Origin of the sequence: Acidithiobacillus marinus (assembly GCF_002847505.1) — a bacterium.
GTDB lineage: Bacteria > Pseudomonadota > Gammaproteobacteria > Acidithiobacillales > Acidithiobacillaceae > Acidithiobacillus > Acidithiobacillus marinus.
Window position 1 is genome coordinate 1 of record NZ_MXAV01000036.1, and the last position, 114,869, is coordinate 114,869.

At 54.1% G+C, this 114,869-nt stretch carries 112 protein-coding genes and 2 tRNA genes (1 of these 114 running past the window's edge); 57 read left to right on the forward strand and 57 right to left on the reverse strand.

Translation table 11 applies throughout. The annotated features are described in order from the left end of the window. Window positions 1–745, forward strand: a 745-nt coding sequence (locus B1757_RS09535; protein WP_101538094.1) for a hypothetical protein, incomplete at its 5' end; no start/stop codon positions are given. 4 nt (window positions 746–749) lie between these two features. On the opposite strand, the gene B1757_RS09540 is transcribed toward B1757_RS09535, so the two are convergent. The 8 genes from B1757_RS09540 to B1757_RS09575 all read right to left on the reverse strand — a co-directional run bounded on the left by B1757_RS09540 (window position 750) and on the right by B1757_RS09575 (window position 7,916). Next, the gene (locus B1757_RS09540; RefSeq protein ID WP_101538095.1) at window positions 750–1,517 is read right to left on the reverse strand and encodes a hypothetical protein; all 768 of its coding nucleotides are present in this window, start codon (window positions 1,515–1,517) and stop codon (window positions 750–752) included. A 37-nt stretch (window positions 1,518–1,554) separates the two neighbouring features. Next, window positions 1,555–2,265, reverse strand: coding sequence for a C39 family peptidase (locus B1757_RS09545; RefSeq protein WP_101538096.1), 711 nt, complete (start codon window positions 2,263–2,265; stop codon window positions 1,555–1,557). Window positions 2,266–2,331: 66 nt separating this feature from the next. After that, a complete protein-coding gene (locus B1757_RS09550; RefSeq protein ID WP_101538097.1) occupies window positions 2,332–3,663 on the reverse strand; it encodes a FapB/FapC family functional amyloid domain-containing protein in 1,332 nt (443 codons plus the stop codon). Window positions 3,664–3,709: 46 nt separating this feature from the next. After that, entirely contained in the window at window positions 3,710–4,150 is a 441-nt protein-coding gene (locus tag B1757_RS09555; protein WP_101538098.1) for a FapB/FapC family functional amyloid domain-containing protein, read from the reverse strand. A gap of 29 nt (window positions 4,151–4,179) precedes the next feature. Further along, complete coding sequence (locus B1757_RS09560; RefSeq protein WP_143484241.1) at window positions 4,180–4,584, reverse strand: hypothetical protein; 405 nt, start codon at window positions 4,582–4,584, stop codon at window positions 4,180–4,182. 434 nt (window positions 4,585–5,018) lie between these two features. Then, the gene (gene groL, locus B1757_RS09565) at window positions 5,019–6,692 is read right to left on the reverse strand and encodes a chaperonin GroEL (protein ID WP_101538100.1); all 1,674 of its coding nucleotides are present in this window, start codon (window positions 6,690–6,692) and stop codon (window positions 5,019–5,021) included. Window positions 6,693–6,738: 46 nt separating this feature from the next. After that, on the reverse strand, window positions 6,739–7,029 hold the full coding sequence (gene groES, locus B1757_RS09570; protein WP_101538101.1) for a co-chaperone GroES: 291 nt from the start codon (window positions 7,027–7,029) through the stop codon (window positions 6,739–6,741). Window positions 7,030–7,157: 128 nt separating this feature from the next. After that, window positions 7,158–7,916 carry an alpha/beta fold hydrolase gene (locus B1757_RS09575; protein ID WP_253253798.1) on the reverse strand — a complete coding sequence of 253 codons (759 nt, stop codon included), beginning with the start codon at window positions 7,914–7,916 and terminating at the stop codon, window positions 7,158–7,160. 427 nt (window positions 7,917–8,343) lie between these two features. On the opposite strand from B1757_RS09575, the gene dsbD reads away from it, so the two are divergent. Continuing rightward, window positions 8,344–10,161, forward strand: coding sequence for a protein-disulfide reductase DsbD (dsbD, locus tag B1757_RS09580; protein WP_101538103.1), 1,818 nt, complete (start codon window positions 8,344–8,346; stop codon window positions 10,159–10,161). Window positions 10,162–10,255: 94 nt separating this feature from the next. On the opposite strand, the gene B1757_RS09585 is transcribed toward dsbD, so the two are convergent. Genes B1757_RS09585 through glnE form a run of 3 tightly spaced genes read right to left on the reverse strand, consistent with a single transcriptional unit; the run spans window position 10,256 to window position 14,269 of the window. Beyond that, window positions 10,256–10,468, reverse strand: a complete 213-nt coding sequence (locus B1757_RS09585; protein ID WP_101538104.1) for a zinc-finger domain-containing protein — start codon at window positions 10,466–10,468, stop codon at window positions 10,256–10,258. A 3-nt stretch (window positions 10,469–10,471) separates the two neighbouring features. Next, on the reverse strand, window positions 10,472–11,395 hold the full coding sequence (locus B1757_RS09590) for a branched-chain amino acid transaminase (RefSeq protein ID WP_101538105.1): 924 nt from the start codon (window positions 11,393–11,395) through the stop codon (window positions 10,472–10,474). 12 nt (window positions 11,396–11,407) lie between these two features. Continuing rightward, the gene (gene glnE / locus B1757_RS09595; RefSeq protein WP_101538106.1) at window positions 11,408–14,269 is read right to left on the reverse strand and encodes a bifunctional [glutamate--ammonia ligase]-adenylyl-L-tyrosine phosphorylase/[glutamate--ammonia-ligase] adenylyltransferase; all 2,862 of its coding nucleotides are present in this window, start codon (window positions 14,267–14,269) and stop codon (window positions 11,408–11,410) included. A gap of 142 nt (window positions 14,270–14,411) precedes the next feature. On the opposite strand from glnE, the gene B1757_RS09600 reads away from it, so the two are divergent. Beyond that, the gene (locus B1757_RS09600; protein WP_101538107.1) at window positions 14,412–15,227 is read left to right on the forward strand and encodes a carbon-nitrogen hydrolase family protein; all 816 of its coding nucleotides are present in this window, start codon (window positions 14,412–14,414) and stop codon (window positions 15,225–15,227) included. On the opposite strand, the gene B1757_RS09605 is transcribed toward B1757_RS09600, so the two are convergent. Further along, window positions 15,212–15,694 (reverse strand): DsrE family protein, encoded by a 483-nt coding sequence (locus B1757_RS09605; RefSeq protein WP_101538108.1) that lies wholly within the window; start codon window positions 15,692–15,694, stop codon window positions 15,212–15,214. The genes B1757_RS09600 and B1757_RS09605 overlap by 16 nt on opposite strands. Window positions 15,695–15,816: 122 nt before the next feature. On the opposite strand from B1757_RS09605, the gene B1757_RS09610 reads away from it, so the two are divergent. The 4 genes from B1757_RS09610 (at window position 15,817) to B1757_RS09625 (ending at window position 19,635) form a co-directional block, all read left to right on the forward strand. Further along, window positions 15,817–17,583 carry an ABC transporter ATP-binding protein/permease gene (locus B1757_RS09610; protein WP_101538109.1) on the forward strand — a complete coding sequence of 589 codons (1,767 nt, stop codon included), beginning with the start codon at window positions 15,817–15,819 and terminating at the stop codon, window positions 17,581–17,583. Window positions 17,584–17,669: 86 nt separating this feature from the next. After that, window positions 17,670–18,245 (forward strand): thioredoxin family protein, encoded by a 576-nt coding sequence (locus B1757_RS09615; protein ID WP_101538110.1) that lies wholly within the window; start codon window positions 17,670–17,672, stop codon window positions 18,243–18,245. Beyond that, entirely contained in the window at window positions 18,242–18,988 is a 747-nt protein-coding gene (locus tag B1757_RS09620; RefSeq protein ID WP_101538111.1) for an SDR family NAD(P)-dependent oxidoreductase, read from the forward strand. Before B1757_RS09615 ends, B1757_RS09620 begins: the two co-directional genes overlap by 4 nt. A gap of 38 nt (window positions 18,989–19,026) precedes the next feature. Then, the gene (locus B1757_RS09625; protein WP_101538112.1) at window positions 19,027–19,635 is read left to right on the forward strand and encodes a cyclic di-GMP-binding domain-containing protein, MshE-related; all 609 of its coding nucleotides are present in this window, start codon (window positions 19,027–19,029) and stop codon (window positions 19,633–19,635) included. 3 nt (window positions 19,636–19,638) lie between these two features. Here the strand turns inward: B1757_RS09625 and B1757_RS09630 are convergent, their stop codons facing one another. The 7 genes from B1757_RS09630 to B1757_RS09660 all read right to left on the reverse strand — a co-directional run bounded on the left by B1757_RS09630 (window position 19,639) and on the right by B1757_RS09660 (window position 27,382). Beyond that, window positions 19,639–19,854 carry a hypothetical protein gene (locus B1757_RS09630; RefSeq protein ID WP_101538113.1) on the reverse strand — a complete coding sequence of 72 codons (216 nt, stop codon included), beginning with the start codon at window positions 19,852–19,854 and terminating at the stop codon, window positions 19,639–19,641. Window positions 19,855–20,112: 258 nt separating this feature from the next. Then, complete coding sequence (gene lspA / locus B1757_RS09635; protein WP_101538114.1) at window positions 20,113–20,571, reverse strand: signal peptidase II; 459 nt, start codon at window positions 20,569–20,571, stop codon at window positions 20,113–20,115. Continuing rightward, window positions 20,571–23,384, reverse strand: coding sequence for an isoleucine--tRNA ligase (gene ileS, locus B1757_RS09640; RefSeq protein WP_101538115.1), 2,814 nt, complete (start codon window positions 23,382–23,384; stop codon window positions 20,571–20,573). Before ileS ends, lspA begins: the two co-directional genes overlap by 1 nt. Beyond that, window positions 23,363–24,325 (reverse strand): bifunctional riboflavin kinase/FAD synthetase, encoded by a 963-nt coding sequence (locus B1757_RS09645; protein WP_101538218.1) that lies wholly within the window; start codon window positions 24,323–24,325, stop codon window positions 23,363–23,365. The genes ileS and B1757_RS09645 overlap by 22 nt, the downstream gene beginning before the upstream one ends. Before the next feature lie 66 nt (window positions 24,326–24,391). Then, entirely contained in the window at window positions 24,392–24,841 is a 450-nt protein-coding gene (locus B1757_RS09650) for a DUF2203 family protein (protein WP_101538116.1), read from the reverse strand. Further along, window positions 24,834–26,384 (reverse strand): murein biosynthesis integral membrane protein MurJ, encoded by a 1,551-nt coding sequence (gene murJ / locus B1757_RS09655; protein WP_101538117.1) that lies wholly within the window; start codon window positions 26,382–26,384, stop codon window positions 24,834–24,836. Before murJ ends, B1757_RS09650 begins: the two co-directional genes overlap by 8 nt. 101 nt (window positions 26,385–26,485) lie before the next feature. Then, on the reverse strand, window positions 26,486–27,382 hold the full coding sequence (locus B1757_RS09660; protein ID WP_101538118.1) for a LysR family transcriptional regulator: 897 nt from the start codon (window positions 27,380–27,382) through the stop codon (window positions 26,486–26,488). A gap of 125 nt (window positions 27,383–27,507) precedes the next feature. On the opposite strand from B1757_RS09660, the gene B1757_RS09665 reads away from it, so the two are divergent. The 19 genes from B1757_RS09665 (at window position 27,508) to B1757_RS09755 (ending at window position 45,957) form a co-directional block, all read left to right on the forward strand. Continuing rightward, complete coding sequence (locus B1757_RS09665; RefSeq protein WP_101538119.1) at window positions 27,508–28,926, forward strand: form I ribulose bisphosphate carboxylase large subunit; 1,419 nt, start codon at window positions 27,508–27,510, stop codon at window positions 28,924–28,926. Between the two features lie 40 nt (window positions 28,927–28,966). Continuing rightward, on the forward strand, window positions 28,967–29,299 hold the full coding sequence (locus tag B1757_RS09670; protein ID WP_101538120.1) for a ribulose bisphosphate carboxylase small subunit: 333 nt from the start codon (window positions 28,967–28,969) through the stop codon (window positions 29,297–29,299). 65 nt (window positions 29,300–29,364) lie between these two features. Next, a complete protein-coding gene (locus B1757_RS09675) occupies window positions 29,365–31,917 on the forward strand; it encodes an alpha-carboxysome scaffolding protein CsoS2 (RefSeq protein WP_101538121.1) in 2,553 nt (850 codons plus the stop codon). A gap of 53 nt (window positions 31,918–31,970) precedes the next feature. Next, window positions 31,971–33,524 (forward strand): carboxysome shell carbonic anhydrase, encoded by a 1,554-nt coding sequence (locus tag B1757_RS09680; protein ID WP_101538122.1) that lies wholly within the window; start codon window positions 31,971–31,973, stop codon window positions 33,522–33,524. Then, on the forward strand, window positions 33,521–33,772 hold the full coding sequence (csoS4, locus tag B1757_RS09685; RefSeq protein WP_101538123.1) for an alpha-carboxysome shell vertex protein CsoS4: 252 nt from the start codon (window positions 33,521–33,523) through the stop codon (window positions 33,770–33,772). The genes B1757_RS09680 and csoS4 overlap by 4 nt, the downstream gene beginning before the upstream one ends. An 11-nt stretch (window positions 33,773–33,783) precedes the next feature. Continuing rightward, window positions 33,784–34,020, forward strand: coding sequence for a carboxysome peptide B (locus B1757_RS09690; RefSeq protein WP_253253807.1), 237 nt, complete (start codon window positions 33,784–33,786; stop codon window positions 34,018–34,020). A 43-nt stretch (window positions 34,021–34,063) separates the two neighbouring features. Next, a complete protein-coding gene (csoS1, locus tag B1757_RS09695) occupies window positions 34,064–34,360 on the forward strand; it encodes an alpha-carboxysome major shell protein CsoS1 (RefSeq protein ID WP_101538125.1) in 297 nt (98 codons plus the stop codon). Window positions 34,361–34,416: 56 nt separating this feature from the next. Next, a complete protein-coding gene (csoS1, locus tag B1757_RS09700; protein WP_101538126.1) occupies window positions 34,417–34,713 on the forward strand; it encodes an alpha-carboxysome major shell protein CsoS1 in 297 nt (98 codons plus the stop codon). An 87-nt stretch (window positions 34,714–34,800) separates the two neighbouring features. Continuing rightward, window positions 34,801–35,139, forward strand: a complete 339-nt coding sequence (csoS1, locus tag B1757_RS09705; RefSeq protein ID WP_010637882.1) for an alpha-carboxysome major shell protein CsoS1 — start codon at window positions 34,801–34,803, stop codon at window positions 35,137–35,139. Window positions 35,140–35,144: 5 nt separating this feature from the next. Next, on the forward strand, window positions 35,145–35,585 hold the full coding sequence (locus B1757_RS09710) for a ferritin-like domain-containing protein (protein ID WP_172437663.1): 441 nt from the start codon (window positions 35,145–35,147) through the stop codon (window positions 35,583–35,585). Window positions 35,586–35,598: 13 nt separating this feature from the next. Then, the gene (locus tag B1757_RS09715; RefSeq protein WP_101538127.1) at window positions 35,599–35,883 is read left to right on the forward strand and encodes a hypothetical protein; all 285 of its coding nucleotides are present in this window, start codon (window positions 35,599–35,601) and stop codon (window positions 35,881–35,883) included. Window positions 35,884–35,888: 5 nt separating this feature from the next. Next, complete coding sequence (locus tag B1757_RS09720; protein ID WP_101538128.1) at window positions 35,889–36,518, forward strand: AAA family ATPase; 630 nt, start codon at window positions 35,889–35,891, stop codon at window positions 36,516–36,518. Beyond that, window positions 36,515–36,730 (forward strand): hypothetical protein, encoded by a 216-nt coding sequence (locus B1757_RS09725; RefSeq protein WP_101538129.1) that lies wholly within the window; start codon window positions 36,515–36,517, stop codon window positions 36,728–36,730. The genes B1757_RS09720 and B1757_RS09725 overlap by 4 nt, the downstream gene beginning before the upstream one ends. Window positions 36,731–36,821: 91 nt before the next feature. Beyond that, on the forward strand, window positions 36,822–39,176 hold the full coding sequence (locus tag B1757_RS09730) for a nitric oxide reductase activation protein NorD (protein WP_101538130.1): 2,355 nt from the start codon (window positions 36,822–36,824) through the stop codon (window positions 39,174–39,176). A 36-nt stretch (window positions 39,177–39,212) separates the two neighbouring features. Then, window positions 39,213–40,901 (forward strand): NADH-quinone oxidoreductase subunit 5 family protein, encoded by a 1,689-nt coding sequence (locus B1757_RS09735; protein WP_101538131.1) that lies wholly within the window; start codon window positions 39,213–39,215, stop codon window positions 40,899–40,901. A 1-nt stretch (window position 40,902) separates the two neighbouring features. Then, on the forward strand, window positions 40,903–41,676 hold the full coding sequence (locus B1757_RS09740; RefSeq protein WP_101538132.1) for a hypothetical protein: 774 nt from the start codon (window positions 40,903–40,905) through the stop codon (window positions 41,674–41,676). Then, window positions 41,661–44,810 carry a DUF2309 domain-containing protein gene (locus B1757_RS09745; RefSeq protein WP_101538133.1) on the forward strand — a complete coding sequence of 1,050 codons (3,150 nt, stop codon included), beginning with the start codon at window positions 41,661–41,663 and terminating at the stop codon, window positions 44,808–44,810. The genes B1757_RS09740 and B1757_RS09745 overlap by 16 nt, the downstream gene beginning before the upstream one ends. Further along, window positions 44,807–45,133, forward strand: a complete 327-nt coding sequence (locus B1757_RS09750) for a P-II family nitrogen regulator (RefSeq protein WP_101538134.1) — start codon at window positions 44,807–44,809, stop codon at window positions 45,131–45,133. Before B1757_RS09745 ends, B1757_RS09750 begins: the two co-directional genes overlap by 4 nt. A 17-nt stretch (window positions 45,134–45,150) precedes the next feature. Then, the gene (locus B1757_RS09755) at window positions 45,151–45,957 is read left to right on the forward strand and encodes a CbbQ/NirQ/NorQ/GpvN family protein (protein WP_101538135.1); all 807 of its coding nucleotides are present in this window, start codon (window positions 45,151–45,153) and stop codon (window positions 45,955–45,957) included. Between the two features lie 84 nt (window positions 45,958–46,041). Here the strand turns inward: B1757_RS09755 and B1757_RS09760 are convergent, their stop codons facing one another. Beyond that, window positions 46,042–46,617, reverse strand: coding sequence for an NUDIX hydrolase (locus B1757_RS09760; RefSeq protein WP_101538136.1), 576 nt, complete (start codon window positions 46,615–46,617; stop codon window positions 46,042–46,044). A 5-nt stretch (window positions 46,618–46,622) separates the two neighbouring features. Then, window positions 46,623–47,237, reverse strand: coding sequence for a BMC domain-containing protein (locus B1757_RS09765; protein WP_101538137.1), 615 nt, complete (start codon window positions 47,235–47,237; stop codon window positions 46,623–46,625). Window positions 47,238–47,329: 92 nt separating this feature from the next. On the opposite strand from B1757_RS09765, the gene B1757_RS09770 reads away from it, so the two are divergent. Continuing rightward, complete coding sequence (locus B1757_RS09770) at window positions 47,330–47,857, forward strand: TlpA disulfide reductase family protein (RefSeq protein WP_101538138.1); 528 nt, start codon at window positions 47,330–47,332, stop codon at window positions 47,855–47,857. Here the strand turns inward: B1757_RS09770 and B1757_RS09775 are convergent. After that, window positions 47,837–48,214, reverse strand: a complete 378-nt coding sequence (locus B1757_RS09775; RefSeq protein ID WP_101538139.1) for a hypothetical protein — start codon at window positions 48,212–48,214, stop codon at window positions 47,837–47,839. The genes B1757_RS09770 and B1757_RS09775 overlap by 21 nt on opposite strands. A gap of 233 nt (window positions 48,215–48,447) precedes the next feature. Between B1757_RS09775 and B1757_RS09780 the strand changes: the two genes are divergently transcribed. The 8 genes from B1757_RS09780 to B1757_RS09815 all read left to right on the forward strand — a co-directional run bounded on the left by B1757_RS09780 (window position 48,448) and on the right by B1757_RS09815 (window position 56,146). Further along, window positions 48,448–49,311 carry a YicC/YloC family endoribonuclease gene (locus B1757_RS09780; protein WP_101538140.1) on the forward strand — a complete coding sequence of 288 codons (864 nt, stop codon included), beginning with the start codon at window positions 48,448–48,450 and terminating at the stop codon, window positions 49,309–49,311. A 6-nt stretch (window positions 49,312–49,317) separates the two neighbouring features. Beyond that, entirely contained in the window at window positions 49,318–49,956 is a 639-nt protein-coding gene (gmk, locus tag B1757_RS09785; protein ID WP_101538141.1) for a guanylate kinase, read from the forward strand. 27 nt (window positions 49,957–49,983) lie between these two features. Then, a complete protein-coding gene (gene rpoZ / locus B1757_RS09790; RefSeq protein ID WP_101538142.1) occupies window positions 49,984–50,259 on the forward strand; it encodes a DNA-directed RNA polymerase subunit omega in 276 nt (91 codons plus the stop codon). After that, window positions 50,243–52,522: a RelA/SpoT family protein gene (locus tag B1757_RS09795; RefSeq protein WP_172437664.1), complete on the forward strand. Its 2,280-nt coding sequence runs from the start codon at window positions 50,243–50,245 to the stop codon at window positions 52,520–52,522. The genes rpoZ and B1757_RS09795 overlap by 17 nt, the downstream gene beginning before the upstream one ends. A gap of 14 nt (window positions 52,523–52,536) precedes the next feature. Continuing rightward, window positions 52,537–52,926, forward strand: a complete 390-nt coding sequence (locus B1757_RS09800) for a Rid family detoxifying hydrolase (RefSeq protein ID WP_101538143.1) — start codon at window positions 52,537–52,539, stop codon at window positions 52,924–52,926. 1 nt (window position 52,927) lies between these two features. Next, window positions 52,928–53,143 (forward strand): DUF1858 domain-containing protein, encoded by a 216-nt coding sequence (locus B1757_RS09805; RefSeq protein ID WP_101538144.1) that lies wholly within the window; start codon window positions 52,928–52,930, stop codon window positions 53,141–53,143. A gap of 4 nt (window positions 53,144–53,147) precedes the next feature. Continuing rightward, window positions 53,148–55,199, forward strand: coding sequence for an ATP-dependent DNA helicase RecG (gene recG / locus B1757_RS09810; protein ID WP_253253800.1), 2,052 nt, complete (start codon window positions 53,148–53,150; stop codon window positions 55,197–55,199). An 86-nt stretch (window positions 55,200–55,285) separates the two neighbouring features. Then, window positions 55,286–56,146 (forward strand): L,D-transpeptidase family protein, encoded by an 861-nt coding sequence (locus tag B1757_RS09815; RefSeq protein WP_101538145.1) that lies wholly within the window; start codon window positions 55,286–55,288, stop codon window positions 56,144–56,146. A 131-nt stretch (window positions 56,147–56,277) separates the two neighbouring features. Here B1757_RS09815 and B1757_RS09820 read toward each other — a convergent pair whose 3' ends face one another. The 6 genes from B1757_RS09820 to B1757_RS09845 all read right to left on the reverse strand — a co-directional run bounded on the left by B1757_RS09820 (window position 56,278) and on the right by B1757_RS09845 (window position 63,983). Beyond that, the gene (locus B1757_RS09820; protein ID WP_101538146.1) at window positions 56,278–57,366 is read right to left on the reverse strand and encodes a TQO small subunit DoxD; all 1,089 of its coding nucleotides are present in this window, start codon (window positions 57,364–57,366) and stop codon (window positions 56,278–56,280) included. Between the two features lie 388 nt (window positions 57,367–57,754). Next, window positions 57,755–58,210 (reverse strand): ISAs1 family transposase, encoded by a 456-nt coding sequence (locus B1757_RS16085; RefSeq protein WP_140391020.1) that lies wholly within the window; start codon window positions 58,208–58,210, stop codon window positions 57,755–57,757. Then, a complete protein-coding gene (locus B1757_RS09830; protein ID WP_101537397.1) occupies window positions 58,191–59,510 on the reverse strand; it encodes an ISAs1 family transposase in 1,320 nt (439 codons plus the stop codon). Before B1757_RS09830 ends, B1757_RS16085 begins: the two co-directional genes overlap by 20 nt. Before the next feature lie 252 nt (window positions 59,511–59,762). Further along, the gene (locus B1757_RS09835) at window positions 59,763–61,097 is read right to left on the reverse strand and encodes a putative porin (protein ID WP_101538147.1); all 1,335 of its coding nucleotides are present in this window, start codon (window positions 61,095–61,097) and stop codon (window positions 59,763–59,765) included. A gap of 505 nt (window positions 61,098–61,602) precedes the next feature. Next, entirely contained in the window at window positions 61,603–62,937 is a 1,335-nt protein-coding gene (gene hemG, locus B1757_RS09840; RefSeq protein WP_101538148.1) for a protoporphyrinogen oxidase, read from the reverse strand. 5 nt (window positions 62,938–62,942) lie between these two features. Continuing rightward, window positions 62,943–63,983 carry an AI-2E family transporter gene (locus B1757_RS09845; RefSeq protein ID WP_101538149.1) on the reverse strand — a complete coding sequence of 347 codons (1,041 nt, stop codon included), beginning with the start codon at window positions 63,981–63,983 and terminating at the stop codon, window positions 62,943–62,945. A 155-nt stretch (window positions 63,984–64,138) separates the two neighbouring features. On the opposite strand from B1757_RS09845, the gene B1757_RS09850 reads away from it, so the two are divergent. From B1757_RS09850 to B1757_RS09860, 3 genes are read left to right on the forward strand one after another with little or no spacing between them, the layout of a single operon-like run. Further along, window positions 64,139–65,989 carry a chloride channel protein gene (locus tag B1757_RS09850; protein WP_101538150.1) on the forward strand — a complete coding sequence of 617 codons (1,851 nt, stop codon included), beginning with the start codon at window positions 64,139–64,141 and terminating at the stop codon, window positions 65,987–65,989. Window positions 65,990–66,014: 25 nt separating this feature from the next. Further along, the gene (locus B1757_RS09855) at window positions 66,015–67,433 is read left to right on the forward strand and encodes a chloride channel protein (RefSeq protein ID WP_101538151.1); all 1,419 of its coding nucleotides are present in this window, start codon (window positions 66,015–66,017) and stop codon (window positions 67,431–67,433) included. Window positions 67,434–67,446: 13 nt separating this feature from the next. Beyond that, window positions 67,447–68,835, forward strand: a complete 1,389-nt coding sequence (locus B1757_RS09860) for an MFS transporter (protein ID WP_101538152.1) — start codon at window positions 67,447–67,449, stop codon at window positions 68,833–68,835. 84 nt (window positions 68,836–68,919) lie between these two features. On the opposite strand, the gene B1757_RS09865 is transcribed toward B1757_RS09860, so the two are convergent. Beyond that, entirely contained in the window at window positions 68,920–70,245 is a 1,326-nt protein-coding gene (locus tag B1757_RS09865) for a TolC family outer membrane protein (protein WP_101538153.1), read from the reverse strand. Window positions 70,246–70,412: 167 nt separating this feature from the next. Between B1757_RS09865 and pabB the strand changes: the two genes are divergently transcribed. The 3 genes from pabB to B1757_RS09880 all read left to right on the forward strand — a co-directional run bounded on the left by pabB (window position 70,413) and on the right by B1757_RS09880 (window position 72,986). Beyond that, window positions 70,413–71,804: an aminodeoxychorismate synthase component I gene (pabB, locus tag B1757_RS09870; RefSeq protein ID WP_101538154.1), complete on the forward strand. Its 1,392-nt coding sequence runs from the start codon at window positions 70,413–70,415 to the stop codon at window positions 71,802–71,804. Between the two features lie 34 nt (window positions 71,805–71,838). Next, entirely contained in the window at window positions 71,839–72,822 is a 984-nt protein-coding gene (locus B1757_RS09875; protein WP_172437665.1) for a lysylphosphatidylglycerol synthase transmembrane domain-containing protein, read from the forward strand. Window positions 72,823–72,910: 88 nt separating this feature from the next. Beyond that, window positions 72,911–72,986: transfer RNA gene (locus tag B1757_RS09880), tRNA-Thr, on the forward strand. Between the two features lie 62 nt (window positions 72,987–73,048). Here the strand turns inward: B1757_RS09880 and B1757_RS09885 are convergent. Then, window positions 73,049–73,336, reverse strand: coding sequence for a HigA family addiction module antitoxin (locus B1757_RS09885; RefSeq protein ID WP_101538155.1), 288 nt, complete (start codon window positions 73,334–73,336; stop codon window positions 73,049–73,051). A gap of 476 nt (window positions 73,337–73,812) precedes the next feature. Between B1757_RS09885 and B1757_RS09890 the strand changes: the two genes are divergently transcribed. The 4 genes from B1757_RS09890 to B1757_RS09910 all read left to right on the forward strand — a co-directional run bounded on the left by B1757_RS09890 (window position 73,813) and on the right by B1757_RS09910 (window position 75,947). Continuing rightward, window positions 73,813–74,235 (forward strand): hypothetical protein, encoded by a 423-nt coding sequence (locus B1757_RS09890; RefSeq protein WP_101538156.1) that lies wholly within the window; start codon window positions 73,813–73,815, stop codon window positions 74,233–74,235. Beyond that, entirely contained in the window at window positions 74,219–74,791 is a 573-nt protein-coding gene (locus B1757_RS09895; protein ID WP_101538157.1) for a hypothetical protein, read from the forward strand. Before B1757_RS09890 ends, B1757_RS09895 begins: the two co-directional genes overlap by 17 nt. Window positions 74,792–75,254: 463 nt before the next feature. Then, entirely contained in the window at window positions 75,255–75,575 is a 321-nt protein-coding gene (locus tag B1757_RS09905) for a PIN domain-containing protein (protein WP_368233372.1), read from the forward strand. An 81-nt stretch (window positions 75,576–75,656) separates the two neighbouring features. Then, window positions 75,657–75,947 (forward strand): nucleotidyltransferase family protein, encoded by a 291-nt coding sequence (locus B1757_RS09910; protein WP_101538159.1) that lies wholly within the window; start codon window positions 75,657–75,659, stop codon window positions 75,945–75,947. A 617-nt stretch (window positions 75,948–76,564) separates the two neighbouring features. On the opposite strand, the gene B1757_RS09915 is transcribed toward B1757_RS09910, so the two are convergent. Then, window positions 76,565–76,843 (reverse strand): HigA family addiction module antitoxin, encoded by a 279-nt coding sequence (locus B1757_RS09915; protein ID WP_253253801.1) that lies wholly within the window; start codon window positions 76,841–76,843, stop codon window positions 76,565–76,567. A 119-nt stretch (window positions 76,844–76,962) separates the two neighbouring features. Here B1757_RS09915 and B1757_RS09920 point away from each other — a divergent pair, with 119 nt between their 5' ends. After that, a complete protein-coding gene (locus tag B1757_RS09920; protein WP_101537397.1) occupies window positions 76,963–78,282 on the forward strand; it encodes an ISAs1 family transposase in 1,320 nt (439 codons plus the stop codon). Between the two features lie 43 nt (window positions 78,283–78,325). Beyond that, window positions 78,326–78,718, forward strand: coding sequence for a hypothetical protein (locus B1757_RS16090; protein WP_368233151.1), 393 nt, complete (start codon window positions 78,326–78,328; stop codon window positions 78,716–78,718). 219 nt (window positions 78,719–78,937) lie between these two features. Here the strand turns inward: B1757_RS16090 and B1757_RS15440 are convergent, their stop codons facing one another. From B1757_RS15440 to B1757_RS09955, 7 genes are all read right to left on the reverse strand, one after another. Continuing rightward, a complete protein-coding gene (locus B1757_RS15440) occupies window positions 78,938–79,081 on the reverse strand; it encodes a hypothetical protein (RefSeq protein ID WP_172437666.1) in 144 nt (47 codons plus the stop codon). A 77-nt stretch (window positions 79,082–79,158) separates the two neighbouring features. Further along, on the reverse strand, window positions 79,159–79,569 hold the full coding sequence (locus B1757_RS09930) for a helix-turn-helix domain-containing protein (protein ID WP_101538160.1): 411 nt from the start codon (window positions 79,567–79,569) through the stop codon (window positions 79,159–79,161). After that, window positions 79,566–79,850 (reverse strand): type II toxin-antitoxin system HigB family toxin, encoded by a 285-nt coding sequence (locus tag B1757_RS09935; protein ID WP_101538161.1) that lies wholly within the window; start codon window positions 79,848–79,850, stop codon window positions 79,566–79,568. The genes B1757_RS09930 and B1757_RS09935 overlap by 4 nt, the downstream gene beginning before the upstream one ends. Window positions 79,851–79,947: 97 nt before the next feature. Continuing rightward, window positions 79,948–80,997 (reverse strand): dihydroorotase, encoded by a 1,050-nt coding sequence (gene pyrC, locus B1757_RS09940; RefSeq protein WP_101538162.1) that lies wholly within the window; start codon window positions 80,995–80,997, stop codon window positions 79,948–79,950. Between the two features lie 59 nt (window positions 80,998–81,056). Then, window positions 81,057–81,653: a tetratricopeptide repeat protein gene (locus tag B1757_RS09945; RefSeq protein WP_172437667.1), complete on the reverse strand. Its 597-nt coding sequence runs from the start codon at window positions 81,651–81,653 to the stop codon at window positions 81,057–81,059. 108 nt (window positions 81,654–81,761) lie between these two features. Then, complete coding sequence (locus B1757_RS09950) at window positions 81,762–82,382, reverse strand: nucleotide-binding protein (RefSeq protein ID WP_101538225.1); 621 nt, start codon at window positions 82,380–82,382, stop codon at window positions 81,762–81,764. A 63-nt stretch (window positions 82,383–82,445) separates the two neighbouring features. Then, window positions 82,446–82,982, reverse strand: coding sequence for a hypothetical protein (locus B1757_RS09955; protein WP_101538164.1), 537 nt, complete (start codon window positions 82,980–82,982; stop codon window positions 82,446–82,448). A 508-nt stretch (window positions 82,983–83,490) separates the two neighbouring features. Here B1757_RS09955 and B1757_RS09960 point away from each other — a divergent pair. Further along, window positions 83,491–83,886 (forward strand): SCP-2 sterol transfer family protein, encoded by a 396-nt coding sequence (locus tag B1757_RS09960; RefSeq protein ID WP_101538165.1) that lies wholly within the window; start codon window positions 83,491–83,493, stop codon window positions 83,884–83,886. A 56-nt stretch (window positions 83,887–83,942) separates the two neighbouring features. Here the strand turns inward: B1757_RS09960 and B1757_RS09965 are convergent, their stop codons facing one another. The 9 genes from B1757_RS09965 to B1757_RS10005 form a co-directional block, all read right to left on the reverse strand. Further along, the gene (locus B1757_RS09965) at window positions 83,943–85,367 is read right to left on the reverse strand and encodes a sigma-54 interaction domain-containing protein (RefSeq protein ID WP_172437668.1); all 1,425 of its coding nucleotides are present in this window, start codon (window positions 85,365–85,367) and stop codon (window positions 83,943–83,945) included. Further along, the gene (locus tag B1757_RS09970) at window positions 85,354–85,854 is read right to left on the reverse strand and encodes a hypothetical protein (protein WP_101538167.1); all 501 of its coding nucleotides are present in this window, start codon (window positions 85,852–85,854) and stop codon (window positions 85,354–85,356) included. Before B1757_RS09970 ends, B1757_RS09965 begins: the two co-directional genes overlap by 14 nt. A 103-nt stretch (window positions 85,855–85,957) precedes the next feature. After that, on the reverse strand, window positions 85,958–86,800 hold the full coding sequence (locus B1757_RS09975; RefSeq protein WP_101538168.1) for a tetratricopeptide repeat protein: 843 nt from the start codon (window positions 86,798–86,800) through the stop codon (window positions 85,958–85,960). A 20-nt stretch (window positions 86,801–86,820) separates the two neighbouring features. Next, entirely contained in the window at window positions 86,821–87,435 is a 615-nt protein-coding gene (locus tag B1757_RS09980; RefSeq protein WP_101538169.1) for a tetratricopeptide repeat protein, read from the reverse strand. A 100-nt stretch (window positions 87,436–87,535) separates the two neighbouring features. Then, window positions 87,536–88,057, reverse strand: coding sequence for a hypothetical protein (locus tag B1757_RS09985; RefSeq protein WP_101538170.1), 522 nt, complete (start codon window positions 88,055–88,057; stop codon window positions 87,536–87,538). Between the two features lie 76 nt (window positions 88,058–88,133). Then, complete coding sequence (locus B1757_RS15445; protein WP_172437669.1) at window positions 88,134–88,661, reverse strand: hypothetical protein; 528 nt, start codon at window positions 88,659–88,661, stop codon at window positions 88,134–88,136. A gap of 48 nt (window positions 88,662–88,709) precedes the next feature. Next, window positions 88,710–89,843 carry a hypothetical protein gene (locus B1757_RS09995; RefSeq protein ID WP_101538172.1) on the reverse strand — a complete coding sequence of 378 codons (1,134 nt, stop codon included), beginning with the start codon at window positions 89,841–89,843 and terminating at the stop codon, window positions 88,710–88,712. 4 nt (window positions 89,844–89,847) lie between these two features. Beyond that, window positions 89,848–93,624 carry an efflux RND transporter permease subunit gene (locus B1757_RS10000; protein WP_101538173.1) on the reverse strand — a complete coding sequence of 1,259 codons (3,777 nt, stop codon included), beginning with the start codon at window positions 93,622–93,624 and terminating at the stop codon, window positions 89,848–89,850. Window positions 93,625–93,629: 5 nt separating this feature from the next. Beyond that, window positions 93,630–94,766 (reverse strand): efflux RND transporter periplasmic adaptor subunit, encoded by a 1,137-nt coding sequence (locus B1757_RS10005; RefSeq protein WP_172437670.1) that lies wholly within the window; start codon window positions 94,764–94,766, stop codon window positions 93,630–93,632. Window positions 94,767–95,048: 282 nt separating this feature from the next. Between B1757_RS10005 and B1757_RS10010 the strand changes: the two genes are divergently transcribed. Further along, window positions 95,049–95,618, forward strand: a complete 570-nt coding sequence (locus tag B1757_RS10010) for a DUF1643 domain-containing protein (protein WP_253253802.1) — start codon at window positions 95,049–95,051, stop codon at window positions 95,616–95,618. A gap of 4 nt (window positions 95,619–95,622) precedes the next feature. Here the strand turns inward: B1757_RS10010 and B1757_RS10015 are convergent, their stop codons facing one another. Further along, window positions 95,623–96,228 carry a YidH family protein gene (locus B1757_RS10015; RefSeq protein WP_253253803.1) on the reverse strand — a complete coding sequence of 202 codons (606 nt, stop codon included), beginning with the start codon at window positions 96,226–96,228 and terminating at the stop codon, window positions 95,623–95,625. 270 nt (window positions 96,229–96,498) lie between these two features. Here B1757_RS10015 and B1757_RS10020 point away from each other — a divergent pair. Beyond that, window positions 96,499–96,574 (forward strand) — tRNA-Asn (locus tag B1757_RS10020). A 320-nt stretch (window positions 96,575–96,894) separates the two neighbouring features. On the opposite strand, the gene B1757_RS10025 is transcribed toward B1757_RS10020, so the two are convergent. Then, on the reverse strand, window positions 96,895–98,331 hold the full coding sequence (locus tag B1757_RS10025) for an APC family permease (RefSeq protein ID WP_143484242.1): 1,437 nt from the start codon (window positions 98,329–98,331) through the stop codon (window positions 96,895–96,897). 271 nt (window positions 98,332–98,602) lie between these two features. On the opposite strand from B1757_RS10025, the gene B1757_RS10030 reads away from it, so the two are divergent. Both B1757_RS10030 and B1757_RS10035 read left to right on the forward strand, forming a co-directional pair. Beyond that, window positions 98,603–99,685, forward strand: coding sequence for an AI-2E family transporter (locus B1757_RS10030; protein ID WP_172437671.1), 1,083 nt, complete (start codon window positions 98,603–98,605; stop codon window positions 99,683–99,685). Window position 99,686: 1 nt separating this feature from the next. Next, window positions 99,687–101,150 carry an MDR family MFS transporter gene (locus tag B1757_RS10035; protein WP_253253804.1) on the forward strand — a complete coding sequence of 488 codons (1,464 nt, stop codon included), beginning with the start codon at window positions 99,687–99,689 and terminating at the stop codon, window positions 101,148–101,150. Between the two features lie 153 nt (window positions 101,151–101,303). Here the strand turns inward: B1757_RS10035 and B1757_RS10040 are convergent, their stop codons facing one another. The 5 genes from B1757_RS10040 to htpG all read right to left on the reverse strand — a co-directional run bounded on the left by B1757_RS10040 (window position 101,304) and on the right by htpG (window position 107,155). Continuing rightward, window positions 101,304–101,564, reverse strand: a complete 261-nt coding sequence (locus tag B1757_RS10040) for a hypothetical protein (protein WP_101538178.1) — start codon at window positions 101,562–101,564, stop codon at window positions 101,304–101,306. Between the two features lie 375 nt (window positions 101,565–101,939). Then, window positions 101,940–102,494 (reverse strand): DNA-3-methyladenine glycosylase I, encoded by a 555-nt coding sequence (locus B1757_RS10050; protein ID WP_101538180.1) that lies wholly within the window; start codon window positions 102,492–102,494, stop codon window positions 101,940–101,942. A 64-nt stretch (window positions 102,495–102,558) separates the two neighbouring features. Next, a complete protein-coding gene (locus tag B1757_RS10055; RefSeq protein WP_101538181.1) occupies window positions 102,559–103,395 on the reverse strand; it encodes a TQO small subunit DoxA domain-containing protein in 837 nt (278 codons plus the stop codon). 11 nt (window positions 103,396–103,406) lie between these two features. Next, a complete protein-coding gene (locus B1757_RS10060; RefSeq protein ID WP_101538182.1) occupies window positions 103,407–104,918 on the reverse strand; it encodes an outer membrane protein assembly factor BamB family protein in 1,512 nt (503 codons plus the stop codon). A 341-nt stretch (window positions 104,919–105,259) separates the two neighbouring features. Further along, window positions 105,260–107,155 carry a molecular chaperone HtpG gene (htpG, locus tag B1757_RS10065; protein ID WP_101538183.1) on the reverse strand — a complete coding sequence of 632 codons (1,896 nt, stop codon included), beginning with the start codon at window positions 107,153–107,155 and terminating at the stop codon, window positions 105,260–105,262. Between the two features lie 159 nt (window positions 107,156–107,314). Between htpG and B1757_RS10070 the strand changes: the two genes are divergently transcribed. The 3 genes from B1757_RS10070 (at window position 107,315) to B1757_RS10080 (ending at window position 109,508) form a co-directional block, all read left to right on the forward strand. Further along, window positions 107,315–107,848, forward strand: coding sequence for a universal stress protein (locus B1757_RS10070; protein WP_101538184.1), 534 nt, complete (start codon window positions 107,315–107,317; stop codon window positions 107,846–107,848). Window positions 107,849–107,970: 122 nt separating this feature from the next. After that, the gene (locus B1757_RS10075) at window positions 107,971–108,762 is read left to right on the forward strand and encodes a sulfite exporter TauE/SafE family protein (RefSeq protein ID WP_253253805.1); all 792 of its coding nucleotides are present in this window, start codon (window positions 107,971–107,973) and stop codon (window positions 108,760–108,762) included. Continuing rightward, window positions 108,762–109,508 carry a TIGR02186 family protein gene (locus tag B1757_RS10080; RefSeq protein ID WP_172437672.1) on the forward strand — a complete coding sequence of 249 codons (747 nt, stop codon included), beginning with the start codon at window positions 108,762–108,764 and terminating at the stop codon, window positions 109,506–109,508. Before B1757_RS10075 ends, B1757_RS10080 begins: the two co-directional genes overlap by 1 nt. 8 nt (window positions 109,509–109,516) lie before the next feature. Here the strand turns inward: B1757_RS10080 and B1757_RS10085 are convergent, their stop codons facing one another. Genes B1757_RS10085 through B1757_RS10095 form a run of 3 tightly spaced genes read right to left on the reverse strand, consistent with a single transcriptional unit; the run spans window position 109,517 to window position 111,810 of the window. Next, a complete protein-coding gene (locus tag B1757_RS10085; protein WP_101538185.1) occupies window positions 109,517–110,257 on the reverse strand; it encodes an HAD family hydrolase in 741 nt (246 codons plus the stop codon). 7 nt (window positions 110,258–110,264) lie between these two features. Continuing rightward, a complete protein-coding gene (locus tag B1757_RS10090; protein ID WP_101538186.1) occupies window positions 110,265–111,263 on the reverse strand; it encodes an aminoglycoside phosphotransferase family protein in 999 nt (332 codons plus the stop codon). Between the two features lie 31 nt (window positions 111,264–111,294). Then, a complete protein-coding gene (locus B1757_RS10095; protein WP_101538187.1) occupies window positions 111,295–111,810 on the reverse strand; it encodes a hypothetical protein in 516 nt (171 codons plus the stop codon). A 219-nt stretch (window positions 111,811–112,029) separates the two neighbouring features. Here B1757_RS10095 and B1757_RS10100 point away from each other — a divergent pair, with 219 nt between their 5' ends. Together B1757_RS10100 and B1757_RS10105 are read left to right on the forward strand one after the other, a co-directional pair. Then, complete coding sequence (locus B1757_RS10100) at window positions 112,030–113,643, forward strand: cation:proton antiporter (protein ID WP_101538188.1); 1,614 nt, start codon at window positions 112,030–112,032, stop codon at window positions 113,641–113,643. After that, window positions 113,636–114,869, forward strand: the 5' portion of a protein-coding gene (locus B1757_RS10105; protein ID WP_172437673.1) for a TrkH family potassium uptake protein. The gene runs 224 nt beyond the window's last position; the window shows 1,234 of its 1,458 coding nt (coding positions 1–1,234); it begins with the start codon at window positions 113,636–113,638; its stop codon lies off the right edge, out of view. Before B1757_RS10100 ends, B1757_RS10105 begins: the two co-directional genes overlap by 8 nt.

The window sequence follows — 114,869 nt, forward strand, 5'->3', positions numbered from 1 at the left end:
AACAAAAAGACTCCAATTGGTATTAAATGTTCCTCTTGTTTATCGACAGACTACTTATGAGATTGGTGGGGAGGGCGATGCCAGTAATGCATTGGGACAGGCGACAGTGACCACACATGGTCCAAGGCTAGGTGACATCAGTTTCGGTGCATATTACCAATTGCTCACTGAAAGTAAAAACTGGCCAAGCCTGACAGGAAGTTTGTTGCTCACCGCTCCTACCGGAATAAATCCTTATGGAATAAAAACTTATCAGCCTGATGGGAATAACAGTAATTTGACAGTGCCCACAAGCCTACCCACTGGTAACGGGGTTTGGACATTGAATCCTAGCTTGTCTTTTGTGTCCACCTCTGATCCGGCTATTTTTTTCGGAAGCGTGGGTTATTATTACAATTTGAACAGGAACTTCCCCGATGTGAGCACTACACCAGATGTTATACAGCCCGGTCAGATCGCTTTAGGAAATGCTTTCCAATATAGTTTAGGTGTGGCCTTTGCGCTCAATGATCGTTTGAGTTTGAGTACATCTTTCGCTGATAGACTTCAAAGCGATACTAAAATCCGGACTCCAAGTGGAAACTGGTCGGCTATTGTCGGCAGTGGAGCTAATGTAGCAGAAGTTAATGTGGGAATGACTTACGCGTTTACTCCCAAAACATCATTGATTTTGAATCTGGCGGCAGGCATGACCAGCAGTGCCCCCAGTTTTCAGCTTACCGCAACTATTCCTTATAACTTCTAACGTATTATTGAATGCCTCTCATAGTATTGAGAATAGCCGGTAATTCTGCGAGCTGCGGGGCGGTCGCTTTCGCAGGATTGATACCCAGCGTTAAGGACATTCGATTCTGTATATTATTCATATTACTTTTCACTTGGGAAATTTGATAAAGACCGTTTGAGCCAATCCCTTGTCGGATGCTGGCCCCTTCGCCACTGAGGGCCATGGATAACTGTCCTGGCTGCACGGTCAGTGTAACTCCATTTATACTTTGTTGTCCTGCTGTTATTGCTGTGCCAGTGTTGACATTATTGGTTGGTGCACCATTGATGACGTTCAACGATAATTTGTTCTGTACGCTGTTACTGGTCCCGCCTATCTGGATAGCCTGTGTTACTCCGTGGGTATTATTGAGTCCCTCACCATTGATTGAGTTGTTGCCTGATGATATTTGTGACGCAGGTATTTTGCCGAGTGTATTATAGGTTATCGTAGGTTTGAAAATATTTCCCTGGCTATTCAGGGCGATATTCATAGTGCTTTGCATAGTTGATTGGTCATGGGGAGATGTCCAGTTAGTCTGCATTTGTACCCCAAAATAGACAATGGTGCCGCCAATAACGCCACGTCCTATGATCTGAGATAAAGTTTGATCAGTTACTGTCTGTACATTTATGCTGGTCATAGGACAACTAAGTGTCACGGCAGATGCTACTGGGCTGGCCATCAACCAGGACAAGCTGACACAGCAACCTAAAAGTCTGGCGGATTGATGTACTTTGTATGTCATCATTTTGTGAGTCCTCTCAAGAAGTGACCTGCTTGTTGATTTAGAAATAACTGGCTTGATCAAAACCAAAATGTGCGGGTTTGAGTATTGATTTTGGCCATATGCCATGAAGGAGTTTAAGCGCGCTGGGGGGCTCTGGTGGTGTCAGGAGCACTGAGTGTGGCTCAAATCCTTTACCAAATACGGCAAATACAATTTTGTTCCAGTCCTTCAAAAACATACTTTTAGGCATGATGCGATTACCTAGTGCCGGGTCGGCAATATAAACATTTCTTGGGCCCGTTTTTTCGAGAACTACGAAGTGTTTGTAGCCGCCTAAATCCAGGAGAACAATAACCGGGATGTGAATTTTTTCCAGCTCGGCGGAGTCGACAAAGTAACCTTCTCCTTTCAAGCCGATCTTGTCTACATAGCGTTTCAAGTCAAGCATGGAGAAGCCGACTTTTTTAACCTCAGTTGGATTGCTCACGGTGAAAAGACCTTTAATGACCTCTTCTTCGTCAACATTCTGACCAAATGCGTATTTCAATATGGTTGCCAAGGAAGCCGCACCACAGGAAAAATCAGTGTGTTGCCGCACAACATGGATAAAATGCATCTCAATCATATTCTTGACTGGCAAGTGGATGATGCCTGCGCCTGGAATTGCATTTCCGAAGGCTGCTGCCTTCACAATGTTACTTTGAACCATAAAAAAAACCGCAATGAGCATTATGGCGAGAAGCATGAAAGGACGGGTAGTAGAAAACATATTTAAATCTCCAGCCAAGTCGTGTAAAACCGCCACCCCGAAGGGTGGCGAAATCTTAGACGAAACTCAGCGGGTAACGCTGGCGATGGCTAAGGAGTTTACCTGCTGGTTGTTATTACCGGAGGCAACATTCAGTCCGATGTTTCCAGAAGCGCCCCGCAATGCATTACCATCTACGGTGCTGGTGTAGGTGGAGTTCAGGCTACCACTGGTGTTGAGAAGTGCTACCTGTTCGATGGGGGCAGTTGCGGATCCCATTGCCTTCGCTGATGCGATAGATGCTATAGCCAGACCATTTTGTTGCTGATTCTGGGAGCCAGAAGCCACGTTGATGTTGATGTTACCACGAGCATTCTGGGCCGCATTTCCACTCAGACCTGCGCCATCGGTTACATTGGTATCGGATGTGGCATTTCCCATTTGCAGCTGGTTGGCACTTGCAGTCGCTTCAGCGTAATCCGTATGATAGACGTTATGACTGTCCTTGGTGGCGCTGATCGCGGTGGCGTTGGTTTGCTGGTTGCTGTTGCCAGACGCAAGATTTGCCCCAATGTTTCCAGCAGCTCCTGTCAGGGCATTTTCTCCAAGGCCGGCAATGTTTCTGCTGTTTGTCTGATCCCAGTAGAGCGGAGCCTGCATGGTACCGTTGCTACCCATGGACTGCGTGTTATCCACAGAAGCTATTGCCCCAACGGAGAAGTTTTCACGGTTTTTGTTGGTTGTGTAAGCAACGGAGAGATTGTTACTTTGCTGATTGCTGATGCCTGCGGCTTCATTGACACCGATATTGCCATCTGCATTACTGAGTACGTTGCCGTAAAGACCAGTATTATTACTGGCATCCGCTGATTGACCGAAATTCGCGGCACTGAGGTTCATGTTTGAACCAGCAACCTGCATGGCCGACGTAGTTGCAAGAGCACGGTTAGAGTAAGTGCTGTAAGCAGTTGAAAGGTTATTTTGTTGCTGATTGAAAGTGCCTGAGGCCATGTTGACGCCAACATTGCCTGCGGCACCTGACAATGCATTACCGGACAAACTCACCAAGTTGGCGCCATTCATGACTGAGTAGGCATAATCCAAATATTCCTGTTGATTGGCGCTAACTTTTGCAATGGTATTGGCAGAAGAGGTGATATTACTGTCTGAAGACAGTGATCCAGCATTGCCCTGCTGATTTTGAGAGCCGGTGGCGATATTGATGCCGACATTGCCTGACGAACCTGCAGCAGCGTTGCCGCTGAGAATGGAATCCGTATTGCTATTCCAGACAGATTGCTGTGCATTCATAGTGCTGAGCTGTCCATTATCGACATTGGCTCCAGCAAAAGCCAGAGGGGAAAGGCACAATGCCGCTACGGCCAAGGCAATGGGGCTGAATTTACGAGATGTTTTCATGATGATCTCCTTAAGTGGAAAAAAACAACAGTGAAATAAATACTACCTAGTGAAGCACACCCGGGGCTATCCCAAGTGCAAAGCTATTTGCTGAAGTGTTGCCAGATCCTGAAACCTGATTGATCTGCACAATACCTGCAGCACCCTTGAATGCTGTGGCAGTAATTGCCACAGTATTAAAATCGCTGGATGAATCCGTTGTGGAAGCCTGTTTAGGGAGGGCCGTGACACTTTGTGCCAAAATGCTATTGGGTACTGGCTTTGTGGCTCCCATAACCATGTTAATACTATTGATTTGTGTATTTCCGCTACCAGCAACTTGATTGATAGTAATGACACCCTGGCTGTGAGCAAAAGCGTTATCTCCGATGATGCTGTTAGATTGAATATGAGATGGCTGCTGAGGGGCTGCTGAGGCGGCATCCATGTAAATGCCACTTAGTGACAGAACTAATCCCATAAAAATGCCTGCTGATAATTTTCTCATCCTGTACACCCTCTCCAGCTGATTACAGATCACCGGTTAGCCATCATGCTGATGCTTTGTAGATTATTTCCACCGCCCAATTCAATAGAGCTTTTACCGCCGCCAGAGCGATTCTGCAGTTCATCCCAGAGGACAACGCTGTTGCTGTTACGGGTCACAGTGGGTAAATTGACTGGAACACCCTTACCAGCAACTTCCCCAAGCATTTTGTCAGACAGGGTGTTGTTATGCCCGATGAATGGATCTGCTTGTGCGGCTTCAGAAGAACTTTTATTAAAAACTTTTTGTTGAATGATTGTGCTCGTTATTTTTAAATGATTTGTTTTCTGCACGGCAGTTCCTGCATGGGCAAAACCTATGCACAGCGTCCCGCACAAAAGACCCACCAAGAATGATGAACGTTTATGTTTGAACAGAACTTTTTTAGTATCCATTGCGCATGCACCAATAAGTAGTGGTTTACGGGATACTTAATGCAGCTATCGTGCCAATCAATTAAACACATATGTATCAATAGGTTGTATATTTTTGCGGTTCAGGCTCTCCGATACTTGTGTAATAAAGGAGAGACATGATCGCATATCCATCTGGGCGACACTTTCTCGCTTATACAAATATTTCTTTTTAATCAGTGTGTTGTTATTGTTTTTGAGGGTTTGTGCAGGTTTGATGAAGGTGTAAGGTCTTTGTTACAGCTAATTTGCTTTGCCAGTCTGAGATTATTTTTGACTGCGGTAGGTGATCAGTTGCTGTGAAATTATCATCGTGGGAATGCAGATATGGGCAGAGATTTTTCTTGGCGTGACAAAAAAACCGGCCCCCAAAGGAGGCCGGTTCTCTGACAGTAGTGACGTCTGGATGAAAAGGCTTAGAAGCCGCCCATACCACCCATACCACCCATACCACCCATACCACCCATACCACCCATGTCACCACCCATATCTCCGCCTGCCTTGTCGTCTTTCTTGGGCAGTTCGGTGACCATGGCTTCCGTGGTGATCATCAGGCCGGCAATGCTGGAGGCCTTCTGCAACGCGGTGCGGGTGACCTTGGTCGGGTCGATGACGCCCATTTCGAACATGTCACCATATTCGTCGGTAGCGGCGTTGTAACCATAGCCTGCCTTGCCATCCACTACCTTGTTGAGGATCACGCTGCCTTCGCCACCGGCGTTGGCGACGATCTGCCGCAAAGGTTCTTCAATGGCGCGACGGATGATGGCCACGCCCATATCCTGGTCATGGTTGTCAGTCTTGAACTTCTCCAGGGCGTGACGGGCGCGCACCAGAGCCACACCGCCGCCGGGGACGATGCCTTCTTCGACGGCAGCACGGGTAGCGTGCAGGGCGTCTTCGACACGGGCCTTTTTCTCCTTCATTTCCATTTCGGAGCCGGCACCGACCTTGATGACCGCAACGCCGCCCGCCAGTTTGGCGACACGTTCCTGCAGTTTTTCACGATCGTAGTCGGAGCTGGCGTCTTCCATCTGACGACGGATCTGCTCGACACGGGCCTTGATTTCGCTCTGCTGGCCGGCACCATCAATAATGGTGGTGTTTTCCTTGTCGATGACGACTTTCTTGGCCTGGCCGAGGTCGGCGAGGGTGGTGCTTTCCAGTTTCATGCCGATTTCTTCGGAAACCACGCGACCGCCGGTGAGGATGGCCATATCTTCGAGCATCGCCTTGCGACGATCACCAAAGCCCGGAGCCTTGACGGCGGCGACCTTGATGATGCCGCGCATGGTGTTGACCACCAGGGTAGCCAGAGCTTCGCCTTCCACGTCTTCGGCAATGATCAGCAGAGGACGGCTGGACTTGGCCACCTGTTCCAGGACGGGCAGCATGTCACGGATGGAAGAAATCTTCTTGTCGTGGAGAAGAATATAAGGATTCTCCAGGTCGGCCACCATCTTGTCCTGATTGTTGACGAAGTAGGGGGACAGATAACCGCGATCAAACTGCATACCTTCGACGACATCCAGTTCGTTGTCGAGACCGGAACCTTCTTCCACGGTGATGACGCCTTCGTTGCCGACCTTTTCCATGGCTTCAGCAATGATCTTGCCGATAGAGTCATCGGAGTTGGCAGAAATGGTGCCGACCTGAGCGACTTCTTTCTGGGTCTTGCAGGGCTTGGACTGTTTTTTCAGTTCTTCGACGATGACCGTGACGGACTTATCGATACCGCGCTTGAGGTCCATGGGGTTCATGCCGGCGATGACGGCCTTAAGGCCCTCGCGGATGATGGCCTGGGCCAGAACCGTGGCGGTGGTGGTGCCGTCACCGGCTTCATCGGAAGCCTGGGAGGCCACTTCTTTCACCATCTGGGCGCCCATGTTTTCAAACTTGTCGGCCAGTTCGATTTCCTTGGCGACAGAAACACCGTCCTTGGTGATGGTGGGGGCACCGAATGACTTGTCGAGGACCACGTTACGGCCTTTGGGGCCCAGGGTAACCTTGACGGCATCGGCAAGTACGTTGACGCCGCGCAGCATTTTTTCGCGGGCGTGTTCAGCAAAGGCAACTTGTTTGGCTGGCATAAATACTCCTCAAAATAGATGAATGTGGGTGACTATTCAGCAATGATTACTTTTCGATAACCGCCATGATGTCGTCTTCACGCATCACCAGCAGCTCTTCACCTTCCACCTTGATTTCGGTGCCGGCATATTTGGCAAACAGTACCTGGTCGCCTTTTTTGACATCCAGGGCGCGGACTTTGCCATCTTCCAGAATCTTGCCATGGCCAGCAGCGACGATTTCGCCACGGACCGGCTTTTCCTTGGCAGTGTCGGGGATGATGATCCCGCCAGCCGTTTTCTGCTCTTCTTCCAAACGACGAATTACGACGCGATCATGTAAAGGACGCAGTTTCATTGATCATTTCCTCGTGTTTACAGTGAATGGATGACTTCATCCTGGGTGTTGTTAGCAGTCACACCCATCGAGTGCTAATCATAGGCGCTGAGATTTTGCTGTCAAGGGGGGCGGACTGTTGACCGGCCTTATGGCGTAGGCCAGAGGTGCTGCAGGCTATGAAGTAAAACCTGGTCGGCACCCTGCAGACGATGATTGATGCCGGGCAAAGGGCGCAAGGCCAGTTGCTCACCATGGGTGCAAGCTGCGAACTGATAGCTGAGTGACAAGGGTACCGCCTCGTCCTCAGTACCATGGAGGATTTCAACGGGGCAGTGCAGGTATGCCGGAAAGCGCAACAGATCATATTGCCAACTGTCAGCCACCAGATCGAAACGCATGCGTAACTCTCCGAGCCCGTAATGATCCTGCCAGCAGCGGAGATTGCTTTCCTGCCAATGCTGACGGTCTTCCTGGGAAAGCGTACGAAAGAGAGTTTGAATGAAGTTGAAGGCGGGGGCGATGAGGAGGAGGGCGCGCACCCGTTCGGGCCAGCGCGTGGCGGCAATGGCGGCCAGCCATCCGCCCATGCTGGAGCCGACCAGAATGACGGGTCGGTTTTCCAGCATCTGCAGAATCAGGTGCAGATCTTCCAGGTAGCGACTCAGGGTCAGTTTTTCAAAAACACCGTCAGAACGACCCACTCCACGGGGATCAAAGCGCACCCAGGACCAGCCTTGATGCTGAGCCTGTGCTGCGAGGAGCCGGGACTTTGAACCCTGCATGTTGGAGGCAAAACCGGGCAGAAAAATACCCACGGGATCCTGATGATTTTCATGCATAAGACCGGAGAGTCTTTCACCATTGGCATGTACGAGAGTAAAGGGACGTTCGGCAAAAGTCGTCATGGCTGTGGGCTCCACACAAAAAAAGGGCGAACTGAATAGTCGCCCTAAAACCACAAAGGAGGAAAGAAACATGCGCTCGCAATCCAAAACTACAGAAGCAGATTGCCAGATCATATTAGCAAATGATGTATCTGTGCGCAAATAACATTCCGACCGGTCGGAAAAAAAGAAGGGCGAAACCCGAAGGCTCGCCCTAAAACCACCAAAGGAGGAAGAAACATGCGCTCGCAACCTGTCACAGCCGCTTGCAAAAGATTGGAACACGAGTTTTTCAAAAAGTTCCTGGGCAGTTTTCGCTGACCACAAATCCCTTATGCTGATGGTCCGGAGATCATGATGGCCTGCTTGTTGCTTGATTCAGAGACGGGTAGGCTGCCTTATTTCCCCCTCCCGGGTTGATTCTACAAGCTGCAGGAGTGAAATCAGGATGGTTGTTCGGCAAACACATAGGACCCTTTGGGACAGATTCATCGTTTTCTGCAGTGCCCTTCTGTTATTGGGCTTGATGGCTCCCTTGGCAACTGCCGCACATTTCCTCAGTCCGGAGCAGGCGTTTCGTTTTTCCGCAACACTCGCCAGTCCCCATCACCTGTTGTTGCGCTGGGATGTCGCTCCTGGATATCACCTGTATCGGGACCGTATTAAAATTGCCTTGCTTCCTGACAATATTGTGCCTGGAAAATATACCCTTCCCAAAGGGGTGATGCTGAACGACCCCGCTTTTGGCAAAATGCGGGTGCTGGAAGGTGAAAATACCGTAACAGTCCCATTTTCGGTGAAAGGAACCGCGCCCCGGACCCTGGAAGTCAAGGCAACTTATCAGGGCTGTGCCAATGCAGGAGTGTGCTATCCCGAACAGAGCAAAATGGTTCAAGTTTCTTTGCTGGCCGCCCCTTCTCCTGCGCAATCTCCAGCACCAGCGCCAGCTCCTCAGCTGCATGCTCAGCCTGCCAAGCCGCACTCGTCCAGCAATGCCGGGGCCTTGGCGGGTGCGCTGCAGGATAGTTTCTGGCTGACTTTGGGGCTTTTTTTCCTTTCTGGTCTGGGCTTAGCCTTTACGCCCTGCATATTTCCGATGATTCCCATTCTTTCAGGGTTGATTGTCGGCCAAGAGGCAAAACGCGGAGGACAAAAATCCCGCGCCTTTGCTCTGTCTTTAGCTTATGTGCTGGGCATGGCCTTGACTTATACCATTGCCGGAGTACTTGCTGCCATTACCGGTGCTTACTTGCAGGCGGTGTTCCAAAATCCCTGGGTTCTGGGTGCCTTTGCCTTGATTTTTGTATTGTTATCCCTGTCCATGTTTGGATTTTACGACTTGCAGATGCCCAGCAGCCTGCAAACCCGGCTTTCCCGAATGGGTAAGGGCGGGCATTTGTTCAGCAGCTTTGTCATGGGTGCCTTGTCGGCATTGATTGTGGGACCCTGTGTGGCAGCTCCTCTGGCAGGTGCTTTATTATTCATTTCCCGGACCGGAAATGTGTTTCTGGGGGGGGTGTCTTTGTTCGCCCTGAGTCTGGGAATGGGGGTGCCGCTGCTGATTATCGGTACTTCGGCGGGTCGTTTGCTCCCTCGAGCTGGAGCCTGGATGGACGCTGTCAAAGCCGTTTTTGGGGTGTTGATGCTGGGGGTCGCCATCTGGTTATTAACCCGGATTCTGCCGGGACCCGTCAGTCTTGCCCTTTGGTCAGCACTCGCCATCCTCTCTGCTATCTATCTGGGAGCCCTGGACAGTTTGACAGCCGAAGTAACCGGCTGGCAGCGCTTTTGGAAAGGAGTTGGTATTATTCTGCTGGCCTATGGCCTGATCATGGGTGTGGGTGCACTGAGTGGCGCTAGTGATCCGCTACAGCCTCTTGTGCGCTTTCTGCTGGTCAATAAGGGTGCGGAACAACAGCAGGCGGGATTGCACTTTACAGTGGTCAAAAGTCCGGCAGCTCTGGATGCCGCCTTGCAGCAGGCCAAGGGTAAACCGGTGCTGATTGATTACTGGGCCAGCTGGTGTGTGGAATGTGCGCGGATGGATAAAGTGACCTTTGCGACGCCAGCGGTGGAAAAGGCCTTGGATAATCGGGTGTTGATCCGTGTCGATGTCACTCAAGATGATCCCAGTAGCCGGGCATTGCTGAAGCGCTTTCACCTTGTCGGCCCGCCTGCTTTTATGGCCATCGCCGCGAATGGGCAGATACAGGCCCAGCAGGAGGGTTACCTGGGGCCCCAGGGATTCCTGCACTGGTTGCCCTGAAACCCCGCGCTGTTCATTGCGGCAGCGCGCCCGGTGAAGTCTCTCTCTGCAATTGCTCTCCGGATGTCCAGGAACTGTCTACCCGGAATCAGGCTTAGTGACCTGCCACTTTTTTCAGTGGCCCGCCTTTCAGTACATAGAGAGTGCCACAATAGGGACAGCGGGCCTCGCCGCTTTCCTCTATTTTGAGAAATACCCGGGGATGACCATTCCAGCGGCTCATCCCCGGTTGTGGACAGTAGAGTGGTAATTGCCGGGGTTCCACTTCAGTAAAACCGCGATTGCAACAATGAATAGTCTCTTTCATGATTCAGCCTGCAAGGTGCAGCCATTCCGGATGATCGTCCCGACGCCCGGCCACGGTGTCAAAATAACGGCCTTGCAGTTGCGTGGTGATGGGTCCCCGGCCACCGTTTCCAATGATTCTGCCATCAATTTCGCGAATGGGCGTCACTTCGGCGGCTGTGCCCGTAAAAAACGCCTCGTCAGCAATGTAGAATTCATCACGGGTAAGCTGCTTCTCGACAATGGGAATGCCGGCATCCCGGGCAAATCGCATAATGGTGTCGCGGGTAATGCCCTCCAGGGCGCTGGTCAGAGTGGGGGTGTATAAAATGCCGTCGCGCAGCATGAACACATTTTCCCCGGAACCTTCAGCCACATAGCCTTCACGGTCCAGGAGCAGGGCTTCATCGTATCCGCAGGAAGACGCCTCGCGCTGGGCCAGCATGGAATTCATGTAGTTGCCGGTCGCCTTGGCTTTGCACAGGTGAATATTTACCTGATGACGATTGAAAGAACTGACCTTGACGCGAATGCCATTTTCCAAGGCTTCCTGTCCCAGGTAGCTGCCCCAACTCCAGGCCGCAATCAGGGCATGGACTTTCAGCCCCTTGGCAGACAGTCCCATGCCTTCGGCGCCATAGAAAAGGAGCGGGCGGATATAGGCAGATTCCAGTTGGTTGACGCGAATCACTTCCTTGGTGGCAGCGTTGATGTCCGCTTCACTGAAGGGGACTTCCATCTGCAGGATTTTGGCGCTGTTGAAAAGCCGCTTGGTGTGTTCCGGCAAGCGGAAAATGGCCGCACCCTGAGGGGTGGCATAAGCCCTTTCACCTTCAAAGCAGCCCATGCCATAGTGCAGGCTGTGGGTCAGTCCATGGACTGTAGCTTCTCTCCAGGGCACCATTTTGCCGTCAAACCAGATAAAACCGTCGCGATCTTCCATGGACATCCTGACTTCTCCTTAATCCGTATAACTGCCAATCCATTCCTGCCAGATGCGGCGCACTTGTTGGGAAGCGTCCTGCAAGGCGTCCCAATGCGCGCTGTCATCTGCATGTACGTTATTTTCCTGCAAATTCAGCCAGCGTTCATTTTCTACTTGCCGGTAGAGTTGCCAGGCATGCAGCAATACCGAACCATGTTGTTTATCCCATATACCGGATTGCATCAAGGCACGGATGGCTGCAGCGGTTCCGGTATTCTGACATAATTCGGGCTTCAGCGGGCAAGCGCCTAGCATAGCAAATTGTACCAGAAACTCGATATCTGTCAGTGCGCCCGGACTGAGCTTCAGATGAAATGCCCCCGACGCTATGTTTTTGTGATCAAAAATGCGCTTGCGCATGTCCCTCACGGCGCTTTGTAAGGTATTGGAGTCACGGGGGTTACACAGGATTTCCTGGCGGAGGGTTTCAAAATGCGCCCCCAGTTGCGGATCTCCGGCTACCCAACGGGCCCGGGTCAGAGCCTGGTGTTCCCATACCCAGGCAGACTGCTGCTGATAGCGACGGAAGGCTTCCAGACTACTGACCAAAGGCCCCGACTGACCGCTGGGGCGCAGGCGCATGTCAATCTCGTAGAGCACGCCCGCGCGGGTCAAGGTGCTGAGGAGGTGGATGAGCCGTTGTCCGAGGCGGGCAAACCAGGTGGATGCGAGGAGGGGAGACGGCCCGTCACTCTCAGCATCGGGTGGAGCATCATAAATGTAGATCAGATCAAGGTCCGAGGCGAAGCCCATTTCCTGTCCACCCAGCTTGCCCAGGGCGATCACTGCGAAAGCCGCCGCGCGGCCATCTCGGGCGCAAATACGACCATGGCGCCGCTCCATCTCCTGTTGGGCCCAGCCCAATGCGGTCTGTAGCGTTAATTGTGCCATAGTACTGAGTTGGCCCAGCAGATCCTCCACGGGTAATTGTCGCGTCCAGAAGCTGGCGGCAAGGCGCACCTGTTCGCCATTTTTGAAGCGCCGCAGGGTATCCATGCGTTCTTCCTGGTCTTCCGCATAGGCTAGCTGGGTATGCAGAATACTGGGCCACTCCCCGGAGGGTTGCTGCTGGCTGAGCACCTCATCCAGCAGCACAGGAAAACGTGCCAGTTGTTGGGCTAGCCAAGGGCTGTGCAGCAAGGCACTGCAGTGCTCAAGATATCGGGGGTTTTCGGCTAGGAGCGCGAGGTAATTGGCTTTGCTGAGAATGGCTTCAAGCAGGTTCAGAAAATGCAGGAGGAGGGCGTCTGGGTTTTCTTCCTGCCCGCATATATCCAATATCTGCGGCAGCAGGTGATCCAGACGGAGTCGTCCTGTTGTAGAAAGGCGCGATGAGACATCCCGGCTATGGGCAAAGCGCCAGAGCCGCGTCCAGATTTCGGAGGGACTGGAAAAATGCAGGCTGCGCAGGATCTCGTCGGGGAGGATGTCCTGAGCATGGTTCTGGGCGTGATACCAAAGCTGCTGTCCTTTTTCGGATTGACCGTGAAGAGGCTGATCCTGGGGTGCCAGGGTCTGTACAAAAATCGAATGCACTTGCTGGCGCAAATGGTCCAGTTCAGTGCGAAAGCTTTCCACATTCGGGTAATGCATAGCGCAGGCCAGGCGTTGCCATTCGCGGTCGCTGTTCGGCAATTGCTGGGTTTGCTGATCCTCCACCATTTGCAGGCAGTGCTCGGCATTGCGCAAAAACAAGTAGGCCTTGCCCAGTAATTGAAAGTCTCTTTCGGGCAATAATCCCAGTTTATGTAAGGTATTGAGAGTGCTGAGGGTATTGCTATCCCGTAATTGTGGATGGCGGCCACCGTGAATAATCTGCAAGGACTGACAGATGAATTCAATTTCACGGATGCCGCCCTGGCCTTTTTTGATGTCCTGACGACTTTCGCCCTGCTCCGCATCCATCAGTGCTTTGACCTCACGCAGTCCTTGCAAGGCGGTAAAATCCAGATAGCGGCGATATACAAAAGGCTGAAGCATTTCCAGCAACTGTTTGCCGAAGTGCGCGTCTCCCGCTACAGGTCGGGCTTTGATAAAAGCATAACGCTCCCAGCTCCGTCCATGTACCTGGTAGTAATGCTCCATAGCGGCAGCGCTGATGCACAGAGGGCCGGCATCCCCGAAGGGGCGCAGACGCATATCCACGCGAAAGCAGAAACCTTCTGCCAGTGGTTGGTCGAGACTCTGAATCAGCCAGCGTCCCAGACGACTGAAATATTCACTGTTATCGAGAGGACGCGGACCATCGCTACTACCGTTTTCGCTGAAGCAGAAAATGAGATCAATATCCGAAGAAACATTCAGCTCTTTTCCACCCAGTTTTCCCATGCCGATGACCGTGAAAAATACAGGTTTACCCGTTGCAGTCATCGGTCGCCCATGCTTTTCTTCGAGTAAGCTCAGACCGTATTTACAGGCTGCTTGGAGGCAGGTTTCGGCCAGAATGCTCAAGGCCGCTACGGTTTTCGGCATTTGCTCGCCGGCTTTGCGGTCCTCCCAGAGGATTTCGACCATCCGCGCATTGCGATAATGGCGCAGGGCGCTGTTGAATACATCTGCGCTGCTGTGATGCAGAACAGGAAACGGAGTTGTTTTTCCTTTTGCCAGTGCGAGCACGTGTGCAGGATGGCGTTGCAAATATTGGCGAGAAAAAGGGCTTATGCAGGCAAGCTGCAGCCAATGCCGGAAAAAACTCGGAGGACAGGCCATCAAATCCTGGCGCTGCTCGGTCGATAAGGTTTCCCAGATCAACTGCACCATCTCTGTAAGGGCATCCTGATCTACCGGAGTGGCCGCGAGATATTGGGTGAGCATGACAGGTAAAGTACTTTTGGTCATTAAGCTTTACTCGACAGGAAGGATTTCTGTAGTGTAGCTGAACCAGGTCGTGCTCCGTCTATGCATATTCTCTAAGTAGTAAACCCTGCAGCCGGTAGGTCACGCTCCTCTTCCCGTGCAATCACAAAGGATCAATGCGCCCATGGACGCCCAACTTGCGGTCATTCAGATGGTTTCTACGGAAAGCCTTGCAGAGAATCTGGAAGAGGCTGCCAAGCTGATCCAGGAGGCCGCCAGTCAGGGGGCGGATCTGGTCCTGCTCCCCGAAAATTTTGCCTTCATGGGTCGTCATGAAACCGACAAGTTGGCGCTCATGGAAGCCGATGGCGAGGGAATTATTCAGTCCTGGCTGGCAGCCCAGGCCCATCAGCATGGTTGCTGGCTGGTGGGTGGCAGCATCCCGCTCGCAGCACCCGATGGGCGGTGTTTCGCTACCTGTCTGGTTTTTGATGCGCAAGGGTTGCGCCGGGCGCGCTATGACAAGATCCATCTTTTTGATGTGGATCTTGCCGATGGGGAAATGTACCGGGAATCCCGCAGCATTGCTCCCGGCAAAACGCCGGTACAGGTTGAAACCCCTTGGGGCATGATGGGGTTGTCCATTTGTTATGATTTGCGTTTTCCAGAGTTATATCGGCGTTATGCCGGGGCGGAGATACTGGTCGTGCCGAGCGCCTTCACCCGCCAGACCGGCAGCGCCCACTGGGAGAGTCTGCTGCGCGCCCGGGCCATCGAAAACCAGGCGTATGTGCTGGCCGCCGATCAGGGCGGCGTTCACCAGAACGGCCGCCAGACCTTTGGTGGCAGCATGATCATTGATCCCTGGGGGCAGGTCCTGGCCCGCAGGGAACAGGGGCCGGGCTGGGTGATGGCTGGAATGGACAGGGAGTTCCTGCAGCGCTGCCGCAAGCAGTTACCGGTTTTGCAGCATCGGCAGCCAGCTTACCAGGCGATATAGGCATAGCCCTTCTGCTGCAGGGTCATGAGATCCACCGCGCCACTGAATACCGGAACCGCCTGTGGGATCAAATCCGCCTTGTCGATATGAATGGTTTTCATGGTTTGCTCACAGGCGTTAAAAATCACCCCGTACATATGCAGGCTTTCCACCTGTTCCCGGATGAATTTTTCATAATGCTGATGATTTTTGGGGGCCTTGACAAGTAGCCAGATGCCTGGTCCAAAACAGTCGATGACAATGTCGGCATCGCTGTTGAAGTGCCCTAGAACGACTGCAGCGCTATGCAGAATATCCAGTACATAAGCCGGATCTGATTTGTTGAGCTGAAAAACCACCTTGTTTTTGGTGGGTCCCATCAAGCCTTCAGCATTACTCTGGGCACTGATGGCCAGGGCTCCCGCTCCGGCAACAGCGGCCATACCTCCGATAAACTGACGACGGGAATGGTTTTTGGATTGGGTCATGTTATTCTCCAGAATTTTACGGATAAGATATCCCCTGAAGCATAGCAAGAATTGCGCCGGGGGAGGCGCAGAAACTGGAGGGGCGTTGGGATGAGCCAGATGGTAGCGGCTGGAGAGAATGCATGAAGCAGTTTAACGGAGCCTTTTTTCGCGACTTGTGGCGGATCAGCAAGCCCTACTGGTGGCATTCTGAAGAGCGCTGGAGTGCCCGGGGTGTTTTTGCGCTGATCATTCTGCTCAATTTGTTCATGGTGTTCATTTCCTACCGGATTACTCAGTGGTATGCGGTTTTCTGGAACGCCTTGCAGCATTTTGCCGTTGATGCAGCCTGGCATCAGATGCTGATTTTTCTGCTGTTGGCGGCTTCTTATGTTGCGGCTGGTGTGTCTCAGGTTTTTTTCACCCAGATGCTGGAAATTCGTTGGCGACGGTGGCTGACCCGGCATTATCTCGATAACTGGCTGTCCAAAAGTACCTTTTACCACATGCAGGTACTCGGGGATGGAACGGATAACCCCGATCAGCGTATCAGCGAAGATCTGGCCAGTTTTACCAACCAGACCCTGAACATCATCATCGGCCTGCTGAGTTCGGTGACCACCCTCGCGGCCTTTGTCTTCATGCTCTGGGAATTGTCGGCCATGATTACCATTCCATGGAATGGATCTTTATATACCATTCCCGGTTATCTGGTTTGGGCGGCCCTGATCTATGCCGTGTTTGGTACGATTTTGACGGCCCTGATCGGCCGCCCGCTGATCAAACTCAATTTCAACCAGGAACGCTATCAGGCCGATTTTCGTTTCAGCATGATGCGCCTGCGCGAAAACAGCGAGAGCGTGGCCTTATATGGCGGTGAGAGCGAAGAGCGCCATCATTTCCTCCAGCGTTTCGCCAGTGTATATGCCAACTACTGGCGGATTATCTGGCGGTCCATGCGCCTCAACTGGTGGGTGTCGGGTTATGGTCAGGCCGCCATTATTTTCCCTATCATCGTCAGTATGCCTGCCTATTTTGTGAACAAGGCTATCGGCATTGGGGGGCTGCAACAAATTGCCTCTGCCTTTGCCCAGGTGCAGGGTGCTCTGTCTTTTATTGTCAGCAGTTACAGCAGTCTGGCCAACTGGCATGCGGTAGTCGATCGTCTGCGCTATTTTGAACAATCCATGGAAGAAGTGCGGGTTATTCGCGAAACCCACTATCAGATTGAATGTCGTGATGCCCCCTGTTTGCAGGTCAGGCATCTCAATGTGCGTTTACCCGATGGTCGGGAGCTGGTGCATGACCTGAACCTCGACGTGCAGCGGCGTGAACGGCTCTTGATCATGGGACCTTCCGGGGGTGGTAAAAGTACCCTGATCCGGGGGCTGGCAGGTATCTGGCCATTTGGTGACGGCGAAATCGGGCTACCCAAGGCCGATCGCCCACTGTTTCTTCCCCAGAAACCTTATCTCCCCCTCGGCACCCTGCGGGAAGTGCTGGTGTATCCTTTTGGTGTGACGGACTTGGATGACCGGCGCCTGCAGCAGATTCTCGGTCTGGTGGGGATGTCCGGGCTGCAGGACAAGCTGGAGGACTCCCGGCTCTGGTCTCATGTGTTATCCTTGGGGGAACAACAGCGGCTGGCCTTTGCGCGGGTGCTGGTGCAAAAACCCCGATGGCTGTTTCTGGACGAGGCCAGTTCAGCACTGGATGAGCCCGCTGAGTGTCAGTTGTATCAGTTACTCATAGAGGCTTTGCCCGAAACGGCCATGATCAGTGTGGGGCATCGTTCCAGTTTGTTGCGCTACCATCAGCGTTGTCTGCGACTGCAGGGGAATGGTGCCTGGGTGCTGGAATCCTTGCCGGAGCAAGACTCGTCTGGAGGGCTGCAACCAGCGCCCGTATGAAAGTGTATGTGTCACCGGGTAGCCAGTGACCCATGCGATGCTTTTCAGTCAATATGATGTATCAGGAATTTCAAGGAGACATAACGATGGCGATGACAGCAAAAGATTTACCCATAGGTGGGGCCATGCCCGCTTTTTCTCTGCCCGTGGGCGGGGATAAAACGCAATGGTCCAGCAGCTCTGCCCAGGGCAAGCCATTATTGGTGCTGTTTATCTGCAATCACTGTCCGTATGTACTACATATCAGCCAGCAGCTCGGGGAATTGACCCGGCAGTGGCAGCGTCAGGGGTTACAGGTGGTCGCCATCAACAGTAATGACCCGGAAACCTACCCCGAAGATGCCCCCGAGAAAATGCCGGCGGAAGCACGGCGGGCTGGTTATGATTTCCCGTATCTTTTTGATGGGGAGCAAAGTGTGGCAAAGGCTTTCAACGCCGTATGCACCCCCGATATTTTTCTGTTTGATCAGGCCAGCAAGCTTTTTTACCACGGGCAGTTTGATGATAGCCGTCCCAAGAACACGCTTCCGGTTACCGGCAAGGATTTGTCGGCGGCAGTGGAGGCTGTACTCAATGGCGGGGAAGCACCGGACAAAGTCCTCCCCAGTGTGGGCTGCAGCATCAAATGGCGGGCGGGCAACGAACCGGAGGACTGGGCATGAGTACATCCAAACCCTGCGCCGTAGTCACTGGGGCTTCTTCCGGAATTGGTGCGGAAACGGCCCGCCAACTGGCGTGGCAAGGCTACCAGGTCTATCTGGGTGCCCGGCGCCTGGAGCGACTCCAGGCCCTGGCTGCGGAAATCCAGGGGGTCGCTCTGCCCCTGGATGTCACTGACACGGAAAGTGTTCGTCAGTTTGTGGAGCAGCTACCCGAAGCTGTCGATGTGCTGGTCAACAATGCGGGTGGGGCATTGGGTCTGGAAGCCATTGCCGATATGGAAGAATCTCACTGGCAACGCATGTGGGACAGTAATGTCCTCGGCCTGGCGCGCATGAGTAAAGCTTTGTACCCCAGACTCCTGAAAGCCGCTTCGGGGACAGGGCATCTGATCAATATCGGCAGTATTGCTGCCCATGAAACCTATGCCGGCGGTGGGGGTTACACGGCCTGCAAACATGCGGTGAAAGCCATTACCGAAACCCTGCGCGTGGAATGGCTGGGTCAACCCATTCGTATCAGCGAAATCGACCCGGGACTGGTGGAAACCGAATTCAGTCTGGTGCGCTTTGCTGGAGACGCGGAACGAGCGGCCAATGTGTATGCCGGTATGGAACCCCTGGTTGCAGCGGATATTGCCGAGGCGATTGTCTGGGTAGTGAGCCGTCCCGCCCATGTCAATATTGATGAAATCATCATCAAACCCCGGGATCAGGCCCGAGCAGGGCTGGTGCATCGGCGCTGAGTGTTTTTTTATCATCATTCACATTCCCACAATAAAATATGGCCACAGAACAAGAAAAAATACGCATAGGACAACTGCTGCTGCAAAGCGGCTTCATTTCTCCAGAGCAACTGGAACGGGCTCTCAGCCATCAGCATGCCGGTGGTGAACGCCTGGGCAAGCTTTTGATTGCCGAAGGGCTGGTGAGTGAACAGGATCTGGCCCTCGGTCTTACCCGCCAGGCCCGACTGCGCCACGATGACCGCAAACTCAAAAGCGCTCGTTTATTGGCGGGTTCTACAGAAAAATTGCGGATGGATCTGGAAAAGCAGTCTCTGGATATGCTGAAAGAATGGCAACAGCGGGTCCCCCGCATGCCTGATCGTGAAGGCGGAGGCGAAAGAAAAAAACGCGATGCCGCCTTGCGTCAGGCTATGGATTTCCCCCGGTCCCTTATTATCGCCAGCGAGGCTGTTGAAAAAGCCAAACGTAAGGGCGACCCGGGTCGATTGCGGCGTTTGCTCAGTGTCCTGAAACAGATTGAAAAAGATTTTGACGCGTTCCGTCAGGTAATGGCTGGAGCTTCTCCCCATCCGGTACATGAATGGGTGGCGCGCTGGCAGTTTTTACAGGAGTGCGGAAAAGATATTCAGCGCGCCTGTGTTTGAAGTTCAGTGAAAAATCTGTTGCAGGAAACCGCCAGCCAGCTGTTGCTGTTTTGAGACAAAACTGTTTCGCTGGCCCTGTCTTTGCCGCCGTAAACGCAATAGACGTTTCTGGAGCTCCCTTTTGATGCGCTTTCTTTCATGTCCCGCCATGAAGGATGAATAGCTGGGGAAGCTGCGAACCCGGCGCAGAGCGGCCAGTAAGTTGGTGCTGCTTTCCATGGTGATCTCCTCAAGTTTCCGTGTGTTTCAGAGGATTAAGCAAGAAGTATGCCAAAAATATTATCTCATGCGAAACAAGGACGTAAAATTTAAGCGCGCGTCGAGGCGCCGAAATTTGTCGCGATTTGACGACAGCGGCGGCGCTGTCAGTAGCCCTTTGTAGATGGAACCCAATGTTTGCTCAGGAGAATCCCGAAAGCTGCGCATCTCAGCAGCTGAAAGCATCCCCCTGCCAAGCGTGGAGCTTCCAGGCGTCAATCAGTGGCGACGAAAAGCATCGAGAATCAGGATCACGGCGCCGATGCTGATGGCACTGTCGGCAATATTGAAGTACGGCCAATACAAGTTGCCCCAGTGGGCACCAATAAAGTCCACCACATAACCAAGACGAATGCGATCGAGGAGATTACCTACTGCCCCGCCGAGGATGAGGGCGAGTGCCACGGCCGTCCAGGTGCTGCCAGGTTTGAGGCGTCGCAGGATGGCGACGATGATGACTATCACCAGCAGGGCTATCCCAATGAGCAACCAGCGTTGCCAACCACCGGCACCGGCCAGAAAGCTGAAGGCGGCACCGGTATTGTGGACCAGGCGAAAGTTGAGCAGGCCGGGGACCACCACTACCCCCTGGCCCACCCGCCAGATGTGGCTCAGCCAGAGCTTGACACCCTGGTCAATAATAATGACGGCGAAAGACAGCCAGAGATAACGTAACATCAGCAAAACTCCCGTTTTTCGCCAGGTAATTCGAGGTTGCTGACACAGCGCCCACAGATTTCCGGATGTTCGGCATGTTGTCCGACATCGGGACGACGATGCCAGCAGCGCGCGCATTTGCTGGCCGAACTGCTCTGAACCTCCAGGGCCACTCCAGGAACCGGTTCCGTACAGGCTTCCGGCCGCGCCGAATAGGGCAGAATGCTGCAGGCCGAAGTCATTAAAAAATAGCGGATTTCTTCTCCCAAGGGGCGTAAGAACTCCTCCCAGTCCTGATTGGCATAAATCCGCAGTTCTGCGTCCAGGCCGGAACCGATTTTTTTATCCTGCCGCAAGGGTTCCAGGGTGGCGTTCACCGCCTCTCGAAGCAGACTGAGGCGATCCCAACGGGCGCTAAGCGCGGGCGCGTCTTCGGGCAAAGGTAATGCCGGATATTCTCCGAAAAATACGCTGGGTGCAGCGCGGTTACGCATTTCCTGCCAAATTTCTTCCGCCGTAAAACTGAGCACAGGGGCCATCCAGCGAACCATGGCTTCGAGCATCTGCCAGAGTACCGTCTGTGCTGAACGCCGCGCATGAGAAGCCGCCGGCGAGGTATACAGGCGGTCCTTGAGGACATCGAGGTACAGCCCGCCAAGATCCACGGAGCAGAAATGATGCAGTTTCTGCTGCACTTTCAGAAACTGATACTCAGCGTAGGCGGCGCGGATTTCTTCCTGCAGCAGCGCTGCACGGGCCAACATCCAGCGGTCCATTTCCAGCAAGTCGGTGGCAGGCAGCGCATCTTTGGTGTAGTCAAAATCATGGGTGTTGCCGAGAATATAGCGGGCGGTGTTGCGGATGCGCCGATAGCTGTCTCCCAGTTGTTTGACAATGGCGTCAGAAATCGGAATTTCGCCTCGGTAATCTGCCGAAGCCACCCAGAGCCGGAGAATATCGGCGCCATAACGGTCGATGATGCTCTGGGGAGCAATGACGTTACCCACCGACTTGCTCATTTTGCGACCTTCACCATCCACCGTGAAACCATGGGTGAGTACCGTCTTGAAGGGCGCATGGCCGCGACTGGCCACCGATTCCAGCAGGGAGGATTGAAACCAGCCGCGATGCTGGTCAGAGCCTTCCAGATACAAATCTGCGGGGCTATGCAGCTCAGGGCGTTGCTCTAGGACAAAAGCATGGGTCGAACCGGAGTCAAACCAGACATCGAGAATGTCGGTACCCTTGTGGAAATGGGTATGCCCACAGGCAGGGCAGCGGGCATCTGCCGGGAGGAAATCCTCTGCGGGTTGATTGAACCAGGCATCGACGCCATTGGCTTCGACGGCTTCTGCAATGCGCGCAAAAGTCGCCGCGTCGCGGAGCGGTTCACCGCACTGCACACAGGAGAACAGCGCTACTGGTACACCCCAGGCCCTCTGCCGGGAAATACACCAGTCCGGACGTTGCCGGACCATGCCGGCGATCCGTTCTTTGCCCCAGTCGGGAATCCAGCGGGTGTCCTCAATGGCGGTCAGGGCTTTATCGCGCAACTGGTTGGCGGACATGCTGATAAACCATTGCGGCGTCGCCCGGAACAGTAGGGGGGTTTTATGACGCCAGCAGTGGGGATAACTGTGACGGATTTTTTCCAGATGCAGCAGCGCCCTGTTCTCTTGCAAGAGTTCGATGATGCGCTCGTTGGCCTGACGGATATTCAGACCGCCGAGTCCATGGGGCAGGTCATCGCGGAGGCGGCCATTATCCTGCAAGGGACTGTCCACGGGCAGATGATAGTGGCGACTGGCTTCATAATCTTCCACGCCGTGGGCGGGGGCGGTATGTACGCAGCCGGTTCCCGCTTCGAGGGTGACATGCTCGCCGAGGATGACGGGGACCTGGCGATCCAGAAAGGGATGCTGCAACAGCAGTCCTTCAAGCTGCGCACCGGCACATTCCGCGAGTACGGCAGGAGCAGCTTCACCATAGCGGGCGAGGGTGCTTTCCGCCAGATCGGCGGCCACCAGAATGTAATGGTGACCACTGCGCAGCAGTGCATAGCGGTATTCAGGATGCAGGGCCACCGCCTGATTGGCGGGTAATGTCCAGGGGGTGGTGGTCCAGATCACCACGCTGGCATCTACTGTTTCATTCAAACCCAGGCGTTGTTGCAGGTCAGCAGGGTCAGCTACCGCAAAGGCCACATCAATGGAAGGGTCGGTGCGATCCTGATATTCCACTTCGGCTTCGGCCAGGGCGCTGCCACAATCCACACACCAATGCACCGGTTTGGCACCACGAAAAATTTGACCATTGACGGTCAGGCGACCCAGCTCCCGCAGAATGTTGGCTTCTGCGGCAAATTGCATGGTCATATAGGGATGCTGCCAGTCCCCGAGAATACCTAGACGTTCAAAATCCTGCCGTTGTCCAATAATCTGGCTTTCCGCATAGCGGCGACAGGCATTGCGAAATTCCTGGGCACTGACTTTTTCACCGGGGCGCCCGAGCTCTTTTTCTACCTTGATTTCAATAGGGAGACCATGGCAATCCCAGCCCGGCACATAGGGCACCCGATAACCTTCACTCAATTTGCTTTTATTAATGATATCCTTGAGGATTTTGTTGACCGCATGGCCAATGTGGATGTTGCCATTGGCATAAGGCGGGCCGTCGTGCAGAATAAATGCCGGTGCCGTGCTGCGCGCCGCCTGCAGGGAAGCATATAAATCATGCTCCTGCCAACGCGCCAAAGTGGCGGGTTCGCGTGCCGGAAGTTTGCCCTGCATGGGAAAATCCGTTTGGGGAAGGTTCAGTGTGAGCTTGTAGTCCATGGGTTGTGCAAATCCTCAGGGTGTTCGGCAAAAAAATGGCGGGTATTAAGAATGTCCCGGGCAATGGCGGCTTTGAGAGTATCGAGGTCCGGGTATTTTTCTTCATGACGAAGCTGGTGGAGCAATTCCACTTGCACGCGCTGACCATAGAGATCGGGGTTGTCGGCATCCAGACAGTGCGCCTCCAGCACCATCTGCTTGCCACCGACGGTGGGCCGCAAACCAATGCTGATTGCTGCTATCCAAGTTCCCCGCTCGCTACGCAGACGCCCGGCAAAAATGCCACTGACCGGAACGGGGCGGCGATTCAGGGGAATATTGGCCGTCGGAAAACCCAGCTCCCGGCCGAGATGATCACCATGGATAATTTTTCCGCAGAGGGTATAGGGTCTGCCCAGCCATTGACTGGCCTGATCAAGATGACCCGCTTGCAGGGCTGCACGAATCCCGGTACTGCTGACCCGCTGGCCATCCAGGCTGAATGCCGGCTGCTCCAGCACGCTAAAACCATATTGCCGACCATAATGCAGGAGCATGTCCAGGTCCCCCCGGCGCTTGGCACCAAAACGAAAGTCATGGCCTACCACCAGAAAACGACACTGTAACTGCTGCATCAGGATCTGAGTGATGAAATCTTCTGCTGACACTTGGGCCAGTGTCTGATCAAAAGGTAGGCAATAGACCTGATCGACACCGTAATGACGCAGAGCATGCACTTTTTCGTGAAGACTGCTCAGTCGTGGCGCTGCTTGCCCTGCTTGAAAAAATTCCCGAGGCAGAGGTTCGAAAGTCAGTACGGCCGTTGCTAATCCTTCATGTTGCAGGGACTGAAGCAAGGCTTGATGCCCCCGATGGACTCCATCAAAATTGCCAATAGTCACCGCTTGATGCGTGCGGGCAGGACGATGACTGCGGCGATGGAAAAAGCCTGGAAAACTCATGGGGGATCCGTGCATATCCGTTTGGCGAAAAAATGGCGACATACTAGCGTAAATTCATGGAGAACCCTAGATCATCGGTGCGCAGTCTGCCCACTGGGGTTGCATTTCATGGATGACCTCCAGTAGGGGACGACGTTGCCCGAAGCCCTGGGTATGGCCGTGGTAGTAGGCTAAGGCCGGTTCCGGGTGGCGCCAGCACAAATATCCATCGCCGGTGTCAAAGTCCACCAACCACAAGCCTGACACGACTACGCCCAAGCGCTCCATTTTGTTGATCCAGCGTTGCACGATTTCTTCGTAGAGGCTTTCCTGATGTTGTAAAACCGGGTGATTTTCCATGTTGGCGCGCATGGCATCGAGAATGGGCGCGAGTTCATCAACAGCCAGGGCGGTAATATTGCGTACCAGAGGGAATATCTGTTGCGCCTCCAAAAGCGTGAACACCCGTATCTGGCCCGGTCGCTGAATGGCCAGGACGGAATCTCCATGTCCATGTAATCCGTCTGTGTCAGACACGCTCAGTTCTCCTTCGGATAATGTCGCGCAACTCATGGATGCCCAGTCCCCAGGTGCCGCCCAGATAGATCAGCGCGGCCAAAGCCACAAGCCCTAGTACCCGCAGCAGTCTTTCCCATAAGGGCAGGGCAAGCCACAGTGCGGTGTCGCCACGCAGAAAAAATAACACCAGACCCATGATAACCGCCATGCTGCTTGATTTCAGCAAAAAGGGCAGCCATCCCGGTTGCATCTGGTAGAGGCCATCCCGATGCAGGCGGCGCCAGAGCAGGGCAGCATTGACCAGTGCTGCAGTGCTGGTTGCCAGGGCCAGACCCAACTGTTGCAGTGGCCAGGCAAGGATCAGGCTGATACCCATGTTGACAGCCACGCTGATCATCCCGAAGCGTACCGGTGTGCGTGTATTTTGATGGGCATAAAAAGCAGGCGCCAATACCCGGGCGGCAATAATGGGTAAAATGCCAATGCCGTAGCCGATCAGGCTCAAACTGCTTTGCGCGGCATCTGCGGCACTGTAAGCGCCGTAGCGGAACAGGCTGATCAACAGCGGTTCTGCCAGAATCAGCAGACCGATGGTGGCGGGCAGGCCGATCAGCCAGGTCAGGCGCAGGGCCCAGTCCAGAGTCTCGGGAAATTGTGCAGAGCTTTCCGCCGCCTGCCGGGAAAGCAGGGGGAGGACCACCGTGCCGAGGGCCACGCCGAAAACTCCCAGCGGAAATTCCACCAGGCGGTCGGAATAATATAAATAAGAAACCACATTAGCCCCAACCAGAGAAGCCAGAATGGTATTCAGAAACAAATTGACCTGGGCGACCGATGCCCCGAAAGCGGCCGGTCCCATCAGCCGTAGCACCTTGACGACGCCCGGATCCCGGCGGCGCAGCCGTGGCCAGCGTAGATAACCCAGTTTTTTCAGGGAAGGAAACTGAAACAACAATTGCACTACGCCACCAATGAGCACTCCCCAGGCTACGGCGATGACCGGCTGTTGCAGATGTGGCGCCCAGAGCAGGGCGGTGGCGATGATGCTGAGATTCAGAAAAACCGGGGTGATGGCGGGTACGGTAAAATGCCCGTGGGTGTTGAGAATGCCCCCGGCCAGGGCGACCAGGGAAATCAGGAAAAGATACGGAAAAGTGATCCGCAACAATTCCACCGTCAATTGAAATTTGTCGGGATCAGCGGCAAAACCGGGAGCGATGGCATAGACGACAAGGCTGGCACCGAGTATGCCAAACAGGGTGAAAATAGCCAGGCTGAGTGCCAGCCAACCGCTGACATCAGCGACAAAGGCTTGAGTTTCCGCCGTGCTGCGCCGGGCACGATATTCCCCCAGCACCGGAACAAAAGATTGGGAAAATGCACCCTCTCCAAACAGCCGCCGAAACAGATTGGGAATCCGGAAGGCCACAAAAAAAGCATCTGCCATTTCCCCTGCACCAAACAGATGGGCCAGAATGATGTCCCGGGCAAAACCCAGGAGTCGGGAAAGCAGGGTGTTACTCCCGACTTTCAGTACGCTGCGCAGGGGATGTTTACTCATGCAAGCTCAGGACGGGTGGAGGCATCAGGGAATAATGGCATGGTCACCGGAATCGGCCAAGACAAAAACCGTAGTCATCATGTTGGCTGGTTTCTGTAAGATCAGTAGCGACCCTGCAGCAAAAAATCCATGAATTTTTGCGCGACGGCGGTCAAGCGTTTGTTTTTGCGATAAACCGCGTGCCAGTGTCTGAGGATCGGAAAGCCTTCTACATCCAGCACCGCGATATTGCCTGCATTGGCTTCTGCGGCAATGGTGTTGCGCGACAGGACGCTCAAGCCCAGCCCTCCGGCAACTAGCTGTTTGACGGCCTCATTACTGCTCATGGTCATCCTGACTTTGAGTTGGATGCCCCGTTCCAGGAAAAAATTTTGGGCAGTCAGGCGGGTGCCTGAACCTTCCTCACGAAGAATAAAAGCTTCATCACGCAATTGCTGGGGATGGATACGCGTTTGTCCGGCCAGCGGGTGGTCTCCCGGTGCTAGTACCACCAGCGGATTGTCCATGAAGGGACGGGCCACGCCGTCAATACCCTCAGGTACCTGACCCATAATGTAGATATCATCCAGATTTTGCTTGAGCCTTTCGAGGATGCTGTCGCGATTGGCAATTTCCAGATGCACTTCAATACCGGCATGTTCTTTGCAAAAGGTGCCTATGAGGCGCGGCGCGAAATATTCGGCAGTGGAAATAATGGAAAGACTCAGCGTGCCGGATTCGAGGTTACGTTGCGCATCCAGTTCCTGGTTCAAGGCATCCAGACGGCGCAGAATGTCATGACCGGCCCGGGCCACAGCTTCACCAGCAGAGGTTAGGTAGAGTTTTTTACCCATTTGTTCGTAGAGCGGCTCACCGGCGGTTTCGGAAAGTTGCTTGATCTGTATGGACAGCGCCGATGGGGTCTGATGTAATTCCGAAGCAGCGCGAGTCATGTTAAGGTGTCGCGCAAGCACCGTGAATATCCGTAACTGGTGCAGGGTCGGATGACGGGTTATCAAGGTTTTATTTTTCCAAAAGGTAACATTAATTTCTTTTTACTTTACCTTATGGAATGAGCTTTGTACATTCGTCAGGGGTTACAGCTTTGCAGGTCAAGTTAGACTGATACTTTAGGAGGAATCTTATGGCTGGTAAATATCAAGCCGGCGTCAAGGAGTACCGCCACACATATTGGGCTCCGGACTACGTGCCGCTGGAGTCGGATCTTTTGGCGTGTTTCAAGATTATCCCGCAGCCCGGTGTAGATCGGGAAGAAGCGGCGGCGGCAGTGGCAGCAGAATCATCTACCGGCACCTGGACTACGGTCTGGACTGACCTGCTAACCGACATGGACTACTACAAAGGTCGCGCATATCGCATCGAAGATGTTCCCGGTGACGACGCGGCCTTTTATGCGTTTATTGCTTACCCGATTGATCTTTTTGAAGAAGGCTCGGTCGTCAACGTATTTACCTCGCTGGTCGGTAACGTCTTCGGCTTCAAGGCGGTGCGTGCCCTGCGGCTGGAAGATGTGCGCTTCCCGCTGCACTACGTCATGACCTGTAATGGTCCTTCCCATGGCATTCAGGTGGAACGTGACTTGCTCGACAAGTACGGCCGGCCGATGCTCGGTTGTACCATCAAGCCCAAGTTGGGTCTGTCTGCCAAGAACTACGGCCGGGCCGTGTACGAAGCCCTGCGCGGTGGTTTGGACTTCACCAAGGACGACGAAAACGTCAACTCCCAGCCCTTCATGCGCTGGCGTGACCGCTTCCTGTTCGTGGCGGATGCCATTCACAATGCCGAAGCCCAGACTGGTGAGCGCAAGGGTCACTATCTGAATGTGACCGCACCTTCTCCGGAAGAAATGTACGAACGTGCCGAGTTCGCCAAGGAACTGGGTATGCCCATCATCATGCACGACTTCCTGACCGGCGGTTTCTGCGCCAACACGGGTCTGGCGCGTTGGTGCCGTAAAAATGGCGTATTGCTCCATATTCACCGCGCCATGCATGCCGTTATCGATCGTAACCCCAACCATGGTATCCACTTCCGGGTACTGACCAAGGCCCTGCGTCTTTCCGGTGGTGATCATCTCCATACGGGTACGGTGGTCGGCAAGCTGGAAGGCGATCGCGCTTCAACCCTGGGCTGGATTGATCTGCTCCGTGAGTCCTATATTCCTGAAGACCGTAGTCGCGGTATTTTCTTCGATCAGGATTGGGGTTCCATGCCCGGTGCCTTTGCCGTAGCCTCCGGTGGTATTCATGTATGGCACATGCCGGCTCTGGTCAGCATTTTTGGCGATGACTCCGTGCTGCAGTTTGGTGGTGGTACTCTGGGTCACCCCTGGGGTAATGCAGCAGGTGCAGCGGCCAATCGTGTGGCATTGGAAGCCTGCGTAGAAGCCCGTAACCGTGGCGTAGAGATCGAGAAGGAAGGCAAGGAAGTGTTGATGAATGCAGCCCGCCATTCCCCAGAACTCAAAATCGCTCTGGAAACCTGGAAAGAAATCAAGTTTGAGTTCGATACGGTCGACAAGCTCGACGTACAGAACCGCTGATTTCTGAACATTCATCGACTCATTCAGGAAGGAGGTCGTCATGGCCGATGTGCAAGATTACAAGCAAGTCCGCCGGTATGAGACATTTTCATACCTGCCCCCCATGTCTGCGGAACAGATCCGGGCTCAGATTCAGTACATTGTTTCTCAGGGCTGGAACCCAGCCGTAGAGCATGTTGAGCCCAGTCGTTCGTTCACGCATTACTGGTACATGTGGAAGCTCCCCATGTTTGGTGAAAGAAGTGTGGATACCATTCTGGCCGAGCTGGAAGCCTGCCACCGCGAATATCCGGGTCATCTGGTGAAGTTGATCGGTTACGACAACTACACCCAGAGCCAGGGTCTGGCATTTGTGGTGTACCGGGGCTCCTGATCAGGAGCAACAGTGACGATGCCGCCGTGTTCAACTTGCACGGCGGTAACTCCAAGGGAGGCAATATGTCTGAAATATCCGCTTCCGGTCACTTGCGTGGTCGGGCTTTGGCGCAGAAGATGCGGCGCCAGCAGGCCGTGCGCAAGCAAACCGAGAGATCACGGTCAGTGCCAGCAGCTGCTGAGCCAAAGTCTGTACCCCCAACGATGCGGACAGAATCCACTGCTGTGGTGATGTCCCCATCCATTCAAATCGAGAACATGGCGCAAAAACCTTCGGGAAGAGAAGCGGCACTGGCTCATCGTGCATTACGCTGTACAGGTGCGCAATGCTGGTCTGATCCGGAAGAGCGGCGCCCGCGTGGGCGTCGTCGTATGGCGTCTGCAGAAAACAATCAACCGGTTACTGTGGTTGAAAACGCGGAGCCAGCTTTGATTCCCGGTGTAGAAGAATCCTTTCTGGATTCTGTCTGTGAAATGGTCGATAGCAACCCCACGGATTTCGCTTGGCGGGAAAATTCGGTGCGCCAGCTCTGCAAAGCGCGGCGGCAGACGCTTTCTCAAAAAGGGAAAGTGGCATTGACGGTGATGCGTGGACTCAGTTCTGCAGCAGCTCGGCTGCGCTATCTGCAAAATGGTAGCGGCCGTGAATTTGCCCGTCTTCATCGTCAGGAGCAGGCGGAACATGGCCGGGGTCGTGCCCAACCTGCCCAGGCTGCTGGTCAGCTGCGGTCACGGAAATATCGCGCACCTCAGAAAGTCGAAGCCGATACCACTTTATCCGGTTCGGAAGTCACTGGAACCCAGGTGTCCCGACAACTTTCGGTGACTGGCAATGAAGCCGGCTCCTGTCGCGGAATTACCGGTACGGAGTATGTGGGCACGGACCAGTTTGCCAGTTTCTGTGCCACCCGCCCGGCAGCCAATCCTGCCAAGGTAGGGGTGACAAGCACGTCGACCCGCCAGTCCGTTTCGGGCACGCAATTGGGTCGTTCCACCGAAGTGACTGGTGATGAAGCCGGTACCTGCTCTGCGGTGACGGGGACGGAATACCTGAGCATGGAAAACTTTGGTGCTTTTTGCCAGTCGGAACTCCCCGCCCATCCCCAAAAGGTGGCTATGGGTATGTCGGCCAAACAGCGCCTGCCTATCAGTGGTTCTGATGAAGCCAGGGCCGTCGCTGTGACAGGTTCAGAATCCGGTGTGCAGCAGCGGATTACTGGTTCACAGTATTCTGATGCTGGTGTGGCGCGGATGACCATTAACGGGGCTCCGACAAAAGTTGCTCAGACCCACACATTTGCCGGTGAGATGATTTCCGGCACCGCAGTGGATAGTTCACCGAAAATCACCGGCCTGGATTCCGGAGAATGCCGGCCGGTGACGGGAACCGAATATCTGAGTCAGGAAACCTTTCAGTCGCTCTGCCGTACGGCGGCACCGGAACCGGTTCCAGCCAAGGTAGGTATCAGTAGTACCGACAAAGGGCAACGGATTACCGGTAACCTGGTAGACCGTTCTGAAAAGGTGACTGGTAATGAGCCCGGGAGCTGCCAGCGGGTGACAGGTACGGGTTATGCCGTAGCCAATCTTTGCGGTGGCGGTGTGGATAAAGTGGGCATGATGTCCAGCTTGTCAGGAACCACTCTGACCGGAACAGGAGTCAGTGCACACCCAAAAATGTCTGGTGACGAGCGTGGAGAGTGCTTGCCCGTCACCGGTACGGAATATTATGGAGCAGAGCACTATACTGCGTGTGAGAGCACTCCACATGCTGAAGCTCCCAAAGTGGGCTTAACCAGAACTGCCACGGGCCTACTGGTCAGTGGGCCTGTGCTGGAGCCCTCAGAGAGTGTGACCGGTAATGAAGCCGGCGCTGATCTGCCAATTTCAGGAACTCCCTATTCCGGAGAGCCTGTCAGCAGTATGGCGGATATATCTCCTTCATCTAATGCCTTACCCAGAGGAGATGCTGCTGTCTCCCCGGCGACGGCAGAGCCTGCCTGTTGCAGTAATTGTGCGCTCAAAAAGCAGGCGATGGCACAGGGTGTGGCGGCACCGGCATCAATGACAACCCCAACCAGTACACGGTTTGTGGCGCCAGCCGTACCCCCTCAGCCTGCCCAGATGGCGGAAACGCGTGCCCAGGCATTCAGTATTGTTCCACCGTCGCGACAGTTTGCCAGTCGCATTACCGGCAACGGCGCCGACCAGAATGATCGGGTCACTGGTCCGGTGAATCTGGCGAGAGGTCTGGTTACGGGTACGCCGGAGTTCCGGACCCGTGAGGCTCCGCAAAATTCGGCGCCTGCTCTGCAGCCTGCAGTAGCAGCTCAAGCAGAAACCTTTGCTCCAGAAGCTGCAGTCCCGGAACGGGGGGCTTGGCAGATTACCGGCGACGATTGGAGCCGGAGTCAACGTGTGACCGGAACGGAGGGACACTGGGCGCAAAAGCGGAATCCCACGCAACGCGGTGATGCCAGAATTTGTGTGATGTCTGCGGGCGTCAACAAGGGGCAGGCATTGTCTGCTGCGGTCAGTGATTCGAAGCTGACGGGTAGTAGCGGAAATTCTACCCGGGGTTCACTGGTGACTTACTCCGGGGGTGCCCGAGGATGATGCCTTGTTTTTCAACGATAAGCACATACCAGCTGCGGGTTCAGGTCTGAAGCATGGATACTCGTAAAATCAGGCGCTTGCGTGGCGGCCCTGGGGGGCAAACCGTGCCCATGGCACGGCAGTTTGCCGAGGTTGAACGTATCCAGGTTCCCTTGCAGGCAGATGGACAGGCGGCAGTGCATCCCGCCTGTGCCAGTCTGCCGGATCGCCAGTGTCACCATCCTCTCGCGAACATCACAGAGAATGCGCGCCTTGCCCGTTGCGAAAACACCATCAAGGAACGCTTCGATGAAATAGTTCCTGTCCTGAAAGATGTGGCTGCATTGAGTGGCTTGCGCGATTTTACGGAGCAGGCCAATCGCTTGGCGGAACAGCGTCTGGGGCACGTGTTTCCCACAGCTGTACTGGAAAATTCCTGGATACGGGGAGTGAATATTCCCATGCTGTATAGTTCCAGCGTTTTTGCCGCGTTGGTCGCGGGCGTGGAACAGTTTTCCCAGCGTATTCATCAGGAACAGGCCGATGGTCAAAGTCTGGATGCATTGTTGGTGGATTGTGGTTTTCACGCGGTGAATGTTTCCGCCTGTGCCGATGGACGCCTGAAAGGACTGTTTCCCTACATTTTACGACTGCCTGCCTCGAATCTGTTACGGCGCTCGGCATTTGCGGGAACGCTGTTCGATGTGGAGTCGGACATCCTCGACTGGCAGGCTGCTGAACTGCGGCGTTTCCGGGAGGGGTATCCCAGCACTTCCGATAGTGGTACCCGGTACCTCAAGGTGGCGGTATACCATGGTAGTTCTCTGGATCCCACCCATCAGGGCTGTGCTGCTCACCACAGTAATGAAAAAGTGGCCATGGAAGCGGCCCTCGAACGGCTGAACCAGTTTCGCCAGGGTATTGAAAATGCCTTCTGTTGTGGTGCCAGCACGGATATTCTGTTGATTGGCCTGGATACGGATACGGATGCGATCCGTATTCATGTGCCGGACAGCCGGGGTGATCTCAGCCTTTTCCGCTTCGTGGATAATGCCGAGATCTACAAAAACACGCTGGGCATGAACGCGGATCAAGCCCGCCTTGCCATTTATGAAGCCATTGAAAACGCCAGTGATGTAGGCGGTTGGGGGCAGGGCGAAGGCAAGCCCCATGATGGCATGCGGCGTCTGATTGCCAATCTGCTCATCAATAATTTGAGCCAGATTGAATATGTTGCGGAGAATTACGGGGGCTGGTATCCCGATAAAGGACATGGCGAACGCTTCATCAGCATCGGTGATGGTTTTCAGGAATTACAGGTTCGCAATCTCGCTTACTTCGCGCGTCTGGATACGGTGGAGGAAGGTGCCGCAGATCTGGATGTAGGTGTCAAGATTTTCCGGCATTTGAACGTGGAACAGGGCTTGCCTATACCCATGGCGATTCACTACTACTATGATGCAAACGTCCCTGGGCACAAGGAACGGGTTATCGCTAAGCTGCAGCGGGTTTCTGGGGCCATTAGGGTGCGTTACGCTGAATTATTGTCAGCAGGAATGCTCTTTTTGCATGGCAGTATTCAGAATCATCAACTGGGCAGCCCATTGGAGGAGGTGTCCCTCCCATGAAAATCATGCGTGTGGAGAAAACCCTGGTATCGACCAACCGCATTGCGGAAATGGGGCACCGTCCCTTGTTGGTTGTGCAGGAAAAAGAAGGTGGGCCCCGCTCTCTGGCCGTGGATGCCATTGGTTGTATTCCCGGTGACTGGGTGATTTGTGTAGCGTCTTCGGCAGCTCGCGAAGCAGCTGGCAGTAAAGACTATCCTTCGGACCTCACCATTATTGGCATTATCGATAACTGGGATCCTCTGTAGTCGTGGAGATTATGCAGGTGGTTTCGGATCTGGTGGTAACCCGTCGGGTTCCGGGGCTGAAACAAAGTTCGTTGCGGGTTCTGGCTGATTCGATGGGGAAACTCATCGTGGCAACCGATCCCGTGGGTGTGCCACCTGGTAAATGGGTGTTTACGGTGGCAGGGACGGCAGCACGCTATGCGGCGGGTGATTTTGCGATTCACACGGATTTGACCATCTGTGGAATTATTGACTTTTGGGAGCCTTAAACGGTCCCGGTATTGGGTTTTGTTCTCGTAAGGAGGGGTGCAAATGGCAGATGTATCAGGTATTGCGTTGGGTATGATTGAAACCCGTGGATTGGTGCCGGCTATTGAAGCGGCGGATGCGATGACCAAGGCCGCCGAGGTGCGTTTGATTGGCCGCCAGTTTGTCGGCGGTGGTTATGTGACCGTTCTGGTGCGTGGCGAAACCGGTGCAGTGAATGCTGCCGTCCGCGCTGGTGCCGATGCCTGCGAGCGAGTGGGTGATGGTCTGGTAGCAGCACACATCATTGCGCGTGTGCATTCTGAAGTAGAGAACATTCTGCCGAAAACCGCTACCGCTTAAGGTCGTGGCAGATTTTGTTCCCGAATTTTTCGTTATCATGTTGAGGAGTGGAAGAAATGGCTGAAGTAACAGGTATTGCGTTGGGTATGATTGAAACCCGTGGATTGGTGCCGGCTATTGAAGCGGCGGATGCGATGACCAAGGCGGCCGAAGTGCGCCTGATTGGCCGTCAGTTTGTCGGTGGTGGTTATGTGACCGTCCTGGTGCGCGGTGAAACGGGTGCAGTGAATGCTGCAGTGCGCGCTGGTGCCGATGCCTGCGAACGCGTTGGTGACGGTCTGGTCGCTGCGCACATTATTGCCCGTGTCCATTCCGAGGTAGAACATATTCTGCCCAAAGCCCCGACAGCCTAATAAGTATTGTCGAGGAATGAACGCGAGTGAGCGGGCGTAGTTGCTACGCCCTTCCTGGCAGAATTCAATATTATCAAGGAGACACAGATGGCAGCACTTACGGGTATTGCTCTGGGTATGATTGAAACACGTGGTCTGGTTCCCGCCATTGAAGCGGCAGATGCGATGACCAAGGCGGCAGAAGTGCGTCTGGTTGGCCGCCAATTTGTGGGTGGGGGTTATGTCACGGTATTGGTGCGCGGTGAGACTGGTGCGGTGAATGCTGCCGTGCGTGCTGGTGCAGATGCCTGTGAACGCGTCGGTGATGGTTTGGTCGCAGCGCATATCATAGCGCGCGTACATACTGAGGTGGAACATATTTTACCTCAGTCTCCCAGTGCCGATGGCAGTGGGCGTGATGGTGATGTCACCGGTAACCTGAGCTGAATCCCATGAATGTGATGCGTAATCATCATCCCCGCATCATTGGGTTTTTCACCCGTGCACTCACGCATGAGTACACGGCAGTTCAGCAGTACCGGACTCAATCAAGCCTCTGCGCGTTGTGGGGGATGGCCGATTGGGCCGAATATTTTCGTCACGAATCGCGGGAGGAGCTGGATCATGCCGGTCTGCTCAGTCAACAGCTTTTGTTGATGGGTATAGCGCCGACGGGTGCGCAATTGCGTCCCCCTCGGCCGGGTAGGGATCTGCGGGAAATGCTCACCCACGATCAGGATCTGGAGTTTTCTGCCGTGCAGTTGTATAGCGAAGCCCAGAATTTTTCCGAGCGTATGCGCGATTTTCCTTCTGCTGAGGTGTTTGCCCACCTTCGTGCTGATGAAGAAGGCCATCTGCAGTCCCTGGCTGAAATGCTGGGGCGCCTAGACTGACAATGGGGGATGAGTGAATCAGGATCTCCAGAACTTGCAGGCTCCCGAAGGTTGGGAAATTCAGCGTCATCCGCTGGGATGGAGCAAGCGTTATGCGTTTGCCAACTATGCGCAAACCCGTCATTTTCTGGATTTGTTAACCGCAGTGTCCGAAAAGCTGGGTTATTATCCCAACCTCAATTTCGCCAAGACATACGTTGTGATCGCCATTCAGTTCGAAAACGACGCAGTAGATCCTGAACGCGCCAAATTTGCTGCAGCTGCGGACGATAGCGCTCAGCAGACACGGGAGTCTTGACCCGCATGCCTCAACCAGTCATACGGATTGCCCTGTTTAATGCCAAAGGTGGCTGCGGGAAAACCACCCTCGCCTGGAATCTGGCGATGGGCTTGTCCAGAAGAGGCGCAACTTTGCTGCTGGATGCCGATTCCCAGGGCAGTCTGGGTGACTGGGCTGATTGGGCGGCAGAATCAGAAGAGCATGTCTTGTCGGTACAAAACTGGTCCGAGCACGATCCTGGATCTGCCGATAAATTTACCTTTTTGGTCATTGATTGTCCGCCTTCCCTGGAGAGTCCCGTTACCCGAGAAGTGCTGGCGATGGCGGACTGGGTTTTGCTGCCGGTACTGCCCTCGCCCCTGGATTTATGGGCGAGCCAGCGCAGTGTCGAGGTGATTTCGGCCTTGCACGCCGACAAGCGGGATCGGCATGCGGCATTCGTGCTCAATCAGGTGGAAAACCACAGTGCCTTGTCCCGGGCGGCAGAGTCGGCTGTTCAGGCCTTGGGGCTGACGGTTTTGCCGGTTCAGGTGGCGCGCCGGGCCATTTACCGGAATGCCGCCATCGAAGGCAAAAGCGTGTATCAGATGGGCAAGCGGGCAACAACTGCTGTACAGGAATTCGAAGGCATTATTGAGGAGATCTTGAAATGAGCAATTTGGAGAACAAACTCAACGCGAGTATCCAGAGTCCCAGACGGCGGAGTCCGACTGCTGCATCCACCACGACACCGGCGAGTGCAGAAAAACCGGCTGCCAGCAAGAAGCCTGCCCCGAAAACAGCCCCTAAAGTCGCTCCGGTCTTGAGTGATCTGAATGACGGCGGTGGTCGTGAAATCAATCCCCAACGCATCTGGCCGGACTGACTGACTTTTTTCATCTTGCACCCTCTTGGGCTTGCCTATGTGCATAGTACAGGCCTGGGATGGCTTACGATAAAAACGGGGTAAGCTCGGTATGGCGATTCAGTTGGCGGATTACCCGGAAATACTGGAAGATCTTGGACCTCACGCCTCGGAAGTGTTGGAAGCGAACTGGCATGAAGCCGCCAGGGTTTTTGGTCGGCGTGGCCTGGAAGCCTATCTGCAGGGAGCCAGTAGCCTGAAGGCATTGGGGCGTGGTTCTGACTTGGTACTGGCTTTTATTGAAAGTGCTCCCCAAGTGGCCCGGGAAATCGGTGAGCAGGCTGTTTTCGAAATGCTCTCCATGGCAATTCGCATGTTTTCCAAAACCAGTGCGGAAGTGTTGGCGCTGTTTTTTACCAGTGCGCCCATTGTTGCCCGGCGTTTGGGCGAGCTGGAATTATTCCGTGGCTATTTATTGTTGCTGGATCAATTGCTTGCCCAGGCACCGCGCGGTGTGCGCCCCATGTTGGGCAAAATTGAAGTGCTTCTTGAAAAAATGACCCTGGGCGGATTGCGGCGCTGGGCGAGTTGGGGCATTTCTGCCTATCGCAATGATTTTTCCGCCCAGGTGGAATTTTTCGGTCTCAGTACTCCACAATCCCTGGCGGTGCTCCAGCAGGAGCGGCGTGGTGTTCTGTTCATTGATGTGCAGCGGCGTTTGATCATGTACTTGCGCGCACTGTGGGGCCGCGATTTTTTTCTGCGCCCGACCTCGGGGGATTACGAAACCCGGGAAGGGTATCAGCCCTACATCGAAAACTATTTCATCCATGTGCCTGATGCTTATGATGACGTGGAAAATGCCCGGGGTGAAAAAACAGCGGCTCTGGAACTGTATCGCGCCGCTGCCGCCCATGCTGCTGCCCATGTGGTCTTTTCCAAATATGATCCGCGTTTTGAGTTGGCCAAGCCCCTGCAACGCTTGTGGATTGGTCTTTTGGAAGATGCCCGGGTAGAACATCTGGCCGTGCAGAAATTTCCTGGCCTGTTCCCCCTGTGGCAGCAACTGGGGCGGTTGCCCGCCTGTATCGAACAGGCATCCGAACCTGACACGGTAGCGATCATGGATCGTATCAGTCTTGCCCTGCTGGATGCCGAATATGTGGATGCACATCCTTTTGTGGCCCAGGCCCGCGAAGCATTTATTCGCGTCCGGGAAGCGCAAGAGGATGTGAATGATGTGTTGATGGCCGCTGCCGAAAAACTGGCCGAAGCCTCTGAGCAGGCGGGCTGGAATTACTCTGTACAGAAAGATCAGTCTGAGAGTTTTTATCGTGACGACAATCGCTATCTCTGGACAGCACCGGGGACAGACTGGAGCGGTGATCCTCTGTCTGGTGGTCAGGCCCAGGTGCGCAAATATGTCAACATCATGGAAATGATTAACGCCGTTGATGTGGAAACCGCCGGGGACGATGCCCAGGAAGTCTGGGTGCTCTCGACGGAGTTTTACGATGATGATGGGCTGACATTCAACGAAAAAGAAGGCAAGGCACCGGTATCACAACCGGTAAATTATTCCGAATGGGATTACCAGACCCAACTGGAACGCCCGCAATGGGTGACCGTGTATGAAAAGCATCCGAAAATGGGAGACCCTGCTGAAATCAACGGCATGCTGGAGCAGCAAAAGCCGCTGGTACAAAGACTGCGCAAGTTGATTGAAGCGGTGCAACCCCAGGGTGTGGTCCGCACCCGCAAGGTTGAGGATGGCGACGAAATTGATATCAATGCGGCGATTCTGGCGATGACCGATATCCGTATGGGACAGCAGCCCGATCCCCGGATTGGCATTCGCACCCGACTGAATATCCGTGATCTGTCGGTCATGTTACTGGTGGATCTGTCCGAATCCACCAATGATCTGCTGCGTACCCGGAGCGAAGGCGATGTCAGCGTCCTGCATCTGGCCAGAGAGGCGACAGCCTTGCTGGCCGAGGCTCTGGAGCGGATTGGTGATCCTTATATGCTCTGTGGGTTTGATTCCAATGGTCGTCATGATGTGGAGTTTTATAAATTCAAGGACTTTGACGCACCCTACGATGACAAGGTCAAAGGCCGCCTTGCTGGCATGACCGGACAGCTTTCAACGCGTATGGGGGCGGCGTTGCGACACGCGGGTCATCTCCTCGATCAGCGGGCCAGTCAGAAAAAGCTCATTCTGCTGCTCACGGATGGTGAGCCTGCCGATAATGATGTGCGGGATCCGCAGTATTTGCGTTTCGACACCAAAAAAGCCGTTGAAGAACTGAACCGCAAGGGTATCCGGACTTTTTGTCTGTCTCTGGATCCTTATGCCGATGAATATGTTTCCCGGATTTTCGGGCAGCGCAATTATCTGGTGCTGGACCATGTGGACAAGCTGCCGGAAAAATTACCACAACTCTATATATCCATGACCAAATGACTTCAGAATATGGGCGCATCAGAGGGGGGAGTGCACATGGGTGAATTGGCAATTATCATTCCATTTCTGCCGGTATTGTCGGCGCTGATCATTTTTGTGTTCATGCCCAAAGCCCGCAAGGGCGCTGCCCGGATCAGCGTGTTTCTAACCTTGCTGACTTTTTTGTTGGCCCTGGTGGAGCTTGTGACCTATGCCCTGGGCGGTTTCTCCCGGGTAGAAATTATCGGCACTCTCTGGGGGAGTATCTGGCTGGATCCTTTGACCCTGATCATGTGGAGCTTTGTTTGCGGAATCAGTTTGCTGGTGCATATGTACTCGGTGCGCTACATGGTCGAAGAGGCTAATTACACCCGTTTTTTTGCTTTGCTGGACCTAATGACGGCGACGATTCTGTTCATGGTGTCGGCTGCAGATCTGATTACCTTCCTGGTGGCCTGGTTTCTGGTGGGGGTGGTGCTGTATTTTCTGCTGGGCCATGACACCGATCGCCCCGCAGCCGGTCGCTATGCCTTCTGGACGCAAATCACCTACCGGGCGGGTGATGTCCCTCTCTGGCTGGCCGCTTTTATCCTGATCAGAACCTATCATTCCATTTCTTTGCCGGATATTTTTGAACGCCTCCAGATGCATTCCCATGTGCCTGCTTTCTGGGGTTTGTCCGTGCCCGAACTGGTGGGTTTTCTCCTCGCTTTTGCGGCTTTTGCCCGCTCTGCCCAGTTCCTGCTCCATGGCTGGTTACCCTATACTATGGATGGTCCTACGCCGGTTTCGGCCTTGATGCACGCGGGTATCGTCAATGCGGGGGGATTCCTGTTCAACCGTTTTTTTCCAGTATTCGAGCATGCCAGTATCGTGCTGCATTTCGTCTTTATCGTCGGACTGATTACCGCCGTGGTGGGTTCGGCGATGATGCTGATACAAAATGATGTGAAGCGCTCCCTGGGCTATTCGACCATGGGACAGATGGGCTTCATGGTTATGGAATGTGGTGTGGGGGCTTTTGCTCTGGCGGTTTTTCATTTGATCGCGCATGGGTTTTTCAAGGCCTCACTGTTTTTGGGTGCAGGAAATATTATCGGCGAAGCCCGGGAGCACGACGGTGTGCCTTCGGATCCGGTCTACACCTCCATCGTTGAACGGCGCCCGGCCAAGCCTTCGCGCCTGCCCTGGCTGGCCGCTGCGGCATTGACCATTATTGTTCCGGTAGTGGTGCTCAGCTTGTCTCATCTTTTCGTTTCAACACGACTTCTGCATGAACAGGGCGTGATCATATTGCTGTTTTTTGGCTGGGTGACCGGCGCACAGGCCTTATTTGCCACTCACAAAATGACCCATTCCAATCCATGGCGCCTGATGGGCGGAATTTTGGGGTCCTTTGTGCTGGTCGTCATCGGGTATACTTTGATCAGCCATTATTTTGGACACTTCCTGTACCCGCATGGAGGCGCTTATCAACTGTATAATGCGGCCAGTATCAACATTGTCTACTTTGACGTGCTGGTAATCATCCTGGCCCTGCTTTTTGTGGGGGCCTGGGCGCTCACTTTTTTAGCAGACTCCAGCGGGTGGTGGGACCGTGCGGATCAGGGTCGCTGGCGTGGTGTGTACTTGGCCATGTATGCCCTCTTGTCCAGGGAGCTCTATGTGAATGATCTCTACGCCCGTTTGACCCAGGTTTTGTTGAACGGGGCAAGGCGTCTCAATGTGCTGTTACGGTGGTGCTGATATGCATATCATCATTTGGATAATCGCCGGAGCATTACTTCCCTGGTTTCCTTTCAGCTGGATTTTTAATCGCTTGCTGGTGAGCGCGCCGGGAGCCTGGGCGCGCGCGCTGGCCGTTCTCGTCTTACCCCAGCTGGGCCTCCTGCTGCTCTTGAAATCCGGGGCCTGGATGAGCCTTGGTCAGGAAATGCCGCAAACCTTACGGGCCTTGGCACTATTTACAGCGATTTTGTATGCCTACCGTGCCGCAGGCACCCGGGATGTGCAGATTTGGGCACGTTTGATGGCCACTTCTGGATTGTCCTTGACCTGGCTACTGGTGGGTTTGCTGCCAAGGTATTGGGATGTGCAGTTTTTTGTGCTGGCCTGGTCCATACCTGCCGCTTTAATGTTGCTATGGGCAGGTATTCTGACCCAAAGAACCGGTGGTTCCTATCTGGGTTTGACCGGGGGATTTGCCCGGGTTATGCCCCGTCTCTCGGTGCTGATGTCTCTGACAGCTTTGGCGGCTACGGCCACACCCGTTTTTCCCAACTTTTTTGCCTTGTTACAGGCTATGGCGAGTTTACCCATCAGCTGGATGCCGTTGTTGCTGCTGGTCCTGCTGCTTTGGGGATGGACAGTAGGACGGCTTTTGCAGGATCTGCTTTTTGGCATTTATCGCGGAGAACCGGTAGATGATTTGAGTGTGGGTGGAACCTGGCTGGGTGGCCTGACTCTGGGAGTATTTGCTTTGGTCGGATTGTTCTGGGGGGGCATATGGATCATCAACTGACTTTGGGTGATCGTCTGAAAGTTCGGACGATGATTTATGTGGCCAGTGAGCCGATTCCCCGGTTTTGGCCCATGCGCACTTTCATCCATCATAATCCTTTGTTTGGTCTTGAGCATCTGCCCTTTGAAGAGGCCGTGGAAGAAGCGAACAGATTGTTTCATGGGCGGGGCTACCTGTCGCGCAGTGAATACCAGGAATACTGGCAAGCCGGAAAGGTGGATGAAGCTGCGCTGCGCAAGTACATGCAGGCTTTTCTCGAAAAGCAGGGTGATGCCTTGCCGGAAATACCCATGGAGCATTGGCTCTGGTCCCTTATGACCCTTTGCAAAAGTGAGCAATTGGTGCCGAAGACCGATTGGCTGGATGGCCATGTGCTCCATGCTGCGCTCCATGGACAAGCCACAGATCCGGATGCTGCCCGCCAAAAAGCAAGACTGCAAGAGATCCTTGCCCACAAAATTGCCCTGGATGGCCCTGTTTATGCCAACGTGGATCGTCTGTTCGGGACGGATATTGGCAGTACTCTCGATGACTTGCTGGTGAAAAGCTGTCTGGACTTTTTTGACGAAGGCCAGTCCGCCTGGCAGTCACCGGGTCGGAAACAGGGTTTTTTTGCTGCGTGGAAAGAGGTGGCTCAGCATAATGTGCGTTTTTTCCTGCGGGGCATGCATTTGCGGCAACTGCTCGAATCGGAACAAACCCCTGAAGGCGTAGTTGCCCATATTCTCCGGGATTTACGAGTACCAGAAGCTTCCTGGCAAAAATATATTACCCGTCAATTGACCCGCCTGCATGGTTGGGCAGGTTTTATCCGTTATCGCAGTACGGCCAAGCATTATTACTGGGCGGAGCAGTATCCGGCGGATCTGACGGATTTTCTGGCGGTTCGCATGGTTCTGGGTATGGCTTTACTGCAGGAAGTCGTTCGCCATCAGGGTTGCCCGGCCAATGCCGAGGAAATCCAGAATTTCGTTCATGCGGATCCACTATCTGCCTATTTACGCCTGGAATTATATACCGGCACGATTTTGCCAGCCTGGGCACAACAGGTAGAAGACATGCTGGCGCGGCGCAAACGACCCAGCTTTGACCGGGTTGGGCAGCAGTACGTTGCAGCCAAAACCCGTTGGGAGGGTGAACGGCAGGTCCATAATCTGCTGCGATTGGCTAGGGCCATGGGCGCAGAAGCAGAAACGCAATTGTTGGCGATGTCTCCGGAACAACTTGATCAGTTTTTGAATATCCTGCGCGCCTGGGAAAAGGGCGAAGGCTTCTGCTGGCTGCGATCCATGGAGTCCCATTACATCAAGTCATTGGTGAACCGCATCCATATTCCCCACCAGCAGGAAGCAGTGGAGAAACGTCCCTTTGCCCAGGCGCTGATGTGCATTGATGTGCGTTCAGAGCCCATGCGCCGCCATTTGGAGGCCATCGGCGATTATCAGACCTTTGGTATTGGCGGTTTTTTTGGGGTGCCTATCAGCTTTCTGGAATACGGGCGGGGTACAGAAGTCCATCTCTGCCCGGCCATCCAGACACCTAAAAACCTGGTCGTGGAAATTCCCGCCGAACTGGAACTGGAAGAAGAGCCTCTGTACGGCGCTCTGGAGCATGTGCTCCACGAGCTGAAAAGTTCGGTACTGTCTCCCTTTGTGGCAGTGGAAGCGGTGGGGCTCATCTTCAGTCTGGGCTTGATCGGCAAGACCGTTGCGCCGCTCACTTATCACCATCTCCACAACAAGCTGCATGCGGAAAAGCCGGTGACGCGACTGCTCCTGGACAAACTGAGCCCGGATCAGGCGGATTCCATTTTACGGGCGGTGCAACGGGCCATGATTGTCCGTGCGCTGATCAAGGAATGGAATGTACCCCGGGATCAAGTGACGGATGATGATGTCAAGGAGCTGCGGGAAATCGCCCTGGAGCATATTTCCGGACCCAGTGCCCTGGCCCAGCGGATGCAATTTTCTGCTCAGCAGGAAGCGGAATTCATCCAGAAGTTACGGGATACTTACCGGGTTGAAAGGCACGAATCCAGTCTGCAGATGGAAAGACTGGGGCGCATCGGTTTCAGTCTGGATGAGCAGGTCCGCTACATTTCCCAGGCCCTGCTGTTGATCGGCATGAACCGTAATTTTTCACGCTTTGTGCTGTTGGTGGGGCATGAGAGCGAAACCGAAAACAATCCCTACGAGTCCGCCCTGGATTGTGGAGCTTGCGGGGGTGGCAAGGGGCTTCCCAATGCCCGGGTATTCGCCGCCATGGCCAACAAACCCGAGGTGCGCCGTCGCTTGCGGGACAAAGGTATTGTCATTCCGGACGATACCTGGTTCCTGCCCGCAGTGCACAATACGACTTCCGATGCGGTAGAGCTGTTTGATCTGGATTTGTTGCCTGCCCGGCATTTGCTTTATCTGGAGCGCCTGCGCAATGGCTTGTCGGCCGCCACCCGACGTTCTGCAGCAGAACGCATGCCAACATTAGGTGGGTCCGAGAATCTGGCTCAGGATCCCTACGCAGCGGCAGCCATGGCCCTGCGCCAGACCCATGACTGGTCCCAGGTGCGTCCGGAATGGGGTTTGACCCGCAATGTCTACGCGATTGTCGGCCGGCGTGCACTGACTGAAGGCTTGGATCTGGAAAGCCGCGCTTTTCTCCACTCTTACGATTATCGTCTGGATCCCAAGGGACGTTTGCTGGAAACCATTCTGGCCAGTCCCATGGTGGTGGGCGAATGGATCAACCTGGAACATTATTTTTCGGTGGTGGATACAGAGCATTATGGTAGCGGCAGCAAGGTCTATCACAATGTTGCCGGGCGTTTTGCGGTGATGACCGGCAACCAGAGTGATTTGCGTACGGGCCTGCCCACCCAGACGGTACTCAAGGATGGCAAGCCTTATCATGAGCCGGTACGCTTGATTGTGCTGGTCGAGGCGCCGGTGGCTTTTGCCCAACGTTCTGTCGGCAATCTGGTGAAAATCAAGGCGCTGCTGGGCGGCGGCTGGGTCCGGGTCATTCTCATGGATCCCGAAGATGAGTATCGTGCTTACGTTCTGGAAGATGGCGCCTTCCATTTGCAAGAACGGAGTGTCACCCCTGACAGTCAGACCATTCTGGAGGAAATTGCATGAACACGCTGAATCTGAGCCCCTTGAAAAAACTTGAAGTCATCATGGAAGGTGCCCACAAGGATTTTGCTACGGACCTGCTCGACAGGGCCGGGGTGAAGGGATATACCATCGTCGGTAATTTATCCGGAAAAGGTAGTCACGGTATTTATGAAGGCCATGTCATGTTCAATGAAGATGATGTCCTGATCATGATAATCGTGGCAGTTCCCGAAGAGTTGGTATCGCCTATTCTGGAAGGCTTTGCGCCATTTTTTGAGAAACATACCGGTGTCGTGTTTGTGACGGATATCCAGGTCAGCCGTCTGGTCAAATTCAAGAATTGATTGCAAGAGGTGTTACAGTGAATAGTGATTCAAAAGAACAATACCTGATCGAAAAAGAACCTTATTACAAGGAAGTGCATGATGAAATTTCCTTGTACGAGGCAGCGTATGCGGCGCGTTTACCGATGATGGTCAAGGGACCCACTGGCTGTGGGAAATCCCGGTTCATTGAATACATGGCCTGGCGCCTGCAGCGTCCTCTCATCAGTGTGGCCTGTAATGAAGACATGACGGCTTCTGATCTGGTGGGTCGCTTTCTGCTGGATAAGGACGGCACCAAATGGCAGGATGGTCCCCTGACCACAGCGGCACGGATAGGTGCCATTTGTTATCTGGATGAAATTGTTGAAGCCCGGCAGGATACGACGGTGGTCATCCATCCCCTGACTGACCATCGCCGTACCTTGCCTCTCGATAAAAAGGGCGAACTGATTCAGGCTCATCCTGATTTTCAGCTGGTGATTTCCTTCAATCCCGGCTATCAGTCCTCCATGAAAGATCTGAAACAGTCCACCAAGCAGCGTTTTGGGGCTTTGGATTTTTCCTATCCCGAGCGCGATATTGAAGTGGTGATCGTCGCCCATGAGTCGGGGGTATCCGATGATATGGCGGAAAAGCTGGTATCCATTGCGGAACGCTCACGCAACCTCAAAGGGCATGGTCTGGATGAGGGCTTGTCAACGCGTATGCTGATTTATGCCGGTGCGTTGATTCAGAAAGGGGTGGCGCCCATAGCCGCCTGCAGCATGGCGCTGGTACGGCCCATTACCGATGATCCGGATATGCGAGATGCGCTGGACGCGGCAGTCAGCACGTTTTTCTGAACCATTATCCCGTTGAGCGCGTTACCTATATTGAGAGCAGCGCCTGCTGTGGCTGCTTTCTGCTGGTAATAACTGCAGTTGAGGCTAGGTCAAGCCCTGGATTCTTTGCTGACGAAGCCATTCCTGGCTTTTAATTAGCATGCGGTGGATGGAAAGCCCTTTGTTATAAGCATGGACCTCATGTAACGGGATCCAGCGCAGGGCATGAGATTCGCTGTTTCCTGCCAGGGGAAGGCGATCGTCAATTTCCACCAGAAAGCGAATATCCAGATGTTGGTGGGCGGGTTCTCTGCCCCGTTGCGGTGTTCGGTGAATATCAATGTCGAATATGGCGGGATCCAGCAGGTGAATGTCTGCCTCGGTAATTCCGGTTTCTTCGCTGCACTCTTTCAGTGCTACCGCGATCACATTTTCATTGCCATCGGCATGACCACCGGGCTGAAACCACTGTTCCAGCTTGCGGTGCAACATGAGCAGGGTGGCGCTGCGGGCGGGATTGAGAATCCAGGTGGAGGCGGTCACATGTAGCCCTGTTCCCTCGCGAAAAAAGCAATCCGGATCATCCTGTAAAAGATGACAGCCCCGGCGGGCATAAGCCTGTTCTTCAATGTAGTGACTGCGGTATTGGCATAAACGAGTTTGCAGGGCGTGGCGATCCATAGGTATCACGTCCAGGAAGGGTTTTCCACCGCATGAACGGCAGCCGCAGCGGCTTCGTCCACATCGGCTTCCTTGCCAGCGATGGTCAGTCGTCCATAGGCACCCACCGCACGGACATCAACGAGGGTGATATTCGCGGCTTTTTCAGCCTGATTGGCGGCATAAATGACGTAACCCGCCGGTTCTGTTTCAAGGATGAACATGCTTTGCTCCGGGAGAATCATGGAGCCTCGTCGACCTTGACGGTTTATGAGGACTGTATGATCCGGCATCATGCCACGGATGATTTCTTTCCAGGTGATTTTGCAGGCGGTACGATCCTGCTGACTGGCCCCCATGCGCTGCAAGACCACCCGGCCGGCTTCGCGCACATCGCTCTGATCACGATGGTGGACGACCATGGCCCCGAATTCACGCTCTATAACCTGCTGGGAAAGATGTACGCGCGTGGCTTTCAGGGCAATGTCCGTCAGACGGTGAATGGCCATGGCCGGAGACACTTCAATCCACAGGGCTGCATCGCCGGGCACCGGCAAAAAGCCTTGGGATACCGAAGCCATATATGCGGCGAGTTGCGGCTGGAGGGAGTCGATATAGACGTAAGTACGAAGTTGAATCATGGGCCAGGGTTCGAATATAGTCGAATGATTATAGCGGGATTCGGCGCATCGCTCCAGTCTGTTTTGTGTACATTGAGAAGAGGTAGATCCTATTGGGAAAGCATCGTCTGCGCCGCTGGGTGCTGGATCTGGGGCTTATTGTCCTCGTGGTCGCCGGGGTCTACGCCTGGACCCAGTGGCGCGGAGAAAACTCCGGCACAACGCCAGCGACCTTGCCAGTGTTGACTCTGCAAAAACTGGATGGCCAGTGGATACACTTGCATCCCAAGAAGCATCAGGTGACCCTGGTCAATTTCTGGGCCCCGGACTGTCCACCCTGCATTGCCGAAATTCCCGCATTGAACTGGCTGCAACAATGGTTTGGCGGCCCACGATTTACGGTGCTTGGCGTGGCCGTTGCCGGAAACACGCCCCAAGCCATTGCTGCAGCCCGTTCCCGCTTTGGTATGGCGTATCCTCTGTATGCTGACCAGGAAGGTGCGGCCGAACACATTCTGGGTGGCGTCACGCTGACGCCGACCTCCCTGCTGGTCAATGGACAGGGACAGATTGTAGGCCGCTACGTGGGCGCGATTTCCCTGCCTGTGATTGTCGGTCAGTTACTCTGGATATCGCGCTGAGGAACGTGGCGGGACGCTGTCGGATGGACGTGGCGAAGAGTGGAGTGGGGCCAGAGCCTTGCCTCTTGTTGTCGCCTGGGATGACGCCAGAGGACAACTTGGACGACGATGATACTGTGCATAAAGGCGCTCCCAGTGCCGCCGGGTTTCTGCGGGTTTTGCCCGCGCCATGGCGAGCATGCCAAAACCATCGTCATCCCAGCCGCACTCACTCAAAACGATTTCCGGCCAGCGCTGCATGTATGCATCTCGCATCAGGTTTTTGCCGAGTTCAGCCAGGTCTTCGGCGACGCCCAAGGCGACGGCTCGCTCTTTCCATTCGTCCCATTCAAACAGCATTTCCTGCATGGCAACCATTGGACACTCTCCCGTTGTGAATATGTTTTGAAATCATCAGTAGATTTATGGGCTTTTAGGCATTTTCAGAGACAACATTTAAGGTATAGTCCAGTGTGACGGAGGCGTCAATAGGTATGATCATATGTCATTATATTATGTTTTTACGACAACGCTTGACGGATAGCTGATACTGCAGGCTTATGCTAGTTTAATTATTCATTCTGGTCGGCTGTGTGGATGGAGTAGTTCTGATGATTCGAAGCATGACGGGGTTTGCCCGCAGTGAAAGGCACGGCGACTGGGGAACCCTGGTTTGGGAGCTGCGGACGGTCAACCATCGCTACTTGGATATTAACTTGCGCTTGCCCGATGGTTTTTCGATATATGAAAGTGCCATCCGAGCCCGTCTGCAGAAATCCGTGCTGCGCGGTAGAGTGGATGTCTGGCTGCGTTTTCAGGAAGTCGAAGGTGGCGGGTTGCGTCTCAACCGCGATCTGGCCAGGCAATTGCAAACGGTATATAGCGAATTGTTGCAGAGCTGGAATCTGCATGATACGACCTTTAATCCGCTGGAGGCGTTGCGCTGGCCGGGATTGGTGCAAAGCGCTGGAAGCGACAGCACTATGCTCGAAGAAGAAGTGCTGTCCTTACTGGACAGCACACTTGCTGAATTGCAGGCATCACGGGAAAGGGAGGGTGCGGCGCTGGCCCAGATTCTGTTGAGTCGGGTAGAAGCGGTCGCCGAACAGACCCGGGCTTTGCGCGCGCATTTGCCGGAAATGGAAACGGCCTTGCGCCAGCGTTTGCAGGCCCGGCTCGCTGATCTCGCCGTGCAGGTGGACCCGCAGCGCTGGGAACAGGAGATTGTGTTTTATTTGCAGCGCCAAGATACGGCAGAAGAGCTGGATCGTCTCGACACCCATCTGGCGGAGCTGCGGCGGATACTGGCGCGGCGCGAGGCTGTGGGGCGCCGCCTGGATTTTCTGATGCAGGAGCTGAATCGGGAAGCCAATACCCTGGCATCCAAGGCTGCTGACAGCCAAGTGACATTCGCCTCGGTGGAGCTGAAAGTATTGATCGAACAAATGCGGGAGCAGGTGCAGAATGTGGAGTAGAAGATCATGACGAATGGACCGGAACGCGGTATCCTGTGGATTATTTCGGCGCCCAGCGGCGCGGGTAAGACCAGTTTGTCGCGGGCGTTGGTGACCGCTACTGCGCAGTTTCGGACATCTGTTTCCTATACGACCCGGCCCGCGCGGCCCGGAGAAGTGGATGGTACAGATTACCATTTTGTCGATATGGCGCGGTTTAGCGAAATGGCCGAGCGTGGGGAGTTTCTGGAATACGCTCGGGTTCACGGGAATGGTTACGGGACCAGTGAACCCTGGGTCAAAAGTCAGCTCTTTGCGGGCATGGATGTATTGCTGGAAATCGACTGGCAGGGCGCACGCCAGGTGCGTGAACGCTTGCCCGGACAGGCGGTCAGTATTTTCATACTGCCCCCCTCTTTGGCGGCTCTGGAAACTCGCTTGCGCGGGCGGGCCCAGGATTCGGAAGAGGTCATCGCCCGGCGGGTGGCCGCTGCGCGTGAGGAATTGCTGCACTATGACGAATTTGATTATCTGGTCGTGAATGACCAGTTTGACACGGCGCTGGACGATTTGCGCAGTATTGTCCATGCGGAGCATCTGCGCTTGGGTAGCCAGCAGCATGCCCAGCACCAGCGTCTGAAAGATCTGTTGGGTATACAGGATTAACGTAGGATCAACTAAGGAATAAGGTCAATGGCAAGAGTAACTGTGGAAGATTGTCTGGAAAACGTCACTAATCGCTTTGAACTGACTCTGGTGGCCGCGCGGCGTGCTCGGCAGTTGGCGTCGGGCGCGGTTCCCGGTGTGGAACCGGGGCGTGACAAGAATACGGTGGTGGCCCTGCGGGAAGTGGCGGCAGGTTTGGTCACTCGTTCCATTCTGGACGAGCAGATGCCACCACCGCTGCCCAATTTCCCCGGTGCATCTGGTCGTGATTTAGCTGGAGCAGAGGATGTCGCCAGCGCCTGATGCGGTGGAAGTGGTTCCCGTCCCGGCGCTGCCGTTGGCCGCCGGGGTAGGAGAGGTATTGCGCCTGCCACCAGTGAAACCGGCCCTGGATGATCCCTGTGCACCTTTACGTGCCTTGTTACAACGATACATGTCTCCGGAGGAAGTGGTACGGGTGAGGGACGCCTATGCGCTGGCCTTCGCAGCTCATGGAGAGCAGACCCGTCGCAGTGGCGAGCCTTATATTCACCATCCGGTGGCGGTCGCCTGTATTCTGGCAGAATTGCAACTGGATATTTTTACTATCCAAGCCGCTCTGCTGCATGACGTCATAGAAGACTGCGAAATCAGCAAGGAAAGTCTGGCCGAACAATTCGGCCCGGAAGTGGCAGAAATGGTCGATGGTGTCAGCAAGCTCGGCCAGGTGCGTTTTGAAACCCGGGAAGAAGCCCAGGCGGAAAATTTTCGCAAAATGTTCCTGGCCATGTCCCGGGACATCCGGGTGGTGCTCATCAAACTGGCTGATCGCCTGCACAACATGCGCACCATGGGGGTCATGACCCCGGAAAAACGGCGGCGGATTTCGCGGGAAACCCTCGATATTTACGCGCCTATTGCCCAGCGTTTGGGGATTCACGCGATTCGAATCGAGCTGGAAGAGCTGGCTTTTTCCCACCTGTATCCCAAACGCTGGCATGCTCTCAATGAGGCAATCAAGGCGGCCCGTGGCAACCGCAAGGAAGCGGTTCATAAAATCGAACAGGCGCTTCTGGACCGTTTGCATCAGGAGGGATTTGAAGCCCAGGTGAGCGGTCGGGAAAAGCATGTCTACAGCATTTATAGCAAAATGCAGAAAAAAGGCATGGCATTCAGTGCTATTTTGGATTTGCATGCCTTCCGGGTGATTGTCGCTGATGTGGATACCTGTTATCGGGTGCTGGGGATCATACATAGTCTGTATCGTCCCATTCCCGGGCGTTTCAAGGATTATATCGCGATTCCCAAATCCAACGGCTATCAATCCTTGCACACGGTCTTGCTGGGGCCCTTCGGACATCCGGTAGAAGTCCAAATTCGTACAGAAGACATGCACCGGGTGGCAGAAGCCGGTGTGGCTGCACACTGGCTCTACAAAACCGGCATGAACCATGCCCACGCCGAATCCCAGGCTCGGGCGTGGTTGCAACGGCTGTTGGAGCTGCAAACCCAGGGCGGGGACTCCCAGGAGTTTCTCGAAAGCGTCAAGCTCGATCTTTTTCCGGATGAGGTTTATGTATTTACCCCTAAGGGAAAAATTCTCAGTCTGCCGCGCGGGGCCACGGCGGTGGATTTTGCCTATGCCGTGCATACGGACATTGGTAATCAGGCGGTGGCAGCGCGAATCAATGATATGTATGTTCCGCTGCGCAGTCTCTTGAGTAATGGTGACAAGGTCGATATCGTCACTGCCGCATCTGCCCATCCTCAGCCTGGCTGGCTGGATGTGGTAGTCACTGCCAAGGCGCGAAGTAGTGTGCGCGCCTATCTCAAAACCATTCAACGCGAAGATGCCGAAACCCTGGGCCGGAATCTTCTGGATAAAGCCCTGCAGAGTCTGGGTGGAGATTACCAACAAATACTGCCTGATGATTTGCAGCGAGTGTTGACCACTTTCAATGTCCAGGATGAAGGGCAGTTGCTGGCGGCCATCGGTATGGGAGAAATGTTTCCCTTGGTGGTAGCCCACAAATTGTTACCCGAAGAGGATGACCGGGGGCGTCTGGCACAGACCGCGCGGCGTCTCGGGCAGGCGGTAAGTCAACTGCTCCCCAGTCGTCTCAACCGGGATGGGGCGACCAAAAAGCCGCTCCTTATCCGGGGTACAGAGGGCTTGCCCGTCACTTTGGCGCGCTGCTGTCGCCCCATCCCCGGGGATCCTATTCTGGGCTTCATCAGTGCCGGCAAGGGCGTGGTGGTACATACCCACGATTGTCATAATATCCGTGAATGGCGCAAGCGGCGCGATCGTTGGGTGGATGTGCAATGGGACCCCGAGGCACACGGCGATTTCCCGGTGACCATTCGGGTCGTGGCCGAGAGCGCGCGCGGGGTGCTGGCGCGAATCGCGACTCTGATCTCCGATGAAGACTCCAATATCGATCATGTGGATATCGAGCCTCAGGATGGACTCTATACCGGAATCACCTTTACCATATTGGCCCATGACCGGGATCATCTGGCCAAAATCATGCGCAGTTTGCGGAGTTTGCCCATGGTGTCCCGGGTCCAGCGGGTCAAAAACTAACTCAGGGAGAATTTATGCCAGTACCCGTACACAGTGATGCAGCACCCCAGGCCATCGGCGCCTACAGTCAGGCCATGACCCATAATGGCTTGCTTTACCTCTCAGGACAGATTCCGCTGGATCCCCATACCGGGCAGATGGTGGAAGGGGACTTTTCCTTGCAGATCCGGCGGGTGCTGGATAATCTTCAGGCCGTATGTGCCGCCGCCGGGACGAAGTTGCAGCAGGCCATCAAATTGCAGGTTTTTCTGACGGATCTCAGTCACTTCAGCGAGGTCAACCAGGCGTTGGAGGCGGAGTTTTCCCAGCCTTATCCGGCCCGGGCGGTAGTCCAGGTGGCGGCACTCCCCCGGGGTGCCCAGGTGGAAATCGATGGTATTGTCGCCCTGGGCAAAGCTGACTGAGATGGACCGCGCAGAGTTGCTGGCCCAGCCCATGCGTGTGCTGCTGCAGGAGCACCCGGTACTGGTGACCCTGTTGGAAGAGCGCGGCATTCATTGTGGGGAATGCTTCATCGCCGACCGGGAAACCCTGGCGGGAGTGGCGCGCATGCATGGGGTGGATATGGACGAAATCCTCAACGCCTGGGCCCGGCGCGAGGCTCTGCTCCATAGCGACTGAGCAGGTGGCTGCTCCCACTCCCTTCTACCTGCAAAGTTCTGTTTCAGCCCTGCGTGGGGTGGGTCCGGCCCTGGTGCAGCGTCTGCAACGCATGGATATCTGGCGGGTGCAGGATGTACTTTTCCACCTGCCCAGTCGTTATCAGGACCGCCGTCACCTTCTGCCCATGGGCTCCTTGCTGCCTGAGCAGGAGGGGGCGGTGCTGGGCGAAATCACTCAGGTCGAACATTTGCGCGGCCGCCGCGATCAGTGGCTGGTGACCCTCAGTGATGGCACGGGACAGCTTCATATTCGCCTTTTTCATATGCTGCCGCCCATGCGCGCCCAATGGCAGCCGGGGCGACGCTTGTGGTGTTTTGGGGAAACCCGGGCCGGTTACCAGGGCCTGGAAATGGTGCATCCGGAATGGCAGATGGCAGACCAGCCGCAGTTTCAGGCGCCCACCCATCTGACCCCCTTTTATCCCAGTACCCAGGGCATCACCCAGGCACAGTGGCGGCGCTGGGTCGCCCAGGCCCTGACTCTGGTTGACCAGCTCCCCGACTATCTCGCGAAATACCTCGGACCGGCCTGGCCGGCGCTGGGCGAGGGTTTACGGCTGTTGCATGAAAGTGCCGAAGAGGTACCTACTCCTGCCCATCCTGCCTGGCAGCGTCTGGCGCTGGAAGAACTGCTCGCCAATCATCTGGCCATTCGTGCCAGTCGGGTGGGAAGTGATGCCGCCGGCGCTCCGGTTATTGCCGGTAACGGGACTTTATGGCGTCGTTTTCTGCAGCAGTTGTCTTTTAAGCCCACTACCGCCCAGGAACGGGTGATTGGCGAAATCAATGAAAATCTAGCCCAAGCCCGGCCTATGCGCCGCTTGCTGCAAGGTGATGTAGGGTCAGGCAAAACCCTGGTGGCGGCAGCCGCCGCTTTGGCTGCCGTGGAACAGCAATTTCAGGTAGCCCTGATGGCGCCGACGGAAATTCTCGCGGAACAGCTTTCCACCCGTTTTGCGACCTGGCTGGCTCCCCTGGGTGTCGAAGTGGGTTATCTGGTGGGAGGATTGGGCCAGAAAGCCCGGCGTTTGCTGCTGGAGGCTATCCGAGAGCAGCGGACGCAGATTATTGTCGGCACCCAGGCGCTGTTTCAGGAAGATGTACAGTTTGCCCGTCTGGGCCTGGTGATCATTGATGAGCAACACCGCTTTGGTGTGGATCAGCGCCGCCAGTTGCTGGAAAAAGGACAGATTCCGCATCTGCTGGTGATGACGGCGACGCCCATACCGCGCACTTTGGCGATGACGGTCCATGCGGATCTGGATGTGTCGGTGATTGATGCCCTGCCACCCGGCCGTAGTCCGGTGGAAACCCTGGTGATGGCCGATTCCCGGCGCGGGGAATTGATGGCCCGGATGCGCCACCGCCTGGCCGATGGCGAGCAGATATACTGGGTCTGCCCCCTCATTGAAGAGTCGGAAATATTGGCGTTGCAGGCTGCCGAAACCAGCTATGCCGACTTGCAGGCAGCCTTGCCGGAAATTCCCATGGGTTTGATTCATGGCCGTCTGCCCGCTGCAGAAAAAGCGCAAGTGATGGCTGATTTCCAGGCAGGCAAAACCCGGATTCTGGTGGCCACTACGGTGATTGAAGTCGGAGTGGACGTCCCCAATGCCAGTCTGATGGTCATCGAACACGCCGAGCGTATGGGACTGGCCCAGTTGCACCAGTTGCGCGGCAGAGTAGGGCGCGGGGAGCGGCAAAGCAGTTGTATTTTAATGTATCATCCGCCTCTGGGAGCCAAGGCCCGGGCGCGCTTGCAGGTGTTGCGCGACAGTCGGGATGGTTTTGTCATTGCCCGCAAGGATCTGGAGTTGCGCGGGCCGGGGGAATATCTGGGTACGCGGCAAACCGGGTTGTTGCAGATGCGGGTGGCCGATATGCTGCGCGACGAGGCCCTTTTAGCCGAGTTGCCGACCTTGGCCGATCAGCTGGAGCGCCATGATCCCGAAGCGGTGCAAGCCTTGGTTCAGCGTTGGGTCGGGCGGCGACTGGATTACAGTCAAGTTGGATAAAAAATACGCCGGATTATCATGGCTCTTAAGCGTTATTCTCGGGTATATTATGAAAGTCTGAAAACGAATAATCAAGGAAGCCGTATATGGGTGCTGTGAGAAAAGGGTGGTTGCTGCTGGTTGTTTTCGCGCTGTGGAGTCTGGCGGGATGTGCTCCACAGATTTCCGCGCCACCCGTCCATTCTGTGGCCTACTATGCGGCACAAATCCATCCCCCAGTCGTGGCTCCGGTTGCTCCGGTCGTATCGCCCACTATTTCTGCTGCGACCCCGGCACAACCCGTCCGAATTGTGGTTTCGACGACCTCCCATCTGCTCCGGATTTATCGGGGCGATATCTTGCTGGCGACTTATCCTGTCGCCATCGGTTTCAATGGCTCTGCACCCCGGCGCATTCGCGGGGATGATGTGACGCCTGTAGGGCATTACCATATTGGCTGGATTTTGTATGGCACCCAGTATGGCCCTTTCATGGGGCTGACTTATCCCAATAAGGACAATGCGGAATGGGGTCTGAAAGAAGGGATTATCACCCATCGTCAGTATGAAGCCATTGTGGACGCCATCGACGCGGGGCAGACGCCCCCCCAGAATACCCCACTGGGTGGTGAAATCGGGATTCATGGTATGGGTCCGCAATTTTCCGATGATCCTGATAGCAAGGTTTTTCCCGGGCGTTGGACGGCGGGCTGTGTGGCATTGTCCAACTGGGACGCTCAACAGATTGCGGCACTGGTACGGGTCGGTACATCGGTAGAAATTGTCGGTGAGGTGCGAGGTTACCGCCGTAATCTGGATCCTCGAGCTGAGCTGGCCTGGACCCAATACCTGCATCGCCAAAAACGAGATACAGAGGCATTGCCCCCCCATACAGACAGTTCTTTGCATTCAGTGAATTATGGTCACAATCCGAAACCCCAAAAGCCGGACAGTCGGATAATCCATTGATGGGAGTGGGATGATCACTTGGTCATCCGGATTTCGAAATATTTTGGGGATTCTTTACCAAGAAATGCTGGATTGACCAGCTAGCGGGCAGCGCTCGACATCAACGCCACCCGAGTTTTCTACAAACCCTTTTATTTGAAGGTCACCACTGTGCTCCAGTGCTTGCCGTCAATATCTGTCAAGCGGAGCTTGTAATTTCCGGATGCCAGATGCGTATTCCCCGGTAAACGAATCCAAGCTTTGGCTCCAGTAACTCCACCGATTCCGTAATCAGTGGCGGAAAAACGTGATGCCCATGCTTGCGTGAAGCGGTTATCAATATTTTTGGAGCTTATGGCCGTAAGCTGTTGACCGCTCCATTGCTCAACATTTTGTCCTTCACCGTTGATCAGGTCAGCCTTGATGAGATAAAGCTTTGCGGTGTCCGGACCCGCGTTTACATAGGCGAAAAAGCGAACGTCTCCATTCGTATCAGCCGATGCACCCTTCAAAGACAGGGAGTAATGGTGGAAATTGACACGAGCGTGCAGAGGAGAAATGACTGCACCATGGATATATTGATAAAATGCAGCAGTAAATAAAAGCGATAGAATGCCTAAAATGACGCCCCATTTTTTCGTTGCAGACACAGAAAGAGGCCCGGAGAAGAGAAGCCGGAACCAGCTACGATTGCTCAATGCCGGTGACATGCGACCGAGCCAATGGTCCAGTGACCAGCTACCACCGCCAGTTAACATGAGCGTGGCACCCATGGCAAAACCTGCGGATGCCATAGTCCATTCGTCCACGCAAGTCGAACCCATCCAACCAAAAATGAGCATGAGAGAGATGTTCAATCCCACACTACCCAATGCCAATATGCGAGTAGCAATGCCCAGAATCAATCCAACACCCACGATCAACTCAGCAATGGTCCAGAACCAAACCATGAAGTGCAGAAAACCTCCGCTTTGAATGATGGTTTGAATGAGTCCTGGAAATACCGATCCGGGCATGGCGTGTACCAGTTTGTTTGCTACATAGCCAGCCACGTGAGGATCCATTTTGACGGCGTACTCGGTGCCATGAATGGAATGGAAATCATAGAACAGGCGACGCGAGGCGCCGCCCCAAAATATCCAGCCCTGGACGAGCCGGATGCTCAATGCAAAAACGCCGACCAGAGCGAAAATGCTCTCGGAAGTCCAGCTAGGGGTTTGTACGGAAGTACTCTGCGACATTTAATGCTCCTAATGAACAATGGACTTTAGAGTCTAGCATATATCTGAAATGTCGTCGGAGTTTTTGAAGACGACAACATATTCTGAATCATGGTTTTACATAATTGAAACCGTGAGATTCAAGTTGTCTGATGCGAACGATTCCAGCGGGGACAATGACTACGGATGGATCGGGTAGGGGGGGTGACCGGCAGGGCTCCGTCAAGCTCGCCAGATATAGTAGCAGAGGTTTTCGCCACTGATTTTAATGGTGGTTTGAAGGGGCTATAGTTGGTGGAAATGCGGCATTTTCAGGCGATTTTGGGTGCAGAATCGTGAATGGGGTGGCTGACGGACGCAGCTCGCCCTCCGGAGCTATTCTCGGATAGGTAAACCCCGTGGTGGCGCCTCAGTATCCGAGTTGGCGGAGCGTTTTGTGCGCGCTGGCGGCGAAATCCCGGCACGCTTTGGCGATATTCTTGACGCCAGTGAGACGCATAATGCTCATGGCCAGTTCGCGCAAGGTCGCCATCATATGGGGACCGTTCTGGGTACGGACTTGGGAGAGGTCCTCGTGGAAAGTCACATCGCGGACATGATGGTTCCGGTTTTCAATTTCCCAGTGACCACGGGCCAAGCCCAACAGATTTTCGGGCGTGGCACGATCCGGGGTCAGGCTGGTGAGTCCGAAGGCATAATCATCCCGAATCGTGCCCTCTTTGCTGTTGATGGTGGAGCGTTGGATCAGGAAAGCTTGTCCGACATGCGGAAAATGGAGGCCGGTTGCCCGGGTGGCGACGATGATTTTGCGGTATTCAAAGCGGCCATGCCCGACCTCTGTGGTTTCAGCGTTGAGGGGGAAAATCGCCCCAAGGGAGGCACGTCAGACGGTCGCGGAGTTTTCGTTGATTGCCTTTGACGGCGGTGAAGAGATAATCGGCTTTCTTGTCTTCGACGAGGAAGCGGGCGGTCTCCCGCTGGGTATGCAGGGCATCGGCGGTGACGACCTTGCCCGCGATGTTGACGTCCTGGAGCAGGTTGCGCAGTTCTGGAATTTCGTTGGTTTTCCGGGCGATTTCTTTTTGCGCGATGGTGGCCCCCTGTCCATGCAGGAACGCGCTGAGCAGATGCACCTGAGCGCCGTCTGCGCGTGCGGCCCCTTTGAGGACTTTGCCATCGACGGCCACCGCTTCAAAGCCCGCCGTACCCAGTAGCCAGGCGCCGATCGCCGCATCCAGCGCCTCCACATCGGCCCCTTGCAAGACGCGCCGGATGGTCGGTTCGGAGGGGGCGAGGTAGCGCTTGGTTTTGGGATCGAATCGGGCGCGGATGCGCTTCAATTGAGCCTGGGTCAAGCGACCGCCCCACTCGGCGATGGCGGCATAACTTTCGGCCCGCGTCAGGACAGCGGCCACGGCCACCGTCAGGATGGCCGGGAGGGGATGCTGCTTGCCTAGTTTGCTGCGGGTATCGGGAAGGCGGAAAAAGATTTGGCGCAAGCCTTCCATTTGCGCGTCGCTCAACGTCACGGTTTGCATGGGGGTATGGGTCCATTCGAGTTGGGGCTGCGGCTGGGCCAACCAGGCCCGCGCCTGTGGATGGAGAGGAAAGAGCAGAAGACGTTTAGGTTGGCCGTGGTGGACATAGCCACCACCGGGACGGCGGGCGAAGCCCTTGGTTCCGCCGACATCCACCCAGTTGGCGGCCCGGTAGCAGGCACCGGTAAAACGGGGGGATTCCACAAAGGTCTCAGCCAGCACGATGGGATGCCCATAGACGGATTGCCAGTCCGCAGAGAGCCTGTGCAGGTTCAGCGCCAGAATACGGGACGCCAGATTCGGGAAGGATTCTCCGGGCAGGATCAGAAAACGGGCATTGTTGGCGATGAGATGCAAGCGCTGGCGGCGCAAGATCCAGGACCAGCCGATCCACCGATCCCGCGCCTGGCATTGAAAAGCGGCGGCATGCCAGCCCAGTAACGCTACCCAGCGACCATCGAGCGTAGCCACATAGCGCAGGTTACGGCCCGCCAAGGTGCGAAAGCCCCGGTAGTGATACGTTTGCATCAGCGTATTCCAGCGTTCCCGCTCCGTGGGCAGGATGGGTCGCACCTGAACACGGTGCAGGCTGGCTTGCTGGTTTTCGGTGAGAGTTGGGACTTCCATGCGGCAAAAGTTACCGCATTCATCCTGAGAAGTCCAGAAAAACCCTTTGTGCTACTCCATCAGCAGCTTAGATGGAAGGTTGACAGGGCCCTGGGGTGACCGGTTTTCTTCTTGAAAGCCTCCATGCTGTTATGGCAAACATTCAATGCTACACCCTCGGCATTGATCGCCGAAAACCGGCCCGCGACCCAAGGTCACGATGACTACCTGGACTTTTCCCTGACCGAAGTAATTCAGTAGATTCTCCTCGTCTTAAAAGCTGATAATTGCTTGCATGGCGAATAGGTTGTCAACACTGCTGGCAACACTGCTGCTGACATCGTTGGGATGCGGAACATCCAAGGTACGAAAATAGTAGCCCGCCATAATTTTTGTCTTTGGCGTAAAGTGGTACTGCAGACCGACGGCAAAATCCTTGAAAATACGATTTTGTGCTGGATCGTTGGGTAGGCGATTATACAGATCATAACGCAGGGTCATCTCGATATTCTTGGTGAAAAATAATCCTCCCTCCACCATATAACCCCAGGCTTTATTAGCAATCCCGGGATAAATTTGCGAATTGTATAGTGGTGCCTTTTTGGCGATTGCCGGTGTTTCATTAAAGGGTGCCGGCGCAAAAATCCAGCCTGAACCGTGTACATAGGAAAAACGCAGCATTCTTCCCCAAGGGTGCATGTAGCCCTGGGAGTAGCTGGCATCCACCCCATAGCGATTCATGTCATAGCCATGTCCCAACAAGCGCGGGCGGGCGTGCTGGTACCAGATCCCTCCCTGAATATCGCTGCGAAATGGGCCTTTACCAGAAAGGACATACGCTTCCTGCAAACGCACGGCTTCCATGGGCGCTCCCGACTGATTGCCAGCGGCCACGGTGCCATACATGCCCAGCATGGCATAGTAACTGGTTTCCCAATGTCCGCTACGAAACCAGTCACCTACCATGATTCCGGGGTTCCGATAGCCGCTGGTCCCCAGGTTTGCCGCTCCGGGTACCAGGTAGGAATGCTTGGCATTGGGGCGGATGATATAGTTACTGTTCCCCTGAATCATGTGTTGGTTCAGAAGTTGCAGGCGCATGGTAGGAGAAAGAACATAGTTATAGGCAAACACGCCTTCGATAGCGCCCAAGGCGCCAGGGGTACGAATAAGCCCTACTTCAACCCTGGCCCCCGGAATGTAGCTGAAAGTCACATGGCCATCGATCAATCCGGGTTGATAGCCCTTGCGGATGTGGGTAAAGCCGTTATTGCCAAACTCGCCCCCAAAAAAGTAAGAAATATGATGATTAAGATTTCCACGGAACATGATTCGAGCGCGCATGATCCCTGCCGTGGTACTCTGGGAGAAACCAGGAGCAATGAGGTTGATATGGGGGGTCTCACCCACAGCGGAGGCAACGGTGCCATTTTGTGCCCAGATGGTTGGTTCAATAAAACCTGAAACCGTAAAAAGTGGAGCTTTGGGAGGAGATACCATTTGCACTGCAAGCCAGTTTGCGGCCTCAGCAGGTTGGGTAAATAAGGTTCCCGCGCCGAGTGATGCCGAGAGAAAAAAGGATAATAGTAGCGGTTTTTTCTGGATCATGATTTGCCCCTGATGAGTTTTGTATGTATTTTTCAACAAGCAAATGCTGTGCCAAAGAAGTGTGGCGTGAGAAAAATCTTTTTGATCAGTCCGGTAGGGCAATTCCTCTTTGATAAGGATGTGGTTGTGGTCATTTTCGCACAACAATTCTGTTCACTAAGGGACAAACCCATTAGAAAATAAATGTTTTTTGTTATTCTTCTTTTTTATGTTTACCAAGAGCACCTTTATAGGGATACCTCTTTATTTCTCTCGATTTACATATTATTCGTTGCTATAAATCCAACAATATCAGAAACCAGTCGTCCATCCAGTAGGTGTCCGGGAAGAACTGGTGATCACAATTGTTTGGGATTGATCATTTCTGTCATGTCATGCCAGAAATGCGGCAAATAAACGAGCTGGGGATAGCAAAATGAGTGTAGCGAATCGGCACGTTTGACCGAAAGGCGAGTCAAGTCCCGTTGACGAGAAGCGCCAATGGGTTGATGGCCGTGTCAGTCAATCAACCCTGTAGGATAATCTGCTGGCTCAGTTGTCGGGCAGCTTCCATGCAATCGCCCAGGGCGACACCATCCCGCCAGTTAGCACGAAAGTACAAGCCGGGAATCTGCTGGGTCATCTGGGCGATGTGCTCCAGACGGGCCAAGTGGCCCAGCTCATATTGGGGAATGGCTTCCGGCCAATTTTGACAGCGGCTGAAGCTGGGTTCACCATCTACACCTAAAATAGGTCGTATTTCCTCCAGTGCCGTCTGGAGCAGATCGTCGTCACTGCGTCCGGCCAAGGGGTTTTGGCTGCCGCCGATGAAAACTGTCAGCAGCACCTGATCCGCCGGAGCCCGATCCGGGAAGAGGGTGGAAGAAAACAGGACCCCCAGGGTTTGCAGGCCTAGAATGCGGGGGATCAGCAGACCGAAACCATCCAGGGCATGTTTTACCCTGCTGCGCGGGAAGCCCAGGGATAGGGTGCTCACGGCAGGATAGGGGATGGCTGCCAGTTCTTTGGCAAGGTTCGGGTGCAGGGTTTTCAGCAGGTCAGCGGCTTTGGGGGCAGGGAGGGCCAGAATGATTTTGGTGCTCCGCCAGCTTTGCCGGGCGCTGTGTACTTCCCAGCTGCCGTCGGCGTGTTGTTCCAGGCGGTCAACGGGTGTCTGGCAATGAATGGGCCCGTGCAACTGCTCTGCCATGCGCAGGGGTAGGGTCTGCAAACCTTGACGGAAAGAAATCAGACGCGTTTTGCTTTGTGGTGGTTTTTTCCGGCCTGCGAGGGCGGCTTTGAATAATGCGCCGTGTTCCTGTTCCATGCGCTGCAGACGCGGAAGGGTGGCCGCTAAAGCCAGTTTTTGCGGATCTCCGGCAAACACCCCGGAAACAAAGGGATCGACCAGCCAGGTGAGCACTTCGGGACCCAGGCGCCGCCGCACAAAATCGGCAATACTTTCTTCCCCAATACCCTGCTTCTGGCGCCGAAAGGGTTCGCTGAGCAGGCGTAGGCGGCCTTGCAGGGAGAGTAATTTTCCGCTGAGCAGGACACCCGGTCCTAGGGGTACCGGTTGGTGATGACGGTTGAGTATGTAACGCCTTTTGGCCACGGCATTGGCCTCAACCAGGTCAGCTTCCAGTTGCAGAGAGTGAATGAGGTCGGGGACGACTGGACCCTTGAGCATCAGCGAGTTTGGCCCGAGATCGCGCAGGTAGCCCTCTTCCTCGCGACTCAGGATGTTGCCACCGACACGCGACCCGGCTTCCAGCACGCGTGCGGATACCCCCTGCTGCTGCAAAAAATAGGCACTGGCGAGACCGGAAAGTCCTCCGCCGATAATAATGACTGCGTCCAAGAGGCTTACTCCTTGCCCAGATAATAGGGGCTTTGCAAATACCAGCTCTGAAAATGCCGTAATAAGGCCACTAATACGGCGGTGACAGGGAGAGCGAGTAAGAGGCCGATAAAGCCAAATAACTGTCCACCGGCCATGACCGCAAAAATCACGGCTACGGGATGCAGACCAATACGGTCACCGACTAGGTAAGGGGTAAAGACCATACTTTCCAGAATCTGACCGATGAAGAATACCAGTAATACCCACAGTACCGATAGAAATGTGCCTGTTTGTACATACATGGCCAAACTTGCCATCAGCACGCCGCTGATGACACCAAGGTAGGGAACAAAGCTCAGAATACCCGCTATCAGGCCGATGAGAATGGCGGTCTTGAGACCGATGATACTGAGTCCCAGGGCGTAGCTGCAGCCCAGGGCCAACATGACCAGTAGTTGTCCACGCAAAAAAGCCATGAGCATGGCGTCGGCATCCCGACTCAAACGCCGTATCAGTTCCGCCTGCTTTTGCGGAATCCATTGATCAATGCGCGCCAGCAATCGCGGCCAGTCCCGTAACAGATAAAACCCGAGCACCGGCACCAGAATGATGCTTAATGCTCCAGTGAGAAATCCTGATCCGGAGCTTAGCGCTACCTGTAGCCCATGTCCCAGCCATGCAGCCAGTTTCTGGGCGTTGCTGGTGGCGTAATGGGATATGGTCCCGCTATCCAGTTGAATGCCGGTTTCTGCGACAAGTTGGGGAATCAGGCGACTTTGCAGCAGGCTGGTATATTTTTGCAGGTAGTCGACAAAAAGCAGAGACTGATGGCGGATTACCGGTAACAGAGCCATGATGGTTCCTGCAAATACGATGAGAACCAGGAGAAAGACCAGGGTGGTACCCCAGGTACGGCCGATGCGGTGGCGCTGTAAATAGCTGACCAACGGGTTGCCCAGATAAGCGAGAATGGCGGCCAGCAAAAAAGGAGTGAGCACCGGGGAAAGACGCATGGTCAGCCAGCCCAGCAGGATCAGGGTAGCCAGAAAAAAAAAGCGTTGCATACGCGGCGAACACTCCGTCTTGGTGAGACATCCATGGGCAGAATAGCTCAGTCGAGCCGGGTTCGGCTATGGTTTCAGGATTATTCTGCCAATCGATTTGTTTGAAATCCGAGGATGGTGTAACGTCAAGCCAAAATCATTTTCAAGAGTTTGTAATGCCGGAAGCTACCCCCAATACATCTGAAGCTTTGTCCCATGTAATCGAAAGAGAAGTCGGCGGCTGGCAGGGCAGGCTGCGCCGCAACCCCTTATTTCATCTATTGCTGGCTTTGTTCGTCGGGATTATTGCCGGACTGGGAGCTGTGGCTTTTCGCCGCCTCATCGGGTTGATGCATAATCTTTTTTTCTTCGGCCAGTGGTCTTTTTCCTTTAACGCCCTCCAACATTCCGCTACCAGTGTCTGGGGCGCCGGGATTATTCTGGCGCCGATCATCGGCGGTTTGATGGTAGTCTGGCTGGTACGCACTTTTGCGCCTGAAGCCAAGGGCCACGGTGTTCCGGAAGTCATGGATGCCATTTATTACAAACGCGGGGTGATTCGTCCGGCGGTGGTACTCATCAAGGCGCTGGCTTCATCTATTTCCATTGGCAGTGGCGGGTCCGTAGGTCGGGAAGGCCCTATCATACAGATGGGTGCTGCCTTTGGCTCGAGTCTCTCCAAATGGTTGCGTCTTCTTGAGTGGCAGCGTCTGGGTCTGATTGCAGCGGGTGCCGGGGCGGGTATTGCCGCCACCTTCAATACCCCCGTGGGTGGTATCCTCTTTGCTGTTGAACTGATGCTGGTAGAAGTCAGTGCCCGTACACTCGTGCCAGTCATGATCGCCACTGGAACGGCCACTTTTGTGTCACGTCTGTTTCTGGGGAATCACCCTTCATTTGTGATTCCTGCCAGTATTATTGCCAGCACCGCTCATGAAACAGCTGTAGACTATGCGGCATATATCGTTTTTGGTCTGCTGGTGGGCGGGGTCGGCCTGCTTTTTACCAACACCCTGTACTGGACTGAGGACCTGCTGGAAAAATGGCTTAAAAATGCTTACCTACGTGCTGTTATAGGGATGGCCGCTGTAGGCTTGACTATGTATTTGGTCCAGCGCTTCACTGGTCATTATTATGTGGAAGGCGTTGGCTATGCGACCGTTCAGGATGTGCTGGAAAGTACGCTGCAGAATCCGGGGTTTCTGCTGCTGTTACTGGTCTTGAAGGTGTTTTCCTTTTCGGTGACTCTGGGCTCAGGAGGTTCCGGAGGGGTATTTTCGCCTTCGCTCTTTGTCGGCGCTGTTCTGGGAGGCGCATTTGCGGCGTTGGTCACGCAATGGATTCCGGGGTATCAAATGGGCATGGCGGTGGGCGCAGCCCTGGGCATGGCGGGAATGGTGGGAGCGTCAACCGGTGCCGCAGTAACTGGTGCCGTCATGATTTTTGAAATGACCAATGATTATCACATCATTATACCGTTGATCGTGGTGTCCGGTCTGGCTTTCGGGGTACGCAGACTGGTGACCCGCGAGAGTATTTATACCCGTAAACTGATCCGGCGCGGACATTTCATCCCTGAAGCCCGGCATAGTAACCTTTATCTCATGCGTCCGGCAGCCCAACTCATCGAAACCCCCATGGTTCGTCTGCGTGGTGAGCGCACACTGGAAGACCTGCAGAAAATTCTCCTGCATCGCCGGGAGCTCCCCCATGTGCTCATCATTGAAGGGACGATGCCGTTGGCGGTGATTCCAGCCCATCGGGTGGCAGAAATTTTGCGTCGGGAAATCCGTGCGGTGCCCTTGCGGGATCTGGCCAGTACCGACTGGGTGGCGGTGACAGAAGACAGTCAGCTCTACGATCTGGTAGCAAGACTAAGGGCCTGCGCCTGCGAAACCGCGCTGCTCTGCAAGCAGGACCCCCCGGAGCATCATGAGGACGTGGTGGCGGTAGTAACCGTCGAAGATATTCTTATTTATGCCTCTCTGCCCCAGGTATTGCTGCGTCCGGAGCGGAACCCGCTATGAATGATAACCGATTGCAGTTTTGCGCATGAAATGGTCCTGGGCAAACCTGCGCCACTCATTACACCGGGAACTGTCACCGGCTGAGGAAAGTCCGGGGTTGATCATTCTGGGGGCCTTTGTCGGATTATTCACTGGCGCGGGAGCCCTGCTGTTTCATTATCTGATCGCCTTGCTCCACAATCTTTTTTTTCAGGGTCACTGGAGCTTTTATTATAACGAACATCTGCCCTCGGTGCCTGCGCCCTGGGGGCCCTGGCTGATTCTGGTGCCCGTTTTGGGTGCCTTGCTGGTTACCATTCTGGTGCAACGGGTGGCTGCTGAGGTGGAAGGGGCCGGCGTCAGTCAGGTGATGGATGCCGTTCATACAGACGGCGGACGTATGCGCCCCATTGTGGCTTTGTTGCGGCCCGTGGCCACGGCACTGACTCTGGGTTCGGGCGGCTCGGCCGGGCGGGAAGGGCCTGCCATGCAATTTGGTGCGGCTATTGGTGCCTTCATGGGTCACTTGTTGCCCATGTCGGATAAGCGGCGTATTCATCTGGTAGGCTGTGGAGTGGGAGCGGGTATTGCAGCCGTATTTAATGCCCCCCTGGGTGGCTGGTTTTTCGCCATGGAAGTGATTGTGCCTGATTGGCGACCCTGGACCGTGCTTTCCACGTTGGTGGCGACCATTTCTGCGACCTGGATTACGGAACTCGGGCTTGGCAATTTTCATCTCTTGGCATACGTGTCCACCAAAACGATTTCAGGAAGCCTCACCTTGCCCGTATTTGCGCTTCTGGGAATTATGACAGGGTTAGCGAGCTTTCTTTTTATCCAGATGCTGACCTGGACAGGACAAATCAGCAAACAATATTTTCCCAACCCTTATTTGCGGCATATGAGTGGCATGTTGCTGGTGGGTCTGATGCTTTATGGATTATTTCTGTTTACCGGCCATTATTATCTGATCGGGGGGAGTTATTTTGCCATATCGGAGATACTGACCGGTCAATTGCACCTGGTTGGTTTTTTGATTTTGTTGTTGATCCTGAAAGGAATCGCCACCAGCTTGACTATTGGCACCGGAGGTTCGGGAGGAATATTTTCCCCTTCACTGTTTATAGGTGCAGCTATTGGCGCTGGCGCAGGATATCTGGCGGATGCTCTGTTGGGTTGGCACGGCAGTGTGCCGCTTTTTGCCATGTGTGGCATGGCGGGGATGGTGGGCGCCACTACCGGGGCCTTGATCAGTGCCCCGGTGATGGTCGTTGAGCTGACCAATAATTACCATATTTTATTGCCTGCCATGGTCACGGCGCTGACTGCTTTCGCGCTCCGTCGAGTCTTTCTGGAACAAAGTATATACACCTATCCACTCTTCAAAAAAGGGTTGGATATTCCTGAAAATCATTATGTTGTGCAGGAAAAATTACACATGGACGATGCGTCCGGTAAACCATAAGCAAGGAGTTTATATGAAAAATCCTGAAGCCGCATTGAATCAAAAGGAGCGCCGTGCCGTATTTTCCCTGGCCGGTATATTTGGCCTGCGTTTGTTGGGCCTGTTTCTGGTGCTACCGGTGTTTTCCGTCTATGCCCACGGACTCAGGGGCGCCATGGATCATCCGGTTCTGATTGGTATTGCGCTGGGTGCCTATGGTTTGACCCAGGCATTTTTTCAGATTCCCTTTGGCAAGCTTTCTGACAAGTGGGGACGCAAGCCAGTCATTGCCGTAGGCTTGCTGATTTTTGCTATCGGTAGTGCCATTGCCGCAACGGCGACCAGCATCGAATGGTTGCTGATTGGCCGGATTGTCCAGGGAGCGGGCGCGGTGGCCGCGGCCATTATCGCGCTGACGGCTGATCTGGTGCGGGAGGAACGCTGGACCAAGGCGATGGCCATCATTGGGATTACCATCGGCATCAGTTTCAGTATCTCCCTGATTCTTTCCGCGCCTCTGGCCCACTGGATCGGGGTCAGTGGCATATTCTGGCTGACGGCGGTACTGTCTCTCGCTGCTATCGGTGTGCTCTATCTGGTCATTCCGGCGGTTCCTAACCGCTTTCATCGCGATGCAGAAATGAGCCCGGCCATGCTGGGGGATGTGCTGCGCGATCCCAGTTTGTTGCGTCTGGATTTCGGGATTTTTTCCCTGCACACCGGGCTGACCGCTATATTCGTAGTCCTGCCCCTGGTGCTGATTGATCCCCGGCATCCATTACTGAGTCTGAGTGATCAGTGGATGCTCTACCTGCCCGTCATGTTGCTTTCATTTGTGGCCATGTTGCCCATGATCATCGTTGGAGAGGCCAAGCGGAAACTCAAGGAAGTCTTCATCATCGCCATTGCGATCTTGCTGGTTTCGGTCATTCTCATGGCGCTGTCGGCCCATAATATCTGGTTGATTGCCGTGGCACTTTTCCTGTTTTTCATGGGCTTCAATGTGTTGGAAGCCAGTCTGCCTTCTTTGGTGGCGAAGTTCTGCCATCCCGGTGCCAAGGGAACAGCCACTGGGGTGTACACTACCTCCGAATTTCTCGGCGCATTTTGCGGGGGCTTGCTGGGGGGGCTGCTTTATATTCCAGGGGCGCGTGATTACAGCACCATTTTCTGGGCGGTAGCCATTATTTACGCCTTATGGTTGGTCGTGGCCATCACCATGCAACGCCCACGTTATCTGGCCACCCGGGTATTTACGCTGACCGAAGCCGCTGAGCGCCAGAGTAATCTGGAAAAGCGCTTGCTGGAGCTGCCGGGTATTGCCGAAGTGGCAGTATTTAAGGATGAAGGCGCGGTCTACTGCAAAGTGGATAGCAAGGTGTACGACGAGGCGGCGGTAATGGGGGTGCTGACCGGAGCCTGAAGTTGTCAGCGGATGGGTGTCTGTTTTTTACCCGTCGGGATGGTAGGAGGCTAGGCACCACCCCGGCGGAAAAGCCCGGGAAAATCAGGCAGTCTTTTTCAGCAGGGCATTGATGGCGGCAAGATCTGCCATGTTGATTTGCCCAGAAGCCGCCTTGAGCTGGACTCTGGCAATGATCTGGTTATAAAAGGCGACGTTGTAGTCCTGTTCGGCGCGCACATAATCTGTGGCGGTGTGCAGCAGGTCGATAATGGAGCGGGTGCCGACCTCATAGCCCTTGCGGGTACCTTCCAGGGATATTTGAGCGGAATCCACGGTTTCCTTGGCCGCCTTCAGTTGGGCCACGCTGTCTTTCAGATTGAGAAAGGCGGTTTGGGTGTTCAGGGTTACTTCATCGCGAATGTTGGCCACATGATCGACGCTGGCCACGCTTTGCGCCTGAGCTTTTTGTACGGATGAAGAGATCCCGCCACCTTCATAAAGCGGTACAGAAAGATTCAGGCTGACTCCGGCCTGGTTCATGACCAGACCAGGGAAAGGATTGCCCAAAGCGTGCTGGGCAACCCCTTGCAGGTTAACCACCGGCCAACGTGCCCGTTGTTGATATTGCACCTGTTGCTGGGCGGTATGGAGTTGGGCTTGCGCCTGGTGCATCAGAGGCTGATCCTGGATGGCACTGTTTACCCAGCTTTGCATGTTATCAGGTTGCGGACCCAGGGCCCGATAATGACCCAGGGGTTCCAGTTGCGTGACAGGCGCGTGGGTCAGACTTTGCAATTGTTTTTTCGCCACTGCGACGCCATTGCTGGCCTTGATGACATCTGCTTCGGCAGCATCTACCCGTGCTTTTGCTTCACGCACGGCAATGATGTCACCGGTGCCGATTTTCAGAGTGGCTTCGGTTTGTTTGTAGATGCTTTCCAAGAGGGACTTCTGCTTTTGCGCTACCTGTTCCTGAGCCTGGGCCTCCAGTACGCCGAAGTAGGCTTTGGCTACTTGCAGCGCGAGTTGCTGTTCAGTATAAGTCAAGGCGGCGGCACTGGCCTGGATGCGGCTGTCGGCCTGTTTAAGGGCAGTCCAGGCCTGACCGTTGAATACGGATTGAGTGATGTTGACACTGTAACTATCTGAGAGATAGCCACGGTTGATGGATACATCGCCAAATCCGGTGATGTTGGCGGTATTGAAGCCAACCGCTGCGCCGACGCCAACATGGGGTAAGAGGGCCGCACGAGCGAGGGGTTTGTCCTGCATTTGTGCGCTGAGTTCGGCGCGGGCCTGAGCCAGAACCGGGTCGGTATGGTAAGCCTGTTGATAGGCGTCAATCAGATTCTCAGCCCAGGCAGGGCTGCTCAACAGACAGGTGGCAACAAGCAACGAAAAAGACGAGGCAGAATGTTTGGTGCGCATGACCGATTCCTGTTCCTGAGCAGACACCAGACAATACCGACCGATCGGTCGGCGGTCAAGAGAGATCATCGTCTGATCATTGCTTACGGGCGCTGGAGGCCTTGGGCAAAGTGCTCAGCATCCCCTATGCTACGACATGATAATGGCTCAGGATCATGGTTAAACTGATGACAATCTCTCCTCCGCTATGTGTGGATGTGGCGTATCCAGATGATCTTGCCGCCGTTTTTGCGGGCCTGGCGGAAACTTCCTGGTCGCAGTGGCTCGACAGTAGTACGCTGACACCGGGGCAGGGGCGTTACAGTATCCTGGTCACAGAACCCCGCCGCCGAATATGGCAGCTTCATGGTCAAGTCTGGGTGGCTGATGAAAAGCGCGAGGCGCAAGCCGCGACCATCTCCTTATGGGAGGTTTTACGCGAAGCGCTCGACGGGCTGGCATTGGACGCGGAGTGTCCCTGCCCAGATCTCCCTTTTTCCGGTGGTGTGTTGGGTTATCTTGGCTATGATTTTGCCCTGTCAGAGCGAGGGATGGACATTGCAGATGAGTCTCTCTGGCCAGAAGCAGCCTTTGGCGTTTATGACAGTGCCTTGATTGTCGATCATCTGTTGCAGCGGGCCTGGGTGTTTGCTCCGGCCAAGCAAATGGCTGGGGTGCGCAAACAGTGGGAGTTGCGTCTGTCAGCAGCCGAAGCAGCCGCGCCAGTACCGGATTTTCGGGTGCGGGGGCCAGTGCAGACACTATGGTCTGCAGCACAGTATGCGGCTGCTTTTCAGCGGGTAGAAGCTTATATTCGGGCGGGAGATTGTTATCAAATTAATCTCGCGCAACCATTTACGGCGGTCTATAGCGGGTCATCCTGGCATTTATATCGGCATTTGCGCGCCATGAATCCCGCCGCATTTTCCGCTTATCTGCATTTTCCCTGGGGATCAGTCCTGAGTTTTTCACCGGAGCGTTTGCTGCAGGTGCAGCATGGGCACATGCAGGTGCGTCCCATCAAGGGGACGTGGCCCCGTGGGACCGATGTCTTGCAAGATGCGCAATTTGCTGCCGAATTGTTGGGCAGCGCCAAGGACCGTGCGGAAAATGTGATGATTGTGGATTTGTTGCGCAACGATCTGGGAAAGGTGGCAGAAATCGGTTCTGTTCGGGTGACCCAGCTCTGTAGCCTGGAATCCAATGCGCAGGTGCATCATCTGGTGAGTGTCGTCGAAGCGCAATTGCTTACTGGTCTGGATCCATTGCAGGCATTGGCGGCCTGTTTTCCGGGCGGTTCCATTACCGGGGCGCCGAAACGCCGGGCCATGGAAATTATCGCCGAACTGGAGCCAGCTACGCGCGGTCTTTATTGCGGGAGCATCGGTTATATCGACCGAACGGGGAAAATGGATATGAATATTGCTATTCGTACCATGACAACGAGCCAGGGCGAGCTGCGTTTCTGGGCGGGTGGGGGGATTGTGGCTGATTCCCGGGTGGATGCGGAATATCAGGAAAGTCTCGACAAGGTGGCATTGTTTCTTCGAGAACTTGCAGCGCTTGCCGGTCTCGCTTAGAGTCCGCCGCTAAGATCATATTTTAAAGACAGGCATGTCCCGAAAAAAAATCCACACCCGTTGGCAACTGCTGCTGCAAATTGTTTTTACTGCAGGCGTCCTGTTCTGGCTTTTGCACCAGACCAACTGGCAGGCCCTCAGCCAGCGTTTTGCCGAGATACGCCCATGGTGGTTTGTGGCGGCCATGGCCTCCTACGCCTTGAATTTGTCAGTATCGGTCATCCGCTGGCGCATTATTTTGCAGGCCATGGAGCGTAGCGCGCCCATGCTCTGGTTGCTCCGCCTCAACTGGGTGGGAGCCTATTTTAATCAGGTGCTTCCGGGGGCGGTTTCTGGAGATGTGATTCGCGCCTGGTACACCCGCCATCAGGCCGGGTCCATGCCACTGGCGCTGGCGGCGGTGTTCGGGGATCGCTTCATGGGTATGGGCGCGCTGATTGTCATTGCGGCACTGGCTTATGTAGTCGGCGGCTCGCGGGTGGGATTGCTCCCCCAAATGGGTTGGACCATTGGCATTTTGCTGCTGGCTTACGTGCTCATTGTCTTTCTGATTTTAAGCCCATTTCTTAATTTTCTCGAAAGAATATCCGGTAAGCTGGGCGATAAACTCCATGATATTCGTCTCGGAATGGGGGCCTTGCTACGCCATCGCCTCGCATTGGGTACCACGGTGTTTTTGTCATTCGTGATTCAGTGTGTGTCCATTCTGACGTTTTGGATTATGGCCCATGCACTGGGTGAATCACCCGATGCCGTTGCGCTGTGGGTGGTCTGGCCGGTGATCAGCCTGTTTCTGGCCCTGCCGATTTCTTTTGCTGGTTGGGGATTGCGTGAGGGCCTGATGGTGTTTTACCTGGGATACTTGCACATGGGCCACGATCAGGCCCTGGCTTTGTCCCTGTTGCTGGGCTTTAATATGATCCTGACCAGCTTGCCAGGTGCTTTGCTCTGGATTGGCTTGCACCGTCACCACGAGGCACCTCCGGATCTGCAATCGCGAACTGAAGAGAATGCGTGAGAAACTTCTCAAACGCTCTATTCAGTGCGTTGCCACTAGAAGCGGTATCGCGATATAATAATACTTGTTGTTTTTATGCAGATTCCAAGCTGGCGTAGCTCAGTCGGTAGAGCTACTGATTTGTAATCAGTGGGTCGGGGGTTCGATTCCTCTCGCCAGCACCAAATAAAACAATAAGTTATAAATTCACACACAACTTATTTTCTCTATGCTGCATGAGGCCATGCTACCGCGCCATCCGCGCCAGTGGTGTAATGTCGGGACGGGGCAACTGTTCGGCCTGCCAGAGTTCCCACTGGGTCTGCATCGCCAGCCAGAACTCCGGTGACGTATCCAACCATGCAGCCAAGCGCAATGCCAGATTCGCCGTCACCCCGGCATGTCCATTCAGCAGTTTGGAGAGTGTCAACCGACTCACCCGCAAATCCTTGGCTGCCTGTGTCGCCGTCATATCCTCCGGCAACCATTCCCGCAACACATCACCCGGATGCGCCGGATTGTGCATTCTGCTCATCTTTGCAATCCTCCTAATGATAGTCCTGATAATCCACCAGGACCGCATTCGTACCCTCAACACGCTTTTTTGTTGCGATGTGTGCAATAATGTGCAAATAGCCGTGCCATTCAACTATTCACCATTCCTCCACGGCCCATGCGCGACATAGGTGTGCTATAGAGCACAGGTGCCCTGCCGCCAAAATCAATCGGGTCTACGCACAACTATCTATATTATTTTGTCGACATATTTGATTGGGATGTGCTGGAGGGGGCGCCCACATCCCGATTGACCTTGCATAGGATTGGAGTGCTATACTTTATTTAAGCTTTCTGATGAGTTAGGGTAGTTATGAGAATGTCGATGAAGCAGCATGTCATAGGGCATGATCCATCTATTTGCCGCAACGGTCATTTCATTCGGCAGCATCACCGTAAGACATTTTATAAATGAACTTAAACATTCATTTTGGGATTTTCCGAGGTGATTAAGAAATGAATAAAATAAAACATCCCATTGCTTTTCAAATAGTTGTGCCTATATTTTTATTTGGTTTTTGTTTAATCATGCTCATTCTTCAGCTTGAGAATGGCAGTGGAAACTTTTTTGTTGTGTATGCTTTTGGGATGTTTGCGTCGGCAGTCTCTCTTTTGTTTCTTTCAAAAAGGAGAGTAGTGAAAAGCCGTATTTATGGTGATAGATATTCCTCTTCGATAGGTTTGACCATTCTGTATTTGTCAGCAATTTTTATATATGGATGTACAATGTTTTGGAATATGGATCAAGATTTGATTGGGGAGGTATTTGGGTTTTTTCTTATGGTTGTAACTTCACTGGTGTATATTATGGACTTGACAAAAGAAGAGGGTCATATAAAACCATTTTTTGAGGCCAAAAATAATGCATCCAGAAGATAGTTTGCCAGACTATGAAATCAAGGCTTTTTACTCTTTGAGAATAACTCTTCTTTTTGTTCTGATATATGGTGCGATTTCGCTATTTGTTTTATCGCTCTATGTTTTTTTGTATTGGTACATCGGAGCGTATCATTGCGCGATGGTTCCATTCCTTGCGATTGGCGGTTTTATGGGTGGGTTTGTGGTTTTACAAAAATATCCACCTACACAGATTATTATACGACAGCATAATTTCCATTATGCTGTACGCAATGTTGAAGAGGTGATTGCCGAACTAGCTGTTTTATGGGCGCAGGAGCGACGTTTTTACGGGTTTGCTTGGGGCTATAAAATAGAATTAAAAAACGATGAAGATACTTTATTCATCCCGCTTGGGATGCCCAAATACCCAGACGGTATTTTAATTAAGATTTTTCCGCTCGGGCATCGTTTTTTGCAAAAATTAACCAAATATGGTGGGGTTACCACCGTTGTTGAAGTGAAGAAAGAGGGCGAAGACGTTTTGATATACGGCCCTTTAGTAACATTAAAGAAAATATATGATGAAATCACTTGAAGCTCAATATATCGCGTTTTTGAAACTTCCGATATTTACCAGAGTGGCATTACCGGTGCTTACCATTTCTGCCATGATTCTCCAAGGTATGGTTTTCTTTTGGTATAACACGTCCTTGATGGAATTTTTAATCATGTTTGTTTTGTACTATTTTTCATGGAGAAGAATACTCGACACTGATGTATCCAATCAATCAAAATTTATTACTGCAACTTATTTGTTCAGTTCTTTGGTTATCTGCCTAGCGTTTTGTGTTTTTTTCATCGATTTTTAACGCTCCTATCATCCATTCTCCGCCTCAATGCTAATAGCCCCCATCAGCCGCACCCATGTCCAGCTACTATTGCGCTGAATGGGATGAATCCGCGTACCCTGTACTCACCAATCTAGACGCCTCCGGCTTTTCGCGTCACGCCAGGCTACCGCTCGCCTGGAGATCGGGTTCTTTCACGTTAAAGCCGCACTGGCTGTGGATGCTGTAGAAAGCAGAATGATCTCCATAATTACCTATATGGAGCTACTGCAAGGCTCCAGAAACAAGCAAGAAGATCGCGGAATAAAGTCGTTTTTGAAAGACTTCAGATTTGCAATGCTTCCCTTAACTGAAAACATTGGTCACAGAGCCTCCATCTATGTTGAAGAATACGCTCTATCAAATTCTATTGGGGTAGCTGATGCGCTTATCGTAGCTACTGCTGTCGAAGAAAATTTAACCTTGTTGAGCGCCAATGTTAAGCACTTTAACTGTGTGAAAGACCTGCAGGTGAAGCAGTTTTATCCATGAAAAGCAGGGTGTGGTGTGGTTGTCTTCCATGATGTGGAGTTTTACCATGATTTTTGATTATTTTGATAAAGGAAAGCAGACGTGAAGCCTTCTGAAGCCTTGGATTCGAAGCGCGCTGCGGTACACCATATAGTCGTATCTCATCGCGCCAGTAATCCGCGCATTTTTGGCTCCGTATTGCGCGGCCAAGGCAATGACAATAGCGACCTGGATATCCTTGTGGACCCGACACCGGAAACAACCCTGATGGATGTGGCCGCCATTCAGGTCGAACTGCAACATTTATTGGGCGTGCCAGTGGATGTATTGACCCCCAAGGCTCTACCAGACAAGTTCCGTGCCCTGGTTCTGGCTGAGTCAGTGCCAATATGAGCAAGGGTCTTCGAGTTCCTGACTATCTTGCTCACATCCTCAAAGCTATTAAGCGCATTGATCGCTATAGAACGACGCTTGCAAGACTAGACATGTTGCTATATCCATATCATTAGCGGCAGATAAATCCTGAGCCATCCCGGACTCCGATGCAAAGGGCTCCTAAGCGCGGTGTAAACGTGTGGGACTCGGGGGCTGCCATCTATGCTCACATGGCTCCGGCCCTCACGTGTTTTTCCAACGGCGCAAGTGGCTGTGGTGCTTTGTCCAGATTTGTCACTGTCTGATATGGACAATATGACCGACAACGCCCAAAAGAAAAGAAGCTCCCCCGAACAAGGTGAGTGGTAACAATCCCAGCGATAACCCGGCAAGCAAGGACGTGAAACCGGCAATCAATAGAAGATTACGCAAGCTACAGAGAGACGTGTAATAACACAGTTGTGTTAGCAAGTTACCGATAGTTTCCAAAACCCAAATGAAGGGATTATCTATATTTACATGCCCTTGTTTTTGCCGGAAACCGGAATGTCCTGAATATACATCGCCAGACACTCCTCTACCAAAAAGCGCCACAGTGCTGAGAAGTTTTTAGCTGGGCCATCTGTTCCACCACCCTATCGTGCTGCCCGCGCCAGTGGCGCAATATCCGGGCGCGGCAACTGTTCGGCCTGCCAAAGTTCCCACTGGGTCTGCATGTCCAGCCAGAACCCCGGTGACGTACCCAACCACGTAGACAAGCGCAGTGCCATATTCGCCGTTACCCCGACGCGTCCATTCAGCAGCTTGGAGAGCGTCAACCGACTGACCCGCAAATCTTTGGCCGCTTGTGTGACCGTCATGTCCTCCGGCAACCACTCCCGCAGTACCTCACCTGGATGCGCCGGATTGTGCATTTTGCTCACCATTTCTCTTAACAACGCAGGGCCCTGTCAACCTTCCATCTAAGCTGCTGATGGAGTAGCACAAAGGGTTTTTCTGGACTTCTCAGGATGAATGCGGTAACTTTTGCCGCATGGAAGTCCCAACTCTCACCGAAAACCAGCAAGCCAGCCTGCACCGTGTTCAGGTGCGACCCATCCTGCCCACGGAGCGGGAACGCTGGAATACGCTGATGCAAACGTATCACTACCGGGGCTTTCGCACCTTGGCGGGCCGTAACCTGCGCTATGTGGCTACGCTCGATGGTCGCTGGGTAGCGTTACTGGGCTGGCATGCCGCCGCTTTTCAATGCCAGGCGCGGGATCGGTGGATCGGCTGGTCCTGGATCTTGCGCCGCCAGCGCTTGCATCTCATCGCCAACAATGCCCGTTTTCTGATCCTGCCCGGAGAATCCTTCCCGAATCTGGCGTCCCGTATTCTGGCGCTGAACCTGCACAGGCTCTCTGCGGACTGGCAATCCGTCTATGGGCATCCCATCGTGCTGGCTGAGACCTTTGTGGAATCCCCCCGTTTTACCGGTGCCTGCTACCGGGCCGCCAACTGGGTGGATGTCGGCGGAACCAAGGGCTTCGCCCGCCGTCCCGGTGGTGGCTATGTCCACCACGGCCAACCTAAACGTCTTCTGCTCTTTCCTCTCCATCCACAGGCGCGGGCCTGGTTGGCCCAGCCGCAGCCCCAACTCGAATGGACCCATACCCCCATGCAAACCGTGACGTTGAGCGACGCGCAAATGGAAGGCTTGCGCCAAATCTTTTTCCGCCTTCCCGATACCCGCAGCAAACTAGGCAAGCAGCATCCCCTCCCGGCCATCCTGACGGTGGCCGTGGCCGCTGTCCTGACGCGGGCCGAAAGTTATGCCGCCATCGCCGAGTGGGGCGGTCGCTTGACCCAGGCTCAATTGAAGCGCATCCGCGCCCGATTCGATCCCAAAACCAAGCGCTACCTCGCCCCCTCCGAACCGACCATCCGGCGCGTCTTGCAAGGGGCCGATGTGGAGGCGCTGGATGCGGCGATCGGCGCCTGGCTACTGGGTACGGCGGGCTTTGAAGCGGTGGCCGTCGATGGCAAAGTCCTCAAAGGGGCCGCACGCGCAGACGGCGCTCAGGTGCATCTGCTCAGCGCGTTCCTGCATGGACAGGGGGCCACCATCGCGCAAAAAGAAATCGCCCGGAAAACCAACGAAATTCCAGAACTGCGCAACCTGCTCCAGGACGTCAACATCGCGGGCAAGGTCGTCACCGCCGATGCCCTGCATACCCAGCGGGAGACCGCCCGCTTCCTCGTCGAAGACAAGAAAGCCGATTATCTCTTCACCGCCGTCAAAGGCAATCAACGAAAACTCCGCGACCGTCTGACGTGCCTCCCTTGGGGCGATTTTCCCCCTCAACGCTGAAACCACAGAGGTCGGGCATGGCCGCTTTGAATACCGCAAAATCATCGTCGCCACCCGGGCAACCGGCCTCCATTTTCCGCATGTCGGACAAGCTTTCCTGATCCAACGCTCCACCATCAACAGCAAAGAGGGCACGATTCGGGATGATTATGCCTTCGGACTCACCAGCCTGACCCCGGATCGTGCCACGCCCGAAAATCTGTTGGGCTTGGCCCGTGGTCACTGGGAAATTGAAAACCGGAACCATCATGTCCGCGATGTGACTTTCCACGAGGACCTCTCCCAAGTCCGTACCCAGAACGGTCCCCATATGATGGCGACCTTGCGCGAACTGGCCATGAGCATTATGCGTCTCACTGGCGTCAAGAATATCGCCAAAGCGTGCCGGGATTTCGCCGCCAGCGCGCACAAAACGCTCCGCCAACTCGGATACTGAGGCGCCACCACGGGGTTTACCTATCCGAGAATAGCTCCGGAGGGCGAGCTGCGTCCGTCAGCCACCCCATTCACGATTCTGCACCCAAAATCGCCTGAAAATGCCGCATTTCCACCAACTATAGCCCCTTCAAACCACCATTAAAATCAGTGGCGAAAACCTCTGCTACTATATCTGGCGAGCTTGACGGAGCCCTGCTTAACAACGAATATCTACAATCTACATTCTACCCTTGTGGTGTGCAGGCCCTTTATCCTTTTTCGGGTGATGCTTTCCCCACCAGTCAATGGCCACCACCACCACCGCCGTGCCAATCACCGCCAAAAAGGTGACGCCCAACAATCCCATGATCTTACCGCTCATCCCGCACCCCATGAAACGCCCAGAAAGCGCCGGATTACAGCAACCATATTTTGAACGGCTTGTGTTATATAGGGGGTTCAACCCGCAAACACTTCGATTCCCACACTGAACCGTTTTGCCAGTGCTACCGCCTGCCGTAAATTGATGCTTCGTTTTCCTGCAAGCACTTCCGACACCTTGGCCTGATTGCCTACTTCCGGTATGTCACATTGGCGTAAGCCATGCTGCGCCATCAGAAACGCCAAGGCTTCCGTCGCTGTCATGGCCTCCGGCAAGGGATAGTGCCCGGACTCATAAGCTTCCATCAAATCCCCGACCATAGCGGCCAGGCTCGCCAAGGGGTGGGATTCATCCGCACCTCCCGCGTCCAGAATGATATCCAGCGATTTCACCAACGCCTGATATTCCGCATCGTTTGTGGGCGGGGTCAGTAGCGGCGCAACATAAGACCAATGTGCCAATGCCGAATCCAGTTGTGCATTATTCATTTCCAGTCTCCTCTATCATAAGCCTTGTGCGTCATCACCGCCCGTACAAACACTTTCCCGGTGTTGAAATGAATGGCGGCAATCAGCCGGAGCTTGTTGCCACCCACGTCGAACACATATTTGTCGCCCACCTTGTCCACCGCAGGAAAGCAGGCTTTCACTTCCGCAAAATTCTGCCACTGCACCCGCTTCGTCAGTCGATACCACTGCTCCAAAGCCCCGCTGCAATCTGTGAAGTCACGCTGGGCCTGCAGTATTTTGGTGCGGGAAATAATGTGCATGGCCTGATGTTATCCCTATATGGGATGATGTCAAGCCGCATAGCAAGGAGCAAGTAAAGGTATAACGTCTCTGGAGGGATTCAGGTAGGGTTAGCAGTTACCGGGCTCTCTGCGTTTCTTTAATCCGCCAGTGAACGGTCTGTCCAGCGCGCAGCGGGATCAAGGCATCTTTTCCGCAGTCTAAGCTTTCTTCTACGGTCCAAGAGGTTTTTTCCAGGATGATGCTGTCCTGGTTGCGGGGAAGTCGGTAGAAGTCCGGGCCGTGAAAGCTGGCAAAGGCTTCCAGGCGGTCCAGGGCGTCTGCTGCTGCAAATACTTCGGCATACAGTTCAATGGCGGCGTGAGCCGTATAAATACCGGCACAGCCGCAGGCCGATTCCTTGTCCTGACGGGGATGCGGGGCGCTGTCGGTGCCGAGAAAATAGCGGGGATTACCGCTGGTAGCTGCTTGCACCAGGGCCTGGCGATGGGTTTCTCGCTTAAGGATGGGCAGGCAGTAATGATGAGGCCGGATACCCCCCGCAAAGAGCGCATTGCGATTGAGCAGCAGATGGTGGGCGGTAATGGTTGCGGCAAGCTGTGGCCCGGCCTCGGCCACAAACTGGGCGGCGGTGCGGGTGGTGATGTGTTCCAGCACCATGCGCAGGCCTGGAAAATCCCGGATCAAAGGCTGGAGATGACGCTCGATAAATACGGCCTCGCGATCAAAAACATCCACCTCAGGATCAGTGACTTCGCCGTGCAGAAGGAGGGGCAGGTCGTGCTTTTGCATGGCTTCGAGCACCTTGTACACCCGTTTGAGGTCCGTAACTCCATTTTCTGAGTGGGTGGTGGCTCCTGCAGGATAATATTTCACCGCTTGGATGAAGCCGCTGTTTTTGGCTGCTTCGATTTCACTCACCGTCGTATTATCCGTCAGATAAAGGGTCATGAGCGGCTGGAAAATGCCGTCTTTTTCCAGTGCTGCCAGTATCCGGTCCCGATAGGCGCTGGCCAGCTCCACCGTGGTGACCGGCGGTTTCAGGTTGGGCATGACAATAGCTCGGGCGAAGCGTCGGGCAGTGTCGGGCAGCACCGAGGCCATGGTCGCTCCGTCGCGCAGATGCAGATGCCAGTCGTCAGGTCGGATCAGGGTGAGTTCTTGCACGGCATCATCCTCGGCAGGTGAAAACTAACCGGGATGATAAGGGGCTGGTGCCCTGCTTTTCAATGCGGGGCAGGGGATGGTGGTACAGGCGTGGTCCCCTTGTGGGGGGCTGCAGTGGCCTTTCGGGCCGCAGCCTTGCTTTGTACCTGCAGATGATGGTCAATAGCGGCGGCTTCGCGGGGATTCAGAGAGCCGATAAGTGGCAACAGGACATAGGCTTCGTCAAAGTGCCCCAGACGAATCATGGTGCGAGCGGCGCTACCGTAGGCAATAGCGGCTTCTGGATACCTTCCAGTCATGTAGTATACATTGCCCAATTCCCCATAAATTCCAGGATGATCGGGCGCTTCCTTGAGCAACTTCTGGTAATCGGCAATGGCTTTCGGGGCGTCCCGTCGCCAGTAGGCCGCCCGTGCCTGTAACAGAAGCTTGGTTTCCGCCTTGCTCAAGGTTTTGGTCGAAGCTGGTTTGGGCATGGACAGGGCCGGAGGCGCCTTGATGTTCTTGTGCGGAGGATAAGACTTGGGCACTCCCGCATGGGTAGGTTTTTCGGGTACTGCGGCGGCCGCGTTGGCAATGATGCTACAAGACGAAATCCGGAGATGGGCTCCGCTCGTCAACAGTTGCAGTCCGGTTCCCGCAAAAAGACAGGTCATCAGTGCTGCCGCCTTGAAAAGAGGTCGTCTGAGCCAAGAATTGGGGGAGGAATGATGCATGATAGGTGCGCCTCCATAATTGAGGTTAGATTCGGAAAATAACATGATTCAGTCAGCAAAATGCCTGCATAGTTCCGGATAGAGTGCAGCTGCCAGTTTTTCCAGTTCATGGCTGGCCTTACTGCGGGCATCCAGTTCGAATACGGCTTGGGCTTCGCTGAGAGAGCGACGAAAGGCCGTGCGTTGTCCGAGACGCAGACCCAAAGGCTGGAGGCCGGGTAACTCTGCGAGCATGGCTTCCGCTTCATCACTTTCGCGGATGGCATGATGGGTGTCAGCACGATTGATGAATGCCCTGACCGGGGGCGCCGACCATTGCCGGCAGACCTCCAGAAAACGCTGGGCTGACCAGATATCCGCCTGACTGGGGCCGACGGGCATCAGGATGGCATCTGCAGCTGACAATGCGCGGCGAAAACCGGTTAACTCAGAATAGCTACAGTCCATCACCTGGTAGCGGGCGTCTGTGGCCTTGTCCAGACCAGTAGCCACAGTAAGCGCGGGATGAATCTGCAGGTCTTGGCGATCATGACAAACGTCCAGCAAAGTCCCCTGTGGGTCCAGATCATACAGTTTTACAGGAACCCGATAGGCCAGCCACACGGCCAGATTGAAACTGACCGTGCTCTTGCCGGACCCGCCTTTCATGGATGCTATGACCAGACGCATCAGTGCCCCATGCCGTTCTGGGTGAGAACCCATAAGGGTTCCCGGGCGGACCTGATGCTTGATCTAGCGGCCGTATCCATAAGGGGAATACCCGTAGGGTGACTGATAAGGGCCCATGGGTGGTGGGGGCATGCTGGGACGCATCTGCTGCGGGTACTGTCCCTGGTTGGGCCTGGGATAGGCATAGCCTGGTTGGGGTGTCGGATAACGCGCATAGCCCTGACTTGGTCCGTAGTAGGGCTGCCTGTAAGATGGTTGCGGATAATAACCATAACTGCCACCCCCTTGATACTCGCCCCGGTAAGGCTGGCCGTATCCACCATAGGGGCCGCTGTTCATGTTCATGGGACCGCCGCGTGGACCATTGAAGCTCATCCCACCCATATCCCAGGGACCATTGGAACCTTGCATGGGGCCGCCATAGCCACTGAAGGGGCCGCTGTTTCCGTTCATCGGACCACTATAACCGGACCAGGGCATATCGCCACCCCAGGGACCCCAAGCGTATGCAGGGGCTGCGATGAGCATCCCTGCGGCGCCGATGCCGGCTGCGATGGTCAGCGAACGTACAGCCCGTGCGAATTTTGATGAGTGCTGCATCACATACTCCTTTTGTCTTTCAAAAAATACCCGCTTCTTTTGTCGGAAGCCTTTGAAAGGCGCGACTGAGGATGAAGCGGATTCCAAGACTGTATAAGCATACTATGTGCCACGTTTTAACCTTTTGTTTTTTTAGATAACCTTTATCTGGACAAATAGGGTGCATGCAACGTAAATCATAAAAGTTGATGTTTTTTCAATCTGAAATAGATTGTTGCAGGACAAATGTGGGCAACGCTCATTGCAACACTTGGAGGCGCGGAGAAAATTGAAGGCGAACTGGGGATATGTTGCAAAAGGGCTTGCAACAGCTGTTTCTGTCTGCTGAGCTTAGGCTGATGATTATGCATCATCATTTTAAATGAATGTTGCATGTGTCATTTTTTCTTTTCATTGAAATTCTGTAGTTATCAGCAACTTAAATTTTGGTATGAAATATGCATTATAACTTTGCGTTTTGTGCGCACCTGTTGCGCTGGTGTTTGATGATAAAAATGGAGAGTTAAAAATGGCAGATTTGTTTTCACCCGCATGGATGGCCCGTTTTGCAGAAGAATGGAACAAGGATCCGGAACTTTCTGGTGCACTGGCTCAGATTGGCTTTAATTCAGTCATAGGTTATGGCTACCCTGAAGAAGATAAGCCCAGAGCGTTTCTGGTGGTACAAAACGGCAAGGCAACCGCTTCTGGGGTTTATACGGACCAGCCCCTCAATTGGGATATTCGGGCCCAGCATCCGCAATGGCTGAAGTGGATCGAAAAATCACCGGGAATGACCGGTCTGGGAATGGCCTTTACGACCGGAAAAATCAAATTCAAGGTGGGGGATTATGCCAGCATGCTCAAAGATCCGCGTATGGCGGGACCCTTTGTGAAAAGTTTTTCGGCTATGTCGAAAATTTAATACATATCAAGACGTAATATCAGGGCTTCTGTATGCTTCAGAAGCCCTGATATGTGTTAATTGCCCAGGTGGCTATGGCTGTCTTTTCCGGAAATGCCCAAGCGGGACAGATGCCGCCACAGGGTGACACGATCAATGCCGAGTTCGCGCGCGGCAGCAGCACGATTGCCACCATGTTTATCAAGTAGTTGTAAAAGTTTATCGCGGCCATAACCGGCGTCGCTTTCATGGTCCGCAGCAGTGGAGCTGGTCGCTGAGCCCGAATGCATTCTGTCGAGAAAATCCTTGGAAAAGTCACTGTCACTGATTTCCGGTCCGGCACTGCAAATAGCCACGTATTCCATGACATTGCGCAGTTCCCGAACATTTCCCGGCCAGGGATAATCGAGCAACAGATGTTTTGCTGCGGAACCGAGTTTTTTCTTGTGACCCCCGGCAGTGATTTTCAGGAAGTGTTCGGCCAGCAGCATGATGTCAGAAGGTCGTTCACGCAGAGCCGGAATCCGGATGGGGATCACATTCAGGCGATAGAACAGGTCACTGCGAAAATCACCATTTTCTACCAGTTCCTTGAGATTACGATTGCTGGCTGCCACCACCCGCACATCCACTTGCTGGGTTTTGGTGCTGCCCACCGGCTCAAAGCGCATGTCTTCCAATACCTTCAGGAGTTTGGCTTGATGATGTTTAGGTAACTCGCTGACTTCATCCAGAAAGAGGGTGCCGCCATCCGCCGCTGCAAAGCGGCCGATCCGATCAGTGACGGCGCCTGTAAAGGCGCCTTTGACAGAGCCGAAAAACTCGGCTTCAAATAAATTGTCGGGAATGGCGGCGCAATTCACTTCGATCAGGGCTTTTTTGGCGCGATGACTTTGTTGGTGGAGCAAGCGGACCATCAGCCCCTTTCCCGATCCGGATTCTCCCTGAAAGATGACGCTGGCATCAGTGGCTGCGACCTGCTCTATCAATTCGAGGGCATCGCGCATATGCGGATCATCGGTAATAAAACCCACACTGCGGGTGCCACCCAGAATCCGCTCGGCATGACGCAGCTCGGAAACATCTTCGATGAAAAAAATGCGCCGTTTATGTTGCTTGCGTTCGACCAGACGGGTTCTGATCTGGAGAGTTTTATGGTCGCCTTCACTGACCGGCAGCAAATGATCCCAACGAATACAGCCTGTTTGCGGGCGACTGACGGCGTCGTCCTGTCCGGCAGCAATAGCGGCCCGGACCAGTTCTTTTTGCACGCTGCCCCCCGGGATGCTGCGCAGGTGCTCAAGGCTTGGAACCTCCAGTAAGGACTTAGCGGCGGCGTTGCAGAATTCAATTTTTCCCTGAATATCTGTCAACAAAATCCCTGCATCCATGGAGTCCAGTAATTCGGGCAAGACTTCACAGAGGGTTTCCAGTTCGGTGCTCAGCGATGCCATTGTTTTCTCCTGGGCTAGCACCGCGCTCTCGGGGTTACTGGTTGCCATAGGCATTCCCCTGGTACGGATAGCCACTTTGATATTGCGGATTATATCCTGGTGCTACCCCATCATAGGCTTCCTGGCGGGGAGGGGGTAGGGGAGCCCGGGGTCCGTAAGTAGGGTCATTATGATTGAAGGGCAACATGCCACTGAGAAAGGAAAAAGGTGGAGTGATGTTGCGGTTCAGGCTCCAGAACTCAGCCTGCATCTGCCCGGTGGCCCGCGCCATATAGTTGGTGGAATGAGTCATTTGCGTCATGTTTCGGGACATGCTGTCCATGTTGCGCTGAATATTGGGACTCATTTTCTGGAACTGCACGGTCATCTCATGCAGATCATGGGACATTTCCACGGCCAGATAAAACTCATAGGCCGCCAGCACCAGAAAGGCGACCAGGGCTGCATAAACAATCAGTCTGAGCTGGCGGTCCGAAAGGCCGGCAATATGATGCTGAGGCTGCGAGGATGACTCCGTAGTCGATTGTTCCGCCATGTTGTTTGGACTCCTGATGAGAAAATGGGGTCTTAAATTACATCGTGCCCGGTTTATTCAGCGCTTTTCGCTGTAAACAGGGCATGCTTTACTACTGCTTGCTTCAAGCCGGAGGCATCCCGGTTTCCGCTTCCGGGGCGTGAGAAAGCGCTTCCTGCACTTTTTGCGCTTCTGCCGGATCCAGCCGACCAAGAATAGGAATCAGCGCCGCGCCATCGGCATAGCGTCCTGCATGAATCAGCTGCATGGCCGCCTGGCCATAGGCGTTACCGGCCTGATGATAGTGCCCGGTCATATACAGAACATTGCCCAGTTCTCCATAAGCGGCAGGAGAATCAGGGGCTTCCTGGATCAGGTGATGGTAGTCGGCGATGGCGCCGGTGTAGTCATGATGCCAGAAAGCACCGCGTGCCTGCATGAGTAGCTTGGTCTGATCGGGGGTCAGGGGCTTGTTGTTATGCGTGATGGCGGCAATGCTGGGAGCACTGGTGACATGCAGGACTTTCTGCGCGGGCTGGGTAGGCGCTGCGGCAGTTTTGCTGGGTTCATTGGCGGTTATGGCCCAAATGAACAAAATGACAATGATGATCAGCAAAATCAAAATGATCAGGGGGTATCCGACAAAACGGCTGATTCCCCCCTTCTTTTGGGCGGGTGGTGGTGGAGGGGGAGAATAACTACTGTAACTGGAACTGCTCGCGGCTGCGGCAGCGGCTGCAGCAGCCGCCGCCGCCGCCCTAGCTGCCGCATCGGCATCTGCAGTGGTGCTGGTGCTGGTGCTGGATTCAGCAGCCTGGTGGGACTGCTCGCTGCCGGTGTGTAACGATTCTGTATCCACATGTGCTGCGGGAGTTTCGGTTTCTACGATGGTTTCGGTGCTGCCTTCGGCCGGACTGACAACGGCATTTTCGTCATGCAAATGCGGCTCTTCTCGAATGTCACTCATGGTTCCATACTCCTTAAGGATTAACGCGCCAGGGCCTGGCGGATGAGGGTGGCCTGATTCGGGTCCAGGGAACTGATCAGGGGTAATAGTGCAGCGGCAGAGGGATATTGATGTGCAGCGATCAAGCTCCTGGCAGCGCCGGTATAAGCCTTGCCAGCCGACAAAGGATGGCCTGTCTGATAGTAAATATTCCCCAATTCTCCATAAAGTTCAGGAACTTCAGGAAGTTGTGCGATGAGCGCATGGTAATCGGCGATAGCGGCTTTCACATTGTGGTTCCAAAACGCCTGGCGCGCGGCCATCAACAAGGCGTACTGAGACTGGGTGAGATTTTTGGGAAAACGGACTTTTGCAGGCGCTGCCACGGGGACTGGATGTGTGGCTATATCCGGTTTTGCCGGGACAGCTGCCGATGTCACCGGCACCGCTGGCGGATGTGTGGACTGCGTGGAAGGCGGCGTGCTTTCCTGGTTTTCCCACCATTGGTGCATCGCCAGCCATTTTTGCTCGGTGTACTGGCGCGTATTCTGCCAGTCATGGCGCCAGAGCTGGGGATACTGAATGGCAGCTATGACGATCAGAACCAGGACTACCAGAATAATAAACCCAATGATTTTACCCAATATTTGTTTCATGGCTGGCCTCTTTTGGCACCTGTATGCAGCATTTATTTAGATGTTCAGGTCGAAAGAAAGTGGGCTGCGCACGCGCGCGCAGCCCATGGTCATTTCTGCATCATGGATATCCATAACCGGGACGATAAGGTCCTGGAGGAGGTGCATACTGCTGCTGATTGTCGGTATAGGGGGTTGCCTGGGGCGGCGCGTAATAGCCGTCAGGGTTTTCCTCAGGGTAATTGCCGTATGCAGGATAACTGGCTGTTGCGGGAGGATAAGCCTGCGGTGCTGGTGGGTAAGCATAACCGTTGTCGGGTTCACCACCATAGCCTCCACCGTAATAGCCACGGTAAGGCTGGCCGTAAGCGCCCCAATGGCCACTGTTGAACTGCATGGGACCTCCATGGGGACCATGAAAGCTCATGCTCCCCATATCCCAGGGACCGCTGTTTCCGGTAAAGGGGCCGCCATAACCGCTGAATGGTCCGCTATTTCCCCAGAAAGGATTGCTATAACTACTCCAGGGCATCTCATTCCAAGGTCCCCAACCCCAGGCATAGGCGGGTGAAGCCATCATGAATCCGGCACATCCCAAGGCTGCTGCAAGACTGGCCGCTTTTGCGAAATATTTTATTTTCATCGTACAGACTCCTTTGCAAAACTGCGTCACTACCCATTCAGTGGACGCCACTGAAACCATATCCCATTGAAATGACTTACCAGGTACTCCAAGGGCTCATGGGACCCATCGGCGACATGGGATTCATGGAGGACATAGGACTCCAGGGCATGCCACCACCGCCCCAGGGCATACCGCCACCACCCCAGGGCATACCGCCACCACCCCAAGGCATGCCACCACCACTCCAGGGCATACCGCCACCACCCCAGGGCATACCGCCACCGCCCCAGGGCATGCCGCCATAGCCTGACCAGGGGCGACCATATCCCCCGAAAGGGCTGCCATTGAAATTCATGGGTCCCCAATGCGGAAAGGTCATATGAAAACTGCCCATACTCCAGGGACCGCTCCTACCCTGCCATGGGCCACCATAACCGGACCATGGTCCGGAATCGCCCTGCCACGGATTGGAATAGCCACTCCAGGGCATGGCGTTCTGCCAGCCTGACCAGGGCATTTCTCCGCCCCCCCAGGGCCCCCAGGCATAGGCCGCAACGGGTACAGATAAGCTTCCAAGGGCGGCAGATAGAATGGCTGCCTTTAACCATTTTGCTGTTTGCATTGCATTCTCCTTGCTTTTTCAGGAGGACCGTTGTCCCTGTCTGCCTGGTTATGGGTAGCCATAACTAGGTTGCGGACCATAAAACTGCGGTGGTCGGGCTTCGGGATGCGGTCCATAAGGTGAAGGTCCGTATGCAGGCGCGCCAAAATCGGGCCTGGGGCCGTTTTGCCAGGGCCTGTTGGCGCCCGGATAGGGCGCAGGTGGCATGGGTCCATAGTTTGACTGGCCATACGCCGGGGGCGGTCCATCATGGGGTCCCTGCGGGTATTCCATGGGCGGGTATCCTCTGCCGTTCATGGTATTACCGTAAGCGCCATCATCGGGTCCCGGACCATATTGGGGTGGCCGGGCGAAGGATGGCGGTGGTCCATAGGCGGGTTGGCCGTAAGCCGGCACATTTGGATGAGGCGCGGCATAAGCAGGCCTGGTAGCGTTCTGCCAGGGCCTGTTGGCGCCCGGGTAGGGCATGGGACCCATGGGCCCGAAGTCGGGTCTGCCATAGGATGGGAATGGTCCATGGTAGGGCCCCTGTGGATAACCTACAGGAGGAGGATAGCCTGCGCCTTTCATTGGCGTGCCGGGGGCTTCATACCCCGGTCCCGGACCATAATATTGGGGTGGCTGGGCGTAAGGACCCGCTGCGTATGCCGGGGGACCATAAGCCGGACCGGCGGCGCTCTGTCCAGGCATGGCGGGACCGCCGTAAGGTGCAGGTCGCATGGATCCGTAATTTGCTTCGCCCTCACCTGGGGCTGCTGGATAGGCGGGCATGTATCCGCCTTGAGGAGCGCCCATGGAAGATGGCGCTGTGGCATCCATGCCCCCTTCATGGGATCCGTTGGGATAAGGTCCGGGTGGAGGGGGTACCCAGTCTGCGACTTCGTTGAATGTTGCTGTGGGCATGGGTGTTTGCGGCCGGTGCCAGTTGTTGCTGGCTGCGGGTGGGTTGGGCATGTCATGCGGCGCGTAACCATGCCATTCGGCGTAGGTGGAATCAGCGGACCAGTCAGAGCTTGTATTACCGGCCATGCCAGGGTTGTTGGCATAGGGACTGGGGATAGAGTAGGGCGTATCTACCGCTGCCAAGGCCTGGGCCTGCATACCCACTGCTGTACACACTGCCACACCCAGCCAGAACAAATGTTTGCGGCTGCGCGGTGCGCGGGATTGAGGGCGCGTCATGGTATTAATCCTCCTTTTTTGATGGGGAACTGGGTGACCGTAAATGAATGCCACGCCCTTTGTTTCGTGAGGCTGGTTGCGTTGCTTTTGCATCCGGTACCTGCGCGACATTGGGGGCTTGACGGCCGTCGTCGGACTGGCTGGCGCTTTCCGCCTGCGAGGCCGTCGGTTTGACAGGCTCTGGCGGACGACCAGTCGGGCCTGGATTCGGGTTGATGGGGCCAGAAGGGCTATGGGGATCGGGCCATTCAGGAGGGTTGTGGGTGGCTGGTCGTTGTAGTAACCAGGCCCAGAGTTGTCCCCATAAAGCCGCCAGGATTTTGCGAATGGCTAGGAAAAAAGCGCGAATATCCTGTCCGATCATATCCAGGGTCATGCGCAGTGGACCCGCATCTTGCCGCTTTGTGTCCTGCGCCGGGGTGCTTGCTGGAATATCGCTGCGCGTCAGGCTTTCTCTGGGAGTCAGGGACACCTGGAGATGTTCCGGGGCAAAAGGAAAAAGTGCTGCGCCGGTACCATTGGGGGCGTCGCCCAGATCCATGCCCGCCGGACAGAAGGCCGCACGCCCGCTCACGCAGCCCAGGGGAATAACCAGCAGGGTGAGAACGGTAGAAACCATGACCCCGAAGAGCAGGGAAATGCCCATGCCCCGAAAAATCGGCGAAGTGATGATTTCTGCAGAACCCAGCATTAATGCCAGCGCCGTAATGACAATGGGGCGGGTGCGGGTTGCACAGGCCTCAATCAGGGCGTCCATGACTGGCATGCCTTCGGCCACCCGTTGCTGGGAATAATCCACCAGCAGAATGGAGTTGCGCACGATGATGCCCGCGAGGGCGATGAAGCCGATCATGGAGGTGGCCGTAAAGCTCGCGCCAAACAGCCAGTGGCCGGGCAAAATCCCGATCAGGGTGAGGGGGATAGGCACCATGATGATGGCGGGAATGACAAAATTACCGAATTCCCAGACCACCAGCATATAGATGAGGATGATGGCCACCGCAAAGGCAATCCCCATATCCCGGAAGGTCTTGTAAGTGACGGTCCAGGCACCACCCCATTTGATGGTGGCATGGGTACCCGAGGGAATGCTGATCCAGTCGATCCCTAGGGGATGCCCATCGGGTGCGACATAACTGGTCAGGGCATTTTCGACTTCCAGCATGCCGTACAGCGGCGCATCCAGGCGCCCTTTGCAGCCGGCCGTCACATATTCCACCGGTTTGAGATCCTGCTGGTAAATGGGTTGTTCAGCGGGACGACGATCAAAATGGCCGAGGGTGTAAAGGGGAACGGCGCCGTAACTCACCGAGGGTACCGGCAATGCCGCTAAACTATAGACGTTACTGCGCAGGGCCAGAGGCGCCTGGAGCACGGCGGGTACGGCCAGATTCTGACCGTAAGGGGTGAAGTTACCCAGCTTGTAGCCGCCCAGCGTCATCGCCAGGGTGGCATTAAGAGCACTGGGGCGTACCCCCGCCATGCCCGCCTTGATGGCATTCAGATGAAAATGCCAGTAATCGTGTGGGGCTTCGAGGGTGTTATCCACCTCCGTCAGGTTCTCTGTCTGCTGGAATACCTGGGTGACATGCCGGGTGACCGCATCGCGGATGGCCGCCGAAGGTCCATAGACTTCGGCAACGACGGGGGCCAGCACTGGTGGCCCCGGCGGGCTCTGCACTACCTGGATATGCGCCTGATGTTGCATGGCGATGGACATGATCCGCTGCCGGGCGACGACCGCCAGTGCCGCACTGGAAGCACTGCGTTCGGCCTTGCTCAGCAACTGCACATGGATCATGGCCTGCCAGGGTTTATCGCGTAAATAGTAGTGACGGACCATGCCATTGAAATCATAAGGTTCTGGCGTGCCCACATAACTTTGTAAGGCCTGGACATCTTTCATTCCCTGCAAGCTTTGCACTACTTCGGCGGTGACATTGGCGGTCACGGGCATGGCCGTACCGGCCGGCATGTTAATGACGACATTGAAGGCGCTGGAGTTGCCGTGGGGGAGCATGGTGAAAGGCACCCACTCGATCAGAAACAGGGCAAGGCTCGCAAAAAAGGCCACGACGATCCCACCCAGAAACAGGCGCCCGTAAAACTTGCGACGAATCAGCGGGATCAGGGTGTTCTGATAAAATTTGTGTAACCAGGCGGCCTGGCGATGTTCGCTGCGGTGCATCCGTTCCAGACTTTTCAGGCTGGGTTTGAAGCGCAGTATCAACCAGGGCGCCAGGGCAAAGGCGGTGAACAGGGAGAACAGCATGGCTACCGAACCGAGGACGGGGATGGGCGCCATGTAAGGTCCCATCATCCCCCCCACAAACCCCATGGGCAACAGCGCGGCAATCACGGTAAAGGTCGCCAGAATAGTGGGATTACCTACTTCGCGGACGGCATCAATGAGAGTTTCCGTGGAGGTGCTTCCCTCCTGTAACCAGCGCCTGTAAACGTTCTCGACGATGACGATGGAGTCATCCACCAGAATACCAATGGAGAAAATCAAGCCGAAGAGACTGACACGGTTGATGGTAATGCCCAATAACCAGGCCGAAAACACCGTAATCAGCAAAATCAGGGGAATGGTGATGACCACGACAGCGGCGGCTCGCCAGCCCAGTGCCAGCAAGATCAGCAGGGTGACTGCTGCGGTGGCGACAAACAGCTTGAAAAGCAGGGAATCCACCTTGGCATTGGCTTTTTTGCCGTTATCGCGAGTGATGCTGACATGCACATTGCCGGGAATGACCGTCCCTTCGAGGCTGTGCATTTTCTGAATCAGGGCATGGGCCACCGTAACGCCATTACTGCCGGCAATTTTGGCCAGGGCGATGGTGACCGCAGGAGCGCCATTTACTTCAGGCTGGTTTTTGCCGACTTTTTGATAGTAGGTCACCAGACTATGGGGATCACTGGGGCCGAGGCGCACCTGAGCCACCTGAAACAAATACACAGGTTCCCCGTCATAAACACCCACCACCAGATTGCGCACTTCAGCCGGGGTGCGCAGAAACTGTCCGGTAACCACTCGCATCTGCATGTTCTGCACATCGGTCTGCCCGGTTTCGGTCTGAGCGTTGGATGCTTCTATGGTTTGCGCCACTTGCTGGGGCGTGATTCCATAAGCGGCCAGACGTTCAGGATGAATGTCGACGGTCAGGGCTTCCTGGGGACCATGCACAATGAAACTCTCACCGGTCTCAGGCACCTGTTTCAGATGCTGCAGGGCGGTCCGCGCGATTTCATTCAGGGTGGCAGGCCCCACTGCTTTGGACCAGAGGGTGAAGGTCATGAAGGGTACACTGTTGATACCTTTGGCCCGCACCAAAGGATGGGTAGCTCCCGGGGGAATCCGGTTCATATTGGCGGCCAGTTTGTTATAGACCTCCACCAGCGATGGCCCCATCCGTTTGCCCACCTGAAAACGCACGGTGACCATGGACTCGCCCCGATTGGACACCGAATATACATGCCGCACCCCGGGCAGTTCACTCATCATGCGTTCCAGGGGGTCACTGACCATGCGCGATACTTCAGCAGGAGAATGGCCGGGATAACCCACAAAAATATCAATCATGGGCACGGAAATTTGGGGATTGGAGGCTCTGGGGGTAGAAATCAGGCCGAGAATGCCCGCCGCGATCAGCACAATGAGCAGTAATGGGGCCAAAGGCGAGCTGACAAAAATCTTGGCAATGGAGCCTGCCACTCCCAAACTGCGGGTGTGCGTAGTTTGCGGCTGTTCCGGCTCGGGTGTCTGGCAACCGTTATGCATGGCGCCTACTCCCCGGAAGTTGCACTGGTCTGGAGCTGGTAACCTGAACCAACGCCGGCGGGGGGGTCATTGACGATGATCTGGCCAACGCGCAGTCCGGCCAGTACCTGCACCTGCCCATCAGCCAGCGGTCCACCCAGACGCAGGACATGCATTTCGGTCACCCCATGCTGATCGACCAGTACAGAGGGTAATGAGGCTCCCGGTATCAGAGCGCTCCGGGGAATGGCGGGTTCATCCTGGGCAGCACTGCCATAGCTGGGCAGACTGATGGTCGCATAGGCGCCCACCCCGATGGCGGCATTTTGCGGGAGGCGGACCTTGACGGCTACCGTATGGGTTTGGGGATTGGCCTGGGGGGCCACCTGGACCACTCTGCCCGTCACCTCGCCAGCGTTGTCCCCGAGATGCACCTGCAGGGATTCTCCGGGATTCAGATTACCTGCCAGACTCTCCGGCACCTTGACCAGAAGTTGTCGGGGGCCACCACTACCGAGCACCATGAGCGGCTGACCGGGCTGAACGATATCGCCGGGATTCACCTCCTTTTCGAGGACCACCCCTTGAAAGGGGGCAATGGAAACCGAATTGTTCATTTCCGCCTCAATCTGACGGATTTTCCAGACGGATGCCTCCAGTTGAGTTTGCGCTTTCATGGCTGTGGCAGCGCGATTTTCCAGATTGGACTGATAAGTGGCCCAGGGATTCTGGTTGTTGCCCATCATGGCTTTGAAGCCCTCACCCATCCAGGTAAAGGGATTCATGAAGGAGGGCGGATTGTAACTATACAGTTGATAACCATACTGGGAATAACCATTGTGCAGCGCCACTTCATCCGCTTGGTAAGCGGCAATGGCCTGGGCTTTCTGGGCAAGCAACTGATCATCATCCAGCGCCACCAGCGGCTGTCCCGGCATGACGGGCATGCCAGCTTCACCCGCTACAAATTTGACTCTGCCGGGTAACTGGGCGCGCAAGGTCACGGTAAATGCCGGGATAATCCGTCCTCCCAGCATTGGACCAATGCCGGGAGCCGCTTGCACGCTCACCAGGCTGGGAGTTGCCGCCAGGGCCGTTCCCCCCGCCGCAGCAAACAGAAGGGATCCGCAAAACATGGTGCAGCGCCAGATATTCCTTTTCATAGACCGTTTCCTTGCAAGTTTTATGAGCATGCGTACAGCCCAAAGTATTTGCCGGTTTATTAGCAGAAACTGTGCCAATATATAACATCATGTAAAATTTGAGTTTTATGGTATTTGTGAAAATGTCTCGCAACGATGGGATTTTATACTGGCTTGTTTCCGCAGCGGTTTGGCATGTTGAAGCGTTGCAACAGCCTGTTGCAAGGCTGCACGCATTTGCTGGAGCGCTCTTTCTGCTGGTAATGTGAAAAATTGGCATGGAAGACTTCGGGGGTAGTAGTCATGATGCGGATCGGGCGTACGGTGCAACATGCCCCGGCAGTGGATATTGATGGTATTCAGGCGGATTTTTCCCCCTGCCATACTTGGCGCTACGGCTTGAGTTTACCGTTCAGGGAACGTCGGGGGCCGATGATCACGGTATTTTTGAAAAATCCTTCCAGTGCCAGCGCAAGCGCAGCCGATAAAACCGTGCGCACGGCCAGCGAATATGTCTGGCGCAATTTTCCGGAAAGTGGCGGCGTGCATATCCTCAATCTGTATGCCCTGAGAGGGACCGATAGTCAGGAGGTTGGTCAAGCGTTACGGGAGAAGGGGGACACTTATGTGATCGGCCCCGAGAATGATGCAGTTATCCAACAGACACTAGCGGGGAGTGCGGCGGTCATCATTGCCTGGGGAGGCCATGCCGGAATCCCGGCCACTCCTTATGCTGAGCGCGTGCGAAGCTGTCTGGAGATGCTCGCAGACAGCCGCTTGCCGGTTTGGAGGAATGGCCGCAAGGGATCGGAAAACTATCCATTTCATGCCTGTTACTGGGCATATCAGGATGATTTGGTGGCTGTTTCTTGATGGCTTACAAGGAGACCCGGATGATCATGATCGCCAGAACAACAGTAATCCCCAGAAGAATGACACCATATAAACCATACAAGAATTTGTTGACATGGTAGTCTCCCATATCAACCCGCTTGACGGTGCGAATGAAATTGACCCCGCCAATGACCAGATTGGTGACCCCGAGAATAATGAAAACAATGCCCATTCCTGAGAAGCCTTCACCCATCACCAGTTTGGTATGTAGCATGATGGATAGCTGTTCCAGAAAAAAATCGAACTTTTCGATCACAAAACCAAAAGCAATCAGGCCGATACCAGTGCGTACCCATGCCAGAAAAGTACGTTCGGCGGCCATGTAAATCCGGGGGTCAATAATCTCTTTTGCTGCCACAGCGGGTCCCTTTTCGATATGTCTCAGATCGAACATGAAGTTAAAGCCTACCACAAAAATCAGCGCAATTGCGGGCCAGGTTAATACGTTGAAAAGCTCATGAAAAAAATGCCCCAGCCTGGCATAGTGCAAGGCTATAAACAAAACGGCGAGGCGTTCGGATACCAGTCCGGTACCAATGGAAACAAACAAAAGTTTAAAGTAACCTAGATAGGTGCGTTCCAGTGCCATGTATAATCGCGGTTCGCGTACAGTGGGCAGGTTTTTCAGGAACATCATAGGCTAGATCACCGAGTAATCATGTCAACAAAGTGATGCAGCGGCGTAGGGCAATATTTTTTGTGGCGCAGTCTAACGCGAATCGCGCGATATGAGAAGCAGTACAGTGGCAGCCGTGTGCATCGCGTTTCGGGTGGGCAAGTGCTGCAGACAGGTTATGCCGCCAGTCCTGCGGCCAGTTCTTGACGCCACCTCTAGGGAAGGCTAGGATACGCCCACTTTTCCCCGGTAGCTCAGTCGGTAGAGCGGGTGACTGTTAATCACTAGGTCGGCAGTTCGAGCCTGTCCCGGGGAGCCAAAGAAGACAAGGGTCTAGGTTCATTCCTAGGCCTTTTTTGTTGGTAATGTGTGCAGTAGGCTGTGAAATTATCCATTCTCCGCCTCAATGTTTACCGCTCCCGTCAAACGTACCCTGTGCCCGCCCTCATTATTGGTGAGTAACACCACTTGGGATACTGTATGATCCCTTCTAGCTAGGCGGCAGATAATAATTGTTCCGGAGTCAGCGTAATCCGTTTGCCACCGGTTAGTTTAGGATATTCCCACGCGATGTCGCAGAAACTGGGTTATTAACAATCTTAACGCGCTGTTGCAAATGCCCAGTTTAGGTTTGGCTGGCTATGTTCTAGGCGCCTGCATCCACTCCGGTCGACGCCAGCGATACAGTAATGAAGGCAGAAGAAGCATCACGCCGAGAACGGCGAGCATGCCGGGCGCGTAGAAGATTTCATCGATACCGGCACCTGGTGGGAGCAGGCCAATCAGAAGGCAAGCCAAGGTGGTGATAAAACCAATGCCAGCCACTAGCCAGAGTCCCCAGCGCTGGCCACCCGGTACCCGGTAGGGGCGTGGCGTGTCGGGTTCGGTGTAGCGCAGGCGAATGGCAGCGGCAAAAAGCATGAGGTACATGGCACAATACAGCACTACCGCTGCCGAAGTCAGAAGCAGAAAAGCAGTGTTGATCGAAGGTGCGAGGACAAAGACCAGGGCAACCAAGCTCATGGCCAGCGCCTGCAGCACAAGCAGATTGCGCGGGACACCTCTGGTGTTGGTTGCCTGGAGTACCGGTGGCAGGTTCCCGCTGCACCCGGCTGCCCAGATCCCCTTGATGGGTCCCACTACCCAGGTGCTCACCTGACCGGCGGCCCCCAACGCCACCAGCAGTGCGGTAAGGGGGAGCAGCGGGCTCAGATCATAGGTGTCGAATAGTCCCTGCAAGGCCTGCACGGCCCCGGAAACCAGGTCGAGTCGTGACTTGGGAATGACCACGGCTACGGCCAGGCCGCCCAGCAGGGTGATCAGAAAACCGAGGATGGCGGCACTGAAGACCGCAATAGGATAATTACGGCGCACATTACGCACTTCCCGCGCATGCGTGGCCGAAACCTCAATGCCGACCACCCCAAAAATAAAGCTCAGGAACAACACCAGCGAGTGCGAAGAATGGGCCAATGGCAGCCAGTTTCCCAGAACCGAGGCAAGATTCAACTGCAATGGCCCACCTTGTGCCAGATAGAGTCCGGCCAGCCCGATCAAGACGGTACTCGGCAGAAGCACACCGGCACTCAGGCAGATGCTGGAAATCAGTCCCGAGGCGCGTGTGCCACGAAAATTAGCGAAAGTGGCCAGCCAGTAGACGGCCAGGATCACGGCAACGATGAAGTAGCGGTTGTGTGCCAAGGCAGGCGCGAAGGCGTAGGAGAGACTGGCGGCCACATAGGAGAGAATGGAGGTGATGCCAAACAGGCTCTGCACCCACTGCAACCACACGGCGCTCAATCCCCAGCGTGTGCCGAAGGCTTCCTCGACCCAATGGAATACTCCGTTCTTGGGCCAGGCCGTAGCCAGTTCGGCGGATACCAGGGCGATGGGAATCAGAAAAGCAAAGACCGTTACCAGATTGAAAAAGACCATCTGCAAGCCTGTGGCGGCCATCATGGGCATGTTGCGCAAGGTCAGGAACAATGCTGCCGTCATTAGGGTGAGGGTAAGAACGCCGAGTGTTTTCTGCGGTTTTTCTTGGCTGGCATGGCTTTTATTCTGAGAAGAGTGCATTCCTTTGGACCTTTTACTGATGAACTGGATAATCTTATTTTGGAGCTTGCCGCGCCAAATGTCAGTTGGGATCTGCAAGGCGTGTCTTCTAACGACTGCTCTAGTCCGCACAGTCTTCGTGATGACGCAGATGACGGTCTCCTATAACAACAAGCGGCTGGTTTTTCTCGAAACCGAATGGAATTTTTTCTGTCTACCCTGCACCTGGTTTCAGGCATAATAGGCTGATCAATTCACCCGGGGATTCATTTTGACAGAGGCTTCTCGATCCGTGCAGCGTTGGTTGCCGATTTTGCTCATTACTGCTGCACTTATCTGGATATTACAAAACTTTTGGTCGGCGCTGGCCTGGTCGGCGGTCCTGGCTGTGGTGTTTTGGCCTTTTGTCGTACGTATTCCAGGGCGCTGGCGGCCCTTAGGCGCCTTGTTTTTTGCGGTGACCGCCGCGAGCATGATTTTGTTACCCATGGCGTTTGTCATTCTGGAATTGCTGCGCGGTTTACGTCTTCTTGGACCCTGGGTTGCGCAAGAAGAGTTATCGCACTGGGCATTACCCCAATGGCTGAGCACCCATTTGCCGCAGTTGCTGCTGGATCCACTGCGCCACTTGTGGCATGTGGCGACGCAGTGGTTGGGTGCTTTTTTGCCGGGAATCGCTGCGAAAACTGCGCTGATGCATCCGCATTTTCAGGGGTTTCAGGTATTGGCGGGGTCTGACGCCTTACTGGCCCACGGTCAAATGGTCCTCAATGTGCTGGGCGGTGCTGAAGATACGGCACTCAATGCCAGCTTGGCGCTGCTGCTCCTGTTTTTCTTCTTGTTACATGGAGAAACCCTGGCGCAGGGGTTGGCGGAACGCGTGACCGGATTGGCAGGAGCGGACGTCTGGACGGTGATCGCGCGGGGATTGGATATTCTTCGTGGTACTTTCTGGAGCGTGGTGATCACCGGTTTGTTCGAAGCCTTGCTGTTTTGGGCGTTGTACGCCGCTTGCGGCATACCTCATGCCTTGATCTGGGGCACCGTCTCCGGCGTGTTTTCCGTGATTCCCTTCGGGGCGTCCGCTGTTTTTACCGGAGTCACCTTGTGGACCTGGTTGGCGGCTGATGAACCCTTGCTGGCCCTGATTATTTTTATTGCGGGTAATATCATCACCACGTTGGCTGATAACCTTCTGAAACCATTATTGATTGGAGGTCGTTCCCGGATGCCTTTCATGCTGATTTTTATGGGGTTGCTGGGAGGGCTTTCGGTATTGGGCATTCTGGGTATTTTTGTCGGGCCGATGCTGATGGGCATGTTGATGGCCTGGTGGCAGGGTTGGAAGCCTGCGGTAAAGGAGAACTTGCGCTGACATGTCTGAACAAAATCCAGTAATGCTTCAGGACGAGAGGGATTTTCGTCTAGATTGGTCGGCGCGACTGATGTTCGTGGCCATTTTGTCTTCCATTTTTCTTGCGGCTATGGATCAGACCGTGGTTTCTACGGCGTTGCCAACCATCGCTCGGGATTTGCATGGATTGGCCAAATTACCCTGGATTGTGACGGCGTATTTACTGACATCCACCGTCTGTTTGCCGGTCTATGGCAAGCTCGGTGATCTGCTGGGCCGCAAATATTTGCTGCAATCAGCGGTATTGCTGTTTCTGGCAGGCTCGGCGCTGTCCGGGATCGCACAAAATATTGATGAGTTGATCCTGTTTCGGGCATTGCAGGGCATTGGCGGGGGAGGGCTGCTGGTCACTGCCATTGCTTCCATTTCGGATTTTATCCCGGTGACCCAAAGAGGGCGCTATCAGGGACTGGTAGGTGCTGCTTTTGGGCTGGCTACGCTCATTGGCCCTTTTCTTGGAGGTTTTATCGTTGAAACCTTGAGTTGGCGATGGATTTTCTACATCAATGTGCCTATCGGCATTTTTTCATTGTTTATTATTGGCGCGGCCTTTCCCAAACCGGTGAGCACGGCTGAATGGATCATGGACGTGTGGGGTACGGTGTTGCTGATTACCGGATTGAGTGCGACGGTCTTGTTTGCCAGTGTGGCCGGCCCGGTACTGGCCTGGAATTCGCCGGCATTGTGGTTGCTGCTGGTCTTGGGCTTGGGCAGCTTTACCAGGTTTTTCGTTTTCGAAAAGCGTCATCCACAACCCCTGTTACCACTGGCCTTTTTTCGATTCCGGACCTTTACCCTGAGTGTTACTCTGTCTTTTTTTGTGGGCGTGGCCATGTTGGGTTCCATCAGCTTTCTGCCCATTTATCTTCAGGATGTGCGCCATTTTTCACCAACCATGTCCGGTCTGGAATTGTTGTATCTGCTCATCGGCATGTTGGCAATGTCCATTCTGGCGGGGCGCCGGATCAGCCATAAACAGCGCTATCGGGAGTTTCCGATTCTGGGTGCCTTGTTGATTACCCTTGCCCTGGCCTGGCTGTCCCGACTCGGTGAACAGACACCCCTGTGGCACATTGACGGAGCTTTGGTTCTGCTCGGCTTGGGGCTGGGAATGACCATGCAGGTGCTGGTGCTTTCCGCTCAATTGGCTATTCCTCATCGCCACCTGGGGGTGGCCACATCCACTGTCACGCTGTTTCGCTCCATGGGCGGCACTTTGGGGGTGGCTGCTTTTGGTGCGGTTTTTTCCGGATTGATGGCGGGAGTGGCCTCGTCCGCAGCGCACGCCGCCATGATCGTTCAGACCTTGCGTACGGATTTTCTGATTGCTGCGAGTTTCAGTCTGGCGGCTTTTGTGGGCGCATGGTTTTTGGAAGATATGCCTAGTCTGTTAAAAAAGCGCCAGGATAATGATGCCTTGCTGTGAGTGCGCGCAGGGTTTTTGTGCGCATTTTTCCAGAATGAACGTAATTTGCGGGTGATTTGAACGTTGTTCTGTAAGATGCAAGCTTGCGGAGAGAAGCTCCCCAGATCGGAACCTGGGGAAGGGCGTAAAAATCCGCCCGTATTTTTTAAAAGATCAGGTCGCCTGTTCGGAAGTTGCTACAGGAATCATGGATTCCGCTGCGCTGATGACGCCGCGTTCGGTTTCCAGAACATCACCTTTGGCTCTTTCCCGTTCTACCAGGCTGATCAGGCGAGCCACTTGGGCAGGCTTGACCGCCAGATATTCGGCCACGGCTTTCATGTCTTCTTTTAGCTGTGTCTGAATGGAATTGATACCTTCCCGGCGATTGATAATATCTTCGATGGCCTCACGGGCCTTATGATCCAGTTCCAAGGTCTGCCTCTATAAAATATTGAATGATGATAAGTGGCTGTCGGCATAGCTATGCGGTAGCGTTGCCCGAACAGTTTATCACGATATTACATACTTGAGCCTTGATCGGAGGGCAGCGCAACATCGGATGCTCTTGTCGCTAAACCATGTGCTTGTTGCAGCGCTACGGATTCCATGACGATGCCTGGGCCAGGTTGATAATGCCGGTTTTGATGGCCGAGCCAGATGCCAATGAAAGCCCCAAACACAATGATTCCCAAGGTTTTGGTCCAGATCTGCAAATGAGCTGTGCACATAATGATGTCTCCTTACGTTTACTGTATATAAATACAGTAAACCGGGAGAAGCAAAAATGCAAGCCTTTTTACGCTGCGCTCAAAGACATCTGAAACAGTCGATGCAGTGATCGTTGACCATGCCAATAGCCTGCATGTAGGCGTAGATGATGGTCGGTCCAACGAAGCCCATGCCACGTTTTTTCAGATCATTAGACAGGGCCAATGAAATGGCGCTCTGGGTGGGGGTGTCGTGGATGTTGCGGGGGCGATTGACTACAGGCTGACCATCGACAAACTGCCAGACGTAATGGTCAAAAGTGGAGAATTCTTGTTGAATATCCAAAAAGATCATGGCGTTGTTACGTGCAGAATAAATTTTCTGACGATTGCGGATAAGCGTCGGGTTGCACAGCAGGTTTTCCAGTGTTTCATCGCTCATCTGCGCCACGGCCACTGAATCAAAGTCGTGAAAAGCCGCGCGGTAAGCGGAGCGCTTTTTCAGGATGGTGTACCAGTTCAGTCCGGCCTGTGCGCCTTCCAGAACGAGCATCTCGAAAAGATAGCGGTCGTCATGGGCGGGAACCCCCCATTCCTGGTCGTGGTAAAGCACATAATCGGCCTTGTCGAGAGGTACCCAGGCGCAGCGTTGCATAAATAAAGCCCTTCGGCGAAAGAAGAAGCTATCCTCTCCCGCCGAAGGGCCGTCGTCAAACGTTTCAGTGCGCGGCGATCTGAGCAGTCACCTCTGCCTTTTGTCCATTGATGTTCAATACTTGCAACTGATAAGGACCGGAACTGGTGTTGATGAAGCCGGAACTGCTGACCGGTAGATGCAGCATGGCCTCGGCACCCAGGCCAGCTTTCAGGCCGAGAATTTTATCGGGCGAGAACTGCTGGTAGGCAAAGTCATTGTGAATGTCCTTGGGATTGAGTCGGGAAAGCTGTTTGCCATCCCAGGATTCCACGACCTTGCCATTATAATTCAGCAGGCGGATGGCAATGATGTGAGCCGGAACGGACCCGGTTCCCGCATCAATATACATGTGCACATCTACCCGACCATCTGGCAACACCTTTACGTCCGTCATTTTTACATGATGGGCTTTTACCCCGGTAGGATCGCCGTGGAAGGGGGTGATCACCGAGCCACGATAATAGGAATAGGTAGCAACAATGAAAATAACCGCAATCCAGAACAGGGTCAGGGCCAGTTTTTTGAAAGCGCCATCGGACAAGGGCAAGGGCAGGCTGCCACCCAGCCAGCGGAACCAGCCCTTTTGCTCCAGCGCCGGGTTGCGTTTCATCATCCAGTTGTCGAAAGCCACCAGATGATTCAAACCGAGAATGGCCCCCGGCATGGCGGTCTGAAACTTGTAAGCCATCCAGTGGTCTGCGGGATTGATTTTTTGGGTGCCGTAAATAAAACGACGGGAACCGCCACCCCAGTAAATCCAGCCTTGCACAAAGCGCACGGCGAGCATGCCGATAGCCAGTATCCTCCAGGAATGCTGGTTGGCAAGATCACTAGCAGCAGATTTCATGGTTGTTGCCATTCAGAATTCCTTTAAGCCTTGTGGGCGTTGAATTGCGGGTTGACATCTTTGACGGGTACGGCGTTGATCCAGTCCCAGGAGTTTCCAAGGTACATGGTCCCTCCGACAATCGTGGGGTTTACAATGCCAAAGCGACCGCCTACATGATATTCGTGGACCAATTGGCCGGTTTTTGGTTGAATCGCATAGATGTCTGGGCCAGTTGAAATATAAAGCATATTTTCATAATAGGTCGGTGCACCACGGCCTGCGCCTGCCGGGCCAGGATTGGGTACGTGCCAGGTCCACGCGACTTTGCCCGTATGCAGATTTATGGCTTCATAAGTGGAGGTGACGGGAGAACCGACATACACCATTCCGTGATGAATCATGGGTACGCCACCCTTGAAAGCCGGGATTTTGGGCCCCCGGCCCATGTTGTCTGTCCACAGAACCTTTCCGGTATTGGCGTTAAAGGCGCGCACCAGGGTTTCCATGGTCGCTTTACCGTTCACTATTTTGGTATTGGCCACGGTATCCATGACCACAATTCCGTTATCCACCGCCGGAGAAACATCGCCCATACCGGTGTTCACGGCACCAGGAATTTCACCCTTCCAGAGCACCTTACCGTTGTTGACGTTCAAAGCATACAGCCCGGGAATGACCGACATGGAGACATACACATGATTCTTCCAGACGACCGGGCTGGACATGTTGGCGATACCACCTACATGGGTTTTCCAGATGGCTTTACCATCCGAGGAGCGTATACGGTAAATATTACCGTCGCCGGTGCTGATAAACAGGGAATGAGCGGCATAGGCCGGGGTAGGCATGGCATCACCCTGGGTTTTGAAGCTCCAAAGCAGTTGTCCGTCCTTGCGGTCCAGACAGAAAATACCGTTATAACTGATATCCTTACCGCGCCCTGCTTGTTTGGGGTGTTTGGCATATTCCATGACGTTGGCAAAATTGAAAGACACGCTGCCTGCCGAGAGATAGACCTTGTTGCCAACCACCAATGGATTACCCATAAGGGTATTGGCTACCGGGCTACTGCGCCAGATCAACTTGCCGGTCCGGGCATTCACGGCGTAGGCAAACATATCATCACTTTCGGCATATACGACGCCCTTGACCACGGAAACACCCAGGGCATTACCATAAAACTGGGTTTGTACCGGCAAGGCTTCCTTGATGCCATCCACCTTTTCTCCATAAGGATGGTTGTCGTTCAGCGGCCAAGCCCGGGCTTCAGGAAAATTCCAGCGAACCCCCTCGCGAATCCAGCTGGGTGCATTGGTCGCTACCGAAAAGCCAGCGTTATGCTGAGGATTACCATACGCATGGGTCCACTCGGACGGGCCGACCTGATCATTAGCCGGTGCGGCATTTTGTGGCAGGTACAGGGTAGCAAAAGGACTTTGAGGATCCAGGGCATTGTGTGCGGGATCCTGGGGCACCTGATTGGTTTGTGCCCAGGCTGCGCTGGACATGAATAAACTGACTGCAGATAATATGGCTATTTTGCGTAATTTCATCATTTCTCCTCACGCTTTCAAAGCGGAATATTTACAGGAATATATTTCCTCAGTAGATGTTCTAAATAATTAGAAAATTCTAATTTAATAATGAATAATTCAGCATCATCATTGAGTTACTGAACCGTAAACCTCTTATTATAAGATAGCAACCAATAAAAATGTAAAAAATTGAAACCATGTTACATATTCTTACAATTTATTTTATTTTGGATAAATGCAGATATAATTTATTTTGCGCTAAAGTCTGGCTTAATTGATTGCAGATCATACGGGTGCACAAAAAAGCCCCCTTCTTCAAGCAAGAGGGGGGCGTCATACCGTGTGCAATACAATATCTATCAGTGGGATTGATCCGCCAGAGCCAGCATCAATTGGTTAAGGCGAGCCACAAAGCCGGCCGGGTCTTCCAGTTGGCCACCCTCAGCCAGAATGGCCTGATCCAGCAGTAGGGAAGACCACTCGGCAAAGCGGGCATCCTCTTGTTCGATACGTGCCAGCATCGGGTGACCGGGGTTGATTTCCAGGGTCGGCTTGGTACTGGGAATCTCATGGCCAGCCTGTTTGAGGAGTTGCTGCATATACAAGGCCATATCTCTTTCACCCAGGACAATGCAGGCCGGCGAGCTGGTCAGACGATGAGAGACCCGTACCGCCTCGACACGATCTCCCAGCGCATTTTTTATGCGCTCAACTAGGCCTTCGGCCGTTTTTTCGATTTCTTCCTGAGACTTGCGTTCTTCTTCCGTTTCGATGCTGCCCAAATCCAGAGTGCCCTTGGCAACAGAAGCCAGCGACTTGCCTTCAAACTCCTGCAAATGACTGGTCAGCCATTCATCCACACGATCACTGAGCAGCAATACTTCTATGCCTTTTTTTCGCAGCAATTCCAATTGGGGGCTGTTTTTGGCGGCAATAAAAGTATCGGCAGTAATGTAATAGATTTTATCCTGACCTTCAGGCATCCGGCCGATATAATCTGTCAGGGAAACATTTTGGGTTTCGTTGTCGCTGTGGGTACTGGCGAAACGTAATAACCTGGCAATTTGCTCGCGATTAGCAAAATCTTCTCCTGGTCCTTCTTTGAGGGCGCGCCCGAATTCATTCCAGAAATTTTGATATTTTTCAGGCTCATTTACTGCCATATCCTCCAGCAGACCCAAAACCCGCTTAACCGAGCCCGAGCGCATTTGATCAATGACGCGATTACCCTGGAGAATTTCGCGGGATACGTTGAGGGGTAGGTCACTGGAATCTATGACGCCCCGCACAAAACGCAAGTAGCGGGGAAGAATCTGGTGTTCGGTGTCATCCATGATGAACACCCGCTGCACATAGAGCTTGATGCCGTGGGTTTGGTTGGGTTCCCAGAGATCAAAGGGTGCCTTGCCGGGAATATACAACAAGGACGTATATTCCAGCCGGCCTTCCACCCGGTTGTGGGCCCAGGCCAGAGGCTCGCCATAATCATGGCTGACGTACTGATAGAACTCCTTGTACTCGGCATCGCTGATTTCGGATTTGGCGCGTTGCCAGAGCGCCGAGGCTTTGTTGATGGTTTCCCAGGTGTCGCCGGGTTGCTGATCATCCCCGGTTTTGCGCATCAGGATGGGAAGGGGAACATGGTCAGAGTACTTGTTGATGATGCTGCGCAGGCGCCAGGCATTAAGAAAATCCGAACGTTCCTCTTCGCGCAGATGAAGGACGATTTCAGTGCCGCGCTCGGGCAGGTCTACCGTTTCGAGGGTGTAGGCACCTGTGCCATCGGACTCCCAGCGCACCCCATGTTCGGCTTCCATGCCTGCTCTGCGGGTGTTGAGCGTTACCCGATCGGCGACGATGAAAGCGGAATAAAAGCCGACGCCAAATTGGCCAATCAGCTTGGCATCCTTGCTTTGGTCACCGCTGAGACGTTCAAAAAATTCCTTGGTACCCGATTTGGCAATGGTGCCGATATTGGCAATGACCTCATCGCGATTCATACCGATACCATTGTCACGAATGGACAGCGTCCCATTTTCGGCATCGAAATCGACCTTGACGTTCAACTCGCTGTCACCGGCCATCAGACTGGGATCGGCCAAGGCTTCAAAGCGCAGCTTGTCGCAGGCATCAGAAGCATTGGAAATCAGCTCGCGCAGGAAAATTTCCTTGTTGGAATAGAGAGAATGAATCATCAAGTGCAGCAGTTGATTGATTTCCGTTTGAAATTGCAGGGTTTCCTTGTGGGTGGTCATGTTTTCTCCTTCAGAATGATCAGGTATCGTAACGGTTCTTTATCCAATAGACAGGCTGCAGGTGGGGGCAGTCTCTGGCAGAATCAAGATCCTCGCTCCTCGACAGCTTTGGGGCCATCCTCTAATATTGCAGAAATCCTTCCACATTGCAGGTCGTTTATGTCCGATCAGGTGATATTGACCGCCATCGACGGGTCACAAAATGCCCTGGTGGCTGCTGCGGTGGCTGCCCGGTTCTCCCGATTGTTGGGGATGCACCTTGGGTTGGTGACAGCTTTACATATTCCTGGTGATCCGCTGGGTTTTGGTGCTGCTTTGTTCTCCAGTGGGCTGACGGACCGCTTGCTGGCTGAAGCCCGCCTGGAGGCAGAAAGTAATTTGTGCGCAGTGGCTGCACGCATCGCTGAACATTGCGGTATTCCTCTGCCTGAATATTTTCTTCTGGAAGGTGCTCCGGAGCAGGAGATTCCCCGACTGGTCCAGAGTAATCCGGAGGTCAGCATGGTGGTACTGGGTCAGCGCGGCTTCGGTACGGAAAGCAAGCCGAAGGGCTTACCGCATCTGCTCGGAGGCCTGGGTGCCAAGCTGAGCCTCACTTTGTCGGTTCCGGTTTTGCTGGTCCCCCCGGATATGAATCTGGACCAGCTCTGTGCCCCGATCTGTGATACCGATCAGGACAAGGGGGTGCGTTAAGTGGACGTGTTTCTGCCTATCGCCCACATGGACGTGAATATCTGGTTGATCGTCAGCTTTGGTCTGGTAGTGGGTTTTCTTTCTGGTTTGACGGGTGTGGGGGGGGGATACTGATTACTCCCTTGCTGATTTTTATAGGAGTGCCGCCGCTGGTGGCCGTAGGTACGGGGGCTGCACAAATTGTCGGCGGTTCGGCCATCGGTAGTTATGCACACTGGCGCATGGGCAATGTGGATATGCGCATGGCATTTGTGCTTTTGGCGGGAAGCTGGACGGGGGGACTGCTGGGCGTCCACATCGCCCGGATTCTGGAGGCGGGCGGACACTTCAGTTTGGTGGTGACATTTCTCTACGTCGTGCTGCTGGGCTTTATCGGGACTTCCATGCTGATTGAATCGTTGCTGGCCCTCCGCCGCCCGCGTTCGGAAACCCCTAAAAAGTCCCGGAATAAGGACAAATCGTTTTTACAGCGCCTGCCCGGACAGATGGATTTTCCGGTGTCGGGATTACGCCTGTCCATTTTGACCCCGATTCTGCTGGGTTTCGGCGTGGGCTTGCTGACCGCGCTGATGGGCGTCGGCGGGGGGTTCGTGATGGTGCCCATCATGCTGTATATGCTGAAAATGCCGACCAAGGTGGTGGTGGGAACCTCCTTGTTCCAGCTGCTCTTTACGACGGCAGAAGTAGGGATTTTGCAGGCAGGAATGAATCATGCCGTAGATCCCTATCTGGCTTTGGCTTTGGTTTTGGGCGCTATTTTTGGCACCCAGTTCGGGGCAAGAGCCGGAGCGCATATGCAGGGCGAACATCTGCGTCTGGTGCTGGCCCTGGTCGTTGTGGGGGTGGCTATCAAAATGGCCCTGGGGCTGTTTATCACCCCAGCCCACATTTTCAGCATGGCGCGCGTAGTGTGATGGTGTATCTGCGACTGCTGATTCTTGGGCTGACCCTCGGCTTTGCTCTGCTGGCGCAAGCGGCCACGTCTCCTCTGGTAATGGCTACCAACATCCAAGAGGTGCGGGTGACCAGTGGATTTACTGGGGAAAATGTCTTGGTTTACGGTGCTATCTCCGGGCCCGGGCAGGTGATCGTGGTGCTGCGCTCACCCGATAGTACCGAGGCCATGCAGAAAAAAACTCGGAGCGGACCTATCTGGCTGAATGGCGCCAAGGTCACGGTCACGGGTGCCCCGGGCATTTGGCAGAGGCTATCCTCCGCGCCGGTTCGGGAGCTACTGCCCGAGATGGTATTGCAACAGCAGGGGCTGACTCGTTCTTCTCTGCTCAGCCATACCCACTTTGCGCCGCAGCCCGAGTCCTTGCATCTTTGGCAGCAAGCCTTTCTGAAACAGAAAACGCGGCATCAGCAGTATCGGGTGGTGCCGACGGGCGTGAAAATCCGGGAAGGATTATTTACGGCCAGCATACAGTTACCTGCGGCCTTGCCTTTAGGGCATTATCAATTGACCACCTATCTGGTCCGGCAGCAACAGATCGTTGCTGTGGATAAAGAGCAAATTGATGTCAGGCAGGTAGGGTTTCAAGCCTGGATCGCCCGTTTTGCCGAACAACATGCTTGGTTGTATGGCGTGGTTTTGACATTTATTCTCGCTGCATTGGGCTTTGGGCTGGGAATTATCATGCGGCGTCGATCTGCGTAATATTTTCTTTAATCATCGACGTGTTTCTGAGCGAGAAAGGCGACGCCATCCAGCACTTGATAAAAATCCCGCGCAAAATAGTCAGGTTGAATATCATTGTAAGACTTTGCGCCTTGATTGGAGTCTATGAAAATGGTTTTCAGTCCGGCTTGCTGGGCGCCATAAATATCCCGATACATATCATTACCTACGTAAATCGCCTGATGCGGAGCTATTTCCAGTTGTTCGGTGGCCATGTGAAATAATCGAGAGTCTGGTTTGCGATAGCCGTAATCTCCAGAAATAATGCGAATATCAAAATACTTTTTGATATTCAGGGCGCGCATTTCAGGGAGGGCGAAGCAGCGTTGGGCATCTGAAATGAGCGCCAGCTGATAGTGCTCCTGCAGGCTTTTGAGGGTTCTTTTGACACCTTCGTAGCGCTCCAGGCGGGTTCTGGAAATGCCGCGATGCAGGCGTGCGAGTTCTTTGGCGAGCTTTTCCCGACCATTGACCGGCTTGCTGTTTTCCTGAATCAGTATGGTATGCCAGATGGCTTCCACATCAATTTCCGGATAGCGTTCAGTCGATTGACGCTTGCGTTCTTTCATGACGGCAAAATAACGCTCGCGTACTTCCCGACGATTCATGAAAACCCGATGATACGTCAGATAATGGGAAATTCCCCGATAAATCTCCTCCATATCTTCATTGGTTTCTATATTGATCAGGGTTCCATACAGATCAAAACAGACAGCGCGTATAGACATAATGAGATTACCTCCGTAGTACTGAAAGAGCGGCATGAACCAGGGCCTGACTATAACGCCAGTCCAGCCAGGAATTACGGGCAATGCGCAACAGGGTCATGCCCATATAAAAAGGCACTCGGCGGGTAATGGCCGCAAATGCGGCCTGCCGATCCGGGAAATGGGTGCTGTATTCCCAGAGAAAATGACCGATAAAAGGTTCTGCCTGCGCCGCATGATGGGTATTTCGCAAGAAATGATGATGAATTTCTCCGGCAATCATACCCAGATCGTAGGCGCGATCTGCGCGCTTCATGCGTTCGAGATCAATGGCAATGATTTTTCGGGGATCGGCAAATAAAAAATTGGATGGGGTCGCGTCTCCATGAATCAACACGTCCTGATCAGACCACATGGAGGAATCGTGCTGCCAGTGCTCCCGATAATGATAGATTTCCCGTAATTGGGCATCGCTTATCCGATGGCGACGCTGGAGGCGGGCCATGATTTTATCAAAGTATGCATACTGCTCATTAAATTGAACCCTTTCCGGACCGGCGGTATGGTTATGTAGCTTGGCTAGAAACCAGGCGAGATCGGTCAGACGCTCATAGAGTATATGGTCTTTTTTGACAGACTGGTAGTGATCCAGAATTTTCGATAACGATTGACCAGGACAATATTCTTCAATAACCAAGCTGTTGATATGCCGAGCAATTCCAAAAGCCCGGGGAATCTGAAAATGGCTTGGATTCAAGCCGATCTGGCGAAGAAAATGTAAATTCTGCCATTCATTCCAGGCCCGATCCCAGGCATGCTGCGGATCCTTGCCGGGGCGCTGAAAAAACTTGCCAATGACTTTCTGCCGGGAGTGGCTCTCTTCATAGAGGAAAACCTCATTGGAAGCGGGAAACTGAAAAACCCGAAAATGATGAATGACATTTCCTGACATCAGCTGCGGGAAAATAATGTCGCACAGGTAGGCAAAAAGCGGATCTTCTGGAGAAAGTCGACCCAGATATTTCATGACCCCGATTCCATCTGGCAATCTTTGTGCATCATGGCGGGGGTGCCTGCAGGACCGGATGGAGATCAATACGTACAATCCTCCAACCGGGTTCCAGTCGGCTCAGTGTCGGGGCGATATTGTCTTTGATCTGCTGACTCAGAGCATTTTGCGCGGCTGCAGAATGGGCAACCTGATCCAATTGTGGAAACGCCATGAAGGGATTGGCAATCAGGCTGTTGAAAAGATCTTCTGACCGTGTCAAAGCATGCCAGGGCGCGTGGCCTCGCAGCACAGCTATCGGGTCAATAGTCAAAGCTTTTTCCTTGCCGGATGATGTTTGCACCATCACCCCATAAGAACCCAGAGAGAGAGTTTTTTCCGCTGTCCGGGAAGTGGGTGCTTTAACAGGAGCAGGTTTTTCTGGAGGCGGTGTGATGGCTTGCAAATGCAGTGGAACGATGAGGGCAATAGCAATAGCTACGCCTGTTGCCACCAGCGCTAGTATGAGCAACCAGATCCAGCGATGCTTTCGGGAGGCAACAGACTTTTTTTTGCGGCGGGCCAATGTCCATCACTCCTGTATGAGAGGGCACTTGTTCGGGGCCGATATCCATTTTGTATCATGGCCAGTGACCGGAGAACAAATGATTCGCTATGGGATGCGGCCAGGGACAAATCAGGCATGCCTGATTTCAGCTGGAGGCGCGGAATTCTATGGTTTGCCTGGCGGCAACCCGTTAAACTCTGGAGCAAATCCTTTTTCTGAAGCCGATCCGGGACGAAGATGATTCCTGAAACTGCCGTTTTGCTGCTTTTTGTTGCTGCGTCACTGCTCTCGGTTCTCTCCAGTCGTATGCGTCTGCCCTATACGGTCGCTTTAGTACTGGGGGGGTTGCTGCTGGGAGGGCTACATTTATTTCATACCCCGGTACTGACCCACGATCTGGTGTTCAATTTATTTTTACCCGGCTTGATTTTTGAATCGGCATACCACCTTTCTGCCAGCGCCATGTGGCGTGATCGATTGGCTATTTTTGGTTTGGCGGTGCCCGGTGTGTTTCTATCCATGGTGGTTACGGCCTATGTTTTTCTATGGTCTTCGGAATACTTGCCGCATCTTTCCGGAGCGGTGATTCCATTGGCGGTGGCGCTGGTATTCGGGGCGGCGGTGGCGGCCACGGATCCCATTTCCGTGGTGGCCATCTTTCGGAAATTAATGGCGCCCGAGCGCCTGACCTTCATGATCGAAAGCGAAAGTCTGTTGAATGATGGAACGGCTATCGTCTTTTTCAGTCTGTTTTTGACCCTGGCCGAAGGCAAGGCCGTATCGATAGCGCATCTAGGGCTGGATTTTGTCAGTGAGGTGGGTGGAGGTGCATTACTAGGTCTGGTCATTGGATGGCTAGGTTCGGAAGTCATCAAGCGGGTGGAGGATGGCATGGTCGAAATCACCATTACTATTCTGGCCGCCTATGGCAGTTTTTTGCTGGCCATTCAGTTGGGTTATTCCGGAGTCATTGCTACGGTCGTCGCGGGTCTGCTTTGCGGTAATTATGGGGCGCAGAAAGGCATGACCGCTTCCGTGCGCATGGCCGTCAATATCTTTTGGGAATATATCGGCTTTGCCCTGAACTCACTGATTTTTCTGCTGGTAGGCTTGACCATCAACCTGCTGGATCTGGTGCATATCTGGGCGTTGATTTTGGCCGCATATGTGGCAGTCACCATTGCCCGTGCGGCGGTGGTATATGGTATGGGGGCGATACTGAGTCGTACCCGGGCGAAAATCCCGCTGAGCTGGAATTTTGTACTGATGTGGGGTGGCATTCGTGGCGCCCTCTCCATGGTGCTGGCGCTGAGCTTGCCCATCGGGCTTCCACATCGGGAGCTGCTCATCAATTTAGTCTTCGGTGTGGTTTTGCTGACGATTCTGGTGCAGGGCCTGAGTATTTCTCCCTTGGCCAGAATGTTGAAGGTTCTGGGCAAAAATGAGTCGGATCAAAAAACGGAAGTGCAACGTCTGCGCATATTTCTGGCGCAAGCCGATCTGCACGAATTGGAACAATTACAAAAAGAGGGACTGCGTGACCAACGCGCCCTCAAGGCCTTGACCCGTTATTTTGAAGCCGAGCAACAAGAGGCTAGTCACCAGTTGCAGCAATTGGACAAACCTGACAGCAACAAAATTCTGCAAGGGGATTTTGTGCGTTTATACCGACGAATCTTGTTGTCCAGAAAAGAAAAAATAAATCAGGCGCGCAGTGAAGGTCTATTGAATGATATCAGTGCTGAACAGTTGATAGTGGATATTGATGCACAATTACTGGAAATAGCATCACAACCGGAAGTCGTGTTCGCGCGGATGACCGATGTGGAAGAGGATAAAGCCCGTGCGTGAGGAAATCCTGGCACTATCGGTGCGGCCCAGGATGATTGCTGCCTATCTGGGCAGACTCATGCTGGTCACAGGACTCCTGATGCTGGCCCCGGCTTTATTTGCTTTACTGGCACCGGGCTGGTCTGGTGTATGGCAGTATGGACTCACAGCGCTGATGCTCATAGGGTTAGGTCATGGCTTGCAACGCTACGTGTTACTTCATAAAAAGGACGTGCTTCAAGCCAATGAAGCGATGGTCATTGTTGCGCTGATTTTTATTTTAACCCCCGTTATTTTTGCGATACCCATGAGCGCGAATGGCGTGGGATATCTCGCTGCATTTTTTCAGGTGGTTTCGGATATCACCACTACTGGAATGGAAGTGCTGCCGAAAGGACAACTACCCATATCCTTCTGGTTGACTTCCGCCTGGTTACAATGGATTGGGGGTTTAGGGATTACCGTATTATCACTGGGGCTGGTCTCCAGTCAGGTTCTAAATATCCGACGCTTGAGCGGAGTGCTGGATGGTGACAGCCAGCAACAGCAAGTACAACTTACTGATTATGTGCGTAATGTGCTAATAGTTTATCTTATCCTGACAGTGCTCACTTTTTTTGCTTTGCTGATAGCAGGTCAATCAGCCGTGCAAAGTGCCATATTTGCCATGGCGGCAGTTGCTACCGGTTGGTGTGCTCCAGCCCGTATTGGTATCAATGATTATTCCGGTGCGGTGCAACTAATTATCGCTCTGGCCAGTATGAGCGGTGCGGTGACCATCGGCTCTTATTTGCTTCTGTCTCGAAATCGCTGGCGGGATTTTCTGCGAGACGTAGAGCTTCGCTTGCTACTGTTATTTATTTTTATCGGAACGCTGGTGCTGGGCGTGAGCTTGTATTTTTCCGGAATACCGATTGGAAATGCCTTTTTCAAAGCATTTCTTTTGGCTACTTCGGCGCAAACCACCGCTGGATTTTCTCCCCTTGATCTGAATATGGTTTCTGGCTTTGCCCTGGTCATCTTGATTGTGTTGATGTTTATTGGCGGTTCTGTAGGCTCTACGGCGGGGGGAATCAAGCTGGTGAGAGCCTGGTTATCACTTAAAATTGTGGCGTACCTGATTCGGTCTACCAGAATGTCGGTACATGTAGTAAATCCTTTGCGCATGGAAGGGCGAACGGTGCCGGCTTCGGTGTTATTAAATACCTTGGCTATAGTGATGTTGACTTTGATGGTCATGACCTTGA

Bases quoted from the DNA above. Each gene is read 5' to 3' on its own strand.
- B1757_RS09540 (WP_101538095.1), bottom strand. From the start codon at position 1,517: ATGATGACATACAAAGTACATCAATCCGCCAGACTTTTAGGTTGCTGT.
- B1757_RS09545 (WP_101538096.1), bottom strand. From the start codon at position 2,265: ATGTTTTCTACTACCCGTCCTTTCATGCTTCTCGCCATAATGCTCATT.
- B1757_RS09550 (WP_101538097.1), bottom strand. From the start codon at position 3,663: ATGAAAACATCTCGTAAATTCAGCCCCATTGCCTTGGCCGTAGCGGCA.
- B1757_RS09555 (WP_101538098.1), bottom strand. From the start codon at position 4,150: ATGAGAAAATTATCAGCAGGCATTTTTATGGGATTAGTTCTGTCACTA.
- B1757_RS09560 (WP_143484241.1), bottom strand. From the start codon at position 4,584: ATGGATACTAAAAAAGTTCTGTTCAAACATAAACGTTCATCATTCTTG.
- groL (WP_101538100.1), bottom strand. From the start codon at position 6,692: ATGCCAGCCAAACAAGTTGCCTTTGCTGAACACGCCCGCGAAAAAATG.
- groES (WP_101538101.1), bottom strand. From the start codon at position 7,029: ATGAAACTGCGTCCTTTACATGATCGCGTCGTAATTCGTCGTTTGGAA.
- B1757_RS09575 (WP_253253798.1), bottom strand. From the start codon at position 7,916: ATGACGACTTTTGCCGAACGTCCCTTTACTCTCGTACATGCCAATGGT.
- dsbD (WP_101538103.1), top strand. From the start codon at position 8,344: ATGGTTGTTCGGCAAACACATAGGACCCTTTGGGACAGATTCATCGTT.
- B1757_RS09585 (WP_101538104.1), bottom strand. From the start codon at position 10,468: ATGAAAGAGACTATTCATTGTTGCAATCGCGGTTTTACTGAAGTGGAA.
- B1757_RS09590 (WP_101538105.1), bottom strand. From the start codon at position 11,395: ATGTCCATGGAAGATCGCGACGGTTTTATCTGGTTTGACGGCAAAATG.
- glnE (WP_101538106.1), bottom strand. From the start codon at position 14,269: ATGACCAAAAGTACTTTACCTGTCATGCTCACCCAATATCTCGCGGCC.
- B1757_RS09600 (WP_101538107.1), top strand. From the start codon at position 14,412: ATGGACGCCCAACTTGCGGTCATTCAGATGGTTTCTACGGAAAGCCTT.
- B1757_RS09605 (WP_101538108.1), bottom strand. From the start codon at position 15,694: ATGACCCAATCCAAAAACCATTCCCGTCGTCAGTTTATCGGAGGTATG.
- B1757_RS09610 (WP_101538109.1), top strand. From the start codon at position 15,817: ATGAAGCAGTTTAACGGAGCCTTTTTTCGCGACTTGTGGCGGATCAGC.
- B1757_RS09615 (WP_101538110.1), top strand. From the start codon at position 17,670: ATGGCGATGACAGCAAAAGATTTACCCATAGGTGGGGCCATGCCCGCT.
- B1757_RS09620 (WP_101538111.1), top strand. From the start codon at position 18,242: ATGAGTACATCCAAACCCTGCGCCGTAGTCACTGGGGCTTCTTCCGGA.
- B1757_RS09625 (WP_101538112.1), top strand. From the start codon at position 19,027: ATGGCCACAGAACAAGAAAAAATACGCATAGGACAACTGCTGCTGCAA.
- B1757_RS09630 (WP_101538113.1), bottom strand. From the start codon at position 19,854: ATGGAAAGCAGCACCAACTTACTGGCCGCTCTGCGCCGGGTTCGCAGC.
- lspA (WP_101538114.1), bottom strand. From the start codon at position 20,571: ATGTTACGTTATCTCTGGCTGTCTTTCGCCGTCATTATTATTGACCAG.
- ileS (WP_101538115.1), bottom strand. From the start codon at position 23,384: ATGGACTACAAGCTCACACTGAACCTTCCCCAAACGGATTTTCCCATG.
- B1757_RS09645 (WP_101538218.1), bottom strand. From the start codon at position 24,325: ATGAGTTTTCCAGGCTTTTTCCATCGCCGCAGTCATCGTCCTGCCCGC.
- murJ (WP_101538117.1), bottom strand. From the start codon at position 26,384: ATGAGTAAACATCCCCTGCGCAGCGTACTGAAAGTCGGGAGTAACACC.
- B1757_RS09665 (WP_101538119.1), top strand. From the start codon at position 27,508: ATGGCTGGTAAATATCAAGCCGGCGTCAAGGAGTACCGCCACACATAT.
- B1757_RS09670 (WP_101538120.1), top strand. From the start codon at position 28,967: ATGGCCGATGTGCAAGATTACAAGCAAGTCCGCCGGTATGAGACATTT.
- B1757_RS09675 (WP_101538121.1), top strand. From the start codon at position 29,365: ATGTCTGAAATATCCGCTTCCGGTCACTTGCGTGGTCGGGCTTTGGCG.
- B1757_RS09680 (WP_101538122.1), top strand. From the start codon at position 31,971: ATGGATACTCGTAAAATCAGGCGCTTGCGTGGCGGCCCTGGGGGGCAA.
- csoS4 (WP_101538123.1), top strand. From the start codon at position 33,521: ATGAAAATCATGCGTGTGGAGAAAACCCTGGTATCGACCAACCGCATT.
- B1757_RS09690 (WP_253253807.1), top strand. From the start codon at position 33,784: ATGCAGGTGGTTTCGGATCTGGTGGTAACCCGTCGGGTTCCGGGGCTG.
- csoS1 (WP_101538125.1), top strand. From the start codon at position 34,064: ATGGCAGATGTATCAGGTATTGCGTTGGGTATGATTGAAACCCGTGGA.
- csoS1 (WP_101538126.1), top strand. From the start codon at position 34,417: ATGGCTGAAGTAACAGGTATTGCGTTGGGTATGATTGAAACCCGTGGA.
- csoS1 (WP_010637882.1), top strand. From the start codon at position 34,801: ATGGCAGCACTTACGGGTATTGCTCTGGGTATGATTGAAACACGTGGT.
- B1757_RS09710 (WP_172437663.1), top strand. From the start codon at position 35,145: ATGAATGTGATGCGTAATCATCATCCCCGCATCATTGGGTTTTTCACC.
- B1757_RS09720 (WP_101538128.1), top strand. From the start codon at position 35,889: ATGCCTCAACCAGTCATACGGATTGCCCTGTTTAATGCCAAAGGTGGC.
- B1757_RS09725 (WP_101538129.1), top strand. From the start codon at position 36,515: ATGAGCAATTTGGAGAACAAACTCAACGCGAGTATCCAGAGTCCCAGA.
- B1757_RS09730 (WP_101538130.1), top strand. From the start codon at position 36,822: ATGGCGATTCAGTTGGCGGATTACCCGGAAATACTGGAAGATCTTGGA.
- B1757_RS09735 (WP_101538131.1), top strand. From the start codon at position 39,213: ATGGGTGAATTGGCAATTATCATTCCATTTCTGCCGGTATTGTCGGCG.
- B1757_RS09740 (WP_101538132.1), top strand. From the start codon at position 40,903: ATGCATATCATCATTTGGATAATCGCCGGAGCATTACTTCCCTGGTTT.
- B1757_RS09745 (WP_101538133.1), top strand. From the start codon at position 41,661: ATGGATCATCAACTGACTTTGGGTGATCGTCTGAAAGTTCGGACGATG.
- B1757_RS09750 (WP_101538134.1), top strand. From the start codon at position 44,807: ATGAACACGCTGAATCTGAGCCCCTTGAAAAAACTTGAAGTCATCATG.
- B1757_RS09760 (WP_101538136.1), bottom strand. From the start codon at position 46,617: ATGGATCGCCACGCCCTGCAAACTCGTTTATGCCAATACCGCAGTCAC.
- B1757_RS09765 (WP_101538137.1), bottom strand. From the start codon at position 47,237: ATGATTCAACTTCGTACTTACGTCTATATCGACTCCCTCCAGCCGCAA.
- B1757_RS09775 (WP_101538139.1), bottom strand. From the start codon at position 48,214: ATGGTTGCCATGCAGGAAATGCTGTTTGAATGGGACGAATGGAAAGAG.
- B1757_RS09780 (WP_101538140.1), top strand. From the start codon at position 48,448: ATGATTCGAAGCATGACGGGGTTTGCCCGCAGTGAAAGGCACGGCGAC.
- gmk (WP_101538141.1), top strand. From the start codon at position 49,318: ATGACGAATGGACCGGAACGCGGTATCCTGTGGATTATTTCGGCGCCC.
- rpoZ (WP_101538142.1), top strand. From the start codon at position 49,984: ATGGCAAGAGTAACTGTGGAAGATTGTCTGGAAAACGTCACTAATCGC.
- B1757_RS09795 (WP_172437664.1), top strand. From the start codon at position 50,243: ATGTCGCCAGCGCCTGATGCGGTGGAAGTGGTTCCCGTCCCGGCGCTG.
- B1757_RS09800 (WP_101538143.1), top strand. From the start codon at position 52,537: ATGCCAGTACCCGTACACAGTGATGCAGCACCCCAGGCCATCGGCGCC.
- B1757_RS09805 (WP_101538144.1), top strand. From the start codon at position 52,928: ATGGACCGCGCAGAGTTGCTGGCCCAGCCCATGCGTGTGCTGCTGCAG.
- B1757_RS09815 (WP_101538145.1), top strand. From the start codon at position 55,286: ATGGGTGCTGTGAGAAAAGGGTGGTTGCTGCTGGTTGTTTTCGCGCTG.
- B1757_RS09820 (WP_101538146.1), bottom strand. From the start codon at position 57,366: ATGTCGCAGAGTACTTCCGTACAAACCCCTAGCTGGACTTCCGAGAGC.
- B1757_RS09830 (WP_101537397.1), bottom strand. From the start codon at position 59,510: ATGGAAGTCCCAACTCTCACCGAAAACCAGCAAGCCAGCCTGCACCGT.
- B1757_RS09835 (WP_101538147.1), bottom strand. From the start codon at position 61,097: ATGATCCAGAAAAAACCGCTACTATTATCCTTTTTTCTCTCGGCATCA.
- B1757_RS09845 (WP_101538149.1), bottom strand. From the start codon at position 63,983: ATGCAACGCTTTTTTTTTCTGGCTACCCTGATCCTGCTGGGCTGGCTG.
- B1757_RS09850 (WP_101538150.1), top strand. From the start codon at position 64,139: ATGCCGGAAGCTACCCCCAATACATCTGAAGCTTTGTCCCATGTAATC.
- B1757_RS09855 (WP_101538151.1), top strand. From the start codon at position 66,015: ATGAAATGGTCCTGGGCAAACCTGCGCCACTCATTACACCGGGAACTG.
- B1757_RS09860 (WP_101538152.1), top strand. From the start codon at position 67,447: ATGAAAAATCCTGAAGCCGCATTGAATCAAAAGGAGCGCCGTGCCGTA.
- B1757_RS09865 (WP_101538153.1), bottom strand. From the start codon at position 70,245: ATGCGCACCAAACATTCTGCCTCGTCTTTTTCGTTGCTTGTTGCCACC.
- pabB (WP_101538154.1), top strand. From the start codon at position 70,413: ATGACAATCTCTCCTCCGCTATGTGTGGATGTGGCGTATCCAGATGAT.
- B1757_RS09875 (WP_172437665.1), top strand. From the start codon at position 71,839: ATGTCCCGAAAAAAAATCCACACCCGTTGGCAACTGCTGCTGCAAATT.
- B1757_RS09885 (WP_101538155.1), bottom strand. From the start codon at position 73,336: ATGAGCAGAATGCACAATCCGGCGCATCCGGGTGATGTGTTGCGGGAA.
- B1757_RS09890 (WP_101538156.1), top strand. From the start codon at position 73,813: ATGAATAAAATAAAACATCCCATTGCTTTTCAAATAGTTGTGCCTATA.
- B1757_RS09895 (WP_101538157.1), top strand. From the start codon at position 74,219: ATGCATCCAGAAGATAGTTTGCCAGACTATGAAATCAAGGCTTTTTAC.
- B1757_RS09915 (WP_253253801.1), bottom strand. From the start codon at position 76,843: ATGCACAATCCGGCGCATCCAGGTGAGGTACTGCGGGAGTGGTTGCCG.
- B1757_RS09920 (WP_101537397.1), top strand. From the start codon at position 76,963: ATGGAAGTCCCAACTCTCACCGAAAACCAGCAAGCCAGCCTGCACCGT.
- B1757_RS15440 (WP_172437666.1), bottom strand. From the start codon at position 79,081: ATGAGCGGTAAGATCATGGGATTGTTGGGCGTCACCTTTTTGGCGGTG.
- B1757_RS09930 (WP_101538160.1), bottom strand. From the start codon at position 79,569: ATGAATAATGCACAACTGGATTCGGCATTGGCACATTGGTCTTATGTT.
- B1757_RS09935 (WP_101538161.1), bottom strand. From the start codon at position 79,850: ATGCACATTATTTCCCGCACCAAAATACTGCAGGCCCAGCGTGACTTC.
- B1757_RS09945 (WP_172437667.1), bottom strand. From the start codon at position 81,653: ATGACCTGTCTTTTTGCGGGAACCGGACTGCAACTGTTGACGAGCGGA.
- B1757_RS09950 (WP_101538225.1), bottom strand. From the start codon at position 82,382: ATGCGTCTGGTCATAGCATCCATGAAAGGCGGGTCCGGCAAGAGCACG.
- B1757_RS09955 (WP_101538164.1), bottom strand. From the start codon at position 82,982: ATGCAGCACTCATCAAAATTCGCACGGGCTGTACGTTCGCTGACCATC.
- B1757_RS09960 (WP_101538165.1), top strand. From the start codon at position 83,491: ATGGCAGATTTGTTTTCACCCGCATGGATGGCCCGTTTTGCAGAAGAA.
- B1757_RS09965 (WP_172437668.1), bottom strand. From the start codon at position 85,367: ATGGCAACCAGTAACCCCGAGAGCGCGGTGCTAGCCCAGGAGAAAACA.
- B1757_RS09970 (WP_101538167.1), bottom strand. From the start codon at position 85,854: ATGGCGGAACAATCGACTACGGAGTCATCCTCGCAGCCTCAGCATCAT.
- B1757_RS09975 (WP_101538168.1), bottom strand. From the start codon at position 86,800: ATGAGTGACATTCGAGAAGAGCCGCATTTGCATGACGAAAATGCCGTT.
- B1757_RS09980 (WP_101538169.1), bottom strand. From the start codon at position 87,435: ATGAAACAAATATTGGGTAAAATCATTGGGTTTATTATTCTGGTAGTC.
- B1757_RS09985 (WP_101538170.1), bottom strand. From the start codon at position 88,057: ATGAAAATAAAATATTTCGCAAAAGCGGCCAGTCTTGCAGCAGCCTTG.
- B1757_RS15445 (WP_172437669.1), bottom strand. From the start codon at position 88,661: ATGCAAACAGCAAAATGGTTAAAGGCAGCCATTCTATCTGCCGCCCTT.
- B1757_RS09995 (WP_101538172.1), bottom strand. From the start codon at position 89,843: ATGACGCGCCCTCAATCCCGCGCACCGCGCAGCCGCAAACATTTGTTC.
- B1757_RS10000 (WP_101538173.1), bottom strand. From the start codon at position 93,624: ATGCATAACGGTTGCCAGACACCCGAGCCGGAACAGCCGCAAACTACG.
- B1757_RS10005 (WP_172437670.1), bottom strand. From the start codon at position 94,766: ATGAAAAGGAATATCTGGCGCTGCACCATGTTTTGCGGATCCCTTCTG.
- B1757_RS10010 (WP_253253802.1), top strand. From the start codon at position 95,049: ATGATGCGGATCGGGCGTACGGTGCAACATGCCCCGGCAGTGGATATT.
- B1757_RS10015 (WP_253253803.1), bottom strand. From the start codon at position 96,228: ATGGCACTGGAACGCACCTATCTAGGTTACTTTAAACTTTTGTTTGTT.
- B1757_RS10025 (WP_143484242.1), bottom strand. From the start codon at position 98,331: ATGCACTCTTCTCAGAATAAAAGCCATGCCAGCCAAGAAAAACCGCAG.
- B1757_RS10035 (WP_253253804.1), top strand. From the start codon at position 99,687: ATGTCTGAACAAAATCCAGTAATGCTTCAGGACGAGAGGGATTTTCGT.
- B1757_RS10050 (WP_101538180.1), bottom strand. From the start codon at position 102,494: ATGCAACGCTGCGCCTGGGTACCTCTCGACAAGGCCGATTATGTGCTT.
- B1757_RS10055 (WP_101538181.1), bottom strand. From the start codon at position 103,395: ATGGCAACAACCATGAAATCTGCTGCTAGTGATCTTGCCAACCAGCAT.
- B1757_RS10060 (WP_101538182.1), bottom strand. From the start codon at position 104,918: ATGAAATTACGCAAAATAGCCATATTATCTGCAGTCAGTTTATTCATG.
- htpG (WP_101538183.1), bottom strand. From the start codon at position 107,155: ATGACCACCCACAAGGAAACCCTGCAATTTCAAACGGAAATCAATCAA.
- B1757_RS10070 (WP_101538184.1), top strand. From the start codon at position 107,315: ATGTCCGATCAGGTGATATTGACCGCCATCGACGGGTCACAAAATGCC.
- B1757_RS10080 (WP_172437672.1), top strand. From the start codon at position 108,762: ATGGTGTATCTGCGACTGCTGATTCTTGGGCTGACCCTCGGCTTTGCT.
- B1757_RS10085 (WP_101538185.1), bottom strand. From the start codon at position 110,257: ATGTCTATACGCGCTGTCTGTTTTGATCTGTATGGAACCCTGATCAAT.
- B1757_RS10090 (WP_101538186.1), bottom strand. From the start codon at position 111,263: ATGAAATATCTGGGTCGACTTTCTCCAGAAGATCCGCTTTTTGCCTAC.
- B1757_RS10100 (WP_101538188.1), top strand. From the start codon at position 112,030: ATGATTCCTGAAACTGCCGTTTTGCTGCTTTTTGTTGCTGCGTCACTG.